Raw genomic sequence first — 110,334 nt, 5'->3', positions numbered from 1 at the left:
CAGCTGAAACTCGATCTCGACGACCCGATCGCCGTGCGCGAGCTGATCGGCGCGGCGCACGCGGACGCCAAGCTCGCGGTGTCCGAGCTGCGCGACCTCGCCCGCGGGATCTACCCGCCGGTGCTGCAGGACCGCGGCCTGGACGCGGCCCTGTCGTCGCTCACCGCGCGGATGCCGATCCCGGTGGACGTCGAGGTGAAGGTCGACCCGCGCCCGCCGGCGCCGGTGGAGACCACGACGTACTTCATCGTCAGCGAGACGCTGACCAACATCACCAAGCACGCCGGCGCCGACCGCGCGTCGGTGTGCGTGACCCGTGACGACGAGACCGTGGTCGTCGAGATCGTCGACAACGGGCACGGCGGTGCCTCCGTCCGGCCCGGCGGCGGCCTGGCCGGGCTCGCCGACCGGGCCGCGACCATCGACGGCGTGCTCACCGTGGTCAGCCCGGTGGGCGGGCCCACGGTGGTGCGCGCCGACCTGCCCGTCCGCTGGTGAACTCCCGGGAGAGCGAAATGCGTGTCGTCATCGCCGAAGATTCGGTCCTGCTGCGGGCCGGGGTGCAGAGCCTCCTCGCCGACGTCGGCATCGAGACCGCGGCCGCCGTGTCCAACGGCGACGACCTGCTCGTCGCCGTCCGCGAGCACCAGCCGGACCTCGTCATCGCCGACGTCCGGATGCCCCCGACGTTCACCGACGAGGGCATCCGCGCCGCGATCGCGGCGCGCAAGGAGGTCCCGGGGCTGCCGGTCCTGGTGGTTTCGCAGTACGTGGAAGGCAGCTACGCGGTCGAGCTGATCGGGGAAGGCACCTCCGGCGTCGGTTACCTGCTGAAGGAACGCGTCGCCGACGTGGCCGACTTCCTCGAGGCGGTCCGGCGGGTGGCCGGCGGCGGATCGGCGATCGACCCCGACGTCGTCGCCCAGATGCTGTCCCGCAACCGCGACCCCCTGGAAGGCCTGACGGCGCGCGAGACCGAGGTCCTCGGGCTGATGGCGCAGGGCCTGTCGAACGCGGCCATCGCGAAGGACCTGGTGGTGACGCAGGGAGCGGTGGAGAACCACATCAGCAACATCTTCGCGAAACTCGGCCTCGAAGCCAGCCGCGACCAGAACCGCCGCATCCGCGCGGTGCTGACCTATTTGGACAGTACGACGGTCCGGACCTGACAGCTCAGCTGCGCCAGCTCGTCGCCGGCCGGAACCGGGGCCGGCGACGGGGACGCGCGGGCTTCGGCGGTTCCGGCGCGGCCGGTGGAGCGCCGATCGCGGCCAGGACCGCCACCAGCGCCGCCAGTTCCGTCTCGTCCGGCGCGCCGCGCAGGACCCGCACCACCGGCTCGCCCATCAGACCGGCGGGTTCCCGTGCTTGCGCGCCGGGAGGTCGGCGTGCTTGCTGCGGAGCATCGCGAGCGAGCGGATCAGCAGCTCGCGTGTCTCGCCCGGCTCGATCACGTCGTCCACGAGGCCGCGCTCGGCCGCGTAGTACGGGTGCATCAGCTCGGTGCGGTACTCCTTGATCTTCAGCGCCCGCACGGTGTCCGGGTCGTCGGCCGCCTTGATCTCGCGGCGGAAGATCACGTTCGCGGCGCCCTCGGCCCCCATCACGGCGATCTCGTTCGTCGGCCACGCCAGCGAGACGTCGGTGCCGATCGACCGCGAGTCCATCACGATGTACGCGCCGCCGTAAGCCTTGCGCAGGATCACCTGCACGCGCGGCACGGTGGCGTTGCAGTAGGCGTAGAGCAGTTTCGCGCCGTGCCGGATGATCCCGCCGTGCTCCTGGTCGACGCCGGGCAGGAAGCCGGGGACGTCCACCAGCGTCACGAGCGGGATGTTGAACGCGTCGCAGGTCTGCACGAACCGGGCGGCCTTCTCGCTGGCCTCGATGTCGAGCACCCCGGCGAGGACGGCGGGCTGGTTCGCGACGATCCCGACGACGTGGCCGTCCAGCCGGGCGAGCGCGCACACGACGTTGGTGGCCCAGCCGGCATGCACCTGCAGGAACTCGCCGTCGTCGACGACCTCCGCGATGACGTCGCAGATGTCGTAGGCGCGGGCGGGATCGGTGGGCACGACGTCGAGCAGCCGGTCGGTGCGGCGGCCGGGCGGGTCGGCGGCCGGCACGTGCGGCGGCGCCTCGTTGTTGTTGGACGGCAGCAGGGAAAGCAGGTACCGGACGTCGGCCAGGCAGGTCGCCTCGTCGTCGTAGGCGAACGCGGCGACGCCGGAGGTTTCGGCGTGCACGTCGGCGCCGCCGAGGCCGTTCTGCGTGATCTGCTCGCCGGTCACCGCCTGCACGACGTCGGGTCCGGTGATGAACATCTGCGAGGTCTCGCGGACCATGAACACGAAGTCGGTCAGCGCGGGCGAGTACGCCGCGCCGCCCGCGCACGGGCCGAGCATCACCGAGATCTGCGGGATGACGCCGGAGCAGCGGGTGTTGCGGCGGAAGATGCCGCCGTAGCCGGCGAGCGCCGTGACACCTTCCTGGATCCGGGCCCCGGCGCCGTCGTTGAGCGACACCAGCGGCGCGCCCGCGGCCTCGGCGAGGTCCATCACCTTGTGGATCTTCTGCGCGTGCGCCTCGCCGAGCGCGCCGCCGAAGATCCGGAAGTCGTGGGCGTAGACGAAGACCGTCCGGCCGTCCACGGTGCCCCAGCCGCAGACGACGCCGTCGGAGTGCGGACGGCGTTGTTCCAGCCCGAAGCCGGTGGCCCGGTGCCGGCGCAGGGCCTCGAGCTCGGTGAAGGAACCCGGGTCGAGGAGCAGTTCGATCCGCTCGTGCGCGGTCAGCTTGCCGCGCTCGTGCTGGCGCTGCGTCGCGGCGTCGTCGGGCCCGCGGCGCGCCGCGTCCTTGATCTCGCGCAGTTCGTCGAGCCGGTTGGCGAACGCGGCCGGTGCCTCAGACACGGGCGCCTCCCAGCTCGCCGGCCAGCCGCCGCAGGATGACGTCCTGGTGGCGGGTGAGGAAGAAGTGCCCGCCGGAGAGTTCGACCAGGTCGAAGCCGCCGTCGGTGTGGTCGGCCCAGGAGGCGACCTCGTCGACGGTGGCCATCGGGTCGTCGGAGCCGGTGAAGGCGATGATCGGCGCGGTCAGGGGCTCGCCCGGGGTGTACCGGTAGGTCTCGACGGCCCGGTAGTCGTTGCGCACGACCGGCAGGATCATCCGGACGACGTCGTCGTCGCCGAGCAGGTCGGCCTCGGTGCCGCTGAGGCGCCGCAGTTCGGCGATGACACCGTCGTCGGTCCGGGTGTGCACGCTCTCATCGCGGGTACGCGAGGGAGCACGCCGCCCGGAGACGAACAGCGCGGCGACTTCCGCCCCGGCCCGCTCCAGCCGTCGGGCGGTCTCGTAGGCGACCATCGCGCCCATGCTGTGCCCGAACAGCGCGAGCGGCCGGTCGGTGTGCTTCACGAGCAGTTCGGCGACCCGGTCGGCCATGGCGTCGATGCTGGTCAGGAAGGGTTCGTGCCGCCGGTCCTGCCGCCCGGGGTACTGGACGGCGAGCACCTCGACGTCCGGGGCGAGCGCCTTGGCGACGGGGAAGTAGAAGGGTGCCGACCCACCGGCGTGCGGCAGGCAGACGAGCCGCGCTTTCGCCTCGGGTGACGCGGCGAACCGGCGGAACCAGCTGTCCTCGGCGTGGCCGGCGTAGTCAACGGGGGCGACCATGTCGTCCACCGCCCTTCGGTGTCGGAGGCTCCTCCGGCCAAGCTAGCCAGCACCGACGGTGACCAACGACCCCTAACGGCCCCTAACGGCCCCTAACGCGGGACGGGTAGCGGCGGCCGATCCGGGTAACCGGAACGGCATGGGCGTGACCTGGAGCGGAGCCGACCGGGCAGGCTGGCAGGTGCTGGACGTGGCCGGCCTGGACCGCACCGGCCTGACGGCAGCCCGCCGCTGGGCCGAGACCAAGCTGGGCAGGCTCCGCGAGAAGGACCTGATCGACACGCTGATCATCGTGGGCGAGCTGCTGGAGAACGCGTACCTCCACGGCGGCGGGCCCCGGCAGCTGCGGATCCGGTGCGCGCACGAACCCTGCGAGGTGACGGTGGCGGTGGCCGACGTCGGGGGTGGCGAGCCGAAGCTGCGGGTGCCCGACCGTGGCGGCGGGCGGGGGTTGCTGCTGGTCGATCAGCTCTGCCTGGCGTGGGGTGTCAGCCGGCACGACGACGGGAAGCTGGTCTGGGCTCGGCTGGAGTGCTCGGCGGAGTAGCCACCGCACCCCGTCAAGACAGCTGCGAGACCAGCTTCAACCAGGCCAGCGCCTCCTCGACGCTCCAGTGCACCGGCAGCAGGCGCTCCAGGCCGAGCACGGAGATCGGCCGCAGCAAGGGGCGGCAACGGCCGGCGATCGCGAACGGCACGCCGGCCGCCGCGGTGTCCAGCAGGATCGTCAGCACGCGGGCACTGCAGAACGTCACCGCCGACGCGTCGAACACCAGCGCGGGCGGCGCCAGCCGTAGTTCGTGGTTCAGCAGCTCGCTCAACCGGCCGGTGACGGCGAGGTCGAGATCGCCGGTCGCGGTCACCACGCTCGCTTCCGCGGTCGTGGTCACTTCGAAGATCGAACAGGTGCGCGGAGCGGGGATCAGCATCGCGAAGGCCTCCTTGGCGAAAGCACGTGAGGCCGGACGCGGGTCCGGGCACACGGCAGCCCGGACGGGCTGCGGGGTCGAGGCACGACGGCTGCAGGCTGAACCGCTGCATCACCACAGTACAACCGATGCGCAACCGATGCGCGGTCAGTCCTTCACCGAGGCCTCACGGGGGCGGAACGCACACCCCCGGCCACCGGCGATGGGGACTTTCCCCATGGCCAGGCCGGCGCCGCGGCCCTAGCGTGGGAACCCGGTGACGAGGAGGTTCCCGCGGATGCTGATCGACGACCTGGCCGCCCGGCTGCCGGCGGACCGGCTGGTCCGTGACCCGGACGTCGTGGCGGGCTTCGCCCACGACGAGGCCGAGTGGGCGCCCTACGCCCAGCCCGCGGTGGTCGTCCGGCCGCACACCGCCGAAGAGGTCCAGGCCGTGGTCAGGGCGTGTTTGGCGCACCGGACCCCGCTCGTCGCGCGCGGGGCCGGCACCGGCCTCTCCGGCGGGGCGAACGCCGTCGGCGGGTGCGTCGTGCTCGTCACCGACCGGCTCACCGCGATCAAGGAGATCGACGAGCGGGAGCGGTACGCCGTCGTCGAGCCCGGGGTCGTCAACGACGACCTGCGCGCCGCCTGCGCCGGACGCGGCCTCTGGTACCCGCCGGACCCGGCCAGCTCGCCGTGGTCGACCATCGGCGGCAACGTCGCCACCAACGCCGGCGGCGTCTGCTGCGTCAAGTACGGCGTCACCCGCGACTACGTCCTGGGCCTGCAGGTCGTCACCGGCACCGGCGAGCTGGTCCGGCTCGGCCGGCGCACCGCGAAGGGCGTCGCCGGCTACGACCTGACCGGGCTGATGGTCGGATCGGAGGGCACGCTCGGCGTGATCACCGAGGTCACCGTGCGCCTGCGGCCGGCCCGCGCCGCGGAACGCACGGTCGCCGGCTACTTCGACACCACCGTCGCTGCCGGGGAGGCCGCCGCCGCGGTCGCGGCCCGGGGCGTGCTGCCCTCGGCGCTGGAGCTCGTCGACCGGCACTGCCTCGCCGCGGTCGACGAGTGGAAGAACATGGGCCTGAGCGCCGACGCGAACGTCGTCTTGCTCGCCCGGACCGACGCACCCGGTGCCCTCGGCGAGCACGAAGCCGCGGAGATCCTGGACTGCTTCGAACAGGCCGGGGCGACGTGGGCCGCGCAGTCGACCGACCAGGCCGAGGCCGACGCGCTGTTCGCCGCCCGCCGCCTCGCCTACCCCGCCCTGGAACGGCTCGGCCCGCTGCTCACCGAGGACGTCTGCGTCCCGACGCAGGCCGTGCCCGAGATGCTCGCCCGCATCGACGCGGCCGGGCAGCGCCACGGCGTCCACATCGCCAACGTCGCGCACATCGGCGACGGCAACCTGCACCCGCTGCTGGTCACCCCGGCCGGCGACGAAACCGCCCAGAAGAACGCCCAGGCGGCCTTCGACGACATCATCGCCGACGCCCTCGACCTCGGCGGCACCGTCACCGGCGAACACGGCGTCGGCCTGCTCAAGCAGCCCGGCCTCGCCCGCGAACTCGGACCCGAGGTGCTCGAAATGCACCGCGCGGTCAAGAACGCCCTCGACCCGCACCACATCCTCAACCCCGGCAAGGTCTTCCCCGAAGGGACACCCGCATGATCGTCCGCACCACCGCCGGCGAGGTCCGCGGCGAGCCGATCGCCACCGGCGTCCGGTTCCGCGGCATCCCGTACGCCGCCGCGCCCGAAGGCGAGCTGCGGTTCGCCGCGCCGGTCCCGCCGCCCGCCTGGGACGGCGTCCGCGATGCCCGCGAGCCCGGGCCCACCGCGCCGCAACGGCATCGGACGATCCCGGGTCTCGACCTCTCCGCCCTGGTCGGCACCGGCTGGCAGCCGGGCCCGGAGTACCTGACCGTCGACGTCTGGACGCCGGACCCGGGCGCGGAGAACCTGCCCGTGCTGGTGTTCGTGCACGGCGGCGCGTTCATCGGCGGCACCGGATCCGCCCCGGTCTACGACGGCACGGCGTTCACCCGCGCCGGCGCGGTGCTGGTGACGCTGCAGTACCGGCTCGGCATCGACGGTTTCCTGCCCCTCGACGGCGGCGCGACCAACCTCGGCCTGCGCGACCAGCTCGCCGCGCTGCGCTGGGTCCGGGAGAACATCGCCGCGTTCGGCGGCGACCCTGCCGCCGTGACGCTCTTCGGCGAGTCCGCGGGCGCGATCAGCGTCGCCTGCCTGCTCGGTTCACCGCTGTCGGCCGGGCTCTTCCGGCGCGCGATCGTCCAAAGCGGACACGCGAACATGGTGCGCGGCCGGGCCGAGCTGGAGCGGGTGACGCAGCTGGTCGCCGACCGCCTGGGCGTCGAACCCACTGCCGAAGCGTTCCGGAAGCTCTCGACCGAACAGCTGCTCGACGCCCAGGACGCCCTCCTCAAGCCCGGCGGCGGACCCGATCTGCGCGGTGCGGACGGCCGGGACCGCGGTTTCGGCCTCAGCCCGTTCCTCCCCCTGGTCGGCGACGACGTCCTGCCGCGGCACCCGGGCGAGGCGATCCGCGCCGGCGCGGGCGCGGGCGTCGACCTCATCGCCGGGACGTGCCGAGAGGAGATGCTGCTCTACTTCGGCCCGACCGGGCTGGCGGACGTGCTGACCGACGAGCAGGCCGTGGCCATGCTGTCGGCGTCGCACCCGGACGCGGCGGGCGTGCTCCGCGGGTACGGCCTGGGTGACGGCCGCAAGGCGGGCGAGGTGTTCGTCGAAGCCATGACGGACCTCGTCTTCCGCGACGGCGTCAAGGAGCTGCTCGAAAGCCACCAGGGCCGGTCGTTCCGCTACGAGTTCGAATGGCGGGCGCCGAACCTGGGCGCGTGCCACGGCATGGAGCTGCCGTTCGTGTTCGACTCCCTGACCGCGTCCGCCGGTCTCGTCGGCGAGGATCCGCCGGCCGAACTGGCCCGCGAGGTCAACGCCGCGTGGGTGCGGTTCGCCGCGGCCGGCGACCCCGGCTGGGCCGAGGGCACCACGACCCACCTGGGCTGATGGACGCCCAGCGCGAGCTCTACGACCTCGTCCTGCGCCTGTCGGCGGTCCACGACCTCGACGCGCTGGTGCAGGAGGTCGTCGACCACGCGCGGCGCCTGCTCGGCGTCGACGTCGCCTACCTCGCGCTGGCCGAACCGGACGGCTCGCTCGTCATCCGGGTCACCGACGGCTCGCTGGGCCCGCGGCTGCGCGGCGTCGTGCTGCCACCGCACAGCGGCTTGGCCGGGCAGGTGGCCGACACCGGCGAACCGGTGCAGAGCGCCGACTACCTCGGCGACGCCCGGTTGACGCACCTCGGCGAGGTCGACCGCGTCGCCGAGGACGAGGGCCTGCGCACGATCCTCGGCGTGCCGTTGCGCTTGCGGGGCAAGGTGGCCGGGGTGCTGATGGTGTCGCAGCGCGCGGTGCGCCGGTTCACGGCGGCGGAGTCGTCGCTGCTGACGTCGCTCGGCTCGTTCGCCGCGATCGCCATCGAGAACGCCAAGCTGGTCACCGCGCTGGCGGCGGCGAACGGCCGGCTGGAACGCGCCGTGCGGCTGCACGACCGGCTGTCGGAGGTCGCCCTGCACGGCGGCGCGCCCGAAGACGTCGTGGTCCCGCTGTCGGAGCTGGTGCCGGGCCTGGTCCTGGTCGCGGGCGAGCACGACGAGGTCCGCGCCGCGGCCCGGGACGGGGTCCTCGTCGAGGCGGCGCTCGACGGCGAGCCGTCGGCGTTGTTCGCCGGCGCCCGCCGGACTCAGGTGACCGAGCGGGCCGTCACCGTGCCGGTCGCCTCGGCGAACACGTATTTCGGGGCGCTGCAAGTGGTTCCCGGCGCACCGCTCGACGAGGCGGATGTCCGGTTGCTGGAGCGCTCGGCGATGACCGTCGCTCTGGTGGCGTCGGTCGAGCGGGCCGAACGCCGGACGACCGAGGAGCTGGTCGAGCAGCTGGTGACCCGCCGGGTCCGCGAGGTCCCCGCGTACGCCCGCGACCTGCGGCGCCCGCACCTGGTCGTGGTGAGCGAAGACCAGCGGCTGCGGAACCTCGCCCCCCTTTCGTCCAGGGTGGACGGTCGCGTGGTCGCGTTGGTCCGCGCGGACGAGGCGGCGGTCCGTTCCTGGTCGCTGGGCACGACCGGCCTCGCCGGCCCGGCGACCGGCGCGACCGCGCTGGCCGACGCGTACGACGACGCGGTCGCGTGCGTCCGGGTCCTGGAAGCACTGGGCCGCGGCGGGGTCACGGCGTCGCCCGCCGATCTCGGCCCGTACCGCTACCTGCTCAGCCAGGCCGGCCGTGCGGAGGCCGGCGCGTACGTCGCCCGGACCCTCGCCCCGCTGCTGGCCCACGACGAAGAGCGCGGCACGGACCTGGTCCACACGGCGGAGGTGTTCCTGCGCGGCGGGCGCCGCAAAGCCACCGCGGCCGAGGAGCTGACCATCCACCCGAACACGCTCTACCAGCGCCTGGACCGGATCACCGCGTTGCTGGGCGAAGACTGGCAGGAGGGCGACCGCGCGCTGGACGTCCACCTGGCGCTGCGCATCCACCGGCTGAGCCGTGAGTTGGGGTGGTCAACCCCTATTCCGTCCCATTTCGCACGGAACCGGAAATCTTGACACAGCGAAGGTTCGTCGGTCATCGTCGAGAGACGAAGGCCACATTTTCGGCCTTTCCTCCGCGTAGACGAACCCACGGAGATGAATCATGACGAACATCAAAGTTGCGCTTTCCGGTGGTCCGGCCGAGCTGACCGAGCAGCATCGCGACTGGACGGTCGGCAGCATCGGAGACGTCGCGAAGGTCAGCTTCGGCGCCGGCTACGAGCACTTCTCCCACGAGGGCGAGTTCACCACGACCAGCGGCGGTGACCAGGTGCCGGTGTTCGCCTGGTGCGGCCGCACCAGAGTCGCCGAGTGACCCGCGGCCCCGCCTCCACCCGGATCTCCACCCCGCGGAGGTCCCGCTCCACCCGGTGCCGGCGTTAGTTTCCCTCCGGTCGGGCGTCGCGAAAAAGCGGCGCCGCCGTCCGGAGGGGAATTCGCCATGGGTGAAGTACTCGGTTTCATGCTGCTCCGATTCGCCATCATCGGCGGCGGGATCTTCCTGCTGATCCTGCTGCTCGGCGTGGTCGTTTTCGCGCTCAAGAAAGCGGGCCGGTACGACCAGGCGAAGCAGGCCGGGAGCAAAGCGCTCGAGTACCTCGAAGAGCGCCGCAAACCGTGACCGGTCAGTCGTGGTCGAGGCCGTGCCGCACGGCGTAGCGCATGGCCTCGATCCGGTTGCGGGCCCCGATCTTGGCGAACGCGTTGTTGATGTGCGTCTTCACCGTCGTTTCGCCGATGAACAACTCGGCCGCGATCTCGCCGTTGCTCTTCCCGGCGGCGATCCACCCGAGCACCTCGGCCTCGCGCGCGGTGAGCCCGTCCGGGAGGCTTTCCTTGCGCGGCGCGGGTTTCGCGGCACCGGACAGCGCCCCGGCGACCTGGCGCGACACGTCCGCCCCGAAGGTCAGCTGCCCGGCGACGACGGCCCGCAGCGCGGCGCCGATCTCGTGCCGGCCCGCGTCCTTCGTCAGGTAGCCCTTCGCCCCCGCGGCGAGCGCCCCGGCGATCGACGCGTCATCCGAATAGGTCGTGAGGACGAGGACGGCGACGTCCGGGTGTTCGCGCGTGAGCCGCCGGGTCGCCTCGGCCCCGGTCAAGACGGGCATGTTGAGGTCCATCAGCACGACGTCGAGGCCGTCGAGCGTCCCGGCCAGTTCGAGCGCCTGCGCGCCATCGGCCGCCGAGCCGACGACGTCGACGTCGTCGAGCAGGCCGAGCAGCGCGACCAGGCCCTCGCGCACGACCTGCTGGTCGTCCACGACCATCACCTTGACCACCATGATCGGCAGTCTGCCGCATCCCCGACAATGGCGGGGTGCTGAGCTCCGAGCAGGTGCGGACCCACTGGTGGCGTGCCGCGCTCGTGGTGGCGGCAGTCGTCGTGGCCTGCTTCGCGGCGAGCCCGTTCGCGGGGATGTTCGGCCTGGTCCCGATCCTGGCCTGGCTCTGGCTGGCACCGTCGCCGCGAACCGGGGTGATCGTCGGCGCGGTGCTGCTGGCGCTGCTGGCGTGGTTCGTCCTGCCGGGCGCGCTGAGCCTGGCCGGGCCCTGGGTCCCGGCGCCCATCGAGCTCTACTGGCTGCACCCGACGCTCGCGGCGGTGGCCTGCGCGATCGGCGCGCGGCGCGGGTTCGTCCGGTTGTCCCTGCTGGTCGTCGCGGGGTTCGCCGTCGCGGGCGGCGCGTGGTTCGCCGATCTCGAGGCCGCGCCCGGCGACGAAGGGGTCGTGCCCGTTCCGGCCGGGCTGCGGGCCGCCCAGGACGTCGAGTGCGGTTCCGGTGGCTGCTGGCGGGTCCTGGAAGCGACCGGTGACCGCGCCCCCGAGGTGCTGCGGGACCACCTCACGGCCCGGCACTTCACGCCTGCGCCGCAGAGTGGGATCACCCGGGTGCCCCGGTTCTGCCGTCGCACCGGGCTCTTGGTGACCCACGAAGTGTGCGCGGAGCTGCGAACTCTCTCGCCGGACGCCGTCCGCGTCGAGTGGTACGTGAACTGAGCGGGGTGGCGCGGCGGGTTCGGGCCGCCGCGCCACCCGGAGGCCTCAGCCCGGGGCGACCGCCCGGCCCGTCTGAGGCGAAATCATCCCCGCGCACAGCCCGCGGCTCGCCAGGGTCTGCGCGATCCGCGGGATCGCGGCCAGGGTGTTGCCCGGCCATTCGTGCATCAGGATGATCTGGCCGTTGCCGAGCCGGGCGTTGGCCGCGACGATCGCGTCGACGCTCGCGTTGTTCCAGTCCTGCGAATCGACGTCCCAGATGATCTGCCGGAGACCGTATTTGGCTTCGACGGCCTGCAGGGTCCCGTTCGTTTCGCCGTACGGCGGGCGGAAGAGCTTCGGCGTACCACCGCCGGCCGCCGCGATCGCCTGCTGTGTCCGGGAAATCTCGGAGTCCATTTGGGACTGGCTCTGCTGGGTGAGGTGGGGGTGGGTGTAGCTGTGGTTGCCGACCCACATGCCCGCGCTCACCTGCGCCCGCACCTGGGCCGGGTACGCGGCGGCGTACTGGCCCTCGTTGAACATGGTCGCCCGCAACCCGTTCTGCCGCAAAGCGTTCAGCAGCGCGGGGGTGTGCGCGTTCGACGGCCCGTCATCGAAGGTGAGGCCCACGTACCCGCCACAGGCGGCGGCGTCCGCGGGGGCGACGGAGATCAAGGTCGTCACGGCCAAGGCGGCCGCCAGGAGCCAAGGGCGCATCGGTCAGCCCACCGTCAGGTTCGAGTTGCCGCTGCTCTGGTAGCCCTCGGTGGCGAGGATCATGTAGTAGTTGAAGCTGCCGAGCCGCATGCCGTACCGCGCCCAGGCGTCGAAGTGGTTCCCGGTGGTGATGGTGCCCCCGGTCTTCTTCTGCTGCCGCACGGACCAGTACTGGTTGAAGGTCCTGGTCCCCTCGACCGACGGCGCGTTGTACCGCGTGGTCTGGTAGATGTCGTAGGTGCCGCCGTCACTGGTGACGGTGCCCTTGTAGGTCCCGGTCGGCCGGTAGGTGCCCCAGTTGTCGACGATGTAGTACTCGACGAGCGGGTTCGAGGTCCAGCCGTAGAGGGCGAGGTAGCCGTTGCCGGAGGGGTTGAAGCTGCCGGAGTAGTTCACGGTCCGCCGGCTCCCGTTGCTCCACCCCTTGCCCCCGACGAAGTTCCCGACGTTGCTCCAGTTCATCCGGTAGTTCCCCCCGGAGCCGAGCGTCATCTGGACCGAGCCGCCCCCATCGGTCCAGAAGGAGTAGTAGTAGCCACCGTTGTTCCCGGTCTGGCTGGTGGTGATGACGGTATCGGCCCGGGCAACCCCGGGAGCGAGCGTGGCAATGAGCGCAAGGGCGGCCCCACCGGCGAAGACCCGGAATTTCTTGGTGAGCATGCTTCCTCCTCGTCGAGGCTGGGATGGCGAAAGCATGCGTTCGGGGTGTTCGGTGGGGCAATAACTTTCGGAAAGTTTCGGGAGTACGGCAGGCTTTCCCGCCCTACCCGAGCCGTAACCACCGCGCCAAGGACAGCGACCCGTGATCTGCCCACCACCTAGGGATTTCCCAGGTGATTCCCCGTTAGCGTGCCCCCGTACTGTTTCCAAAAGCAGGGGGTCGATTCATGAAACGCATCACCGCGGCCATAGCGCTCGGGTTCGCCGTGGCGGCACTGCCGGTCGTCGCGAGCTCGGCTTCCGCCGTCACCTGTGGCACCCAGTGGACCCAAGGCTCCTCCGGTCCCAACGCCCGCGACTACCAGTGGGGCAACTGCGGCGCCGCCGCCACCAAGATCAAGGCCTACTCCCTCACCTACGGCGGCGTCTTCAAAACCCTCATCGGCGAAAAGTGCGTTGCCGCCGGGGCGGTGGTCCCGCTGGGCGGGACCACCGACTGGCGCGTTCTCTCCTACACCGGCGAAGACACCGGCGCGGGCTGCTGAACGCCGGGGGTGAGCCGGCGCCCGGCTCACCCCTACTCCCGCAGGCCGATCGCGTCGATCGGGCGGGCCCGGAGCGCCACCCACGTCGACAGCCCCATCGCCGCCAGCCCCAGCAATGCCGCGCCGCCGATGATTCCGAAGTAGACGGACAGCGGGCCCGACGGCAGCGGGCTCCCCCGCAGTCCCATGTTCAGCAACCCCAGCGGTACCACCGCGACCACCGTCCCGACGACCACCGCGATCCCGACCGTCACCAGGGCCTCGAGCCGCATCATGTGGGTCACCTGGCGGCGTGTTGTGCCCACCAGCCGCAGCAACGCGAACTCGCGCGATCGCTGTGCCGTCGTCAGCACCAGTGTGTTGGCCACCGAAATCGCCAGGTACCCGACGATCACGCCGACCGCGACCAGGTTCAGGTAGAACTGCGCCTGCCGTTCGCCGCCCTCGGGGGCCGGCGCCGAAGAAGCCACCGAAAGCCCCGGGTACGGCAGTGCGCTCAGCGCCGTGGAAACCGCCGTGGGATCCGCGTCCGGAGAACGCCGGACCAGCACCGAGTCGTCCAGCCGGCCGCCGTTGTGCTCGCGGGCCAGTGCCACCGGCAGCACGAAATCACCGAACGCCAGGTCGTGCGTGTACGTCGCCACCAGCCGCAGCTTCGCCGGGGCGCCGTCGCCGAAGTAGAACGTGACCTCGTCGCCGATCTTCTTGTCCAGCCAGTCGGCCTCCGAGCGGCTCAGCGCGACCGTGTCCCCGGCCAGGTCCGCGAGCCGCCCGGTGTCCACGCCCAGCTCCAGGGCACCACGCACCTGCTCGCCCGCCAAGCCCTGCGCGGGCTTCCGCTGGACGTCCAAGGTGTCGCCGGACCCCGACGTGACGATCACCGACGTCCGCACCACCGGCGTCGCCGCCGCGACCCCGGGCACCCGGGCGACCGCCGCGGCGACCTCGGGCGAGACCCCCGCCGGGCCGCTCAGCACGTAGTCGGCCGTCGTCGAGCGGGCCGTCTCCTCCGCCGTGGCCGCCGTCGACGACGTCTGGCTGTAGAACGTCGCCAAGGCGAACGCGATCGACAGCATCAGCGGGGTCGCCGCCGCGGCCAGCCGCCGGGTGTTGGCCTGGGCGTTCGCGCCGGCCAGGTACCCGCTGATCCGCCAGACCCGCCCCAGCACCGGCGCGAGGATCCGCACGGCCAGCGCGCTCACCTGCGGCCCGACCACGGCCAGCCCGATGACGACGACCAGCGTCGCCATCGTCGAGATCGCCGTTCCGATGTCGCCGCGCAGGAACAGCGGCACCAACGCACCCCCGAAGCCTGCGAACACCAGGCTCCAGCCGGCGATCAGGCGGCCGCGGCCCAGCTCACGGCGTTCGACCGCCGCCTCGCCGAGCGCTTCGACCGGCCGGATCGTCGACGGCCGCCGCGACGCCGCCCACGCCGCCACCCGGGCCGCGCCCAGGCCCAGCAGCAGGGCCGCGACCGGCGGCAGCGGGCTGATCGCCAGCCCGAAGTCGGCCGGGATCACGCCGATCGCGGCGAACGCGTCGCGCAGCCCGGACGCCACCGCCAGCCCCAGCGCGCCGCCGAGCACGCCGGCGACGAGCGCGACCAGCGTCGTTTCGGTGCCGATGAGCTTGCGGACCTGCTTCGGCGTCGCGGCGATCGCGCGCAGCAGCGCGAACTCGCGGCGCCGCTGGTTGATCGTCAGTGCGAGCGTGCTCGCCACCACGAACACGGCCACGAGCAGGGCGAACCCGCCGAACGAGCCGGCGATGGCCAGCAGCAGCATCCGCGTCTGGCTGACGTCGAGGAACTCGACCGTGCTGCGCTCGACGCCGGTGGTGACCTCGGCGCCGTCCGCGATCGCGCCGATCCGCCCGGCGAGCGTCTCCGGTGTCACGCCGGGCTCGGCCAGCACGCCGATCGCGTGCGCCCGGCCGGGACTTCCGGCCAGTTCCGCCGCCTGGCCCGGGGTGAAGAACAGCGCCGACTGCCGCGAGAGGGCGTCGACGACGCCGGTCACCCGGAACGTCCGCGGCACCGACCGGGTCGCGATCCGCACCTGGCCGCCGACACCGACCCCGGCCCGCTGCGCCAGGTCGGCGTCCAGGACGACGTCGCCGGCCGACGAAGGCGCGGCGCCCGCCCGCAGCGTGAACGGCGCCAGCACGGCCGCGTCCCAGTTGTGACCCAGGGACTGCGCGCCCCCGAGCACCTCGCCGGAAGCCGTCACGACCTGCGCCGGGAAGCTCTGCTCGGCCACCGCTGCGCGGACGCCGGGCACCGAGGCGATCCGGCCGGCCAGGACCTCCGGGACCGTCGGCTGCTCGCCGACCTGCTCGAACGTCAGCGCGTCGGCGCCCGGCGGGTGCACGGTCTGGGCACCGCCGACGACGACGGCCGCGGCGGCGTAGCGCTGGGTGGGGACGCCGGCGCGCAAGCCGGACTCCATGAGGACCCCGCAGCCCGCCACCAGGGCGGTGCCGCACAGGATCGCGATGAACGCGCCGGCGAACCCGCCGAGCCGCGTCCGGATCGTCTGCCAGGCCAAGGACAGCACGGTCACCACTCCCCGAGGTGCGTCATCCGCTCCGCCACCCGCTCGGGGGTGGGGTGCGGGAGGTGCCCGGCCAGCCGGCCGTCGGCGAGGAACAGGACGCCGTGCGCGGCCGAGGCGGCAACGGGGTCGTGGGTCACCATCAGCACCGTCTGGCCCATGCCGTCGACGACGGCGCGGAGCAGGTCGAGGACCTGCCGCGCGGTGCGGGTGTCGAGGGCGCCGGTCGGCTCGTCGGCCAGCACGACGTCGGGGCGGGCGATGAGCGCCCGGGCGATCGCGACGCGCTGCTGCTGCCCGCCGGACAGCTCCGCCGGCCGGTGCTCCAGCCGCTTCGCCATCCCGACGCCTTCGACGATTTCGCGCAGCCACTGCGGGTCCGGTTTGGTGCCGGCGAGCCGCAGCGGCAGCGTGATGTTCTGCAGCACGTTCAGCGACGGCATCAGGTTGTAGGCCTGGAACACGAACCCGACGCGGGTGCGCCGCAGCCGCGTCAGCTCGTTCTCCTTCAGCCGCCCGATCTCGGTGCCGCCGAGCAGCACCTTCCCCGAGGTCGGCCGGTCCAGGCCGGCCGCGCAGTGCAGGAAGGTGCTCTTGCCCGAGCCCGACGGGCCCATCACGGCGGTGAACGTCCCCCGCGGCACGTTCGCGGTCACGCCGTCCAGTGCGGTGACGGCGCCGTCGCCGGAGCCGTACACCTTCCGCACCCCGGCCAGTTCCAGCGCATTCGCTGTCGTCATCGGTGATCCCCTTTGTTCTGTCCCCAGGAAAACTAGGTCGGCGGGGCCGCCGGCTCGATCCCGTGGAGAGGTGGATCCGGGGTAGCGCCAGCACCACCGCGGGGGTGGGGTGGGACACTGTCGCCGTGACGACCCGCCTGCGCGAGTGCTGGTCGGCGGCTCGTTACCTCCTGGTCGGCGCCGGCACGTCGCTGTTGTCGATCTTCGCCCTCGTGGGCCTGCTCGCCGTGCTGCTGCTGTGCCCGTTCGGCGTCGGCATCCCGTCGCTGGCGCCCGCGATCAAGCTCGCGCGGCGGCCGGTCGGGATCGACCGGCGCCGGGCCGCGCGCCGGCTCGGCGAGGCCATCCCCGAGCCGTACCGGGACGGCTCCCCGCTGAAGGACCCGGCGACGCGCCGTGACCTCGCGTGGCTCGCGATCCACGCCGCGACCGGGATGCTCCTCGGCGCCGTCGCGATCGGGCTCCCGCTGGGCGCGGTCCAGCAGTTCGTCACGGCCTTCGTGTGGCCCGCGGTGCCCGGCGGGCTCGAAGGGTCGCTCGGGATCGTCGTGACGTCGTGGCCGACGGCCGCGCTGTGCTTCGTCTCCGGCATCGCGATGGCCGCGGCGGCGCTGGTGTACCCCCGGGTCGCGCGCTGGCAGGCCCGCACCGCGAAACGGCTGCTCGAGCCCGGCCCGGACGCCGTCCTCGCCGACCGGGTCGCCGAACTGACCGCGACGCGGGCAGCCGCGCTGGAGGCGCACGGCGCCGAGCTGCGCCGCATCGAGCGTGACCTGCACGACGGCACCCAGGCGCGGATCGCCGCGGTCGTGCTGCAGCTGGGCATCGCCGGCCAGCTCTACGACCGCGACCCGGCCACGGTGCGCGACCTGCTGGTGAAGGCCCAGGACACCGCGACCGACGCGCTCGCCGAGCTGCGGACGGTCGTGCGCAGCATCTACCCGCCGCTGCTGAGCGAACGCGGCCTCGCGGGCGCGGTGCGTGCGCTCGCCGAGCGCACGCCGGTGCCTGCCGCGGTCACCGTCGAGTACGAAACCGGCCGCCCGGCCGCGGTCGAGGCCGCCGCGTACTTCGTCGTCGCCGAAGCGCTGGCCAACATCACCAAGCACGCCGATGCGTCCACTGTGGACATCAAGCTCGGCGGCACGGCTTCCCTGCTGACCCTGGAGATCCGCGACGACGGCCGCGGCGGCGCCGACGAGCAGCGCGGCAGCGGGCTCGCCGGGATCCGGCGCCGCGCCGAAGCCTTCGACGGAACCCTCACCCTGACCAGCCCACCCGGTGGGCCGACCGTGCTGCGAGTGGAGCTGCCATGCGGGTCGTGATCGCCGAGGACGACGCGCTGCTGCGCGAAGGCCTCGCGCTGCTGCTGAAGACGGCGGGCATCGAAGTCGCCGCCACGTTCGACAACGCCGAGGCGTTCCTCGCGTTCGTCGAAGGCGACCGGCCGGACGCCGTCGTGATGGACGTCCGGATGCCGCCGACCCACCGCGACGAGGGCCTGCGGGCCGCCGTGCGCGCCCGCGAGATCCACCCGGGCCTGCCGGTGCTGGTGCTGTCGGCCCACGTGGAGACGAGCTACGCGGTCGAGCTGCTCGCCGACGGCGTCGGCGCGGTCGGCTACCTGCTCAAGGAACGCGTCGGCAAGGTCGAGCGGTTCCTCGACGCGCTCGAGCGGGTCGCGAAGGGCGGGACGGCGATGGACCCGGAGGTCATCGGCCAGCTCATGGCACGCCGGCGCGCGGCGGACCCCCTGGACGCGTTGACCGCGCGGGAGCGCGAAGTGCTGTCGCTGATGGCCGAGGGCTACAACAACAGCACGATCGCCGAACTGCTCGTCGTCAGCGACGGCGCGGTGCTCAAGCACATCCGCAACATCTTCGCGAAGCTCGGCTTGCCGTCGGACGAAGGCGGCGGCCACCGCCGGGTGCTGGCGGTGCTCGCCTACCTCGGCCGGGACGCGGGGTAGCGCAGGCACCACCCCGGATCCGGGTGCGGACGGCATCGATCCGGCGGCGGCGCGTTCGTAGTGTTCCGGTCATGACAAACACCACCGCACCCACCCGCACCGCCGCCCCTCTCGTCCTCTGGCCGGTTCTGCTGGTCGCCGCCGCCGTCAACGCGGTCGGCTCGTTCACCGGCATGGCCGACCCGTTCCGGATCACGGCCGGCGCGATCGCGACGGTCGCCCTGGTCCTGCTGGTCGTCCACTACGTCCGGCGACGGCGATAGCCAGTGCCGCGGCAACCAGGGCCGCGGCCACCCAGAACGGGTTCGCCGCGCCCGCGAGCACCGGGCCCGCCGTCGCGCCGACGTTGAGCGCGGCGGTCGCGTAGGAGCCGGCCATCGTCGGGGCGCCGGTGGCCAGGCGCAGGATCCGGGTGATCACCGTGCCGCCGACCGCGAAGGACAACGCGCCCTGGGCGAAGGCCAGGGCGACGAGCGCCGCGGGAACCAGAGCCAGCACGGTCCAGCCCACGAGCAGCAGCGAGCCCCCGATCGTGATGACCCGCCCGGGCCACCGGTCGGCGAGGCGCCCCGCCGCCGTGATGCCGGCGAAGCACCCGGCCCCGAAGGCGGCGAGCACGACCGGCGCGGCGCGGCCCGCGATCGGCGCCAGGTAGGTGAAGACGCCGAAGGTGGCCGCGTTGACGAGCGCACCGAGCAGGAGCACGCCGGCCAGGGGGCGGAGTGCCCTCAGCTCGCTCCGGAGGTCGGCGGTCCCGCCGGCCGGGGTGTCGGGGACGCGCGCCACGGCGGCGAGGGCGGGCAAGCAGAGCGCGGCGACGGTCCAGAAGGCCGCCTGCCGGCCGAGCAGCGCCCCACCCGGAATGCCGGCAACGCAGGCCAGGGTCGTCGCCCCGAGGAGGACGGCGACCCCACGCCCCTGACGCGCGACGGTCAGGGCGACGGCGAGGAACCCGGCGTTGGCGACGGCGGCGACAACCCGCGTCGCGAGCAGGACGGCGAAGGACGTCGTGAGCGCGCCGACGACGTGCGCGACGACGAAGAGGGCCAGGAAGGTCGTGAGAGCGGTGCGCCGTCGCCAGGTCCGCGAGAGAGCGGCCATGAGCGGCGCGCCGGCGACCATCCCGGCGGCGAAGGCGGAGGTCAGGTAGCCGGCTTGCGCGAGCGAGACGTCGAACGCGACGGCGATGCCCGGGACGAGCCCGGCGAGCATGAATTCGGACGTGCCCATGGCGAACACGCCCAGGGCGAGGAAGTACAGGAACACAGCGAAGACTCCAGGGAGCACGAAGACGGTGGACGCTTCGTGGTCACCCGGGACCCGGGCGTGCGGGAGTTACCGGGCCACCGGCATGACCGGCGGCCCCACCCTGGACGCTTCGGGGCTCGACATGGTCCCGACCTTACCGGTTACGGTGAGCCGTGGAACTCGAGGAGAGGGTCGCCCGGCTGGACACCGCAGGCGGCAAGCCTCGCGAGGAAGCGCAGCAGGTGCTGAGGGCACTGCTGAAGCACTACGAGCGCGGCGACGACGAAGCCCGGGCCGCCATCCGCGCGTTGTTCGACCGGTACCCGACGTTCACCTGGGCCACCCACCTCCCGCGAGCGAGCTTCCGCACCCGGCTCCTGCACCTGTCGGCTTGCGACCACGGCCGCGACACGCGAGACGAAATCTTGAGGCTGAACGACATCTGCACCGAGGCGCGCGCGGCGGGCGTGGACATCGGGCCGCTGCTGCGCGAAGTCGCGGAGCTGTCGAGCACGGTGGACAAGTACGGCATGGGCTCGATGCGGGACATCCTGCTGCGCAGCGCGGAATAGCTCAGGCCCGGATCGCCGCGTAGAGCGCCATGTCCCGCCGTGTGCCGCCGATCTCCTGGTGACTGCGCAGCACTCCCTCGCGCGCGTACCCCGCGGCGTGCGCGGCCCGGGACGACCCGGTGTTCCACGGCTCGATGTACAGCTCGATCCGGTGCAGCGCCGGGATCGTCCACGCGAACGCCGTGACGGCCTTGATCGCGCTGGTGGCCACCCCGCGACCGCGGTGGGCGGGCGAGACCGAGTAGCCGGCGCTCGCGCGGCCGTGCGCGAGAGCTTGCAGCCACAGCCCGGCCGACCCCACCGCTCGCCCGGATCCCGCGTCCGCGACGGCGAACGAGAACCCGGTGCCGTCGGTGTACCGCGTCGGCTGCCGCCGGACCCACTCGAGGGCCTGCGCCGGCGTCGGGTCGGCGGCGAGGCTGCCGATCAGCGGGACGTACGGGTCCTCGCCCAGCTCGAGGCCGAGGTGGGCGTCCGCGTCGGTGAACGGGCGCAGGAAGATCCCGTCGCACGCGGGCGGGGAAGCGGGCCAAGGTGGCAAGTCCGTCACGGGCCCGAGTATCGCCGCGACCGGCAGCGGCGTCGCGTGGTTTTCACACCGCCCGGAAGCTCGCCCGATAAGCCTGCGGACTCGTCCCGACCACCCGCTTGAACCGCTCCCGGAACGCCCCCGGCGACCCGAACCCCACCTGCGCCGCAATCCGGTCCACCGGCTCGCCCGTCGCCTCCAGCAGGTGCTGGGCCCGCCGGACCCGGGCGCGCAGCAGCCACTGCAACGGCGTCGTTCCCGTCTGCTCGCGGAACCGGCGGTTCAACGTCCGGGTGCTCATCCCCACCCGCGCCGCGACGCCGGACAGGGTCAGCTCCGCCGCGCAGTTCTCCTCCATCCACGCCAGCACCGGCTCCAGCTCGGACCCGCGGGGCGTCGGCGGTGCGTCGTGCGCGATGAACTGGGCCTGGCCGCCCTCGCGCTCCAACGGCATCACCGACAACCGGGCCGCCGTAGCCGCCACCGCCGAGCCGTGGTCGCGGCGGATCAGGTGCAGGCACAGGTCCAGGCCCGCCGCCGCGCCCGCCGAGCTCAGGAGCTGCCCGTTGTCCACGTACAGCACGTCCGGGTCGACCTCGACCGCCGGGTACAGCCGGGCCAGCTCGGGCGCCGCCGCCCAGTGGGTCGTCGCGCGCAGGCCGTCCAGCAGGCCCGTCTCGGCCAGCACGAACGCCCCCGAGCAGATCGACGCGATCCGCGCTCCCCGCGCCGCCGCCGACCGCAACACCGAGATCACCGAAGCCGGCAGCGGCGGGTTCGACGCACGACCCGGCACGATGATCGTGTCGGCGTCAGCCAGCCCCGAGAGGTCCCACGGCGGCCGCAAGGTGAACATCCCCGCGTCCAGTTCCCGCGAAGGACCGCAGATCCGGACCTCGTAGGCCGGTGCGCCGTGCAGGAGCGTCCGCGAGAAGACCTCGATGGGCGTCGCCAGGTCGAACGGGACGACCTGGTCGAGCGCGAGGACCGCCACGATGTGCATGCCCCCACGATAGATCGTCCACTAAGGACGGAGGCTGCGCAGCATCAGGTTCGCGAAGTGCTCGCCGACCTGCTCCCCCGTCAGCGGGCCGTCCGCGTGGTACCACATGTGGAGCCGGTGGATCGCGCCGTAGTGGTAGTTGATCACCAGGTCGGCGGGGACGTCGTCGCGGAAGACGCCCGCGCGCTGCCCCTCGGCGACGAGGTCGCGCACGCGCTCGTGGTAGCGGCGGCGTTCGGCTCGCACCTGGATCTGCTTGCTCTTCTCCAACAGCGGGAACGACTGGAAGAACACCGTCGCCGCGTCGAGGTCCGCGATGCTGGTCGTCACGACGTCGGCGACGATGGCGTGCAGCCGTTCCGGCAGCGGCAGGTCCGACTCCGCGATCGTCACCATCCGGCGGGTCTGCATCCGCAGCATCGCGGTGTAGATCTCCAGGAGCAGGTCGTCCTTGGATTCGAAGTAGTGGTAGAGCCCACCCTTGGTGACGCCGGCCCCTTCGACGATCTCGCGGACCGTCGTGGCCTCGAACCCCTTGTCGGCGAACAGGCGCACTGCCGCCCGCACGACCTTCTCCCGCACGTTCATGTTCTCACCCTATGTGAGCGGGCGGGCCGGCCCGCGCGGCGCCACGAGCCGGCCCGTTCCTCACTTACCCAGCAGATTCACCTGGTCCGGAGTGGCGCGTTCACCGGTGTACGGCGTGATGGCCCCGGTGCCCCGGTCGGTGACCGACGGTGGCTGGATCACCGTCGTCGTGGTGTCCGGGTTGATCTTGAACACGAACCCGCCGGTGTACCCGGAGTGCGAGTCCTTCGAGAACCCGAACGGCGTGAGGCCCGGCCCCTTCAGCTGCCCGGAGCTCATCGCTTCGACGATCTTCTGGCGCGTCGGGTCCGGCCCGGCGGCCTTCAGCGCCTGGCCGAACGTGTACCCCAGCACCATCCCGTAGAACAGCGTGTTGGTGAGCGGCTCCTTCGGGATGTACTTGTCGTGGATGCCCTTGAAGTAGGCGACCCACGGGTCGGACGTCTGCGAGACGTCGGGCAGGTAGCCGGTGCCGATCAGCCCGGACAGCAGCTGCGCGCTCGAGACGGTCGCGCCGCCGCGCTTGGCGAAGTCCTGCAGCAGCCCGGACAGCGTCGCCGGGTCGGCGCCGATGCTGCTGACGACGAACTGCGGCTTGTAGCCGATCTTCGCCGCGGCCAGGATCGACAGCGCGGTGAACGCCGGGATGCACTCGCAGACGACGACCTCGGCGCCCGCGGCCTTGAGCGCGGACAGCTGCGGCGTGACGTCGGTGTTGGCACTGTCGTAGCCCTGCCGCGCGACCGTCTGGTCCTTCACGAACTGGTCGAGCCCCGCCTGGGTGTCCCGGCCGATGTCGTCGTTCTGCGTGAAGTACCCGATCTTCTTGCCCGCGAAGTTGTCCTTGATGTACTTGCCCTGGATCTTGCCCTCACGCGCGTAGTCCAGCTGGTAGCCGAAGGTCATCGGCGCCTTCTGCGGGTTGTCCCACGCCAGCGCGCCCGAGGACACCAGCAGGTCCGGCACGCCCTCGGTGTTCAGGTAGTCGACGACCTTCGAGTGCGTCGGCGTGCCGAGCCCGCCGACGATCGCGAACACCTTGTCCTGCAGGACGAGCTTCTTGACGACCTCGACGGTCTTCGTCGGGTTGTACCCGTCGTCCTCGACCTTGTAGTCGATCTTGCGGCCGTTGATCCCGCCACCGTCGTTGATCGCCTGGAACACCGCGCGGGCGCCGACGGAGATCTTGCTGTACCCGGGCGCGGCCGGGCCGGTCAGCGGCTGGTGCGTGCCGATGGTGACGGTGTCCTTCGTGACGCCGACGGCCGAGTCGGCGGCCTGCTGGCCGCCGCCGTCGCTCTCCCCCGCACCGCCGCACGCGGTCAGTGTCAGGGCGAGGGCGAGGAAACCCGCGCCGTACCTACTGGTTCTCATGACTCTCCTTCTTTTCGGCGGGGCGACTTCAGATGCGTGCGCAGGCGCCGGAAACCACCCTGGATGCCGCGCGGGAAAGCGAGTACGACGACGATGAGGATCACGCCGTAGACCGCGAGCGGGAGGTTGTTGGCCACGTCGGTGTTCAGGTGCAGGGCGTCGGCGAGGTCCTCGGACCAGGCCTGGAAGTAGACGAGCGCGACCGCGCCCCACAGCGCACCCCAGAGAGAGCCCAGCCCACCCAGCACCACGGCGGCCAGCAGGCTCAGCGACAGCGCGGGGGTGAACGAGCCGGGTGCGGCGGTGCCGAGCAGGAACGCCTGCAGGCCACCGGCCAGGCCGCCGCACACCGCGCTGATCAGGAACGCGAGGATCTTCGTGCGCCCGACGGCGATCCCGCTCAGGGACGCGGCGACCTCGTCGTCGCGGACCGCGCGGAAGTTCCGGCCGAGCTTGCCGCGCACGACGTTGACCACCAGCACCAGCGCGATGAGCACGCTGAGCCAGACGATCCAGGTCTGCCAGCGCAGCTCGGGCACGCCGATCCCGGCCGGTCTGCTGTGGACGGTGAAGCTGAGTCCGTTGCTGCCGCCCAGGAAGTCCTGGAACCGGCGGGTCAGCGCGGGCAGCCCGACGGCCAGCGCGAGCGTCGCCCCGGCGAGGTACGGGCCGCGCAGCCGGGCCGCGGCGGCGCCGGCCAGCAGCCCGGCGAGCCCACCGGCGGCCGAGGCGAGCAGCAGGTCGGCCCACAGCGGGAACGTCGGCACCCGGCGCACCAGCAGCGCCACCGTGTACGCGCCGATGAACATGAACGCGCCGTGGCCCAGCGAAACCTGCCCGGTGAGGCCGGTGAGCAGGGTCAGCCCGGCGACCGCGATGAGGTAGTAGCCGATCGTCGCGATCCGCAGGTTGGTGAACTCGTCGGTGACCAGGGTCAGGACCACGACGAGGGCGAACGCGGCCAGCGCGAACAGGACGTGGCGCAGCAGGGGCGGCAGCACCCGCTTTTGCTTCACCGTCGCCACCGAGGTTTCCGGAAGGCTCGTGCGCACGGTCATACCCGCCTCACCTTCGCGCGGCCGAACAACCCGCTGGGACGCACGATGAGCACGACGATGAGGATGGCCAGCGCGGCGATCGTCACCATCTCGGGACCGAGGTAGCCGGACACGTAGGACAGCCCGACGCCGAGGACGAACCCGCCGGCGATCGTGCCCAGCGGGTTGTCCAGGCCGCCGAGCACCGCCGCGGTGAGCGCGTAGACGAAGACGCCGTCCAGCACGTTCGGGAAGAGGAACGGCGGGGTGGCGAGCAGCCCGGCCAGCGAGCCGACCGCGGCCGCCAGGCCCCAGCCGACGGTGAGCATCAGCCCGACCCGCACGCCGAGCGTGCGCGCCACCTCCGGGGCGAACGCGGCCGCGCGCATCCGCAGGCCCAGCGGCGTGTACTTGAACACCACCAGCACGAGTGCGGCGATCACGAGCACCACCAGCACCACGAACAGGTCGTTGGCGGAGAACCGGCCGACGAAGTCGAAGGCGTACGGGAACGCCAGCGGCTCGTTGGACCAGATCATGCCCGCGATCGCCTGCAGCACCAGCAAAAGCCCGAGCGTGACGATGATCGAGCTCAGTTCGGAGCGGTGCCGCAGCGGCCGGATCAGCAGCCGTTCGGTGGCGACGCCCAGCAGCGTCCCGGCCACGATCGCGACGGCGAAGCCGAGCCAGTAGCTGCCCGTCGCCTTCGTCACCGAGTACGCGAGGTACGTCGAGATCAGGGCGAGGGCGGGCTGCGCGAAGTTCACCACCCGGGTGGCCCGGTAGATGATGACCAGCGCGAGCCCGAGGGCCGCGTAGACCGCGCCGGCGGAGATCCCGCCGAGGGTCAGGTCGAGGAATTCCTGCATACCGGACCGTTCACCTCCTGGTGGGTGGGTCAGAAACCGAGGTAGGCGTGGCGGAGGCCGTCGTCCGCCAGGAGTTCGGCCGCCGTGTCGACGGCCACGACCTTGCCGAGCGCGAGGACGTACCCGTTGTCGGCGATGGACAGCGCGCTGTGCGCGTTCTGCTCGACGAGCACCACGGTGAGCCCGGTCGAGGTCCGCAGGTCCCGCAGGATGCCCATGATCCGCGCGGTGATCAGCGGCGCGAGGCCCAGCGACGGCTCGTCGAGCAGCAGCAGTTCGGGCCGGCTCATCAGGGCACGGCCGATGGCCAGCATCTGCCGCTCGCCACCGGACAGCGTCGCGGCGGGTTTCGCCGAACGTTCTTCCAGCGGCGGGAAGAGCTCGTACATCTCCTTGCGCGCGGCCTCGCGGTCGGCGCGGTCGCGCCGCCACAACGCGCCGAGCCGGAGGTTCTCGTCGACGGTCAGCTCGGTGATCACCCCGCCGCCTTCGGGCACGTGCGCGACCCCGCCGCGGGCGATGCGGTCGGGTGCCAGGCCGGTGAGGTCCTTGCCGTCCCAGTGGATCCGGCCGCCGCGGGCCGGCTGCAGGCCGCTGATCGTGCGCAGCAGCGTCGTCTTGCCGGCGCCGTTCGCGCCGAGCACGGCGGTGATCCCGCCGCGTTCGACCTCCAGGCCGACGCCGTCGAGCGCGCGGACGGCGCCGTAGGCCACGGAAAGCTCGTCGATCTCAAGCACCGGGCGCCTCCTCGGCGGGGTCGCCGAGGTAGGCCTCGGTCACGCGGGGGTCGGCCTGGATCTCGGCCGGGGTGCCCGCCGCGATCACCTCGCCGAAGTTGAGCACCACGACGCGGTCGCAGACCTGCATGACGAGGTCCATGTGGTGTTCGACGAGCACGACCGCCATGTGCCGCCGCAGCGAGAGGATCAACGTCGAGAGCTCGGCGAGCTCGGCGGCCGAGAGCCCGCTCGCGGGTTCGTCGAGCAGCAGCAGGTCCGGTTCGGCCACCAGCGCCCGCGCGAGGGCGACGCGTTTTCGCACTCCGTAAGGCAGGACGCCGGGCAGCCGGTCGGCGAGGTCGGCGATCCCCAGCTCACCCAGCGTCGCCCGGGCACGCGCGGCCAGGCCGGCCTCGTCGCGCGCCGACCGCCCGGCACCGACGAGGGCGGGGAGCACCCCGGTCTTCGCGTGCCGGCCCGCGCCGGCCATCACGTTCTCGAGCACGGTCAGCCCGGCGAAGAGGCCGAGGCCCTGCAGGGTGCGGACGATCCCGAGCCCGGCGAGGTGTTCGGGACGCTGCCGCACGAGCGGTTCGCCGCGCCACAGCACGCGGCCGGCCTGCGGCCGGACGAAGCCGCAGATGACGTTGAAGAGCGTGGTCTTCCCGGCGCCGTTCGGCCCGATGACCCCGACGACGGTGCCGGCGTCGACGCTCAGCCGGACGTCGTGCAGCGCGGTGAGCCCGCCGAACCGCACGGTGAGGCCGTCCACCACGAGCAGGTCCTCGCCGGGCCGAGCCTCCCCAAGAAGTGTCATCGTCGACTCTCCCGTCTCCCCTGTCCCACTATGTGGACCAGGCCGTACCGCGCGGTCGGTATGAAGAGGGTGGGGCGCGGCGCCGGTCGTGTCAAGGTGCGAACCACCGGAAACCGGATCTTCGTGACCGGTCCGTGAATTTCGCGATGGCCGGCCACCGGGAGAAGCCCTTACGACGCAAGAAGGGCGGGCGCGCTCTTCAGCGCACCCGCCCTTCCCGGCCCGGCTCCGGTCAGCCGGTGCTCGCCTGCGGCGTGATCATCGACGAGGCGTCGAGCTTCGTCTGGACGACACCCAGCTGCTGCAACAGATCCGGCACCCGCTGGATGCGGCGGGCGTCCAAGGTGGACCCGAACGCGGGCATCACCATCAGGCTCGCGATGTCCTGGTCCACTTTGGCGTTGCGGACGACGAGCGGCTCGATCCGCGCGCGGTCGACCGCGGCGCGCGTGGCGTTGAGCATCGCGCGCTGGAACGCGAGCATCGTCTTCGGGTGGGCCTGGACCCACTTGCCCGTCGCGCCGAAGCCGGTGAGCGGGAAGCCCTGCGTGCTGCCGCTGGCGGCGTCGATGACCGGGTACGCGCCGGCGATCTTGGCCGACTGCGTGAGGAACGGTTCCGGCTGGTAGGCGGCGTCGACGCGGCCCTGCGCCAGCGCGGTCCCCATCTCCGGCAACGGCATCGGCACCCACTGCACCTTTTCGGTGCCGATCCCGTGGTCGCGCATCACCGACCGGGTCAGCACGTCCGAGGCGGCGTTCTTCGAGCTGATGGCGATCCGCTTGCCGTCGAGGTCGTCCACCGTCTTGACCGGCGAGTTCGGCACGGTGACCAGCTCGTTGCTGCGCGGGCTCGCCGAGGTGGCGTCCGCGATGAGCTTCACGTCCGTGCCGTTGTTCTTCGCCAGGAAGAACAGGGTGTAGGTGGACAGCGCGAGGTCGTCCTGGCCGTTCGTCATCCGGGTCAGCGCCTCCTGGCCGCTGGCGCCGGTGTCGGCCTGGACGTCGAGCCCTTCGGCCTTGAAGTAGCCGCCCTCCTGGGCCAGCCAGAAGGTGGCGAGGTCGACGGCGGAGAAGATCGCGACCCGGATCGCCGGCTTTTCGACGGTGCCGCCGGAGGCGGACCCCCCACGCTGGTTGCACGCGCTCACCAGCGCGAGGACGAGTGCGAACACGGCGAGCCGGCGCATCGAGGCGTGTTTGAGCATGCCACTCCTCGCAAGAGAATGTTCAGACCAAGGGAATCCGGCTCGTATCGGCCGCGATCTGCCGGACTGTAGATGACGTTTTCCGGGTCCGCAAATATCGATCCGAGAAATCCCGAACGGCGTTCAAACGGGTAATCCACAAACCGGACGGTGATCACCAGGGGAAACAAACCCACGAGAAGCCGCCACGCAGTGTGATCAACATCCGCCATTCAGCCGAGCGCACTACAGCGGATGACCCATCGGAAAAGGCATCGCGCGCGAGCGGCGGACAGCGAAAAACCAATTCCGGCCGGAGCAGTAACAAACAGATCGTCTTCGGAGACTCTGGCGGGCGGAATGGGAGGGGTTGCCGATGAACGTGTCCTGGAGGTACCGGCCGCCGATGCTGTCGCCGCGGTTCGCCCACGAGGTGGCGACCGTCGGGGACGACGTCTTCGTGCTCGGCGGGACGGACGGGAACGTGGGCTTCGGCTCGGTGGAGACGCGCAAGGTCAAGGGCAGCGGCGCCTGGCGCTACGTCAGCCCGATGCCGACGCCGCGCGGCAACCACGCGGCCGGCGTCGTCGGCGGGCTGATCTACACCGCCGCCGGGATCACGCCGGACGAGCGCACCACCGACGTCGTCGAGGTCTACGACCCGGCGGCCGACGAGTGGCGGCCGAGCCCGCCCATGCCGGTGCCGCTCGGTGCTGCGTCGGCGGCCGGGCTGGGCGGAAAGCTCTACGTGGCCGGTGGTTTCGTCGGGGACAACGATCCGAAGGAGCACGCCACGGACGCGGTGCTCGTCTTCGACCCGGCCACGGGGCACTGGGCGCCGGTGGCCCCGATGCTCACCCCGCGGGCCCGGTTCCGGCTCATCGCGACGGACGAGCACCTCTACGCGCTCGGCGGTTTGCCGAGCTGGCAACAGAATTCGCTCGACTCGGTGGAGCGGTACTGCCCGGACACCGACCGCTGGGAGGCGGTCGCGCCGATGCGCAAGCGGCGCGCCGCGCTCGGTGCGGTGCGGGTGGGCGACCGGATCGTGGCGGTCGGCGGCGGTCCCGCGCCGATCGACGACCCGGCCGCCCGGGACCGCACGAGCGAGGTCCTCGACGTCCGGACGGGGGAATGGGTGCTGCTGGGCACGCTGCTCCCCCACGGGCGGTCGTCGCTGGTCTGCGCGGCCACCTCGGCGCACCGGGTCCTCGCCATCGGCGGGAACGCCAACCTCTACGGCAGCCTGATCACGGTGCCGGACGTGCTTTCGCTGAAACTCCCTTGAAGGTCAGCAGAACCAGCCGGCCTGGATCCAGCCGCGCCGGTTGACGTGGCCCATGGCGTAGCCCTCGGCCCAGTCGCCGCTGGGCGAGTACCGCGAAAGCTCGAAGTGGTCGCCCCGGTAGAGGGTGCCGACGATGACGCCGGCCGGCTGCGTCCGGACGTAGAGGTCCTGGGCGCAGATCTCGTGCACGGTGCCGGCCGAAGCGGCGGGCGCCGCGGCGAGCACCGCGGCGGCGGCGAGGGTGGTGGTCAGGATGGCGCGTTTCATCGGTTCCCCTTCAGTTCAGGGTGAAGCAGTCGCGGAGCACGAAGCCCCATTTGCTCGTGCCGTGCCAGAAGACGTCGGCCGAGTTGTGGTCGGAGGTGAGGTAGCGGACGCCGATGTAGTTGCCCTGCACGAGGGTCGCGATCGGGTCTGAGTGGCCCTGGCCGGGGGTGTAGTTGCCGAAGAGGGTGGCGGTGGCGCAGGTGATGTGCGCGGCGCGGGTCGGCACCCACGGGTCGCCGATGGTGCCGCTTCCACTTTGGACGGTGGCGTCGGCGGGCGCGACGGCCAGCCCCGCCGCCGCGACGGCCAGCAGGGCTGCCGCGCAGGTTCGCTTGATCATTTCGGTCCTTTCCGGACGGACGAAGTCGTCGGGAAAGAACTACCTCCCGGCGCGATGCGGCGGAAGCCCACGCGATGCCCGGCCGTGCACACTTCGAGTCCCCCTGTGCAGCGGCGCCGGTCAGCGCGGTGACCACGAACGCCGGCCGCCCCGGGTTGCGGACGTCCGAGGCGGCGCTCCCACCACCAGCCGACGCCCGCACCAGCCGGTGCCCGCACCAGCCGACGCCTGCACCAGCCGGTGCCCGCACCAGCCGGTGCCCGTACCGACCGGTGCCCCAGTGCTGCCCGCCCGCGGCCGCACCCGGTCCGGCACCGCAGGCCGCCGTTAACCCGCGGCGGCCTTCGCGGGCGTCGCGAAGCGGCGCAAGCCGGGCGTCCCGGCTCCCACCAACGCGACCGCCACCACGCACAACACGCCGCCGCTCACCAACGCCGCCGCACCCGAGGTCACCCCCGCGACCAGCCCACCGCGCAGATTGCCCAGGTCCGGCCCCGCCTGCCCGACGATCTGCTCCGCCGCCGCGACCCGGCCGAGCAGTGCGTCCGGTGTGTTCAGCTGCACCAGGGCCCCACGTGACACCACCGAAACCGTGTCCGCGGCACCCGCCAAGACCAGGCACCCGAGCCCCACCCACGGGTCCGGTGCCAGCCCGAACACCACCAGCGCCCCGCCCCACGCCGCCGATCCCGCGAGCATCACCACCCCCGGCCGGGGCAGCCGCGTGAACGTCCCGGAAAACACCGACGCCACCACCCCGCCCACCGCGATCGCCGACAGGAACAGTCCCAGCGTCCGCGGGTCGCCGGCGAACCGCTCCGCGTTCACCAGCGGGAACAGGCTGATCGGCATCGACAGCACCGTCGCCGCCAGGTCGGTCAGCAGCGCGCCGCGGACCACCGGGGTGCGCACCAGGAACGCCAGCCCGTCCAGCACCCCGCGCAGCCCCGGCCGCGACGGCTCACCCGCGGGCCGCATCGGCGGCAGGCCGACGACGCCGTAGAACGCCATCGCGAACGTCAGCGCGTCGACCAGGTAGCAGCCGCCCACCCCGAACCGGCCCAGCAGCAGCCCGCCCAGCGCCGGGCCGAGCAGCATCGCGCCCTGGAACGCGATCCGGTTCAGCGCCAGCCCGGCCGGGAGCTGCTCCGGTGCCAGCAGCCGCGGGACGAACGTGCGCGCCGCGGGCCCGCCACCCGCGACGAAGCAGGACTGCACCGCCACCAGCCCCAGCACGAGCAGCACCGGCACGTCACCGAGAAACCCCTGCACCGCGAGCAGCACCGAGCAGGCCGCCTGTCCCGCGGTGGTGACCAGCGCGAACTTCCGCCGGTCGACGCGGTCCACGAGCGACCCGGCGAACAGCCCGAACACGACCACCGGCAGCGCCTGGGCGAGCCCCACGGCACCGGTCCAGACCGTGCTCCGGGTCTGCTCCCAGACCTGGAACATCACGGCGACGAGCGTCATCTGCGCCCCGAAACCCGAGAACACCCGGCCCAGCCAGAGCCGCCTGAAGGCCGGCGACACGCGAAGCGGGGTCAGGTCGACGAAGGCACCGGTCAGGGACACGGGCAAATTGTAACAGCGCTTATGTAATTCGGAACTCCAGCAGGGACCGCCCCTCGCTCACGTCGGTCACGCCCTCGAGAGCCAGCCCGTGGACGGCGGCGAGCGAGCGGAATTCCGCGACCCGGCGCTCCCGGCCACCGAAGATGACGAGCAGCGCCAGGTCCATGTCCGTCCGGCCGCGCCGTCCGCCGACCGCCTCGACGACCAGCACCCGGCCGTCCGGACGGGCCGCCTCGACGCAGCGGGCCAGGACACGACCGGCGTGCTCGTCGTCCCAGTTGTGCAGGATGTCGCACAGCAGGTAGGCGTCCGCGCCGGCCGGGAGCGGGTCGAAGAAGCTGCCCTCGACCGCCGAAGCCCGGTCTTCGAGCCCGTGCTCGGCGAACGTCCGGGCGGCCGTGGAGACGTCGAGGTCGACCAGCCGCCCCCGTGTCCCCGGGTGCGCCGCCAGGATCGCGGCGAGCGCCGTGCCCGGACCCCCGCCGACGTCGACGACCGTGGCGAACCGGCCCCAGTCGTAGCCGGCCGCGAGCTGCGGGGCCTCGGCGCGCAGCCGGTGCGTCATCTGCCGGTCGAACGACTCCCGCAGGGCCGGGTCCTCGGTGAGGTCGGCCCAGAAGCCCCGCCCGTACCGGCGGTCGTACCCGGCCTCCCCGGTGGTGACGCTGTGCAGGAGCTCGACGAACGCCAGCTCGGCCCGCCCGCCCGCGGTGTCCAGGTTCAGCAGGACGCTCGTCAACGTGTCGCCGCAGAGGTTCTCGCCGTACGCCGTGGTCCGGTAGCCGGTGGCCGTCCGCTCGAAGAACCCCAGCGTCGTCAGGTGCCCCAGCAGCAGGCCGAGAGGCACCGGCGCGACGCCGAGATCCCCGGCCAGTTCGTCCGGTTCGGCACCGGCTTCGCGGAGCCGGTCGGGCAGCCCCAGGGTCACCGCCACCCGCAATGCCATCGGCGTCACCAGGCTCGCCATGCGCAGAATCGTGTTCGCGTCGTCACTCCCCATGACGACGCATGGTGGCAGCACCGGGATTCGCTCCACAAGGGACGGCCAGTGACCGGTCGGGCACTGGCCGCAAAGGGAAGCGATATGGAAGCCGGTTCGGGCAAGATCGGCCGCAATACGACACCTGAGGAGTCGAACCATGAAAGCCCGTGTGTTCCAGGCCGTCATCGGCACGGCCTTTGTGGCCGCTCTCGTCTTCGCGCCCGCCGCCCAGGCGGCCGAGAACCCGCCCCAGCCCGGCCCGTCCATCGGCGTCGGTCCCTACATCGGTGACTCGCCCAAGCCCGGCACGGCCAGCGCCGACACCAAGTAGCCCGCGCGCAGGACGGCGTCGCGCAGCAGCGCGCCGCTGTCCCGCTCCCGGGCCGGGGCGAGCACGAACCCCGCGTTCGTGTGCTCGCCCCACCCCGTCATCACGTGCGGTTCGCCGATCCCGCGGATCGGGCACGGCAGCGGCGGCGCCACGGGCACGTGCGCGTCGCTGGCCAGCAGGCTGACGTCCGCGCGGGCCGCCTGCTCCGGCACGGCCCGCGCGGCCCGGTCCGGCGGCGCCTGGTGCGCCACGACGAGTGCCCGCGGGACCCCCAGTCCCGCGGCCACCCGCCGCTGCGCCAGCCGGTAGGCGACCAGCGCGCCCAGCCCCGCGCCGAAGAGCACGTGCGGGCGGGTCAGCACCCCGGCCAGTTCCGCCGCGAGGGACTCCACGAGCAGCCACATGTCCCGGTACGGGTGCTCGTCGCGGCGCTCGCCCCGCCCGGGCAGCTCGACGACCCGCACCGAGATCCGCGGATCGCGCCAAGCGCGGTACCGGCCGGCTGCCTCCCCCGCGTCCGGGAAGCAGACGAACAGCAAGCGCTCGGCTTCGTCGGTGTCCACCCGCGGCCCCCTTTCCTCCTCGGCCGGGGATAGGCTCGTTCATGGCACTTCCGTTCCGCTTCGGTCGGCCTTCTGGGGGCTCCACGTGCGCTACCGCCTGCTCGGACCGGTCACGGTCCTCGGCGACGCGGGCACCGTCCGGCCCGGTGGCCAGAAACAGACGTCCGTGCTGGCCGCCCTGCTGCTGAACCCCGGCCGCGTGGTCAGCGAAGACCGGCTCATCGACCTGACCTGGGGCGAGAACGCGCCGCCGAGCGTGCGCGGGCGGCTGCAGGTGCACATCTCGGAACTGCGGAAGCTCCTCGGCCGCGACGTCATCGTGCGCCGCGCGCCCGGCTACGTGATCGAGGTCGCTCCCGGTGACCGGGACCTCGACGTGTTCGACGAGGAGGTCGCCCGGGCGCGGGCCGCGTCCGGGGCCGACGCCGTCCGGCACCTGCGGGCGGCGCTGGCGCTGTGGGACGGCGCCCCGCTCGGCGGGGTCAGCGAGACGCTCGCCGAGCACGAGGGCCCGGCGCTGACCGAACGCCGGCTCGTCGTGCTGGAAGAGCTGTACGAGCAGGAGCTGGCAACGGGACGCCACACCGAGGTGGTCGGGGAGCTGCGCCGGCTCGTCGACGAGCACCCGTTCCGGGAACGGCCGCGGGCCGCGCTGATGCTCGCGCTGCACCGCTGCGGCCGCACGCCGGAGGCCCTCGAGGCGTACACGCGGGCGCACGAGCTGCTGGTGGACGAGCTCGGCATCGAACCCGGCCAGGCCCTGCAGGAGCTGCGGATGCGGATCCTGCGTGGCGAAGGCGAGCCCGCGCCGGCCGCGGCTCCGGTCGCGCCGCGCCCCGCCGAGCTGCCGCTGGACGTCCGCGGGTTCACCGGCCGGGCCCCGGAGCTGACCGCGCTCGACGAACCCGGCGACGTCTGGGTGATCACCGGCACCGCCGGCGTCGGCAAGACCGCGCTGGCCGTGCACTGGGCCCACACCGCGCGAGCGCGCTTCCCCGACGGCCAGCTGTACGTGAACCTCCGCGGCTTCGACGCCGACGACGAGCCGCTCACCCCCGCCGCCGCGCTCGCCCAGCTGCTGCGCACCCTCGGCGTCGACCTGCGGGACGTGCCGCCGGGCACCGACGACCAGAGCAAGCTCTACCGGTCGCTGCTGGCCGACCGGCAGGCGCTGGTGGTGCTGGACAACGCCCGCGACGCCGCCCAGGTGCTGCCGCTGCTGCCGTCGTCGGGCCGGGTGCTGGTGACCAGCCGCCACCGGCTCGACGAGCTCGTCGCCCGCACCGGCGCGCGGTCGCTCGGCCTGGCGCAGCTGCGGGAGGCCGACTCCCGTGCGCTGCTGACCGCCCTGCTCGGCGAGCGGGCCACCGCCGAGCCCGAGGCGGCGGACGAGCTGGCCCGGCTCTGCGGCCACCACCCCCTCGCCCTGCGGATCGCGGCGGCGAACACCGGGGTCGCGAGCCTCGGCGAGCTCGTCGAAGAGCTGCGCGGCGACCCCCTGGCCCAGCTCGGCTTCGACGGGGCCGAGGAAAGTGCCGTTGCCAAAGCGTTTTCGGTGTCCTACCAGGCGTTGCCGCCCGGGCTGCGGCACGCGTTCCGGCTGCTGGCGCTGGTCCCCGGGGCCGACTTCACGGCGGTCGCCGCGGCGGCCCTGCTGGACGTGCCGCTCGACGAAGCGACCCGGCGGCTGCGCGGGCTGGCCGCGGCGAACCTCGTCGAGGCACCCGCGCCGCGCCGCTACCGGTTCCACGACCTCGCCCGGCGCTACGCCGAGCGGTGCGTCCGCGCCGACGAAGACGAAACCGCGCGCGAAAAGGCGTGGGAGCGGCTGTTCACCGGGTACTGCGCGGCCGCGGACGCCGCCGTCGCGCTGTTCGGCGCGCGGATCGTGACGCTCCCCCGCGAAGACGCCCCGGCGGCGCCGAGCCCGGTCGCGTTCGCCGACGCCGCCGAAGCCGTGGCCTGGCTGGACGTCGAGGTGCCGAACCTCGCGGCGGCGCTGCGGCTGGCGGCGACGCGGGGGCCCTACCCCGCCGCGTGGTACCTCGCCGACGCGCTGCGGCGGTTCTTCCACGACCACGGCCGCCGCGCGGAATGGCTGGAGCTCGCGCCGATCGTGCTGAACGCGGCGCACGAGCACGGCGCCCAGCCGGCCGAGGCGCTGGTGCACCTGTCGATCGGCGGCGCGTACTTCCGCGAAGGCCAGCACGAGGCGGGCATCCGCCACTCGGAGAAGGCGGTGCTGGCCAGCCGGGCGTGCGGCTGGCGCGAGTGCGAGGCGACGGCGGTCGCGAACCTGGGGTCGATGCTGGAGTGGACCGGCCGGCTGTCGGAAGCCGTCGAACACAGCCGGCGCGCGATCCAGCTGTTCCGCGAGCTGGCCAACCGCTCGGGCGAGGCACTCGCGCTGAACTCGCTGAGCTGCCACTACCGGCAGCTGGGCCGGCTGGAGCAGGCGGAGGACTGCCTGTGCGAGGCGGTCGCGCTGTGCCGCCGCGAGGAACTGCGGTTCTGGGAGGCCGCGAACCTCGCCGACCTCGGCTGGGTCCTGCTGGAGACGGGCCGCTTCGAGGAAGCGGCGGAAGCGGTGGACGGTTCGTTGAGTGCGTTCCGCGAGCTCGGTTCGAGCTTCGGCGAGGCGACGGCGCTCACCGCGTCGAGCGCGTTGCAGGGCGCCCGCGGCGACCACGACGCGGCGGCGCGGACGGCGGAAGAGGCCCTGGACCGCGTCCGCCGTGACGGCGACCGCCAGGTGGAGGCGGCGGCGTTGATCGCGCTGGGCCGGGCGTCGGAAGCCGCCGGCGACCTGACCTCGGCCGAGCGCGTGCTGAGCGAAGCCCGGGAGCTGGCGGCGGAGTCGGGCCTGCGGGGCCAGCTGGCCGAAGCGTCGGCGACGCTGGCGTGGGTCTTGGCGGCGGCCGGCCGGGTTTCGGAAGCGGGCGAGCACGCGCGAACGGCCTTGGACGCGGCGCGCGCGGGCGGGTACCGGCTTTTGGAGGCCCAGGCACTGCTCGGTTTGGCGGCGGTGGAAGGCGCGGCCGGCCGGTCGATGCTGGCCGTCGGGACGGCGCGCGAAGCCCGGGGGCTCTACCGGTCGGTGGGGCACGTGACGGGGGAAGCGCTGGCCGAGCGCTTCCTCGCCGACTTCGCCCGCCGCGCAACGGGCTGAGTTCTCCCATCCCGGCCTGCCCCTGCCGCGCGTGGTGTTACCTCCGGCCCGCCCGCGCGACATACTGAAGCCATGCCCCGTCCGAAACACGTCCCCGCGAGCGATCTCCGGCTCCCGGACGCGCTGCAGCCGGGGCGGCCGAAGGGCGACCAGCTCCGCGAAATCCTCGAAGGCGTCGCGACCGAGGCCGGTCCCGGGCGGCTGATGCCGTCCGAGCGGTTCCTCGCCGAGCACTTCAGCGTCGCCCGCGGCACCGTGCGCCAGGAGATCAACCGCCTGGTCTCCGACGGCGTCCTCTACCGCCAGCACGGCACCGCGACGTTCACCGCCGAACGCCAGGCCGCGCACATCGACATGCTCACCTCGTTCACCGAGGACATGAAGGCCCGCGGCGTGGTGCCCAAGACGAAGGTGCTCCACGCCGAGGTCGAGCGCGCGATGCCCCGCCTGGCCGGCCGGCTCAACGTCCCCCCGGGCGCGCGCGTGTTCCGGCTGGAGCGCCTGCGCTACGTCGCCGACGAGCCGTTCGCGGTCGAGCGCACGAACCTGTCGGTCGACCGGTTCCCCGACATCGAGCTGTTCGACTGGGAGACGCAGTCCCTGCACCGCACGCTCGAGGAGCGCTGGGGCGTGCACGCGGAGTGGAACGACACGGCGATCTCCGCGGTCCTCCCGGACACCGGCGACGCGGCCCTGCTCGGCATCGAGCCCACCCAGCCGTGCCTGATCATCGAGGGCACGCTCCACGACCAGAGCGGCGGCGTGATCGAAGCGGGCCGTTCGCTGTACCGCGCGGACCGCTACACCGTCTTCACCCAGGCGCGGCGCAGCCCGTCCTGACCGAGGCAGCTCCCCCCGAGTGGCCTAACCGGTCTCGGCGCGGTGCGCCCGGAGCAGCCTGAGGCAGTGCTCGACCAGCACGTCACCGGCGTCCGGCTGGAACAGCGTCACGTAGGACTCGTAAACCCCGCCGCGGTGCCCGTCCGCGTCCGGGAGGTACCCCAGGTACCCGTCCGTGTAGCCGATCACGCGCGTGTGCCGGAACGGGCTGCCCCGCCGGATCCTCAACCCCAGTGAAGCGAACAGCTCGAACGGCGTGTGCAGCCACGTGATCTCCCCCAGCGTCACCACGCTGACCGGGACCTCCGCGCAGCCCGTCGGCCGGTCGGTGGCCGCCATCGCCGCGAGCATCGCGCACCCCTCGTAGCGCGTCTGCGCGATCCGGACCGCCGGGTGGTCCTCGCCGTGGTGGGCCAGCTCGCGCTGCCACTCGCGCTCGGCCGACTGCCGCAGCTCCAGGCTGTCCTCGAGCGACGGGACCTCGCGGTAGGGCAGGTGCAGCGTCGATCTCGACAGCCGGACCGGGCCGGTTTCCGCCGTCGCCGAGGCCGCCGCCAGCGTCCGCGCGATCGACGTCGCGAGGTGGCCGCCGAGGGTGCGGACCTCGGCGTGGTCGCGGCCGCGCCGGACGAACCGGGAGCTCGCGTCGCCCGCCGCGCCCTGCAGGAACGCCGCCACCGGCTGGCCGATCAGGCTCGCCAGCTCCCGCCGCGTCGCCCCCGGCCAGTCCGCCGACCACGTGAGGTTGTCGGGCCCCAGCACGGTCGGGTGGCTGGCGTAGTCGAACAGCAGCGCGGCCGGCGAACCGTCGTCGCGGCGCAGCTCCAGCACGCCGAACGACGTGTCGTGCGGCCCGTCCGGCCGGTAGCGGTTGCCGCCGACGGCCTCGGTCGACCCCGCGTGCCAGCGGGCCCGGACGCGGCCGCGGCACGCGCGCAGCCGCAGCGCCGCACCGGTGACCGTCTCGGCCATGCGGCCGACCAGCCGGGCGTCGCGCCGCCCCGGCAGCCCGGGGTGCAGCGGGCCGGTCCAGCCCTCGGGCCCGGAATGCGTGTGCGACGCGCAGACGAGCACCCGCTCCGGGTCGATGCCCACCGCGGCCCCGACGGCGTCGGCCAGGGTGCGGGTGAGGCCGGCGTCGACCGCGAGCGCGTCGAGCGCCACCCACAGCACGCCGGGGTCGTCCTCGGTGGAGAGCCAGATCAGCGACGCCTCGAGGTCGTCGTGCGTGCCGGTCGCGACGCCGTCCCGGGCCAGGTAGCCGCCGAGCGGGTGCCCGGGCCCCGGCGTGATCCGGACGTCTTGCGCGGCGAGCAGGAGCGCGGCGGTCACCAGGTGGATTCCAGGACGTCGACGACGCCGTCGCGGCCGGCGGCGCGGGCCACCCCGGCGAGCTCGGTGACGTCGTCGGTCGTGTGCAGCAGGACTTCCAGCAGCATCGGCAGGTTCAGGCCGGACACCAGCTGCAGGCGCGGGTGCGCGAGCGCGCGGACGGCGTTGAACGGCGAGCCGCCGTGCAGGTCGGCGAGCACGAGCGCCTCGGTGGCGTCGCCGAGCAGCGCGAGCACGCGGACGCCGAACTCCTCCGGGCTGTCGTGCGGGCTCAGCTCGCAGACCTTCAGCCGCGACTGCGGGCCGAGGATCATTTCGGCGGCTTCCCCCACGCCGGAGGGCAGCCGCCCGTGCCCGGCTAGAACGATCGGGACGGACATGGCGGTGTCTCCTACTGTGCCGTTCGTTACTGATTCGGCCACAGCCACGGCCATGGCTTCGCAGTAACGGTTGCGTGCCGCCCGGGGGACGGCCTGCTTTTGGTCAAATCAGTAACCCTTCGCCGGGGCCGACGGCGCGAACCAGCCGAGCCACCCCAGGACGACCCCGGCGACGACGACGATGGCGATGATCCAGACGGGCCGCAGGCGGGCCTTGGCCGTCAGCAGGTACACCCCGGCGGTGACGAGCACCGGCAGCAGGAACGGGACCAGCTCGTCGAGCCGGTCCTGGATCGCGACGGCCTGCGTCACCGGCTGCCCCTGGACCGTGGTGGTCTGGCGGTAGGTCAGCGTGGTGACGACCTTGACGATCGACGGGATGAACCCGCCGAGCACGACGAACCCGAGCACGGTCGCCCCCTGCGCGACGCGGGCGAGCGCGCCGGCGGCGAGGCGCCCGGCCAGCCGTTTCCCTTCGCGGTAGGCGAACCCGAACTGCCAGCGCCGCACCAGCGCGTACGGCACGAGCACCATCACCGCGGCGAAGGCGGGGCCGAGCCAGCTGCCCTGCAGCGCCCACGACGCGCCCATGGTGAAGATGATGCTGTTGTACAGCGCGAAGACGACGGTGTCGCCGATGCCGGCCATCGGCCCCATCAGCGCGACCTTCGTGCTCGCGGCCGACTTCGGCGTGCCCGCTTCTTCCAGCGCGACGCTCGAGCCGAGGATCAGCGGGCCGCCGACCAGCACCGACGTGTTGAAGAACTGCAGGTGCCGCTGCAGGCCGGCGACGTAGTCGGCCTTCTCCGGGTAGAGCCGGCGCAGCACCGGTTCCATCGAGTACGCGAACCCGAGCGCCTGCATCCGCTCGTAGTTCCAGGAGATCTGGCTGGACCAGAAGTACCGGCGGAACACGCGGCGCAGGTCCTGCTTCGTCAGCCGCACGTCCACAGTGTGCTTTTCGGACTCTTCAGCCGGGCTCTCCGGAACCACGACCGCCGGCTCGTCGCGCTTGAGCGTCACGAACAGCATCGCGACCGCGACGCCGACCAGCGCGATGCCCAGCAGCGGAATGTGGAGGTAGGCGAACGCGACGAACCCGATCAGCAGCAGGTACCAGTACCGGGTCAGCTCCATCATGCCGAGCAGCAGCGCGAACCCGACCGCGGGCAGCAACGACCCCGCGAGCGTCATGCCCTGCACGAACCCGGCGGGGATGCTCGCGGTGATGTCCTTGACCAGGCCGCCGGACGCGGCGAGCGCGGCGAGGAACGTCGGGATCGCGCGCACCGCCACCCACGGCACCAGGCTGATCCAGTGGATCAGGGCGAGGCCGCGCGCGTTGCCGTCGGCGGCGTAGCCGTCGGCCCGGTGGACCAGCCCGGTGGTGATGATCTTGCCGACCGGGTCGAGCGCGGCGAGCAGGATCGCGGCCGGCAGCCCGACGCCGAGCCCGATCGCGACCTGCGCGGACGTGTCGCCGGCGGCACCCGCGGCCAGCGCGGTGCCGACGATGGCACCGGTCTGGTAGTCCGGGATGGTCGCGCCGCCGTAGGTGTAGACCCCGAGGGCGGCCAGCTCCAGCGTCGCGCCGATCAGCAGGCCGAGCAGCGGGTGTCCGACGATCAGTCCGGCGACCGAGCCGGCGATGAGCGGGCGCTGGGCGTAGATGAGGAACGGGCCGAGCCCGTCGTAGGTGCAGTAGATCGCCCAGATGGTCAGGGCCAGCGCGACGAGCATGCGGGGCTAGAGCCCTTTCCGGTCGAGCAGCGGGACGAATTCGGCGGGCTTGTCGTGCGGCATCAGCTGGGTCACCAGCGGGACGCCCGACGCGGCGAGCTTGCGGTAGGCGTCGGCCTCGTCCGCGGTGACCGCGATCGAGCGCGTGACCATGGTGTAGGCGGTGCCCGGCCGGGGCGCGACGTTGCCGACGTTGACCGTCTCGGGTCGCAACCCGCCTTCGACCAGGCGAAAGGCGTCTTCGGGATGCTTCGCGAGGATCATGACGTCCGCACCGGCGGTCGTTTCGAGCGCTTCGGCGACGGTGAAGACGTCGGTGGGCAGCCCGCGCGCGGCCTGCGGAAGCAGCATGCGCTGCAGCTCGTCCACGGCGACGTCGTCGTTGCAGACGACCAGCCGGCGCACGCCGAGCCGCCGCGTCCAGGCGACGGTGACCTGCCCGTGGATCAGCCGGTTGTCGATCCGGACGTGTGCCCCCGCCATGTGTCTCCTCCCGGCCGGCAGCACCCATCCTGGTTCGTACCAGTAGTTGTGTCAACGCTGTCCGTGACCGGCGGTTTTCAACGACGGCTTCGCGCGGCCGACGGAAGGACCCCTCAGACCTTCCGTCGGCCCGCGAGCGCGAAGCCCCCCTTTGGATTTCCCGGACCCTCCCATAAAGGTATATACCAGTATGGACGTACGAGATCGACTGTCAAGACCCGTACCGCTCAGCGGTCCGGGAAGATCGTTTTCAATCGGATGACCGAAATGTCCGTGGGCGATTCACCCCAAGCTGTCCGTTCTTGTCAGTGACAGCCCGCTCACCCGCTGCCTATCATCCCAAGTGGTCTAGACCGCACTTCTCGTCCCCTGTCGCACCGGGAAAGGCGGAACTCCCCCATGACCACGAGATCCTGGCGCCTCGCCGCGCTCAGCACCGCCCTCGTCTTCGCCACCGCCCTGCTGCCCTCGGCCGCCGCCGCGGGTGACGGCACCGAACAGCTGCCCGATCACCTGCGGAACCGGACCGCGACCGTGGCCCCGATGTCCACCGTCTGCGACGGCGACGGCACCAGCGGCAAGCGCGTCCAGGCCCTCTACGTCCGCGGCAACACCCAGGCCGACCGCTACTCGCAGTTCGTCGGCCAGTTCCAGACCTTCGCGAGCCAGATCGACGACGGCTTCGTCGAGGCCGCGAACCGGCTCGGCGGCGGCGTGCGCCACGTCCGGTACGTCACCGACTCGAGCTGCCGGGCCACCGTGAACAACGTGACCATCGCCCAGTCCGACATGGCGACGGTCGACACGATCACCAACGCCATCAAGGCCCAGGGCTACAACCGCGCCGACCGCAAGTACATCGTCTGGTACGACAAAGACGGCTGCGGCCTCGCGTTCGGCAACGGCGGCAACGACAGCCCCGGCTCGGGCAACCCCTACAACGCCGGCCCGCACTACGCCACGGTCGGCACCGGCTGCTGGTCCTGGCAGGCGACCGGGCACGAACTCCTCCACACCCTCGGCGCCGTCCAGGGCAGCGCACCGCACTCCAGCGCCTTCGGTCACTGCTGGGACGACGAGGACATCATGTGCTACGACGACGGCGGCCTCCCGAACCCGCCGGGCACCCTCGTGAAGGTCTGCCCGGGCGCGCCGGAGAACCAGTTCGACTGCCTCGGCGACGACTACTTCAACACCAGCCCGGCGCCCGGCAGCTACCTGGCGACGCACTGGAACGTCGCGACCAGCGCGTACCTGATCTCCAGCGGCTCGCCCTACCCCGCCGGCACCATCACCGGGGTGGCCGGCAAGTGCGTCGACGTCAGCTCGTCGAACACCGCCAACGGCACGGCCGTGCAGCTCTGGACGTGCAACTCGACCGCCGCCCAGCGCTGGACCAGGCAGAACGGCACGATCCGCGCACTGGGGAAGTGCCTCGACGTCTCGAACAGCGGCACGACGGACGGTACGCTCGTCCAGCTGTGGGACTGCAACACCACCGGCGCGCAGACGTGGCAGGCGCGCTCGGACGGCACGCTGCTGAACCCGCAGTCGGGCAAGTGCCTCGATGCGCCCGGCGGGTCGACCGCCGACGGCACCCGCCTTCGGATCTGGACCTGTTCGGCGGCCGTCAACCAGCGCTGGGCGCTCGCCGGGTGACCCTCGGCGGCTGAAGGCGCAACCTGCTCGCGCCCGCGTCGTTAACCGCTTCGTCAGTCCAGGGGAGGAACCATGCCGGCCGTCACATCGAACATCGTCCCGCTCCGGCACGCGCGCCCGGGCGTGGTCGCGTACGTGAAGAGCCCGGCGGAGTGGTTCGTCTCGAACAGCGGCTGGATCCAGGGCAGCGAAGGCGTCGTGCTGGTCGACACGTGCGGCACCGAGCAGGCGACGCTGGAGCTGATGCGCGACGTCCGCAAGTACGCGGGTGAGCAGGAGCTGACCGTCGTCGTCACGCACGCGCACGGCGAGCACCACAACGGCGTCGGGGTCGCGCTGCGCGAAGGCGGGACGGCGCTGGCCGCGCCCGGCGCCGTCGACCTGGTCAAGGCCGGGCCGCAGACCTACGGCAACGTTTTCACCTACACGCAGTGGGGCGTGCTCGAGCCCCCGGAGCCGGACGCGGTCCGGCCGGTCACCGGCTGGCGCCGCCTCGACCTCGGCGGCGCGGTCGCCGACGTCGTGGCGGTGCCCGGCGTCGCCCACACCGCGGGCGACCTGGTGGTGCACGAGCCCCGCTCGGGCACGCTGTTCACCGGCGACCTCGTGTCCGTCGGCGACACGCCGCTGACGGTGCACGGCTCGATCCCGGGCTGGCTCGACGCGCTCGCCTGGCTGCAGGACACGTTCCGCCCGCGGACCGTCGTCCCCGGCCACGGCCCGGTGGCGACCCCCGGCCACAGCGCGCTGCACGCGATGCGCGTCTACCTGGAGTGGCTGCTCGAGGTGACGGAGCGGCAGACGGACTTCACGAGGCTGGCGAACCAGGCGTCACTGCGCTGGCCGTCGTGGCGCAACCCCGAGCGCCACATCGGCAACCTGATGCGCGCCTACGCCGACCAGCACGGCCGGAAGCTGGACGTCGACCTGGCGATCGACGCCGTCCTCGCGGCGGCGGGCGGCCGGATCGACCTCGACTGCCTGCTGGGCGGGGAGCCGGTCCGCCGCATTTCCTGAGCGCTGCTCCGGACGGTGGCTAATACTTATCAGCCTTTGACAGCGGTTCCCCGCACCGCCTGCAATGGTCTGGACAACTTGCGATCACCGGCCTCGACGAGGAGACGCCCGTGCGCACCAGACCCTTCTTCCGGCGACTGACCACCCTGGCCGCGGCGGCCGCCGTCGCCGCCGGGCTCGCCACCGCCGTCGCCCCGGCCGCCGGCGCCGTGCCGGCCACGATCCCGTTGAAGATCACCAACAACTCGGGCCGCGCCGACCCGATCTATATCTACGACCTCGGCACGTACCTGGCGACCGGGCAGCAGGGCTGGGCCGACGCCGGCGGCGCGTTCCACGCCTGGCCGGCCGGCGGGAACCCGCCGACCCCGGCGCCGGACGCGTCGATCCCCGGGCCCGCGAACGGCCAGTCGATCACCATCCGGATCCCCAAGTTCTCCGGCCGCATCTACTTCTCCTACGGGCAGAAGCTGGTCTTCAAGCTCACGACCGGCGGCCTGGTGCAGCCGGCGATCCAGAACCCGTCCGACCCGAACGTCAACATCCTCTTCAACTGGTCGGAGTACACGCTCAACGACGGCGGGCTCTGGCTCAACAGCACCCAGGTCGACATGTTCTCCGCGCCGTACGCGGTCGGCGTGCAGCCGGCCGGCGGGACGACGAAGAGCACCGGCCACCTGAAAGCGGGTGGCTACAACGGTTTCCTGAACTCCCTGCGCGGCCAGGCCGGCGGCTGGGCCAACCTGATCCGCACGCGCTCCGACGGCACGGTCCTGCGTGCTCTCGCGCCGGGCCACGGCATCGAGATGGGCGTGCTGCCCGCGACCGTGCTGCAGGACTACATCAACCGCGTCTGGACGAAGTACAGCTCGTCGGCGCTGACCGTGACACCGGTCGCCGACCAGCCGAGCGTGAAGTACTTCGGCCGTGTCTCGGGCAACGTCATGAACTTCACCAACACCTCCGGCGGGTTCGTGACGGCGTTCCAGAAACCCGATTCCGACAGCGTTTTCGGCTGCTACAAGAACCTCGACGCGCCGAACGACGTCCGCGGCCAGATCTCCCGCACGCTCTGCGCGGGCTTCAACCGCTCGACGTTGCTGACGAACGCGAACCAGCCGGACACGAGTTCGGCCGGGTTCTACCTCGACTCCGTCACCAACCAGTACGCGAAGAAGATCCACGCTCAAATGGCGGACGGAAAGGCCTACGCGTTCGCGTTCGACGACGTGGGCCACTTCGAGTCCCTGGTCAACGACGGCAACCCGGCGACGGCCTACCTGACCCTGGACCCGTTCGACTAAAGACGCAGGACGGCCGGCACCACCGGCGTATCCCCGAGCCACGTGCAGGCGGGTACGCCGGTGCTCTCCGGCACCGGCACCGCCTTGCCCACCTTGACGAGGACCGTCGGCTGCCCGCAGGCGACGAGGTCCAGGACCAGAAACGGTACGACGAACAGCATTTTCCGGATCCGCATATCAGCTCACCCCGGTTTTGTCTCCACACTCCCACCCGGGACACGGCGGCCACGACGGGCCGGTTCAGCGCCGAACGGGTGACGTCCGCGCCGAACGCCCCCTTCAGGCCGGCCGGGGCATGATGGAGCCGTGCGGATCACGGCCTGGTGGCGCGGCATCAGCCCGCGGCGGCGGCTGCTCATGGGCGGCGTCGCCGTCGTCGTGGTGGCCGTGCTCGTGGCGGCCGTCCTCGCCACCACCGGCACCAGCGCCGCGCCGCGGGCCGGGACGCCCGACCAGGCCAAGCCCGGGCCCGTCCTGCTCGTCCCCGGCTACGGCGGCGGCCAAGGCGCCCTGAACGAGCTCGCCGCCCGCATCCGGCAGGCCACCGGCCGCGGCACCGAAGTCCTCACCCTGGCCGGCGACGGCACCGGTGACCTGCTCGAACAGGCCGGCGTCCTGGCCGAAGCCGTCGAGAACGCCTACGCGCGCGGAGCGCCTTCGGTGGACGTCATCGGCTATTCCGCCGGCGGCGTCGTGGCCCGGCTGTGGGTCAGCCGCGACGGCGGTGACCACCAGGCCCGCCGGGTGATCACCCTCGGCGCGCCCATGCACGGCACCGGTCTCGCCGCGGCCGGCGGCGCGCTCGTCCCGGGCGCGTGCCCGACCGCGTGCGTGCAGCTGGCCCCCGGCAGCACGCTGATGCAGGAGCTGGCGAAGGAACCCATCCCGGCTTCCCTGCCGTGGCTTTCGGTGTGGACCGAACGCGACGAGACGGTCACCCCGCCCGAGTCCGCCCGGCTCGACGGCGCCGTCAACGTCGCCCTCCAGCAAGTCTGCCCCGGCAACCAGGCCGGCCACGGCGACCTCCCCACCGACCCCGCCGTCACCGAGCTCGTCCTCCAGGCCCTCGGCACCAGCCCGCTCGAAGCGCCGACGGAGTGCCTCAGCTCGTGACGTCCTTGGTCGCGAAGTTCGCCCACGCGGCCCCGAAGAACACCACGATGTAGCCCGCTTGCAGCAGCAGCCCGTGGTCGATGTTGCGCCACAGCACGGGATCGCGGAAGAAGTCGATCCAGGACAGCCAGTAGTGCGTCGGCAGGTACGGCTTCACGGACGCGGCCGCGTCCAGCGTCTCCAGCACCGAGCTGGTGATCAGCACGGCCAGCCCGCCCAGCGCGGCCCCCAGCGCCGAGTCGCTCACCGTCGACAGGAACACCGTGATCGCGGCGAACCCCAGCATCGACACCACGATGTAGGACACCGCGCCCAGCAGCCGCAGGCCCAGCCCGGACGAGCTGAGCGACTGCCCCGACAACGACGTCACGCCGGTCGGCTGCCCGCCCGGCCCGGCGACCCCGGGCGTCCCGCCGGTGCCGAACAGGATCACCCCGAGCACGAGTGACGTCAGCACGACGATCACGATCGCCGCGGTCACGTACACGGCGAGGGCGACCATCTTGGCGCCGAGCAGCCGCGTCCGGCCGACCGGGCGCACCAGCAGGTACCGCAGCGTGCCGGTGGACGCCTCGCCCGCGATCGAGTCGCCGGCGGTGACGGCGACCGCGATCGGCAGGAACAGCGGCAGGACGAGCGCGAGCGCGGCTGCCGGGAACAGCGCGCCGTCGCTCACCACCGCCGACAGGAATGCCCCGCCCTGCCCCGGTGGCGGCGCGAAGTCGGCCGTCGCCAGGAAGACGCCGACGATCGCGGGCAGCAGGCAGAGCAGCAGCACGCTGACCCACACCCGCGGGCGCAGCGCGAGCTTCCGCAGCTCGACGAGGATCATCCGGCGGCCCCGAACCGGTCCGACCCCGGGCCCGTCACGTCGAGGACGACCTGTTCGAGCGTCCGCTGCTCGGCGTGGATCGACGTCACGCGCACCCCCGCTTCGACGAGCATCGCGTTCAACGCCGCCGGGTCGCCGTGCCGGATGACCAGGCGGTCGCCGTCGCGGGACTCGAGCTGGCCGTCGAGGACGGCGACCGCCTCGGCCGGGTCTGGCGTGCCGACCAGGATCCGGCCAGTCGCCGCCCGCAGCGTCTCCAGGTCGTCCTCCAGCACGAGCCGCCCGCGGTCGACGACGCCGACGCGCGTGCAGAGCTGTTCGACCTCGGCCAGCAGGTGGCTGGACAGGAACACCGTGGTGCCGCCCGCGTTCAGCTCGACGAGCAGCTCGCGGATCTCCTTGATGCCCTGCGGGTCGAGGCCGTTGGTCGGCTCGTCGAGGATCAGCAGCCGGGGCTTGCGCAGCAGCGCGCCGGCGAGCCCGAGACGTTGCCGCATGCCGAGCGAGTACGCCTTGACCGGCCGCTGGTCCACCGCGCCGAGCCCGACCTGCTCGAGCACGTCGTCGATCCGCTGCCGCCGCGTGCGCCGCCCGCCACCGCGTCCGGCCGCGTCGAGCAGGGCGAGGTTGCGCCGCCCGGACAGGTGCGGGTACGCGGCCGGACCTTCGACGAGTGCGCCGACCTGCGGCAGCACCTCCGCGACGCGCTTCGGGACGGGCTTGCCGAGCACCTCGATCTCCCCGCTGGTCGCGTAGACCAGGCCGAGCAGCATCCGGACCAGGGTGGTCTTGCCCGAGCCGTTCGGGCCGAGGAAGCCGTAGCGGTCGCCTTCGCGGACGGTCAGGTCGACGGCGTCGACCGCCAGGGTGCGGCCGTACCGTTTGGTCAGCGCGCGCGTGACGATCATCGGCCGCCGCCTCGGCGCAGCGTGGACAGCTCTTCCGCGACGGTCTTCAGCACGTCCGGCGTCACCGTGCCGGCCAGCAGGTAGGAGCGGCGGAAGGCCGAGGCGCGGACTATCGCCAGCGACAACGGCGTGATCGACAGCTGCACGACGGTGCCCTGGGCCAGCTTGACCTGCACCCCGCCGGCCTTCCCGGCGGCGTCGCTCGCGGCGTTCCCGACGGCGCGCGGCACGGCGATGACCGCGAAGGCCGCCAGCCCGGTGCCGTAGAGCGCGGCGCCCTCGACCCCGCCGAACTTCGACGACACGACCGGGCGCCCGGCGAGCGTCGCCGGCAGCGGCACCTGGCCCAGCGCGCCGAGCGCGTTCGAGACGTCCGGGGCGCTGGCCACGGTGAACCCCGAGCCGGGCACCGGCTGCGGCGCTTCGACGACCGGCGTCGTCTGCTCGAGCTGCTGGAACTCGCTGACCAGGATCGGCGCCTGCTGCCCGCGGGCGGTGACCTCGACACGCACGGCCACGCCGGTCGCCGGGTCCGCCCAGACGTCGACGCGCCCGATCGTCGTGGCCGGATCGGCGGGGACGAGCCGCAGCCCGGACGCGGCGACGCCGGCGACGTTGCGACCCGGCAGCGCGCTGACCGGGTCGCCCTTCGCCGCCTGGAGGATCCGCCGAGCGAGCTCGGGCGGCAGCAGGTCCCCGGCCCGCGGGAGCCGCACGCTCGGCTCGCCGACCAGCTCGGTCAGCGTGTTGTCGCCGTAGTCCCAGGTGTATTCGCCGTCGGGCAGCCGGTAGACGTCGTGCTCGCCGGCGGTGCCGAGGATGTCGACGCGGTACCGGTCGGGCCCGGCGTACCACGCGCGCATCGGCGTGCGCATGGAGAAGAGCGCGGTGACCGGGGCGAGGTTCGGCAGCTCCGGCAGGGCGAGCGACCCGGCGCTTTCGGCGTACCCCTGGTACGGCCGCCCGGCGGACCCGAGCACGAGCTCGCGCAGCCGGCCGGGGTCGACCTGCCCGCCGGCCGGGGCGAGCGCGGCGACGACCGACGGCACGGACACGAGCACCGCGGCCACGGCGGCGACGACCGCCCACCGGCGCCGCTTCGCGTGCCGCACCACCGAGGGCGTCATCCGGCATCACCTCTTCGTCCTTTGTACGCCATGGCCATGGTCGGCGGGGTGCTGTCGTGAGCCGTCCCGGCCAGGTCACGGCTCGGTCCGGAACGCCGCGTCCGCACCCCTCGTCCGGTTATCCTCGGCGCAGACCGAGCAGGGGGAGAGCATGAGCACGACCAGCGAGGGCCCGGCCCGCAGCGACGCCGAGATGATGATCGCCGAGGCCAAGAAGGCCTTGTGGGTGATGGTGGGCCTGCTGGCCGTGCTGTGGGTGATCCAGCTCGTCAACGCGCCCACCGGCTACGACCTGAGCCGCGAGTTCGGCATCGAGGCGCGTGACCCGGCGTCGCTGCCGGAGATCTTCAGCGCGCCGTTCATGCACTCCAGCTGGGCCCACATCGAAGGCAACTCCGGGCCGCTGTTCGTGTTCGGCTTCCTCGCCGCCTACCGCGGGGTGAAGAAGTGGCTCGGCGTGAGCGTGCTGATCATCGTCGCCAGCGGTCTCGGCGTCTGGTTCATCTCGCCGTCGCACTCGGTCACGGTCGGCGCCAGCGGCCTGGTCTTCGGCTACTTCGGCTACATCATCGTGCGCGGGCTGTTCGACCGGCACCTGATCGACATCGTGATCGGGCTGGTGATGGCCCTGTGCTTCGCCTACCAGTTCGCGTCCCTGCTGCCGACCCAGGAGGGCGTCAGCTGGCAGGGCCACATGTTCGGCTTCGCCGGCGGCATCATCGGCGGCTGGCTGTTCCGCGACCGCCGCCCCAAGGCGGTCACGGCCCCCGACCCGGCGACCACGCTGCTGCCCAAGAACCTCACCTGACCCGGACCGAAGCCGGACACCCGCCCGGACGAACTGCTCCAGGTCGAGTCCATTGCCTGGTGGGCTTGGCCGCGCGTCGGCGGCCGGCCGCAGGAACTCCGGGCTTTCCGTGCCGGCGAACAGCCGGACCGGGCTCGCGATCTCGCCCAGGCGCTCGTCGAACACGACCCGCTCGACGACCTCCAGCTCCCACGGGATCGTCGGCGCGGCCGCGACCCGGGCCGGCCAGACCGGCGTCCGCCGCATCGCCTCGACGTCCGCCGGGCTCAGCCGCAGGGCCTCCCGCAGGAAGATCTCGAGGATCTCCTCGGGCCCGACGACGTTGTCGCCCGGCTTTGGCCGGGGCGGCTCGTGGGCCACGAGCCGGTGTGACCGCGTCCGTCGTCCGGACGGCTTCCAGGGCGCACAAGGCGCCGTACGAGTGCGCGACGAGGTAGACCTCGCCTCCCAGCGGCCTCCGCCACCGCGGCGATGTCCTCGCCTTCATGCCGGATGTCGTACTCGAGTGCCTCTTCCCAGCTCAGGCCCCGGCCACGGCGGTCGACGAGACGGTGGCGCCGGGCGAGCTGCTCACGGACCGCCGTCCAGCGCGTGAGGTCCGCAGCGACCGAACCGAACTCACCTGCCTCCAGCATCACCACCGTCCGAGCCGCTGTGAAGTCGCTGTGCATCCGCTTCGTTGCGCTGCCATCCCGGCGCCGGTGTGGTGATCTGGGACGGTGGCGATCACCTTCCTGAGGCCCGCGCTCGCGGCCGCGGCGGCCGTGCTGGTGCTCGGCGCCGGTCTCGTCGCCGGCACGGGCACGACCGCCGACGACGCCTACGCCGAGGGTGCGCCGGTCACCAGCACGCCGTCGGCCACTGTGGTTCCGGAGTCTGCGACACCGGCAAAAACGGTTTCCCCGGTCGGCGCATTGTTCGCGAACGGACACCATTTCTGCACGGCGAGCGTCGTGCATTCCGGCGCCGGCGACCTGGTGCTGACGGCCGCGCACTGCGTCCAAACCGGAATGTCCTTCGCCCCGGGTTATCACGACGGTGTCGCCCCGCTGGGAATGTGGACGGTCACCGGAGTCGCCGTCGCGGACGGCTGGACGTCTTCGGCCGACCCCGATCTGGATTTCGCGTTCCTGACCGTTCAGCAGGCGGGGAACCCGGCCTCGCTGGAAAGCCTCACCGGAGCGAATGTCCTCGGCACCGACCGCGGATTCGACCACACGATCACCCTGACGGGCTACCCCGACTCCACCGATTCCCCGGTGGTGTGCACCGGCACCACGACGCGGTCCGACACCTACCAGCAGAGCGTCGCGTGCGCCGGTTTCCCGGACGGCACCAGCGGCGGCCCGTGGGTCACCGGCGGCGAGGTCATCGGGGTCATCGGCGGCTACGAGCTCGGCGGCGACACCCCGGACGTCTCCTACAGCGCGTACTTCGACGACGACATCGCGAAGCTGTACGCCTCGGTCACGGGCTGACCGGCCGGAAACGCGAACCGGGCCCGCGTCCCTGGCGGAGGACACGAGCCCGGTTCACCTATCGCGAACCCTCAGCAGGTCACGATGAGCCCGGTGAGTGCCGAGCACGTCTTCGACGCGCTGTCGTTGGCACCGTTGGGATCCGCGGGCGAACTGGCCGTGCGCACCGCCGTCGTGGTGTACGAACCGAGCGCCAGCAGGCCGCCGTTGACCGAGAACTTCGCCGTCGCCGAAGCACCGGACGCCAGCGAAGCGACGTCACAGTTCAGCGACCGGGTGCTCCCCACGCGGGTGCAGCCGGTGGCGCTGCCGAACGAGAGGCCCGGCGCATACGTTGCCACGACCCGGATCCCGGTCGCGGTGGACGGGCCGGAGTTCGTCACGGTCAGCGTGTAGTCGATGCGCGCGTTCAGGCCACCGTGGCCGGACGCGGCGAGCGCGACCTTGACGTCGGCGTTGGTCGCCGGGTTGCCGATCGTGATGACCGGGCCGTCGAACGTCTCGAACGAGTAGTTGTCGCCCACGAACTGGTGCTGCAGCGTGAACTGGCCCGGCGCCGCGGTGTCCTTGACGCGCAAGGTCCACACCGTGGTCTTCGTGCCGCCCGCCTCGAGGTCGCCGAACGCGGCGCGGTAGCTGCTCCCGGCCTGGAAGCAGCCGACCTCCGTCGTGTTGGTGCAGGACACCACGTCGACGATGTCGGTGATCGCGGTCGGCGTGCCGTAAATGGCCGCCTTGGCGAAGCTGATCGTGAAATCGCGGTCGTTGTGCACGGTTTCCGAGATGGTGAACGTCTGTCCCGGGAGCACCGTGGTGGTGCTGACTTCGACAGAACTGGAGGGCACGTCCGCCTGCGCGGCGGGTGCCAGCGCGATGAATGCCGTGGCCAGTGCGGCCACCGAGGACAGGATCGTGGTTCTTCGCCAGCTACGTTGCATAGTCGTGATCTCGCCGTTTCGGTCCGGGGAATGCCGCTCTGACAGATGCTGCGTGGTCTTGGTGGACAGCCGACGCTGTTCAGTCGTCGCAAAACCGGCATTCGTTACCGCCATCCGGACGCGCCGCGGCACGGCCGTCAGGACGGACGCCAGCGGCCGTTCATCTCACCCGGACGCGGCGGCGGGCCCGGCAGTTCGCGGTCTTTTCCCGCTTCCAGCCCCTCGACGAGCATCGCCAGGTACCGGCGGCGCAGCTGGGCGGTGCGCTCCGCGTCCTCCACGCGGATCGCCGCGCAGCACTCGAGGATCATGCCGATGTCCTCGGTGACGGCGTCTTCGCGGAGCCGCCCGGTCCCGCGTGCCCGCGCGAAGAGCCCCGCGGACAGCTCGTTCGCCCGCCGCGCGTCGGCGCCCATCTCCTCGGTCGGGGTGAACGTGCCCGCGAGGTGGACGGTCAGCGAGTGAACATCGGCGTCGACCACCCGGCGCAGGAAGCCGGTGAGGGCCGTCCAGCCGTCCGGCTCCTCGTCGGCGGCCTCGGCTTCGGCGATGTAGGTGCGGAGGCCGTCGTGGCAGAGCCGGCAGAGGAGGAACTCCTTGCTCGGGTAGCGCCGGTAGAGGGCGCTGATCCCGACGCCCGCGCGCTCGGCGACGTGCGAGATCGGCGCCTTCGGGTCCACCAGGAAGACCTGGCGGGCGGCGTCGAGGATGACGAAGTCGTTGCGGGCGGCCTGGGCGCGGCGGCCCGGCAAGGCGGTCTCGGGCATGGACCGAGATTACCACTGGAACGGATCATTCCGCTCTGGTACAGTTCGGAACGAAGCATTCCGTTCCAGTCTCCGAGGAGTCAGCCATGACGGTCCCCGCCCTTCGCCCGTTCCGCGCCGAGATCCCCCAGTCCGCCCTGGACGACCTGCAGGCGCGCCTGCGCCGGGCGCTCTGGCCGGACGACCTGCCCGCCGAGTACGGCGTCACGAACGAGCGGGTCCGCGCGCTGGCCGAGCACTGGCTGGAGAAGTTCGACTGGCGGGCGTTCGAGGCGCGGCTCAACGCGTATCCGCAGTTCGTGACGGAGATCGACGGCGAGACGATCCACTTCCTGCACGTCCGGTCGTCCCGCGCGGACGCGACACCGCTGGTGCTGACGCACGGCTGGCCGGGGTCGATCGCCGAGTACCTGGACGTCATCGGCCCGCTGACCGAGCCGGAGTCGGCCGGCGCGCCGGCGTTCCACCTGGTGATCCCGTCGCTGCCGGGCTTCGGGTTCTCGGGCCCGACGCGGTCGGCGGGCTGGGGCACGCACCGCACGGCGGCGGCGTGGGCGGAACTGATGAGCCGGCTGGGCTACGAGTCGTACGGCGCGGCGGGCAACGACGCGGGGTCGATGATCTCGCCGGAGATCGGGCGGCTGGCGCCGGAGAAGGTCGTCGGCGTGCACGTCACGCAGCTGTTCTCGTTCCCGTCCGGCGACCCGGCGGAGATGGCGGACCTGAGCGAGGCCGACCAGGCCGCGCTCGCGCACCTGCAGTGGTTCTACGAGAACATGTTCTCCTTCAACACGCTGCACAGCCAGCAGCCGCACACCCTCGCGTTCGCGCTGGCCGACTCCCCGCTGGCGCTGCTGGCGTGGAACGCGCAGCTGTTCGGCGAGCACCTGGACGCGGACTTCGTCCTCGCGAACGTGGCGCTGTACTGGCTGACGGGCACGGGCGGCTCGTCGATCCGCTTCTACTACGAGGACGCGCACACGCCGCCGCAGCCGTCGGCCCCGACGACGGTCCCGACGGCCCTGGCGATGTTCGCGGGCGACTTCCAGTCGATCCGCCGTTTCGCCGACCGAGACCACACGAACATCATCAGCTGGAACGCGTACGACGCGAGGTCGGCGACGGGCGGCCCCCGCGACGCGGCCGGCCACTACGCGGCGCACGAGGCCCCGGAGATCCTGGTGGCGGACATCCGCACGTTCTTCGCCGGCCTCACGTCACCGTGGCCAATCCTGACAGCGGCCCACCAGGCGCTGCGCACGGCAGCAGCGGGCATCACGGACGGTTCGCTCCCGACACCGTGCGCGCAGTGGACGGTGACCCAGGTCCTCCAGCACGCGGGAGGCGACCAGCAGGGCTACGCGGCATTCATCACGGGCGAGCCGGGCCCGGACTTCAACCCGTTCGCGCCATCGGGCGAGCTCGCGGACGTACCGGCGTTCCTGGAGCCCAAGCTGGCAGCAGCGGCAGCGGCCTTCGCAACGGTGTCCCGGAATGCGGAAGCGGTACCAACGCCCCTGCCCCAGGGAGCCCTCCCGGCCGCGGTGGCCGTGGGAGCGGCAGCATTGGACGCAGCGGTCCACGCATGGGACATCGCCATCGCAACGGGCCAGAAGTCCCCCCTGACAGAGGAGATGGCAGCGGCGCTGCTCCCGGTGGCCAAGGAGCTGGCAGAGCCCCTGCGAGGATTCGCGTACGCACCGGCCCTGGAAGGCCCAGCAAACGAGGACGCGGTATCAGAGCTGCTGCACTACTTGGGCCGCAACCCAAACTGGACGGCTTGAGAGGCCGGTTCCCATAGCTGGGCCGAGGAGCCGCGAGAGCGGTCCCCCGGCCCAGCCGTTTCCCCACGACCATCGCTCCCCTGCCGCCCGCACCAACCGACTGCCACCCCGACAACCCCGCACCCACCCCAGCCTCCGCCCACCCCCATCGGCGGCCAACCCATCACCAACTCCGGCCGACCCACCAACCACGGCCACCATCGCCGGCCACATCCACCACGACCACATCCATCAACCGCCGCCCCTCCCATCAGCCACTGCCCTCACCACAACTATCAGCCGCCGCCCCGCCTGCCGCCACACCCATCAACCACCGCTCCGACTGCGGCCATGCCCATCAGCCGCCACCACCAACTCCGGCCGCACCACCTACCGCCGCACCAACTCCGGTCACACCCACCACAACCACATCCATCAACCGCCGCACCGAACGCGGCCGCACCCATCAGCCGCCGCTCAAGCTGCAGCCGCACCCCGTCAGCCACGACCCCACCAGCCGCTGCCCCCCCAACCACCATCGCACCCATCAGTTGTCGCACCGGCTATCGGCTGCCACTGCACCCATCGGCCCTCGCTCCGGCTACCACCCCCCACCTATCGACCTCACCAAACCTGTCGACCGCAACTCCGGCAGACAGCGGCGGCTTTCGCCTGTGGCCCGGCGCCCCACCACCTCGCCGCTCTGCCCGCCACCGCGCCGGCCCTTCGGCTCGCCACTCTCGTCGCTCACTACCTCGCCGCCCGTCATTTCGCCAGTCGATCCGCCCATTCCCTTGCCACCAAGCCACCTCGTCGACCGGTCCGCCCGTCGCGGCCCGCCGCGTCGGCGGTCAGTCCGCCCCGTCGCGTCGCCACTCGTCGACAGGTCCGCCACCCGTCGCCCGTCGGCTCGATCTCACTTGCGCCCCGTGGCCGCGTCCCGCCATGGCGATCTCCGCAGCGGCGCCCAGTCCGGCGTCACCACAGCCATCCCTCCCCCACCGTCAACTCCCAATTCCCTACCCGCTCTGCTCCACGCACCACCCCGCGCCCGCACCGTCGCGCCGGATTCGCTTCACCCGCAGCGAAATCCCCGCAACCACCGTTCTCCGACCTCCGACCGCAGAGCCGCCCGAGCCCACCACCCCGCCCACGAAGGCCGGGAAATTCCGTTGCCCCCCAACGGATCCCGAACCTACCCTGGCCACATGACGAACCGACCGTTCCGGTGGGACCTGGTGCGTCCCGACCAGGTCGGGACGCTCCTCGACGACGCCGAAAAGCCGCGCCTCTGGTTTCTCCCCGACCTCACCACCTGCACCGCCAAGGTCCTCGCCCGGTGCGGTGACGGCGAACTCCACTTCGTCGGCCGGTCGCTCGACAGCATGCACGACCTCCTCTCCGGCGCCCTCGACCACACATCGTGGCGGGATCGGGTGCGCCGGGTTCCGCTCTCGCTCAAGCCACGGCGGGGTTTCGGCCGGCGGGATGTGCGGCTGCTGCGGGAAAACCTTGCCGCCGCCGGGATCACTCCCCACTCTCTTGCTCGCGGGACCCGGCCGACCGTCTTCGTCGACCTCGTCTACGAAGGCGACACCTTCACCGAGCTGTACGTCCAGCTGCGCGACTGGATCGACGAAGACCGCGAAGCCTGGCACGTCATCCGGCGCAAGCTGCGGTTCCTCGGCGTCACCCTGCGGCAGCCGATCCGTCCGGACGCCTGGCGCTGGCAGGAAGACGTCGCCTGGACGCGGGAACTGCCCGCCGCGGCGGTTCGCAACGTCTCGCTCGCGCGGGACGTCTGGTGCTACTTCGGCAACGACCAGCCGAAGCTGACCCCGTCGTTCCCGCGGCAGCGCTGGACCGACGAGACCGTCCGGACCCCCGACCACGGCAAAGCGACGCGCCGCGCGCTGGCCGAAGCCTTCGCGCTCGTCGACGCCGGCCGGTCGGCCGCGGTGCGCGACAGGCTCGTCCGGACGATCTCCGCCGAGCCCGCGATCGCCGGCCCCTGGCTGCGGGCGCTCGTCACCGAACTGCGCGGCTGACCGCCCACGTCCTGGGTACGGTGACCGCATGACGCGCAAGGCGGTGGCAGTCCGGCGGGAGGAGATCGTGCTCGCCGCGCTCGAACGGGTCCGGGCCCGCGGCATCGCCGGCGTGCGGGCGGCCGATGTCGCGAAGGCCCTCGACGTCAGCACCGCCTTGATCTTCTACCACTTCGGCACCCTCGAAGCCCTCATCATCGAGGCGTTCCGCCAGGCCGCCGAACGCAACCTCGCCGTCCTGCGCGACGAGCTGGCCCGTCCCGGCCCGGCCGGCGAACGCCTTCGCGCCGTCCTCGTCCTTTACGGACCGACCGAGCCCGCCGCCGGCTGGCACCTGTGGATCGAGGCCGGCGCCGCGGCGATGCGCGACGCCGAACTGCGGGAGGTCGTCCAGCGGCTCGACCTGCGGTGGCGCGACGCCGTCGTCTCGCTCATCACCGAGGGCGTCGCCGCCGGCGAGTTCCGGTGCCCCGACCCGCAGGGCGCGGCGTGGCGGCTGACCGCCCTGCTCGACGGGCTCGCCGTGCAGTTCGTCGCGCGCGAGGGCACCGTCACCGCCGACGACTGCGCCCGGTGGGTCGGCCAAGCACTGACCCACGAACTCGGCGTGCCCGAACCGGCGCTGACCGCGGAGGACCGGTGACCGGGCCGGCGTTGCTCGAAGTGGCGTGGACCGACCCGGTCACCGGGTGCCGCGGCTACCTGGTGATCGACCGGCTGGTCCGCGGCGTGGCCAGCGGCGGCCTGCGGATGCGCCGCGGCTGCACGCTGTTCGAGGTCCGCGGCCTGGCGAGGGGCATGACGCTCAAGGAGGGCCTCAACTACGACCCCGACGGCCGGTACGTCCCCCTCGGCGGCGCCAAGGGCGGCATCGACTTCGACCCGCACGACGAGCGCGCCCGCGACGTCGTCGCCCGCTACCTGCACGCCATGCGCCCGCTGATCGAGCGCTACTGGACCATGGGCGAGGACCTCGGCCTGCGCCAGGACGTCATCGACGGCGTCATCGCGGAGATCGGCCTGCTCAGCTCGGTCCAGGCGGTCTACCCGCTCCTCGAAGACCGCGACGCGGCGACCGAGCGGCTGGCCGACGCCTTCCGCATCGAGGTCGGCGGCCTGGGGCTCGACGAGCTGGTCGGCGGCCTCGGCGTCGCCCAGGCCACGCTCACCGGGCTCGAGATGCTCCGGCTCGACGGGCCGAACCGCGTCGTCGTCCAGGGGTTCGGCTCGATGGGCGGCGCGACCGCGCGGTTCCTCGCCGAAGCCGGCCTCCAGGTGGTCGGCGTCTCGGACGTGCGCGGGGTCGTCGCCAACCCGGACGGTCTCGACGTCGAGAACCTGCTGCGCCACCGCGACCGCTTCGGCGGCATCGACCGCGACCACCTCAAGCCGGGCGACGAGCTCCTCCCGCCCGAGGCCTGGCTCGACGTCGCGGCCGAGGTGCTCGTGCCGGCCGCGATCTCGTACTGCGTCGACGGCGACAACCAGGCCAAGATCGGCGCGAAGCTCATCGTCGAGGCCGCGAACATGCCGGTGACGGCCGACGCCGAGGAGCTGCTCGCGGCCAGGGGGATCCACGTGCTGCCGGACTTCGTGGCCAACTCGGCGACCAACTCCTGGTGGTGGTGGACGCTCTTCGGCGACGTCGGCGCGGACGCCGAGGAGGCCTTCGACAAGGTGCGCACGCGGATGCGCGACCTCGTGACGGGCATGGTCGAGCGGGCCACCCTCGACGGGCTCAGTCTCCGCGCGGCCGCTCTGCAGCTGTCGGAGAAGAACCTCGAGGCCATCCAGACCCGCTTCGGCTGACGCGGGAACGAATCCGCCCCTCAGATAGTTGAACGCTCTATGAAACTCGGCATCTACAGCTTCGGCGACCGCGCCCCGGACCCGCGCACCGGCGACCAGCCGTCCGTCGCGCAGACGCTGGCCAACACCCTCGAACGCATCAAGCTCGCCGACGAACTCGGCCTCGGCTTCTACGGCCTCGGCGAGCACCACCTGGACCAGTACGCGATCTCGAACCCCGGCACCGTCCTGGCCGCGGCAGCGAGCGTCACCACCCAGATCACCCTCAGCTCCGCGGTGACCGTCCTCAGCACCGAGGACCCGGTCCGCGTCTACCAGCAGTTCACCACCCTCGACCAGCTCAGCCACGGCCGCGCCGAACTGCTCGCCGGCCGCGGTTCGTTCACCGAATCCTTCCCGCTCTTCGGCAACGACCTCGGCGACTACGACGAGCTCTTCGAGGAGAAGCTCGCCCTCCTCCTCCGCATCGATCGCGAAGACCCGCTCACCTGGTCCGGCAAGTTCCGCCCGCCCCTCGAAAACGCCCGGATCCTGCCCCGCCCGTACGGCGACCGCCTGCGCATCTCCATCGGCACCGGCGGCAACCCCGAGTCGTCGATTCGCGCCGGGCTGCTGGGGCTGCCCGTCGTCTACGCCGTGATCGGCGGCCGGCCCGAACGCTTCGCGCCGCTCGTCGACCTCTACCGCCAGGCGGGCGAGGCCGGTGAGCACCGGAAAGAAGACCTCCACGTCACCATGGGCGCCATCGGCTTCGTCGCCGAGAACTCGCAGGACGCCAAGGAGACCTTCTACCCGTACTGGCTCGAAACGATGAAGTACGGCGCGAAAGCCCGCGGCTGGGCGGTCCCGACCCGCGCCGAGTACGACCGGTACACCCACGACGCGCAGGCCCTGTTCGTCGGCAGCCCGCAGGAGATCGCCGAACGGCTGATCACTGTCGGGAAGCTCACCGGCGCGGACCGGTACGCGCTGCAGATGGACTGGTCCGGCGTGCCGCACAAGAACGTCATGCGCGCCATCGAGCTGCTCGGCACCGAGGTGCTTCCGTTGGTGCAGAAGGAGTTCTAGACGTCGTTCCCGGCGATGTACCCGAACGTCATCGCCGGGCCGATCGTGGAGCCGGCGCCCGCGTAACTGTGCCCCATCACCGCCGCGCTCGCGTTGCCGGCGGCGTACAGGCCCGGGATCACCGTGCCGTCCGCGCGGAGCACGCGCGCCCGGGCGTCCGTGCGCATGCCGCCCTTCGTGCCGAGGTCGCCGGGCACGATCTTGAACGCGTAGAACGGCGGTGCCCACAGCGGCGCGAGGCAGGAGTTGGGCAGCACCAGCGGATCGGTGTAGTAGTGGTCGTACGCGCTGGCGCCGCGCCGGAAGTCACCGTCCACTCCGGACCACGCGAAGCCGTTGAACCGGTCCACAGTGGACTTCAAGGCCGCGGGCGGCACGCCGATCGCCGAGCCGAGCGCCTGGATGCTCGACGCCTTGAAGACCGCGCCCGCGGTGTACCAGGAGTCCGGCAGCGGCAGCAGCGGCAGGGTGTCGCGGAACAGGTACTTGTTCCGGTAGTTCTGGTCGACGACGAGCCACGCGGGGATGTCCGGCGCCGTCGGGTTCTTGTCGTACATCGTGTGCACGACGTCGCTGTAGGGCGCGGCTTCGTTGACGAACCGCTTGCCGGCCTGGTTGACGATCAGCCCGCCCGGCAGCGTCCGCTCCGCCAGGCAGAAGTACGGGTCGCCGGGGATCGGGATGGCCGGGCCCCACCACGCGTCGTCCATCAGGTCGAGCGCCGCGCCGGCGCGCTGCCCGGCGCGGTGGCCGTCGCCGGTGTTCTCCTTCGCCCCGACCGTCCACGCGGTGCCGATCGGCTGCCGCTGGTACTGCGCGCGCATCGCGGCGTTGTGCTCGAACCCGCCGGAGCCGACGATCACGCCACGCCGGGCCCGCACCAGCCCGCCGGGCACGAGAACCCCGGTCACCGCACCGTTTTCGACGTTCAGGTCGAGCAACGGCGTGTTCAGCAGCACCGGGACGTTCGCCTGCTGCAACCCCACCCGCAGACCGGCGGCGAGCGACTGCCCCATCGTCAGCGGTTTCTGCCCGGCCAGCGCGGCGGCCGTGCCGCGGGCGAGGCAGGCGGCGGCGACCGCCGCGCCCTTCGCGTTGACCGCGGCCAGGTTCAGCCACTTGTAGTCGGCGCTGAAGACGACCAGCCCCGGCGGCGTCGCGAGGTACGCCGGGTTCAAGTTCGCCAGCTCGGCGCCGAGCAGGTTCCCGTCGAACTGGTCCGGTTCGATCGAGCGGCCGTTCGGCAGCCCGCCCGGCAGCTCCGGGTAGTAGTCGCTGTAGCCCTCCATCCACCGGAACCGCAGCGGGCTGTTCGCCATGACGAATGCGATCATCTGCGGGCCATTGCCCAGGAAAGCCTGCTGCCGCGCGGCCGGGACGTCCGGCCCGACGACCGCGGCGAGGTACTGCGCGGCCTTCGCCGGTGTGTCCGGCACGCCGGCCGCGAGCAGCACCGGGTTGTTCGGGATCCAGATCCCGGCGCCGGACCGCGCCGCCGACCCGCCGAACGTCGGTGCCTTCTCCAGCACGACGACGCTGAGCCCGCGCTTCGCCGCCGTCAGCGCCGCGGTCATCCCGGCCGCGCCGGAGCCGACCACGACGACGTCGTACTCCCCCACGAGCGCCGCGGTCGCGGCGTTCGCGAGCCCGGGTGTCATCGCGACGGCCACGCCCGCCGCGGTGCCGCGCAGGATCTGGCGGCGGGTCAGCTCGGCATCCATGGCGCACATCGTGTCGGTCCACTGCGGAAACTGGAACAGGTTCTACACGCTTGGAGCAGCCCAGTAGGCCACTGGTCCGAACCCATGACGACATTCGCCACGCAAGTTGACGGGACCCTCACCTTCTGACTAAGTTGAGATCAGTCTCAATTTAAACCGAGGAGGACCTTTGTCCAAAGTGATCGCCGTCCTGGGGGTCGGCCCGGGGCTCGGCCTGTCGATCGCCCGCCGGTTCGGCCGCGAAGGCTTCACGACGGCGCTGGTCTCGCGCACCGACACGCGGCATGCGAGCTACCGGGAGTCCCTGGGCGGGACCACCCACACCTACGCGGCCGACGTGACCGACCCCGCTCAACTGGAAGCTGTTCTAGCGCGCATCACGGACGAAGCCGGCGAGCTCGACACGGTGTACTTCGGCCCGGCGGACCTCTCCGGTCCCCGTCCCGCACCGCTGACCGAGACCGGCGCCGAAGCGCTGCGCGCGCCGTTCGAGTCGATCGTGTTCCCGGCGGCCCGGCTCGTCGAGGCGGTGCTGCCGGGCATGCTGGAGCGCGGCTCGGGGTCACTGCTCGTCGCCGGCGGCCTGAGCGGTAAGTACCCGATGCCGATGCTCGGCACCCTGGCACCGGCGTCGGCGGCGCTGCGCATGTACGTCCTGACGCTGAACGCGGCCCTGCGCGAAACCGGCGTCTACGCGGGCGCGCTGACGATCGGCGGCCTCATCGACCGCGGCGACATCCACCGCGAGTTCACCAAGCAGGACCAGGGCTTCGCGGTGGGCACCCTCGACCCGGACGTCATCGCCGACAAGGCGTGGTCGCTCTACGTCGAGCGCAAAGACGCGGAAGCGGAGTTCACCGCGGTCTAGCCTGGGGATCATGTTCACTTCGGGGGATCGGAACCTGCTCCGCGACGCCCTGGTCGAGGCGGCCCGGTCGGACGAGCGCGTCACCGGCGCCGCGCTCACCGGCTCGGCCGCGCTCGACGCCGAAGACGCGTGGTCGGACATCGACCTCGCGTTCGCCGTCGCCGGCGAGCCCGAGCCGGTGCTCGCGGACTTCACCACGCGGATGTACCGCGAGCACGGCGCGGTGCACCACATGGACGTCGTGTTCGAACGGACCGTGTTCCGCGTTTTCCTGCTGGCGAACACGTTGCAGGTCGACCTGGCGTTCTGGCCGGAAGCGGACTTCGGCGCGACCACGCCGAAGTTCCGGCTGCTGTTCGGCAAGCCGCAGGATCGCCCGCAGTCGCCGCCACCGGACGCGCGGCGGTGGATCGACCTGGCCTGGCTGCACGCGTTGCACGCGCGGTCGAGCATCGAACGCGGCCGCGGCTGGCAGGCCGAGTACATGATCGGCCGGGTCCGGGAGTTCACGCTGAGCCTGGCCTGCCTGCGCCACGGCGTGCCCGCCGTCGAGGGCCGCGGCCTGGACCAGCTGCCCGCTTCGGTGACCTCGCCTTTCGAGGCCACGCTCGTCCGCGGGCTCGACGACCTCGGCGGGCCGTTCCGGGCCGTCACGGAACTCTTCCTCGGCGAAATCGAGTCGGTCGACGACGACCTGGCCCGTCGATTGGCCCCGCTCCTGCGCGAGATTTCCTAAGCCAGGTAAGCGAGTTCCGGGTGCGCGGCGGCGTAGGCGTCGAGCAGCCGCCGCGCCACGGAGACCGAATCGACCAGCGGGTGCAGCGCGAACGCCCGCAACGCGGCCTCGCGCGAACCCGTCGTCGCGGCTTCGATCGTCGCGCGTTCGACGGCCTTGACCGCCGTCACCAGGCCCAGCGCGTGCTCGGCGAGCGGCGCGGCGGCGAGCGGCCGGGCACCGTTCGCGTCGATGACGCACGGCACTTCGACGACCGCGTCGGCCGGCACGCCCGGGAGCGCGGATCCGTTGCGGACGTTGAGGATCAGCGTCGTGCGTTCGCCGTACGCGATGGCCCGCATCAACGCGAGCGCGACCTTCTCGTAGCCGCCGCCTTCGAGATCGTCACGCTCGCCTTCGCGCGTCTCGGCCATGTACGTCGCTTCGCGCTCCAGGCGCGTGCGTTCCCACGACGCCAGCGAAGGTTCCGCGTAGAAACCGCGTTGCTGCTCCAGCAGCTGGGCGCCGCGCGACTGCGGGCTCCTGGCTTCGCGCGCGAAATAGTAATAGTGCAGGTACTCGTTGGGCAGGGCGCCGAGGGCACGCAGCCAGTCCGCGCCGAACAGCTTGCCCTCCTCGAACGACTCCAGCGCATCGGTGTCGGCCAATAGTCGCGGCAGGACGTCCTCGCCGCCGACGCGGACCGCGCGCAGCCAGCCGAGGTGGTTGAGGCCGGCGTAGTCGAACCACGCCGTCGCCGGGTCGATCCCCAGCGCCCGCGCGACGCGGCGGCACAGCCCCACCGGCGAGTCGCAGATGCCGAGCACCCGGCCGCCGAGGTGCGCGGCCATCGCCTCGGTGACCATCCCGGCGGGGTTGGTGAAGTTGATGACCCACGCCTTCGGCGCCAGCTCGGCGATCGTGCGCGCGAGCTCGACGGCGACCGGGACCGTCCGCAGCCCGTAGGCGATCCCGCCGGCGCCGACGGTTTCCTGGCCCAGTACGCCTTCCGCGTGCGCGATCTGCTCGTCGAGACGGCGGCCGCGCAGCCCGCCGACGCGGATGGCGGAGAACACGAAGTCCATATCGGACAGTGCGTCGGCGAGATCGGTGGTGGTCCGCACCCGCGGCGCTGCCTTCGCGCCGGCGGCCTGCTCGGCGAGAACGCGTTCGATCGCGCTGAGCCGGCCGGGTTCGACGTCGTGCAGGACCAGCTCGGTGACCCCGCCGCCGGTCAGCAACGCGCCGTGCACGAGCGGCACGCGGAACCCGCCGCCGCCGAGGATCGCCAGTCTCACCGCAGCACCTCGACCCCGGCCTCGCGCAGCGCCGAGCACGTCGGCTCGTCGGCCCCGGGACTCGTGACGACGACGTCGAGCGCGTCCGGCCCGCAGACCCGGGCCAGGCCGGTGCCCGGGAACTTGCCCGCGTCGGCGAGCAGCACCACGCGGTCGCCCGCGGCGACCATCGCGCGCTTGACCGGCACCTCGACGACCGTCGAGTCCATCACGTGGCCGTCGCAGCGGATGCCGCTCGTGCCGAGGAAGACCGTGTCGGCGTGCACCTGGCGCAGCGCGTCCTCGGTCAGGAATCCCACCATCGAGTGATAGCTGCGCCGGACCACGCCCCCGAGCAGCACGAGCTGGACGTCGTCGGCGTCCTTCAGCTCGTCGTAGACCGCGAGGCTGCTGGTGATCACGGTCAGCGCGCGGTCGCGCAGGTGCCGCGCCAGCCGGTGCGCGGTGGTGCCGATGTCGAGGAGCACGGTGTCGCCGTCGGCGACCAGGCCGGCCGCGCGCCGGGCGACGGCGTCCTTGTCGTCGGCCCGCTCGGCGGCCACGCGCGCGAACGGCTCGTCGTCGGCTGCCATCGCCCCGCCGTAGACGCGGGTCAACCGGCCCTCGCGGTCGAGCTGCACCAGGTCGCGGCGCACGGTCGCCTGGCTGACGCCGAGCCGTTCGGCCAGCACGCCGACCGGCGCCGGGCCCTCCGCGCGGAGGGCCCGGAGGATCAGCTCGTGGCGACGCTGGGGCAGCATGCCGGGACGATAGCAGTCAAACTCGTTCACCTGGCGATCGAGTTTGCGCGTCTCTTGCGCATTCCGCGCACCTGAAGCACGCTCGTGCGCATCCTCGATCCCCGGAGGCGCCCGTGCCGGCCGAGTCCGCACCCGACATCGATGTCTTCCTGTCCGGCCTGCTGTTCTTCGACCTGGTCTTCACCGGGCTCGAAGGACCACCCGAGCCGGGCACGGAGGTGTGGACGGGCGGCATGGGCTCAGGGCCGGGCGGCATCGCGAACTTCGCGGTGGCGCTGAGCCGTCTCGGCCTGCGGACGTCGCTGGCGGCGGCGTTCGGCACCGACGTCTACGGGCGCTACTGCTGGGACGTGCTTTCGCAGGAGCACATCGACCTGTCGCGGTCGCGGCGGTTCCCGGAGTGGCACTCCCCCGTGACCGTCTCCCTCGCCTACGCCGGTGACCGGGCGATGGTCACGCACGGCCATCCGCCGCCCGTCCCGGTCGCCGAGCTGGCCGGCTCGCCGCCGCCGAGCCGCGCGACCGTCGCGCACATCGGCCTCGACACGGCCGACTGGGTCCACACCGCGCACCAGGCCGGCAGTCTCGTGTTCGCCGACGTCGGCTGGGACCCGTCGGAGGCGTGGTCGGCGGCGCTGCTCGAGCAGCTGGCGTGCTGCCACGCGTTCCTGCCCAACGACGTCGAAGCGATGCGCTACACCCGCACGGACACCCCGGAAGCGGCGTTGGCGGCGCTCGCCGACCTCGTGCCGGTCGCGGTGATCACCCGCGGCGCGGCCGGGGTGCTGGCCGTCGACGGCACCACGGGCGAGACGGCGGACATCCCCGCGCTGCCGGTGAACGTGCTCGACGCGACCGGCGCGGGCGACGTCTTCGGCGCGGGGTTCGTCGCGGCGACCCTGACCGGCTGGCCACTGGCGGACCGGCTGCGGTTCGCCGGTCTCACGGCCGGCCTGTCGGTCCAGCACTTCGGCGGCGCGCTGGCCGCCCCGGGCTGGCACGAGATCGCGGAGTGGCACGCGCGGAACCGGCGTCCGGACTACGCGTTCCTCGACGACGTCCTGCCCGCGGAGACCATCGCCGAGACGTCCCGCCGAGGCCCGGTGACGCTCGGCTTCGGCGACGACAGCTGGCGCTAGTGCACCCGCGCGCCGGCCGGTACACGGCGTCGGGACTGCGGACGTCGCTGCTGTCGGTGCCGGGCGCGGTCGGCGCCGAAGCGGTGGGGCTGCGGCCGATCGGTGAGGTGATGGGTTGCGTGGTGTCGCGGCACGAGGACGTGACATCGGGCCTGCGCCGCGGCTACGCGACAGCGCTGGACCGGCTGCGGGAGGAGGCTGTCGCGCTCGGCGCGGACGGTGTCCTGGCCATCGGCTGCACGGTGACCCGGGTGAGCGCGGCGCTCCACGAGTTCACGGTCCTGGGCACGGCGGTGCGCGCGCTCAGAGGGGTTCGCCCGCCGCGGCCGTTCACGACGGGGTTGCCGGGTCCGGACGTGGCAAAGCTGATGCTGGCGGGCTGGGTCCCGGTGACGCTGGCGATCGGCATCGACGGAGCAACGGCGTTCGACATCGCGATGACGTCCCGCCCGGGCACGGAGGCGCCGGTGCCGACCGACCTGGTGACGCAAGTCCGAGCAGCGGCCCGGGCGGAGTTCCTGGCTGCGGTGCGCGAGTCGGGAGCGGACGGCGGGTTGGTGACATCGACGACGTTGCGGGCGTGGCCCCTCGGCCGCACGGGAGCAACGGCGGTGGCGAGCGTATTCGGCACGGCGGTGGCCCGGTTCGGCGCCGGTCCTGCGCCGACGGTGTCGCTTCCGGTGTTGCCGCTGGACGGGGATTCGCCGGGTGCAGGGCGGTGACAACCGGCGGCTCCCCGGCATGGCTGCGCGCTTTGCACCGGACCGTCGCCCGTCGGCCGCCGCTCGCGCGGGTGGCCTCGCGTCGCAACCTGCCCACGCCGTCGGCCTCGCGCCGCCGCAACCCGGCCGCGCCCGCCGGGCGTGCGCTGCTCAACCCGCCCGCGCCTCGGGCCGCACCACCCCAACCTGGCCCAAGCCGCCAGCCTCGCGCCACCGCAATCCGCTCGCGCCGCCAGCCTCGCGCCACCGCAACCCCACCCGCGCCGCCAGCCTCGCGCCACCGCAACCCCACCCGCGCCGCCAGCCTCGCGCCACCGCAACCCCACCCGCGCCGCCAGCCTCGCGCCACCGCAACCCACCCGCGCCGCCAGCCGTGTCCGGCCTCACGTCGTCGCGATCGGACCTTCCGGACATACCCCGTTGATCGCCCCGCGTGCGCCGCCCGGTCGTGTGGATCCGTGCCACGATGGAAGCGAAAGTCCCGGCGAAGGAGGTCAGCCAGTGCCCGAGTGGGACGGTCGTGGCCTGCCGCCCGTCGCGCGGGCTCGTGTCGAGCGCTATGCCTCGTCCGGGCTGAAGACGTCGCTGCTCACCGTGCCCGGCGCCGTCGGGGCCGAAGTGGCCGGGTTCAGCGCCGTCGGCGAGGTCATGGGCTGCGTCGTGCAGCAGGTCGGCTGGACCGGGCCGGCCGCGTGGGCCGGCGACCAGGTCAAGCTGCTCTCGGGCATGCTGCGCCAGGGCTACGCGACCGCGCTCGACCGGCTCGGGCAGGAAGCCACCGCCCTCGGCGCCGACGGCGTCCTCGGCATCAAGGTCACCATCACCGCGCTCGACGACGTGATGCAGGAGTTCACCGCCCTCGGCACGGCCGTCCGCGCCGAAACCGGCCAGCGCCCGCGCCGCCTGTTCACCACCGACCTGCCCGGCCAGGACGTCGGCAAGCTGATGCAGGCCGGCTGGGTCCCCGTGCGGATGGCGGTCGGCGTCGCCGGACGTGCCCAGTTCGACTACAACATGCAGTACCAGGTCAACCCGCTGGCCGGGAACACCGAAGTCGACGCGCCGACGAAGGTCGTCACCGAGGTCCGCGGCGCGGCGCGGGCGGAGTTCGCCCGCGCGATCCGCGACTGCGGCGCCGACGGCGGCATCGTCTCGGGCATGACGCTGCGGACGTGGCCGGTGCAGGAGGTCGCGGTGGCCGGCATCGCCACCGTGACCGGCACCGCGATCGCCCGCTTCCACGAAGGCCGCGCCGCCCCGACCAGCGCGCTCAAGATCCTGCCGTTGAACCGTTCCTGAGGAGGCCTCGTGACCACCGCGGATCCCGCCGCGCAGCACATCCCCGAGGATGCGATGCGCCGGCTCGCCGAGATGCGGCCGGGCCAGAAGACCAGCCTGTTCACGTCCGACCTGAGCGTCAACGAGTTCCTCCTCGTGCGCGAAGCCGGGTTCCGGCCGCTCGGGCTCGTGCTCGGCTCGAGCATCTACCACGTCGGGTTCCAGATGGGACGGTGGAGCAAGAACCAGGAGATGGACCGGCTTTCGCAGGCGATGTACCACGCCCGCGAGCTCGCGATGTCCCGGATGGAGGCGGAGGCGGACGTCCTCGGCGCCGACGGGATCGTCGCGGTCCGCCTGGAGATCGAGTTCAAGGAGTTCGGCAGCGACCTGGCCGAGTTCATCGCCGTCGGCACCGCGGTGAAGGCCGACGAACCCGGCGAATGGCGCAACAACACCGGGAAGCCGTTCACCTCGGACCTGTCCGGGCAGGACTTCTGGACACTGGTGCAGGCCGGCTACGCGCCGCTCGGCATGGTGATGGGCACGTGCGTCTACCACATCGCGCACCAGCGGTTCCGGCAGATGATGGGCAACATCGGCCAGAACGTCGAGATCCCGCAGTACACCGAGGCGCTGTACGACGCGCGCGAGCTCGCGATGTCCCGGATGCAGGCGGAAGCCGAGCAGCTGGAGGCGGAGGGCATCGTCGGCGTGCAGCTGCTGTCGCTGCCGCACCGCTGGGGCGGGCACACGACGGAGTTCTTCGCGATCGGGACGGCCGTGAAGCCGTTGCGGGAGGACCACCACATCGCCAAGCCGCAGCTCGTGCTGCCCCTGACCGACTGATGGGCGGCGAGCTGGACTTCCACCTGGTGGCGGCGGCCCTGCGCACGGACCGCGCGGACGTCGAGTCCTACCACCGGGTCCTGTCCGACACGCTGGGCAACGCGCTGCCGCCGGGCATGGTCGAGGTCGACCGGCGGCGCACGTTCGCCGACCGCGTCGCGGGCCGCGACGGCCAGGCGGTCGCGGTGCGGGTCCGGACGCCGGACCGTGTCCTGGTGCTGAGCACGGGGAAACACGGCGGAGTCGCGGCGGAGATCCACCAGGTGGTCCGGGGCGTGGTGATCAGCCGCAAGGAAGCCGCGGTCGACGAGTGGCTCGCGGCGCTGGCGCAGGAGCTGACCGAGTTGGCGTCGAAGGACGCGAAAGCACGGGATGCGCTGTCGCGGCTGCTGGGCGGTTGAGAAGTCCTTGATGCGTAAGGGAAGTGCATCGGGGGCCGGAGGAAGCGCCCCCGATGCACAGCCTAGTCGGCGGGTACGACGTTCTCGGGCGTGCTAGCCGACCGTCACCCGCAGGATCTTGTTGTGGCTGTTGTGCGGTGTGCTGTCCTTGTCGCCGTCCACGCTGGTCGCCAGCCACATCTGGCCGTCCGGGGCCGGCTCCACCGTGCGGAGCCTGCCGTACGTCCCGTTGAAGAACGTCTGGAAGTTGGTCAGCGAGCTGCCGCTGATCACCGCGCGGTACAGTCGCGTGCCGCGCTGGCAGGCCACGTACAGCGCGTCGTGGATGATCGTGATGCCGCTACACGACCCCTGCGCCACCGGGTACGTCTTCTTCGGCGCGATGAACCCCGCGGTGCCGCACGAACCCGACGTCCCCTCGCACGACGGCCAGCCGTAGTTGCCGCCCTTCACGATCAGGTTCGTCTCGTCCATGACGCTGTTGCCGAACTCCTGCTCCCACAGCCGGCCCTGCGAGTCGAACGCCAGCCCCTGGACGTTGCGGTGCCCGTAGCTCCACACCGCGTTGTGGAACGGGTTGTCCGCCGGGATCGAGCCGTCCGGGTTGATGCGCAGCACCTTTCCGTTGGGGCTGCTGGTGTTCGACGCGTTGTCGCCGTTCTGCGCATCACCCGTGCCGGCGAACAGGTACCGGCCGTCCGGGCTGAACCGGAGCCGGCCGCCGTTGTGGAACTTGTTGCGCGCGATACCGGTCAGCAGGATCTGCTCGGTGCTCGTGGTCAGCGAGTCGGCGGCCGGGTCGTACTTGATCCGCACGATCCGGTTGTCGTTCGGCGACGTGTGCATGATGTAGAGCCAGTGGTCGGCGGCGAACGAAGCCGGGTTGATCTCCAGCCCGGTCAGGCCGCCTTCGCCGTCGGTGCTCTGGACGTTCGGCACGGTGCCGATCGTCTTCTTGGCCCCGGTCTTGGGGTTCAGGTGGACGATCGAGTGCGCGTCGCGCTGGTTGTAGAGGATCGTGCCGTCCGGCAGGGTGACCAGGCCCCACACGACGTCGTCGTCGGTTCCGACCTGCGTGGCACCGCAAACGCCCTGCGACGGCGTGCAGCTCGACCCGCCGGTGGTCGTGACGTCCAGGACCGGCGTGCTCGGCTCGCTGAGGTTGCCGTTGCCGTCGACCGCGCGCACCTGCAGGTGGTAGGCGGTGTTCGGGGTCAGGCCGCCGAGGGTCGTGCTCGCCGTGTCGGACGTGCCGATCTGCGTGCCGGAGTCGAAGATCCGGTAGCCGGTGACGCCGTTTTCGTCGGTCGAAGCGGTCCACGCCAGGCCGATCGACGTGCTGTTGACCGCGGTGGTGTGCACGTTCGCCGGCGCCGACGGCGGCGTGTGGTCGTCGGACGGCGGCGTCTTCACGGACAGGGTGCCGCTGGCCTGCGAGACGTTCCCGGCCGCGTCGCGTGCGTTGACGTAGAAGCCGTAGGTGCCGTTCGGGCCGAGGTTGCCGCAGGTCGCGGTGAGGGCGCCGGTCGTGCTGGCGCAGAGCTGACCGTCGCGGTATACGTCATAGCCCGCGATGCCTTCGTTGTCGGTCGCCGCGGTCCACGAGATGGTCGCGCTGGTGGGCGTGACGCTGTCCAGCGTCGGCGTACCGGGCGGCGACGGTGGGACGACGTCCCCGGTCGAGCCGTAGACGCCGAACTCCTGCAGCGAATAGCCCTTCGACGCGTCGGTGCGGCAGCGTTTCGCGCCGTACATCCGCACGTAGCGGCCCGTGCCGTCGAGGGAGGTCAGGTCTTCGACGCCGCCCTTTCCCGTGGTGGTCGAGTAGATCCGCGTCCACGTGACGTGGTCGGCGGAGGTGTCGATCTCGTAGGCCGTGGCGCACGAGGCGTCCCACTGCAGCCGCACACGACTGACGTGCGCCGCCGTGCCGAGGTCGACGTAGATCCACTGTGGATCGACGCCGGCCGCGCTGGCCCAGCGGGTCGCCGAGTCGCCGTCGACGGCGGCCGGCGCCGGACAGCATCCGCCCGCCGACGACGCCGTCACCGGTTTGCCCTGGGAGAGCAGGGTATCCGCGGCTTGCACCGGCCCAGCCTGCACCGGCCCCGCCGCGGTCAGTGTCGCGGCGACGACCGCGGCCGCGATCATCCCCACCCGGATCCGTCTGGTCATCCCGTCCTCCTGCGCAGTCGGCGCGGAGGCGCGAACCCGCCTCCACGGTGGCCCCCGGGTTGCTCGCGCGCGTCCGTGCCCGTCGTCGAACGACCCGTCGGCACAGGCAGAGGCGGATGCCTGACGACGACGGCGGGGTTCTCGGGGACCGGACCGACCTGGGGCCAGGGCGATCTCGGGGAGACCCTACGAGGGGATCGTCCGGCCGGTCAACGCCCTTGTCCCGCTCAGCGGAGACCGTTGCGGGGCAATGGTTTCAGCCGACCACCCGACCCAGGAAACCGCGGACATAACCGGCGATGGCGTCCAAGTGCGTTTCGAGCGCGAAGTGCCCCGAGTCGAGCAGGTGGATCTCGGCATCGGGCAGGTCACGGGCGTAGGCGCGGGCGCCGTCGGCGATGAAGATCGCGTCGTTGCCTCCCCAGACGGCCAGCAGCGGGACCTGGCTGGTCCGGAAGTACTCGTGGAACTTCGGGTACAGGCCGATGTTGTGGTGGTAGTCCGCGAGCAACGCCATCTGGATCTCGGCGCCGCCGGGCCGGTCGAGCAGGGCCTGGTCGTGGATCCAGACGTCCGGGCTGACCAGCGCCGGGTCGGGCACGCCGTCGAGGTACTGCGCCTTGGTGGCTTCGAGGCTGACCATGCCACGCAGGTCGTCCTCGGTCAGCGTGCCGGCGGCGAGCTTTTGCGGGAGCCCGGCGCCGAGACCGTCGACGTAGGCGTTGCCGTTCTGCGTGACGATCGCGGTGACCCGCTCCGGGTTCCCGGCCGCGATGCGCAGGCCGACCGGGGCGCCGAAGTCCTGGATGTAGAGCGCGAGGCGGTCCAGGCCGATCTCGTCGAGCAGGCCGAGGGTGAGTTCGGCGAGGGCGTCGAAGGTGTAGCCGAACTCGTCGGCCGACGGTGCGTCGGAGGCGCCCGCCCCCAGGTAGTCGGGCGCGACGACGTGGTAGCGGTCGGCCAGCGCCGGGATGAGGTGGCGGTACATGTGCGAGCTCGTCGGAAACCCGTGGAGCAGCACGATCGTGGGTGCGTCGGCGGGCCCGGCCTCCCGGTAGAACAGCCGGCGCCCGGCAACGGTGGCAAAGCGGTGATAAACGGCGACCATGGGTTTCTCCTCACGTCTCATGGATACTTTCTTCTTTATCCATGAGATGACGTAGACTGTCAACGGCCCGGGACAATGAAGGGCGAACTTCGGGAGGCGAACGTGGTCACTGCGGCACCCGGCGAGGAGCGCTCCCTCGCACTGGCGCTGGTCAACACCCGCCGACTCACGGCCGGAGGCGTGGACGACGACCTGGCCGAGCCAAGCGCAGCCGCCGAGTGGCTGCGCCTCACTGCCGCTTCCCTCGACGCGGACGACCTGAGCCGCATCACGGACCTCCGCGCGGCGGTCCGCGAGCTGCTGGCCGCCCTGGCGGAGGACCGCTCACCGGCCGCGTCCGCGGTGGAGACGGTGAACGCCGCCGCCCGCGCCGACGCCGCCGCGCCGCAGCTCACGTGGCCGGCCGGACCACACCGGGAGTGGCACAGCACCAGCCCGGGCAGCGTTGAGGAGGCCCTGGCAGCCGTGGCCCGCGACGCGATCGACGTGGTCACCGGCGACCTCGGCCCGCTGGTGCGCCCGTGCGAGGCCCACGGTTGCGTGCGGTTCTTCTTCCGCGAGCACGCCCGCCGCCGCTGGTGCTCGACCACCTGCGGCGACCGGGTTCGCGCAGCCCGGCACCAGCGGTTGGTGGTCGAGCAACGGGAGTCGCCTCAGCGGGAAGCTTGAGGTCGGCTCACCCCGTTTCGCCGAGCTCGGCCGCGTTCGCGAGGCGGCTTTGTCGGCGCTGGAGCCTTGGGCTGGGCTCGCTGTGTGGGGTCATACAGCGCCTGCGCTCTGCCGCCGCCGGTAACCGCGCCAACTCCACGGCCTCACTCCGTGGCGAACACTGCCGATCGGCTCACCTCCGCCCACTCCTCCACTTCCGCCCCGCGTGCGCGATCCGAGCGCTGGACCGCTTCGACCGCGTCCGTGCCGAGCAGGAGGCGCAGCGGGGGTGCGTCCAGGCGGACCACGTCGGCGAGGATGCGGGCTCCTCGGGCCGGGTCGCCTGCCTGTTTGCCGTCCGTTGCGTCGCGGAGGCGGTGCATCTCGCCCACCGAGGCGTCGTATTCCGGGCGGACCTGGGCGCGCTCCATCGAGGCACCCTGCCAGTCCGTGCGGAACGCCCCCGGCTCGACGATCGTGACCTTCACGCCGAACGGCTTCACCTCCGCGTTGAGCACCTCGGAGAACCCCTCCACCGCGAACTTCGCCGCCTGGTACGCGCCCAGCCCCGGCGATCCGCCGACCCGGCCGCCGACCGACGAGAACTGCAGGAAGTGCCCCGAACCCTGCTCGCGGAACACCGGCAGAGCCGCGCGCGTGACGTTGACGACGCCGAAGAAGTTGGCTTCGACCTGCGCCCGGAAGTCGTCCTCCGCCATGTCCTCGATCGGGGCGCTGTTCGCGTAGCCGGCGTTGTTGGCCACGACGTCGAGGCCGCTGAACTCGCGCACCGCGAAGGCCACGGCCTCTCGCGCGGCCGCGGGATCCGTCACGTCCAGCGCGAAAACCCGGACGTTGTCACCGTGCTCGGCCACCAGATCCTTCAGCTGCTCCGGCCGGCGCGCGGTGGCGACCACCCGGTCGCCGTCCTCGAGCGCGACCCGGGCCAGCTCCCGCCCGAACCCGCGGGAACTGCCGGTGATCAGCCAAGTCCTGCTCATGATGCTTCCTCTTCGGTCGTCCGATCCGGTTACCAACCGGTTGGTTACTTCCAGGAAACACCTGCTGAGCGGATTTGTCAACCAACCAGTTAGTTGCTAAGGTCGTCGGTATGAGAGATGCGGCGGAGACGAAGCGGCGACTGCTCGCCGCCGCCACGGAGGAGTTTGCGGAACGGGGCATCGCGGGCGCCCGCGTGGACCGGATCGCGGACGCCGCCGGCTGCAACAAGGCGATGCTCTACAAGTACTTCACCAACAAGGACAGCCTGTTCGACACGGTTTTCGGCGAGTCGGTCGGCAAGTTCGTCCTCGAGGTCCCGGTCGACGCCGACGACCTGCCGGGCTACGCCGGGAAGCTCTTCGACCGGTACGAAGAGCAGCCGGAGACGCTGCGGCTGGCGGTCTGGCACCGGCTGGAGCGGCCCGACGGCAAGTGGGTCACCGAGATCGTGCTGGCCAACGAAGTCCGGCTGCACGACCTGCAGCGAGCGCAGAACGAAGGGAGGCTGTCGAAGCACTACACACCCATGGAGCTGCTGGTGCTGATCCAGTCGATCTCGACGGCCTGGGCGACGACCAATTCGGAGCTCGGCGTGCGCACGACTCTCTCCCGCGAGCAACGGCGAGGGCTCGTGGTGGACGCGGTACGTCGGCTGATCGCGGACGACTGACGAGCGGTACGCGGACCCGGGCGGCAAGAGCCGGGGCGCGAGCCGACGGCTGCTCCTAGCGGGGTGGGCCGGGGCGCGGCAAGCTGACCGCCGGCCCGAATGCAGCGGATCAGGGGCGCAGCGGCAAACACTGGGTACGGACCGACGGCTGCGGCCCCGTGCGGCGAGCGAGGCATGGCAAGCTGACCGCCGACCCCGAGCGGCGCGAACCCGGCACGCAAGCGATCCGGGGCACCGTGGCCTGGGCGGAGCCAGCCCGGATACCAGCACCGTGGCTTGGGCGGAGCCAGCCCGGGTACAGCAGCGAGCCGCGGCGGAGCCAGCCCGGATACAGCGGCGAACCGCGGCGGAGCCAGCCCGGACGCAGCGAGGTGGCTTGGGCTGGGCCAGCCCAGACACAGCAGCACCGTGGCCTGGGCCGAGCCAGCCGAGACACAGCAGCGAGGTGGCCTGGGCGGAGCTAGCCCGGACACAGCAGCACCGTGGCTTGGGCCGAGCCGGCCCGGACACAGCAGCACCGCGGCCCGGGCGGAGCCGGCCCGGACACCAGCACCGTGGCCTGGGCGGAGCCGGCCCAGACACAGCGGCGAGCCGCGGCGCCACCAGCGCTCCCGGCCCACCTCCGCAGCCCGTCGCTAATCCACCAGGGCGCCGCAGCTGATGTTGACCGTTGAGGCCGTCATTGTGCGGGCTCGGTCCGATGCCACGAATGCTGCCACCGCTCCCACGTCCGCCAGGGTTGCCGTTCGGCCGAGCATTGTCTTGCTTGCGATGTTCTCCTCGATCTCCTCGCGGGCCTCGAACTCCGGCGGGAGGGTCTCCGGGATTCCGCCCGTCCGCAACGTCACCGTCCGGACGCCGCGCGGGCCCAGCTCTGCGGCCAGCTGGCGGCGCATCGCCTCGAGTGCGTGGAACGCCACCTGCAGCCCGCCCACCGCGAACTCGCGCACCGGCTCGCCCGCGCCGCCGAAGAACAGAATTGCGCCCGAGCCCTGCTTCACCATGTGGCGGGCCGCTGCTCGGGCCGTCAGGAACTGGGTTCGGACCGCCGTCAGGACCGGGCGCTCGTAATCAGCCAACGTCATGTCGATCAGCGGGGTGCCCTGGACGTCGCCGTGGGCGATCAGGTTGAACGAGATGTCGAGGCCGCCCTGGGCTGCCACCGCGTCGGCGTGGTCGTCGACTGCACGCTCGTCCAGCGCGTCCACCTCCGCCACCTCGGCCGATCCGCCCTCCGCGCGGATGCGCGAGGCGACCTCCTCCAGCCGGGACCTCGTGCGGCCCGCGAGGAACACCCGGGCACCTTCCTCCGCGAAAGCGCAGGCCACAGCCGTGCCGATGCGGCCTCCGCCGCCGTAGACGATCGCGTTCTTGCCGGCGAGCAACGTCATGGATCCCTCCGATGTCCGGGTACCTTCCACCGGTGCGTCGAACGGCACCGCCCGGAATCGACATCAGGGCCGGGGCACGCCCATCGGGTTCGGGACCGGGATCACGCCCGCGTCGATCACCGCCCGGCTCAGCGGCACCGCCAGCTCGAGCAGCCGCGCCAGGCCGGCCGGGCCGAGCGCCTCCACCGGGGCCGCCGCCAGGCGGTCCGTGTCCTCCTCGATCCGGCGCCGGATCTCCGCACCAGCGGGAGTCAGCCGGCCGGACGAATCCAGCAAGCCGCGGGCCACCAAACCGGAGACCGCACCAGTCCAGTCCGAGTCGGACCAGCCCCGGTGCGGCTGGACGTCGCCGCGGGCGATCACGCCGTCGCCGACGTGGGTCAGCGTCGTCTCCAAGCCCGTCAACCCCGCGTGGACCGCCGCCAGGACGTGGCCGTCGCCGCGGTGCTCGCGCAGCACCGTCGCCGCGAGCCACACGCGGCCGAGTACACCCGATGGGCGCGGCACCGCGGACCACGCCGCCGCCAGCGGACGGCCGTCGAACGCACACGCCGCCGCAGCCCGCTCCAGCAGCGACGCCAGTTCGTCGTGCCCCGAAGGCCCCAGAACCCGGGAAAGGGCGGCTTCGACGGCGGAAATCCGAGACGCAAGCACGTCCGCAGGCGCGGCGAACGACCACGCGTCCGGCAGCGCCCGAGCGACCATCGCCGGGGCGAAGCCGAACAACATCGACGTCGCCGCCGACGGGCCGATCGGGCCCAGCGGTGCGAGGCGGCCCGCGAAGTACCCCATCCAGTACCCGCGCAGGCCCACCTCCTTCGCCGCCGCGGCCGTCTCCGGCGCGAAGTAGACGACCGCGTGCAGGGGCTCCACGGCCGCCCACAACCGCCGGGCCGGTGCTGCGTTCATGCCGCCATTCTCACCCCCAGGCGACCGGCAGCTCCCGCACCCCGTACACCAGCGTGTTGTGCTTGTACGCCAACGACTCCCGCGGCACCGCCAGCCGCAGGTCCGGCACCCGGCGGAACAGCCGCGTCAGCGCCTCCTGCAGCTCGACGCGGGCCAGCTGCTGGCCGATGCACTGGTGCGCCCCGAACCCGAACGCGACGTGCGTGCGCGGCGACTCCCGGTGGAAGTCGAGCTTGTCGCCGCCGGGGAACAGCTCTTCGTCGCGGTTGGCCGAGTTCAGCGCCGCCACCAGCCACTCCCCCGCCTTCACCGACCGGGACCCGACCTGCGTGTCCGCGGTCGCGTAGCGCAGCACGCCGAACTGGACGACCGACAGGTACCGCAGCAGCTCCTCGACCGCCCGCTCCGGCGCGGAAAGCACGACGTCGCGCTCGGCCGGGTGCTCCAGCAACACCAGCGTGCTGAGCGCGATCATGTTCGCGGTCGTCTCGTGGCCGGCCACCAGGAGGCTCAGCCCGAGCACGACCAGCTCCTCCATCGTCAGCGGGTCACCGGAGGCGGCACCGCGGGAAATCAGCCTGCTGAACAGGTCGTCCCGCGGATTCCGCTGCTTGTCGGTGAACAGTTCCGCCAGGAAGCCGGACAGCTCGTCGTACGCCTGCTTCCCTTCCTCGGGTGTGGCGTCGGTGCTGACCAGGAACCCGCTCTGCCGCTGGAACCGCGAACGGTCCGCGTACGGGACGCCCAGCAGCTCGCAGATCACCAGCGACGGGATCGGCAACGCGAAGTCCCGCACCAGATCGGCCTCGCCCGGACGCGCGAGCATCGCGTCCAGGTGGCTCTCCACCAGCTCCTGGACGTAGCCGCGCATCGCCTCCACGCGCCGCACGGTGAACTCCGCGATCACCATCTTCCGGATGCGCGAGTGGTCGGCGCCGTCGAGCTGGATGATCGAGCCCGGGCTGACGTCGATGTCGAGGTCGGCGTTCGGGTGGACGTGCACCGAGGACGCGCCGCGCGAGCTCATCGTGCGGTCGGCGAGCACCGCGCGGACGTCGCTGTACCGCGTCACCAGCCAGGCGTCCATGCCCGCCGGGCAGCGCACCTGCGACGTCGGCGCGGTTTCCCGCAGCGCGGCGTAGTTTTCGGGCGGGTCGTACGGGCATCCGGCCGGTCGTGCCGTGGGGAGGGCCGGGGTTTCGGATGTCGCCGTCACGGCGGATCACACCTCTCTGCCGGTGGTCGGGTCTCTTTCCACCATGGAGAGAACCGGTGCCGTCGTGGGACGTTCGACCCACTTCCGACCCGGATGGCCTAGTGCTCCACCGGGGAGGGTTCGGAGGGATCTGCCGGCTGTTCCCCGTGCTGGAGCCGGTGTTCGGGATCGCGGATCAGCTCGCCGGTCTTCCGGTGGATGTAGCAGACGCGCAGATAGGTGATTTTCGAGCCGGGCAGGACAACGCGGTGCCAGGTGTCGCCGATGACCTTCTTCTCGAATTCCGCGCCGCCGCCCAGCGGCTTTCCCTGGTAGGTCAAGGATTCGCCCTCGAGCACGAGCTCCCGTTCGACCATCGGTCCCGACGGGGTGTAGGACCGCAGATATCCGAAGAACGACGACCCGTCGTCGAGAATCACGTGCAACCAAGGCCGGGTCCCGCTCGGGCGATCGAGCCGCAGCGCTTCCATCCAGGCCGACCACTGCCGCACGGAGGCGCGCTCGTGGCCGTACCGGCCGAGAACGAAGTCGAAGGCGACCGCGAGCCCGCAGGCCAGAGCCAGTTCGACGGCGACCGTGATGACGATGAGGGTGAGGTGCTGCCGCGCGTACGCGTCCCCCGCCGAAAGCCAGGCTTCGGCGTCGAGGAAAAGCTTCCCGCCGCTGACTGCCTGTGCCGCGGTCAGGACGAGCACCGACGTCATCGTGAAGATCAGGCTGCCCAAGGCCACTCGCGCGGCTTCCCGGAAAGCCGTCTCGGCACGCCGTGCCCGACGGCGTTCACGGCGCAGTTCGAAGACGATGCCGGGCGCGACCAAGGTCCGGAAGGCGGCCAGCGCGCCCAACGTCTGGGGAATCATCGCAGGTCAGCTGGTCGGCCCGCTCCGCCGCGGTGGTGGGCCGTCCTCCGAGTCGATCTCGGGACGCATCTCCTGGTAGGTGGGACTCGAATAGTCTGTGTGAACGGGGTGGTCGATGTGCACCTTGCCGTCTTCGTCGGTCCACCGGACCACCGGACTCGCGGAATCGACGTCCTCCTGGATCGCTTCCATGGGATCGAGTTCGTCGACTCCGGAACCGGAAGTGGTCATCATTCATCCCCTCGCGACGGCCGTTTCACGATACCGCGCAAGGGGGAACGTGGCCACGGTCAACAACTCTAGCGGGCCCCGTAAGCGCCGCCGTTCACGTGCACCACCTGTCCCGTGATGTGCCCGGCTCCCGGCGATGCCAGGAACTGCACGGTTTCCGCGACTTCTTCCGGCGCGCCGGCGCGCTTGTTGAGCGCCACCGAGATCCGGGAGCTGAGCCATTCTTCGGTGAGCGTGCCGTGGAAGAACTCCGTGTCGAGGATGACGCCCGGGGCGACGACGTTGGCCGAGCCGGTCGCGCCGAGCTGCCGTGCGAGGTCGGTGTTCCACGCTTCGATCGCCGCTTTCGCCGCGCCGTAGGAGCCGGAGCCCTGCTTCGCCGCGACAGAGCCGAGAGTCACAACCCGCACGTTGTCCGCGAAGCGCGGCTTCAAGGCAGTCGTCACGAGAACAGCCGAGACGACGTTCGCGTCGAAGTTCGCCCGCCACGCGTCCGCCACTCCGGCGAGGTCCGTCGGCGCTTCCCGGACGCGATCGGTGTTGCCGCCCGCGTTGTTGACCAGGACGTCGACCCGCGAGGGCAGCTCGGCCAGCGCCGCCTGCACCGCCGCCGGGTCGCTCGCGTCGAACGACACCGCCCGCGCGCCGATCCGTTCCGCGGCCGCCTCCAGCACGTCCTTGCGGCGCCCGGTGACGGTGACCCGCTCGCCCGCCGCCGCGAACCGGGCGGCGATCGCCAGCCCGATGCCCGTGCCGCCGCCGGTGACCACGACTTCCCTCTGTGCGCTCATGGCGCCATCTTCGCCGACGGAAGCACCGCCGCGAGCGGCTTTCCCGCCGATCGGGACACGAAACCCGATTTGTTAGGAAACTTTACGAACAAGTCTTGACGGCGGGGCGCCGTCCGGCGAACCTGGACGCACGCCGCACGTCATCGTCCGCCCCACCCCCTTCCGGAGGCAGCATGACCCGGCGCGCGCTCGTGCTCGTCGTGACCCTGTTCCTCGCTCTGACCTCGGCGCTCATCGGCGCGAGCACGGCGAGAGCGGCCACCACGCAGCCGACCTTCCTCACCTTCTACGGCTGGTGGGACAACACCCCGCCCGGCGGCGACATCTCCTACCCGCAGATCCACGACACGGCGGGCGGCAAAGGCAGCTACGCCGACCCGATCACCTTCGCCACCAGCAGCGACGAACTCAAGCCCGGCACCAAGGTCTGGGTGCCGCGGGTGAAGAAGTACTTCATCATGGAGGACGGCTGCGACGAGTGTTCCGACGACTGGAACAGCCAGGGCCCGAACGGCGGCCCCGGCCTGCGCCACATCGACCTCTGGCTCGGCGGCAAGGGCGGCAGCGCCTTCGACGCGATCGACTGCGAAGACGCCCTCACGCACTACAACGCCGACAACACGCCGGTCATGGAACCGGTCGTCGTCGACCCGCCGTCGGACGAGCCCTACGACGCGACGCCGATCTTCAACACCAGCACGGGTGAATGCTGGGGCGGCGCGCAGCCGAACACGACGGTCGGCCAGTACAAGAACAACTCCACCGGCACCTGCCTCGAAGCGCCGAGCAGCGGGACCACGCTGAAAGTCGCCGCCTGCACCGGAAGTGACGCCCAGCGCTTCACCTTCCACGGCGCGTTCCTGGTGATCAACGACAAGTGCGCAGGCATCTCCGGCAGCTCGATCGTGCTGCAGACCTGCACGGGCGGCCCGGCCCAGCAGTGGTCGATCAACCCCGACGGCACCATTTCCGACATCCAGACGAGCAAGAAGTGCTTCCGCGCTTCAGGCACGACCCTCACCGCGGGCAGCTGCTCCGGCACCCAGGCCCGCTGGACGTTCACCCCGGCCGGCACCCCGAGCAGCCTCAGCGTGACGCCGTCGGCGGTGTCGGTCGCGCCGGGCGCTTCGGCGACGGCCACCGTCACCAGCACGGACGCTGTCACGCTGTCCGCGAGCGGCGCGCCCGCGGGCGTCACCGTGTCCTTCTCCCCGGCGTCGGTGCCGGCCGGAGGCACCTCGGCCGTCACGGTCGCCGCCGCCGCGACCGCCACTCCCGGCTCGGCGACGGTCACCATCACCGGCGGGACGAAGACCGCTTCGCTGGGCATCACGGTCACCGGCAGCGGCGGCCAGGAAACCCTGCTCTCCCAAGGGAAAACCGCGACGGCGTCCTCGACGGAGTCGTCGTCCTACCCGGCGGGCTCGGCCTTCGACGGCAACCTGACCAGCACGCGCTGGGCGTCCAAGGAGGGCAGCAACGCCGAGTGGCTGCGCGTCGACCTCGGCGCCACCAAGGCCGTCTCGCACGTCAAGCTGAGCTGGGAAGCCGCGTACGGGAAGGCGTACAGCATCCAGACCTCGGCCGACGGCACGACCTGGACGACGATCTACAGCACCACGACCGGCAACGGCGCCACCGACGACCTCACCGGCCTGGCCGGCAGCGGCCGCTACGTGCGGATGAACGGCGTCACGCGCGGGACGTCGTACGGCTACTCGCTCTACGAGATGCAGGTGTACGGCACGGCCTGAGTTGCCAATCCGGCAACACGATTTGCCTCTTCGGTGACGTCCTCCGCATGCTGGGGACGTCACCGAGGAGGAACCATGCCGCACGACCAGCCCATGATCGTCGAGAACATGCTCAAGCAGGAGTTCTGGGAGGAGATGTACCAGCGCGACGAGCACCGGATCTGGAGCGGGAACGTCAACACCAACCTCAGCTCCGAGGTCGGCGAGCTCACCCCCGGACGCGCACTCGACCTCGGCTGCGGCGAGGGCGGCGACGCGATCTGGCTCGCGAAGCAGGGCTGGACGGTCGACGGCGCCGACATCTCGACCGTCGCGCTCGCCCGCGCCGAGGAAGCCGGGAAGGAAGCGGGCGTGACCGTCACCTGGCTGCACCGCAACATCCTCGAGTGGCAGCCCGAAGAGCAGTACGACCTGATCTCCGCGCAGTACATGCACCTGCCGCCGGACCTGCGCCGGAACGTCTTCACGGCGGCCGCGGCGGCGATCCGCCCGGGTGGTTCGCTGCTGGTCGTCGGGCATTCGCCGAAGGCGATGCGTGAGTTCGACGGCCAGAAGCCGCCGGAGGAGCTGTACTTCGAGCCGGAAGAGATCACGAACTACCTCGGCGACGCCTGGGAATGGATCGTCGAGACCTGCGAGACACGCGGCGAGGGCCACCACACCGACGCCGTCTACCGCGCGAAGAGGCTGTGAATGGAGACGGGGTCCCGTCACGCGCCCTCGACGCGTGTGACGGGACCCCGCGGGTCGTGAACTATCAGGCGAGCTCGAGGCCGTAGGCCTGCAGCTCCAGGGTGAGCGGGTAGAAGTAGCTGGTCACGGTGTCGCCGCCGGACAGCGTGCCCAGGCCCTTCGAACCGTCGTAGGCCGGGCCACCGGAGTCACCGTGGTCGGTGTGCGCGGTGGTGCCGAACTCGTGGTTCAGGACGCCGACGTCGAAGTTGACCGACTCGTCGACCGAGGTGACCTCGCCGCTGCCGCCACCGGTGGTCGAGCCCTGCTTCTGCATCTGCTCACCGACGGTCGGCTCGGCCGCGCTGGTGATCGCCTGGCCGGTGTTGATCTCGCCGGGGCCGGAGCCGTTCGGGCGGGTCAGCAGGCCGGAGTCCGCACCCGGGCAGTCGCTCTCGACGACCTGCGCGCCGGAGACGTCGCCGCCGGCCCAGGTGCCGCCGAGGTTGGTGCAGTGGCCCGCGGTGAGCAGGAACGGCGAGCCGCCGCGCGTCACGTTGAAGCCCAGCGAGCAGCGGCCCTGGTCGTTCTGGATCGCGTCGCCGTCCTGGATGTGCAGCTCGAGCTTGCCGGTGCGGTGCTCGACGCGGACGCTGTCGCCGTACTTGGCCGCGGCCGCGCTGACCTTGTCGGCGGTCTCCTTGCTGGCCGCGTCGTAGACCTTCACCACGACCTGGTTGGTCTTGGTGTCGATGCCCCACGCGGTCTGCGGGACGTTCTTCACCGCGTCGAGCTGGTTCTTGACGCCGGTGAGGGCGGCGAAGGTGTGCTTGACCTTCTTCGCGGTGAGGCCGGCGGCCTGCACCTTCTGCACGGACGCGTCGTCGGTGACGTTGACGACGGCCTTGCCGTTCTCCAGGTAGATGCCGCCGGACGTCGCACCCAGGGTGCTCGCCACCTGCGTGGCGTTGCTGACGGCGTTGGCCTGCATCTCGGAGAAGGCCAGCGGGGACGCAGTGGCGGCCGAAGCGCACACGCCGCTCGTGAGGGCGGCGGCCGACAAGACGGCGAAGGTCTTGAGGGCGGTTTTCCGGGGAGTCATCAACTTCCTCCAGGTTGCCGGTTCGAAGCCTGCGTCGGTCACTTTCGTTGCCGAGCAACCAACGCAACACCGACGAAGGTTGGTTAATAACCAGCAGATCCGGACATACCTCTCAAGTCAGGCCCGTGACGCCGCCTCGTCCGGCGTAACACTCACCCTTTCGGCCAGCGAACGTGGTCCTCGTAGCCCGGGTTCTTCCGCAGATATCCGGCGATGAAGGGGCAGACCGGCACGATCGTCCGGCCCCGCGCGACGACGTCGTCGAGCGCGCCGGCCGCCAGGACCTTGCCCAGCCCCCGCCCCGCGAACGCGTCGTCGATCTCGGTGTGGGTGAAAACGGTGAGTTCACCGCGCTGGTCGTAGTACGCGGACCCCGCCAGCTCGTCCCCCGCCCAGATCTCGTAGCGGCTCTCGTCGGGGTTGTCGACCACTCGGGTTCCGTCGGTCATGAGCGCTCCCTCGGTTGGGCCGGCCGGGGGACGCGCCCGGCCCGTTCGTGTGCTTCCGGCTTGCTTCTCTTGGCGGTCCCGGCTTCGTTTGGTTGCCTCACGGGGTGCCTCAGCAGCCGTTCGTCCTCCCCGAGTTCTACATGCCCTACCCGGCGCGGGTGAACCCGCACCTGGAGCGGGCGCGCACGCACAGCAAGGCGTGGGCGTACGGCATGGACATGGTCGACGTCCCCCAGCACGGCACCGTGATCTGGGACGAGCACGACCTCGATTCCCACGACTACGCGCTGCTCTGCGCCTACACCCACCCGGACGCCGGCGCGGACGAGCTCGACTTGATCACCGACTGGTACGTCTGGGTCTTCTACTTCGACGACCACTTCCTCGAGCTGTACAAGCGCACCGGCGACATCGAGAGCGCGCGCACCTACCTCGACCGGCTCGACCTGTTCATGCCCGCCGAAGGCGAGATCTCCGCGACGCCGGAGAACCCCGTCGAGCGCGGCCTGGCCGACCTGTGGAACCGGACGATCCCGCACCGCTCGGCAGGCTGGCGGCGGCGGTTCATCGAGAGCACGAAGGCACTGCTCGAAGAGTCGCTGTGGGAACTGGCCAACATCAACGAAGGCCGCCTGTCCAACCCCATCGAGTACGTCGAGATGCGGCGGAAGGTCGGCGGCGCGCCGTGGTCGGCGAACCTCGTCGAGCACTCGGTGCACGCCGAGGTGCCGGACGAGATCGCCGCGTCGCGGCCGATGGAGGTCCTGCGCGACTGCTTCGCCGACAGCGTCCACCTCCGCAACGACCTCTTCTCCTACCAGCGGGAGGTGCAGGACGAGGGCGAGCTGTCCAACGGCGTGCTCGTGTTCGAAAAGTTCCTCGAGCTCACCACGCAGGAGGCGGCCGACGCCGTCAACGACCTCATCACGTCCCGGCTGCACCAGTTCGAGCACACCGCGCTGACCGAGGTGCCGGCGCTGTTCGACGAGCACGCCGTCGACCCGGCCGCCCGCGCGGCGACGTTCGCCTACGTCAAGGGCCTGCAGGACTGGCAGTCCGGCGGGCACGAGTGGCACCTGCGGTCCAGCCGGTACATGAACGAAGGAGCGCTGGACAGCCGCGGCGGCCCGGAACTGGGCGGCGCGACCGGCCTGGGGACGTCCGCGGCACGCATCTTCGGCTCGGTGCTCGCGACGGCGCCGCAGCGGCTGCGGTCCTATTCGACCACGCCGTTCCAGGCGGTTTCGGTGCCGCGGCCGTCGATCGAGCTGCCGTTCCCGCTGCGGTTGAGCCCGCACCTGGACGCGTGCCGCCGCCGCAACGTCGACTGGGCGAAGCGGACGGGCCTGCTCGACGGCGTCGTGTGGGACGAGCGGCGGCTGCGCGCGGCCGACCTCCCGCTGTGCGCGGCGGGCATCGACCCGGACGCGACGGCGGACGGCCTCGACGTCACCAGCGACTGGCTGACCTGGGGCACCTACGCCGACGACTACTACCCGATGGTGTTCGGCGCGACGCGCGACCTCGCGGGAGCGAAGGCGTGCAACCTGCGCCTGTCGGCGATCATGGCGGGTTCGGCCACGCCGTCGACGCAGCTGGAAGTGGCGCTCGCCGACGTCTGGGCGCGCACGACGGCGGACATGCCGCCGGAGAACCGGCTCGCGGTGCGGCGCGCGGTCGACAAGATGACGTCGAGCTGGCACTGGGAGCTGGTCAACCAGGCCCAGAACCGCATCCCGGACCCGATCGACTACGTCGAGATGCGCCGCCGGACGTTCGGCTCGGACCTGACGATGAGCCTGTCGCGGTTCGGGCACGGCCGCGCGGTGCCGCCGTCGCTGTACCGGACGCGGCCGATCCAGGCGATCGAGCACGCGGCGACCGACTACGCGTGCTTCGTGAACGACCTTTACTCGTACCGCAAGGAGATCCAGTACGAAGGCGAGCTGCACAACGCGGTGCTCGTGGTGCGCAACTTCCTCGACTGCCCCGAAGAGCGCGCGTTCGAGGTGGTGACCGACCTGATGGCGGCCCGCCTGGCGGAATTCACCCACGCGGCGACCGTCGAGCTGCCCGCGCTGTTCCGCGACTACGCCGTGCCCCCGGACGTGCAGGAGATGCTGCTCGGGTACGTCGAGGAGTTCCGGAACTGGCTGGCGGGGATCGTGCACTGGCACGAGAACGTCGGCCGGTACACGGAGGCGGAGCTGAGCTACCACCCGATGCCGGCGACCGCGTTCGGCGGGCCGACGGGGATCGGGACGTCGTCGCTGCGGATCTCGTCCCTGCTGCCCGCCGGTCGCTGAAGGGCGTTGTTCGCGCCACTCCGAGGAGCGATCGTTTCGCGCGAGGGCGATACTCGACAGCGTGAGCGGCTTCAACCTGCGTTTCCTCGGCCATTCGACCGTCCGGCTCGAACTCGGTGGCCGGGTCGTGCTGACCGATCCCGTGCTCACCGCGCGTGTCGGGGGCCTGACCCGCGTCGTGCCGGTACCCGCGCGGGAGGCCTACGAAGACGTCGACGTCGTGCTCCTCTCGCACCTGCACGGCGACCACCTGCACCTGCCCTCGCTCAAGCTGCTGGGCAAGCGCACCCGGATCGTCGTCCCGCGCGGGGCCGGGGCCTGGCTCGCCAAGAAGGGCTTCGAGCGGGTCGAAGAGATCGCGCCCGGCGAAACCCTCACCGAGGGTGCGCTGGAAGTCACCGCCACGAAAGCCGTCCACTCCGGACACCGCTGGGGCCCGCGGCTCACCCACGGCCCGCAGAGCCCTGCGCTCGGGCACCTGATCCGCACCGGCGACACGAAGATCTACAACGCCGGCGACACCGACCTCTTCGACGGCATGGCGGACTTCGGCCCGGTCGACGTCGCCCTGCTGCCCGTCTGGGGCTGGGGGCCGAACCTCGGGCCGGGTCACCTCGACCCGGCCCGCGCCGCGAAAGCCGCCGAAATCACCCAGGCCCGCGCCGCCGTGCCGGTCCACTGGGGCACCCTCGCCGTGCCCGGGCTGAAACGCACCGCCCGGATGCGGCGGCTGCTCGCCGATCCGCCGCGGGTGTTCGCCGCCGAGGTGAAAGCCGCCGGTGGAGCCACCGAAGTCCTGTTCACCGAGCCCGGCGCCGACGTCGTCCTCCCGACCGCGACGGACCGCGCGTGAACTGGACCGACCCGGCCGCCATCGGGTACCCGGCCCTGTTCTTCGGCGTGCTGCTCGGCTCGATCATCCCGATCGTGCCCACCGGCGCGGTGGTCGGCGCCGCGGCCGCCGTCGCGACCACCACCGACCACCTGTCCCTGCCGCTGGTCATCGTCATCGCCACGCTCGGTGCCTACCTCGGCGACGTCGTGACGTTCGGGATCCCGCGCCTGGGCAGCGAAGCCGCGTTCCGCTGGATCAGCCGCCGCCAGCCCGCCGAACGCCTCGAGAAGGCCCGTGACCAGTTCGCCCGCCGCGGCTGGCAGCTCGTCGTGATCGGCAGGCTCGTCCCGGCCGGCCGGATCCCGGTGCTCCTGGCCGCCGCCGCGCTGAGCTATCCGTGGCGGCGCCTGCTGCCGGCCGCGCTCGTCGCCTGCGTGCTCTGGGCGAGTGCGTACAGCTTGCTCGGCATCGTCAGCGGCGGCATCTTCGACTCTCCGATCATCGCGACGGTCCTGGCGACGGTGCTGGTCCTGCTGGTCACCGTGCTGGCGAACCTGGTCGCCCGGTGGCGACGGAAAACCAAGGAGCGAGTGTGACGACCTCCGCGCCGAAGGGCCGGCTCCTGCGCGGCGGCCGGGCCGTCGCCCGCATCCTGCTGGTGTGGGCCGCGGTGACCGGCGCGCTGCGCCTGCTCGACGTCCTCCTGCCCGGCTTCCGGATGACGCACTGGTGGCAGCCGACCGTCTGCGCGCTGCTGCTCGGCCTGCTCGCCGGGGTCGTCTGGCCGCTGGTCATGCGGATCGCCTACCCGCTGGCGTTCTTCACCTTCGGCCTCTTCGGCTTCCTGCTGCTCGGCGCGGGGACGCTCGCGGTGTTCCACACCGTGCCCGGGGTCGAGATCAGCGGCTTCCGGACCGCGGTGATCGTCACGGTGGCGATGGCCGGGGTCGGCGCGCTGATCTCCAGCCTGCTGGCCATCGACGAGGACGAGATCTTCTTCCGCCGCGCGAACCGCCGCCGCCGTCGCCACGCCGCCGCACCCGACGCCGACCAGCCGCCCGGCGTGGTCTTCCTGCAGATCGACGGCCTCGGGTTCGACACCGTCCGCCGCGCGATCCGCGACGGCGACATGCCGACGTTCGCCGCGTGGCTCTCCGAAGGCAGCCACACGCTGACGCCGTGGCACACCGACTGGAGCTCGCAGACCGGCGCGAGCGTCTGCGGCATCCTGCACGGCTCCAACCACGACATCCTCGGCTTCCGCTGGTACGAAAAGGACCGCGACCACGTGATGGCGTGCGCCCACCCGACCGACGCGGCCGAGATCGAGCGGCGGCACTCCGACGGGCGCGGCCTGCTGTCGGGCGACGGCGCGAGCCGCGGGAACCTCTTCTCCGGCGACGCCGACCACGTCAGCCTCACCATGAGCTCGATCCCGGTGCTGGTGCCGAAGACCCTGCGCCACCACCGCCGCGACCGGCTCGGCGCGGGCTACTACGCCTACTTCGCGAACCCGATCAACGCGCTGCGGACGTTCGTCGTCGCGCTCGCCGACGTCTTCCGCGAGATCAACGCTTCGGTGCGCCAGCGCCGCGCCGGCGTCGTACCGCGGATCCCGCGCGGCGGCTGGTACCCGCTGGCCCGGCCGGGCACGACGGTGATCGCGCGCGACGTCGTCGTGTCGGCGATCCTCGGCGACATGCTGGCCGGGCGGCCGGTGGTGTACGCGGACTTCCTCGGCTACGACGAGGTCGCGCACCACTCCGGCATCGAGCGGTTCGACACGCTGTCGGTGCTGCGCTCGATCGACCAGCAGATCGCGCGGCTGCACCGGGCTTCGCGGCTCGCCCCGCGCCGCTACCACGTCGTCGCGCTGTCGGACCACGGCCAGACGCAGGGCCAGGCGTTTTCGGAGCGGTTCGGCGAGACGATCGAGGCGTACGTCGGCCGGATGTGCGGCGGTGCGCCGTCGGCGGCTTCGGGGAAGCGGCGGCAGGCCGAGAGCTGGCAGATCAACGCGGCGCTGGCGGAGGCGACGAAGAGCGGCGGCCTGATCGCGCGCCGGCTGCGCGCCCGGGTGGAGGACGCGGAGTGCGCCGACGACCGGCCGCGCACGACGTCCGGCTCGCCGGGCGCGGTGACCCGCGTGGCGCCGGGGGTGGTGGCGGTGGTGTCCGGGCACGTGGCGATGGTGTCGTTCACCGAGCACGAGGGCCGCGTCGAGCTGGAGACGATCGAGCGCGAGTTCCCGGACTTGCTGCCGTCCCTGGTGGACCACCCCGGCGTCGGGTTCCTGCTGGTCCGCAGCCGCGAGTTCGGCCCGGTGGTCCTGGGCCGCGACGGCCTGCACCGGCTGGCGACGGGCGTGGTGATCGGCGAGGACCCGCTGCTGCCGTACGGCCCGCACGCGGCGGACCTGATCCGGCGGGTGGACACGTTCCCGCACTGCGCGGACGTGATGATCAACAGCCGCTACGACCCGGATTCGGACCAGGCGTCGCCGTTCGAGACGCACGTGGGTTCGCACGGCGGGCTCGGCGGGCCGCAGCAGCGCGGGTTCGTGGTGCACCCGCGGGAGCTGCCGCCGCTCGGCGAGGTCGTCGGGGCGGAGGCGCTGCACCGGGTGTTCCGGGGGTGGTTGACGGAGCTGGGGCACCCTTCGCCCGCTCCGGTGGAGACGGCGGTTTCGGAGGTTGTTTCGTGAGTTTGACGGTGTACGGCGCTTCCTGGTGCCCGGATGTCAAGCGCAGCCGGGCATTGCTCGACCGGGAGGGGGTCGAATACTCCTATGTGGACGTGGAGGCCGACGCGGCCGCCGAGCGCCGGGTCCGCGAGCTGCAGGACGGCGCGCGCCGGATTCCCACGATCGTGTGGGAGGACGGCACGTTCCTGGTCGAGCCGTCCGACGACGAGCTGAGCGCGCGGCTGTGAAGCTGCTGCGGGAGCTCCCGCTCGGGACGCGGGTCGTCGTGCGGTACCGGATCGACGGTGGGTTCACCGATGCGCTCGGGAACCTCGTCGCCCGGGACGACACCACGTGCACGGTGGACACCCGGCGCGGTCCGGTGGTCGTCGATCTTTCTGCGGTCGCCTTGGCCAAGCCGGTGCCACCGCCGCCGGTGCGGAAATCGGGTGGCGGGCCGCCGGCCGCTTTGTGACCATCGGGGGCATGTTCGACGAACTGGTCGCCGAAGCCGATGCCGTGTCCGTCGACGGCTGGGACTTCTCCTGGCTCGACGGCCGCGCCACCGAGGCCCGTCCCTCGTGGGGTTACCAGCGGCTGCTGGGCGAACGCCTCTCCGGGGTCGAGGCGGGACTCGACCTGGAGACCGGCGGCGGCGAGGTCGTCGACGGCTGCCCGTCCTTGCCACCGTTGATGGCGGCGACCGAGTCGTGGCCACCGAACGTCGCCCGCGCTTCGGCGCGGTTGCGCCCGCGCGGGGTCGTCGTCGTGGCGACCGAGGGAATCCCCTTCGGCGACGACGTGTTCGACCTCGTCTCCAGCCGCCACCCGGTGACGACGGACTGGGCCGGCATCGCGCGAGTCCTGCGTCCCGGCGGTTCGTACTTCTCCCAGCAGGTCGGCCCGGCGAGCGTGTTCGAGCTGGTCGAGTTCTTCCTGGGGCCGCAGCCTGAGTCAGCACGGAACAGCCGCCACCCGGACCACGCCGTCGCTGCGGCCACAGCCGCCGGGCTCGAGATCGTCGACCTGCGCTCGGAGTCGTTGCGCACCGAGTTCTCCGACATCGGCGCGGTGGTCTACTTCCTGCGCAAGGTGATCTGGATGGTCCCGGGGTTCACGGTCGAGCAGTACCGCCCACGGCTGGCGGAGCTGCACGAGAAGATCGAGCGCGAGGGCCCGTTCGTCGCCCACACGACCCGGTTCCTCATCGAGGCCCGGAAGCCTTGACGATCGCCGCTTCGACGCCGTCCAGCAGCAGCTCCAGTCCCGCTTCGAACGACAGCCGCGCCTCGCGCTCCAAGTAAGGCTCGTCCGACGACGACTCATACTCGCCCTCTGAGCCGAGCCGGGACACCGTCGGAAAACGAGCCGTGAGATCCGGGACCAGCTCCCCCAGCAACGCCGACCGCGCGTACCACCAGTCCTCTTCGGACAGTCCCGTCTCGCGGGCCGCTTGGCGGGACTCCGCTGCCGCCTGGACCGAGCCGCGGACGATGTTGAACAGTGCCGACACCACCCACCGGACCCGGGCTAGTGGCAACCCCGTCGCGGCCAGGACTGAAAGCAACGTCTCCTGCACGTGGAACTCCCCCGGCCCGAGCACCGGGCGCGCCGGGGAGACCTGGAGCAGCCACGGGTGCCTCAGGTGCAGGTCCCACAGCTCGTCCGCCAATGCCAAGGCGGCCGAGCGCCAGTCCGGCGAGGGGTACGACGACGGCAGCTCCCCCAGCGTCCGGTCGTACATCAGGTCGACCAGCTCGGTCTTGCCCGGCACGTACGTGTACAGCGCCATCGCCGTGCGGCCGAGCCGCTCGCCCACCGAGCGCATCGACAGCGCTGCCATGCCGTCGGCGTCCGCGATGTCGATCGCCGCCGCGACGATCGCCTCGACGGACAGGCCCGGTTTGGGTCCCGGGCCCGTGCGCGGTGCGACCACGCGCGGCCCCCACAGCAGCTCCATGGACCGCCGGGCGTCGCCCTGACCCGCGAAGACGACCACCTTGCCGACTCCTTACACCCTAAAGTATTGTACGATCGAGAATCACCTTACGCCCTAAAGTATCAAAGAAGGACGGTATGACCTCACCCAGGCGGGCCGCCGACACCCACGACGTGATCGAGGTCCGGGGGGCCCGGGAGAACAACCTGACCGGCGTCGACCTGGACATCCCGAAGCGCCGGCTCACGGTGTTCACCGGCGTGTCCGGCTCCGGCAAGTCATCCCTGGTCTTCGGCACCATCGCGGCCGAGTCCCAGCGGCTGATCAACGAGACCTACAGCGCCTTCCTCCAGTCGTTCATGCCGAGCCTGTCGCGCCCGGACGTCGACCTGCTGGAGAACCTCAGCGCCGCCATCGTCGTCGACCAGGAGCGGATGGGCGCCAACTCGCGCTCCACGGTCGGCACCGCGACCGACGCCTACGCGATGCTGCGGATCGCCTTCTCGCGGCTCGGCGAGCCGTACGTCGGCACGTCGGGCGCCTTCAGCTTCAACCTGCCCGAAGGCATGTGCCCCGCCTGCGAGGGCCTCGGCCGGGTGTCGGACCTCGACGTCACGGCGCTGCTCGACTTCGACAAGTCCCTCAACGACGGCGCGATCCTCGTGCCCGGCTTCACGCCGGACAACTGGTACGTGCAGACCTACCTCGTGTCCGGCTTCTACGACCCGGACGCCAAGATCCGCGACTACACCCCGCAGCAGCTCGAAGACCTGCTGCACAAGGACTCCTGCAAGGTGAAGCTCGGCAAGACCAACGTCACCTACGAGGGTCTCGCGGTGAAGGTCCGGCGGCTCTACCTGCAGAAGGACACCGAGTCGCTGCAACCACGCCTGCGCGCGTTCGTCGAGAAGGCCGCGACCTTCAAGACCTGCGACGCGTGCGGCGGCGCCCGGCTGAACCAGGCCGCGCTCTCGGCGAAGATCGACGGCAAGAACATCGCCGACTGCGCCGCCCTGCAGATCAGCGACCTCGCCGACTTCGTCCGGAACCTCGACGCGCCGTCGATCCGGCCGCTGCTGGGCAACCTGCGTGACACCCTCGACTCGCTGGTCGAGATCGGCCTCGGCTACCTCTCCCTCGACCGCGAATCCGCGACGCTCTCCGGCGGCGAGGCGCAGCGCGTGAAGATGGTGCGGCACCTGGGATCCAGCCTCACCGACGTCACGTACGTCTTCGACGAGCCGACCGTCGGGCTGCACCCGCACGACATCGAGCGGATGAACAACCTCCTGTTGTGCTTGCGGGACAAGGGGAACACGATCCTGGTCGTCGAGCACAAGCCGGAGACCATCCGGATCGCCGACCACGTCGTCGACCTCGGTCCCGGTGCGGGTGCCGACGGCGGCCGGCTCTGCTACACCGGCAGCGTCGACGGCCTGCGCGCGTCCGGCACGCTCACCGGCCGCCACCTCGACCACCGCGTCACGCTGCGGGACGAGATCCGCACGCCGACCGGGCACGTCCCCATCACCGGCGCCAAGCTGCACAACCTGCGTGACGTCAGCGTGGACGTCCCGCTCGGCGTCCTGACCGTGGTCACCGGCGTCGCGGGGTCCGGCAAGAGCTCGCTGATCCACGGCTCCCTGGCCCACCGCGACGACGTCGTCGTGGTCGACCAGTCGGCGATCCGCGGGTCGCGGCGGTCCAACCCGGCGACCTACACCGGCCTGCTCGACCCGATCCGCACGGCGTTCGCCAAGGCCAACGGCGTCAAGGCGAGCCTGTTCAGCGCCAACTCCGAAGGCGCCTGCCCGCGCTGCAAGGGGCTCGGCGTCATCTACACCGACCTGGCGATGATGGCCGGCGTCGCGTCGGTCTGCGAAGAGTGCGAGGGCAAGCGGTTCACGCCCAAGGTGCTGCTGTTCCGGTTGCGGGGCAAGAACATCAGCGAGGTGCTGGCGATGTCCGTCGCCGAGGCACGCGAGTTCTTCCCCGCCGGCACCGCGCGGCGGGTGCTCGACCGCCTCGGCGACGTCGGCCTCGGCTACCTCACGCTCGGGCAGCCGCTCACCACGCTCTCCGGTGGCGAGCGCCAGCGGCTCAAGCTGGCGATCCGGATGGCCGAGAAGGGCTCGACCTACATCCTCGACGAGCCGACGACCGGGCTGCACCTCGCCGACGTCGACCAGCTGCTGGCGCTGCTCGACCGGATCGTCGACGCGGGCAACACGGTGATCGTCATCGAGCACCACCAGGCCGTGATGGCGCACGCCGACTGGCTGATCGACCTCGGTCCCGGCGCCGGGCACGACGGCGGCCGCGTGGTGTTCGAAGGAACCCCGGCCTCACTGGTGGCGGACGCGTCCACGCTCACCGCCCGCCACCTGCGCGAATACCTGGGGAAGCCGTGAACCCGACCGGACTGCTCGAAGTGACGGCGGTGCGGCGGCCGACCCCGCGCACCGTGCGCGTCACGTTCACCGGTGCCGAGGGGTGGGAGGCGTGGCCCGACCAGCAGCTCAAGCTCCTGTTCCCGCCGCCGGGCCGCCCGGTGCGGCTGCCGGCGGGCGACGACGACGTCATGCGCTGGTACCAGGCGTTCCTGGCGATCCCCGAGGACGAGCGGCCGGTGATGCGCAGCTACACCGTGCGCGGCCGCGACCGCGGGACGATCGACGTCGACTTCGTGCTGCACGCCGGCGGCACCGACGGCCCGGCGACGGCGTGGGCCCGGACGGCGGCGCCGGGTGACGTCCTCGGCCGCTACGGCCCGGACGCCGCCTACCGCCGTCCGGTGCCGAAGGCGGACGCGGTGCTGCTGGCCGGGGACGAGACCGCGCTGCCCGCCATCGCCACCCTGCTGTCCGAAGTGGACAACGCAGTGGTGTTCGTGGAGGTCCCCGACGCGGCGGAGGAGCAGCCGCTGCCGGTGCACTGGTTGCACCGGGACGGCGCCGCGCACGGCAGCCGGCTCTTGGAAGCCGTGCGCGGGGCTTCACTTGGACCGGGCTCGGCCGCGTGGCTCGCGGGCGAAGCGGGGATGGTGCGGGCGTTGCGCCGGCACCTCGTGGCCGAGCGGGGGCTCGACAAGGGCGCGATCGAGTTCACCGGCTACTGGCGCCGCGCGCTGACCCAGGACGACGCGCCGACCCCCGAGGACCTGGCCGACGCGCGCGAAAAGCTGGGCGGCTAGTGGCAGACTCGCTTCCGTGCGCACGGAAGAAGCTCTGGCGGCCGCGGGCATCGACCCGGCTTCGGTGGTGGCGAGCGAGGACATCGGCGGCGGTACCTACAACACGGCGATCCGGCTGAAGCTCGCCGAAGGGCAGCGGCTGGTGCTCAAGATCGCGCCGTCCGAGCCGGGCTTGTCCTACGAGCACGACCTGCTGGCCACGGAGGCGGAGTACTACCGGCGCGTTTCCGGCCCGCTGCCGTCCGTCGTCGGGGCCGGGCCGGGGTTCCTGCTGATGACGGAGCTCCCCGGCGTGCCCTGGTCCCAGGTGCCCGACGCCGGCCCGCGGCTGCGGACCGAACTGGGCGGGATCGTCGCCGGGCTGCACAAGGCGACCGGCGACGGGTTCGGCTACCCGCAGGACCCGCCGCACCCGACGTGGCCGGCGGCGTTCACGGCGATGGCCGACGCGATCCTCGCGGACGCCGTCGCGCACGGGGTGCCGCTGCCGCGGCCGGCCGCCGAGATCGCCCACCTGGTGCGCCGCCACGAGCCGCTGCTCGAGCTGGTCACGACACCGATACTGGTGCACTTCGACCTGTGGAACGGCAACATCCTCCTCGACGGCGACCGGGTGTCCGGCATCATCGACGCCGAGCGGGCGTTCTGGGGCGACCCGGTGGCGGAGTTCGTGTCGCTGACGCTGTTCCGCGACCCGGACCGCGAACTGCTGGACGGCTACCGCGCGGCCGGCGGCCCGGCGGAGTTCGGCATGCCGGCGTGGGCGCGGCTCGCGCTGTACCGGGTCTACCTCGACCTGATCATGCTGGTCGAGATGACCCCGCGGAAGGACGACGACGCGGACCGGGCCCGCTTCCTCCGGGCCCGGCTGACCGAGGACCTCGACGCGCTGCGCCGGGCGGTGTGATCACGTCTCGAACCTGCCAGCCCGCAACCCCCTGTCCCGCCTGGGGTCGCGGCATGAGCCGTGACATCGTCCAGCGCGCCTGGCAGGAGTTGGCGAGCGCGTCACCACGTGACCGGCAGGCAGTGCACCCCGTACACCAGCATGTCGTCCTTGAAGGCCAGTTCCTCCACCGGCACCGCGAGCCGCAGTCCCGGGATGCGGCGGTACAGCGTCCCGTAGACCACCTGCAGCTCGACCCGCGCCAGCGTCTGCCCGAGGCACTGGTGCACGCCGTAGCCGAACGCGACGTGGTGGCGGGCCTCGCGCGTCACGTCCAGGCGGTCCGGCTCCGCGAACACCGCGCCGTCGCGGTTGGCCACGTCGCCGGCCGCGATGACGCCCTCGCCCGCGTGGATCACCTCGCCGCCGAGCTCGATGTCCTCGGTCGCCACCCGGCGGCGTCCGGTGTGCGTGATGTTCAAGTAGCGCAACAACTCTTCGACGGCACGGCGAAGCAGGTCCGCGTCGCCGGACCGCACGAGCTCGAGCTGCGCGGGGTTCTCCAGCAGCGCGACCGTGCCGAGGGCGATCATGTTCGCCGTCGTCTCGTGGCCCGCCACCAGGAGCAGCTGGCCCATCGACGCGACGTCCTCGGCGCTCATGCGGCCGGTGGCGTACTGGGAAACCGCCAGCTTGCTCAGGACGTCGTCGCCCGGGTCGGCCGCCTTCTTTTCCACCAGCCCGCCGAGGTAGGCCAGTAGTTCTTCGGTGGCGGTCACGGCTTCTTCGGGAGTGGCCGTCCTCGACACCATCACCTTCGTGATGTCCTGGAACAGCTCCCGGTCCTCGTACGGCACGCCGAGCAGCTCGCAGATCACCAGCGACGGAACCGGCAGCGCGAACGCCGTCACCAGGTCGACCGGCTTCGGGCCGGCCAGCAGCCCGTCGACGAGGTCGTCGACGATGCGCTGGATCGCCGGGCGCAGCGCCTCCATCTTCTTGACGAGGAAGTCGCCGGTCAGCAGGCGCCGCTGCGCCGCGTGCTCGGCACCGTCCATGGTGATGAACGACTTCGCGCGCTTGCGCCGCGCCGCCGAAGCCGCGCTCTGGTGCGGGTAGCCGGGCCGGTCGGAGTCGGCGCTGATCCGCGAGTCGCGCAGGACCGCGCGGACGTCGTCGTAGCGGGTGACCAGCCAGGGCGTGCTGCCGTTCCACAGCCGCACGCGCGAGACCGGCGGCAGTTCGCCGAGTTCGGCGGCAGTTCGCCGAGTTCGGCGGCAGTTCGCCGAGTTCGGCGGGCGGGTCGAAGGGACACCGCCGGGTCATCGGAAACGCGGGCACGCCGTCCACCGGATACCTCCCGGAGCTGCCGGAAATTTACATAGCTATGCTAAGCATCTTCCCGGAACTTCGCCACAGGGCCGATCAGGCGAACACCAGCGACACGAGTTCGTCGACGAACGGCTCCACCAGATCCGCACCGGTCCGGTTGAGCACGCTGTGGAACAGCGCGACCCGCCCGTGCGCCCCGACGAACACCACCGCCGCCGCCCGGCCCGGCGTGACGCGCAGCGCGTGACCGGCCTCGACGCAGCGCTCGAAGCCGGCCGCCAGGCGGTCGATCACGTCCAGCAGCGGGCCTTCCGCCCGGCCGCCGGGCCCGGAACGGGACGCGCCGTTCGCGAGCATCAGCCGGTAATGGCCGGGGTTCTCCATGGCGAACGTGCAGTACGCGTGAATCTGCGCCCTGACCCGGCCGACGACGTCGGTTTCCCCGAGCGTCTCTTCGGCCGCGCGCATCGATTCCGCCAACCGGACGTATTCGTGCTCGAGCAGTCCGCGCACCAATTCCGCACGATCGGAAAAATGCTGGTAGATGCTGGCCGGGGCGATGCCGACCGCCCGCGCCACCCCGCGGATCGTCAGCCCGTCCTCGCCGCCGAGCTCGGCCAGCAACCGGGCGGCCGCCGCCAGGATCTCCCCGCGCAGCCGTTCGCCTTCACCCCAGCGGTTCCTCGTTCGACTGTTTCCGGCTTCGGCTTTCTCCGCCACCCGGACATTCATACGCCCGCTGCCGGGGTGCCCGTATTCCGGGGTCCCGGAGAACCCCGGAATTGTCCGGAAATGATAAATCCGTCGGTCAGGCGAGCGCGGGGTACAGCCCCGAGAGGTCACCCGACAGCCCGGCCCGCACGTTCTTGCTGACGTCGTCGGCCAGAACCTCGAAGCGACCCTGCTCGACGCCGTCCAGGGCGAGCCCGGCCACGACCGCCGGGTCGATCTTCGGGCCGTCGACGTGCTTGGCCATGTCGGTGTCCATGTAGCCGACGTGCAGCGCGGTCACCTGGGTCTTCTGCGCCGCGAGCTCCAGGCGCAGCGCGTTGGTCAGCGACCAGGCCGCCGACTTGGCCGCGGAGTAGGCCGCGACCTGGGGCGCGGTGAACCAGGACAGCACCGACAGCACGTTCAGCACCGCGCCGCCGCCGTTGCGCTCGAGGATCGGCGCGAACTCGCGCGTCACGCCGAGGGTGCCGAAGTAGTGCGTGTCCATCTCCAGCTTGATGTCCTCGAGCGAGCCGCCGAGCAACGACGACCCGGTGGACGAACCGGCGTTGTTGACCAGCAGCGTGACGTCGCCCGCGAGCTTCGCGGCTTCGCGGATCGACTCGGGGTCGGTCACGTCGAGCTTCAGCGGCACCACGCCCGGAAGGTCGATCGACTCCGGGTTGCGCGCGGCGGCGTAGACCTTGGCCGCGCCGCGCTCGAGCAGCGCGGCGGCGAACCGCCGGCCGAGCCCCCGGTTGGCTCCGGTGACCAGTGCCACCGCACCCGTGATCTCCATGACGAGCTCCTCTCGCACCTGGCTTGCTCATTGCAAGCTAGCTGCGGCCGACTGTACGGCGTAGACTTGCTCGGAGCAAGTCAGGTAGGAGGGATCACACTCATGAGCCGCCGCATCACCTGGGAGGGCACCGCGTGCCCGATCGCGCGCGCCGCCGACGTCCTGGCCGAACCGTGGACGCTGCTGATCCTGCGCAACGCCACCGCGGGCACCACCCGGTTCGAGGACTTCCGCGCGCAGCTCGGCATCGCCGACAACGTGCTGACGACCCGGCTGGCGAAGCTCGTCGACCGGGGCCTGCTGACGAAGCTCCCCTACCGCGACGGCGGCCGGACCCGCCACGAGTACCGCTTGACGAAGGCCGGCTCGGACGCGCTGCCGGTCCTGCACGCGCTCGGAGCGTGGGGTGACGCGTACACGTCGTCCGATGACGCGGCCGGTCCGATGCAGCTCGTGCACGTCGGCTGCGGCGCCCTCACCCGCCCGGGCACGACCTGTGACAGCTGCGGGAAACCGCTGGTCAGGGACGATCTGGCGTGGCGCGGATCGCGTCTGCGCGAAGGCACCATCCCGCTGGCGGACCCGGTCGGCTGAGCCGGACGGCGCATCCTTGTATGCGTGGCTGCGCATGTCAACCGGACGAAATGGTTGGTAAATCACCGTTCGCAGCGCAGTACGAAAGTCGGGTCACAAGAGCCGGGCGATTCCGTAAGTTCGACACCCAGCGCGCGCAAACCCGGCAAATTCCCCACGGCAAGGAGTCGTCCCGATGTCCAGGAAGTACCTGCTGCCCGGCGCCGCCGTCGCGCTGGCGATGATCGCGACCCCGCTCACCGCGGCCCCGGCCTTCGCGGCCCCGGCGCAGGCCGAAGCGGCCACGATCGTCTACTACGACACCTCGGACGCCCCCACCTTCCGCGACCAGATCAACGCGGGTGCGGCCAACTGGAACGCGGCCGTGTCGAACGTCAAGCTCCAGGAAAGCTCCTCGGGCGCGACGCTGCACTACACGGAGGGCAACGACCCGCAGGGCTCGTACGCGCAGACGGACGGCCACGGCAGCGGCACGATCTTCATCGACTACACGCAGGCCGAGCAGTACAACCAGACCCGCATCACGGCCCACGAGACGGGCCACGCGCTGGGCCTGCCGGACCACTACGAGGGCCCGTGCTCGGAGCTGATGTCGGGCGGTGGCCCCGGCCCGTCGTGCACCAACGCGAACCCGAACTCGGAAGAGGCTTCGCAGGTGGAATCCCTGTGGGCCAACGGCTTCCGCGCGGCGGCCGCCCAGCAGCACCGGATCTACGAAGTGACCATGCCGGTCAAGTGACCCGCATGTGACGTCGTCGGGGGAGGCCGCACCGGGTACGCCCGGTGCGGCCTTCGCACGTGCGGGAAGGGTCGACACGCGTGATTGGGGAGTCGACTCGCGTGATTGAGGGGTCGACACGACTCCGCGGCCGTGTCGACCCTCCGATCACGCGAGTCGACCCTCCGATCACGCGTGTCGACCCTCCGATCACGCGAGTCGACCCTTGAATCACGCGTGTCGACCTCTGGATCACGTCAGAGGCGGGAGAGCAAGCGGTCCCGCGCCACTTCGAGGTGGTCCGTCATCGCCTTGCGGGCCTTGGCCGCGTTCCCCGCCACCAGTGCGTCCACGATCACCCGGTGCTCGGCGATCGTCTGCTCGCCGAACGGCTGGTTGTAGTTCAGCCGGAAGAAGTGCAGGTGGCAGTGGGTCCGCGCGAACGCCTGCTCGACCGCCACGTTCCCGGCCAGGTGCAGGATCAGCTCGTGCAGCCGCGCGTCGTGGGCCGTCAACGCCTTGTAGTCGCTGTACGCGTCGTCCACCGGGGCCGCCGGGCACGTCGCCAGCTCCGCTTCCAGCGCCGCCACGTTCGCGTCCGACATCGCGGCAGCCGCGCGGGCCGCCGACGGCGGCTCCAGCAGCAGCCGCAGCGAGTACATGTCGTCGACTTCCTTGCGGTTCAGCAGTTCCGTCACGCGGTAGCCGCGCAGCGGGAGCCTGCTGACCAGTTCCTCGGACTCCAACCGGGCCAGCGCTTCACGCACCGGCGTTCCCGACACGCCCAGCTCGCGGGCGATCTCGTCGATGTTGACCCGGGCGCCCGGCTCGATGCCGTCGTTCATGATCAGCGCCCGGATCTGCTCGTAGACGCCGTCGGCCAGCACCTGCCTGCCCGGCAGGGCTTCGAGGCGGCGACCCTCCACCCTGACTCCCCTCACGTGTCGTGACTACAGGCTACTGCTTGCCCAGCACGGCCCGGCTCTTCGACGCCATCTCCGCGAACACGTCGCCGTCGCGCTGGTGGGCGAAGTACGCCTCGAACAGCGGCCGCTCGGCGTCCTGCAGGGCCGCGCCGTTGCCGTAGACGACCGCCGGCACCAGCGTGCCGTCCTTCAGCATCGACGTGAACACCGACAGGTCGACGCCCTGGCTCTTCATCGCGGCAGCCGAGGTGTCCATCGACGCCGGGATCGACGGGAAGAACGTCCCGCTCGCCCCGGCCGCCGACTGGCACTCCGGCGAACCCATGTACGAGACCCACTTCCAGGTCAGGTCCGGGTTCTTGGTGCCGGCCCAGACGTTGTTCCCGTTCGAGTTGGACAGCACCGCGCGCTTGCCGGACGGCCCCAGCACCGTCGGCGCGATCCCGACCTTCAAGGGCAGCTTGGCGAACGTCCCCGCCGTCCACGAACCCGCCGTCTCCATCGCGACCTTGCCCGAGCCGAGCAGGTCGGTGTCGCTGATGCTCGCCTGGCCGCCGGTGGTGAACGTGCCGATCTTCGGCACGAACCCGCGGTCGGCCAGCGACCGCACCCAGCTCAGGGTCTTGGCGAACACCGGGTCGTCATAGGTGAACGTCGTCGGCCACGACTGCTTGTCGGCCATCCGCCAGCCGGTCGTCATGGCGAACGAGCTCCACGTCGACTCGCCGATGAAGTCGCGCGACGCCAGCTGCCCGGTGCCGTAGGTGGCGACGTGGTCCTTGTCGAACCCGGGCTGGTCGCCGCGGACGCCGTTCTTGTCCACGGACAGGTGGGCCGCGACCTTCTCGAACGTCCCGCCGTCGTCGGGGTTCCAGGTCAGCTGCGAGATGTCCGCGGGCGTGTAGCCGGCCTTCGTGATCGCGTCGGTGTTGTAGAACAGGCCGGTCGCGGACCAGTCGAGCGGCAGGCCGTACTGCTTGCCGTCGGTGAACTTCCACGCGTCGACGCCGACGGAGAACCGCTTGAGGTCGAACTTGTCGCGGGCGATCAGGTCGTCCAGCGGCAGCAGCTGGTGCTGGGACGCGTACGCCTGGAAGTACTGGACGCTGTTCTGGAACGCGTCCGGCGCGGTGCCGCCGACGAACCCGGCGGTCAGCTTGGTGAAGTAGTCGTCCACGTTGTACTGCGTGATCTTCACCGTGGTGCCGGGGTTCGCCTTCTCGAACGCCGACGCGCACGTCTGGTAGGCCGCAGCCTGCTTGTCGTCCCAGGTCCACCAGTTCACGGTGGTCCCGCCGCCACTCGCCGAGCCGCCGCCGCAGGCGGCCACCAGCGCTCCGAGGGTCGCCGCCAGTCCGGCGGCGGTGAGCGTGCGCAACTTCATGTCAACTCCAGAATGGGCCGGAATCCTTCAAGCACTGCCTGAACGTCGTCGGGGCCGCCGGCTTCGTGGCCGTTGTACTCCCAGACGGCGAGCTGTTTCTGTCCCTTGTAGACGTGGTAGGCGCCGAACACCGTGGACGGCGGCACGATGCCGTCCATCAGTCCGGCGCTGAACCAGGCCGGTGCCGTCGCGCGCGCGGCGAACCCGACACCGTCGAAATAGGACAGCACGTCGAACACCCGCGAGACGGCGTCGCGGTGGTCGGCCAGATACCGGGACAGTTCGACGTACGGCCGCTCGCCCCCGACCAGGCTGGCGCGCCGGAAGTCGCAGAGGAACGGCGCTTGCGCGTGCAGGGCCGCCACATCCGGGACGAGCCCCGCCGTGGCGAGCGCGATGCCGCCGCCCTGGCTGTTGCCGAGCACCGCGACCCGCGCCGGATCGACCTCCGGCAGCGCGCGCACGGCGTCGACCGCGCGGGCCGCGTCGGTGAAGATCCGCCGGTAGACGTAGGTTTCACGGCTCTCGATGCCGCGCGTCAGGTGGCCCGGGTACGCCGGTCCGCTGCCCACCGGGTCAGGCGTCACCCCGCCTTGGCCGCGCACGTCGACCTGCAGGTGCGCGTACCCGGCGGACGCCCAGGTCAGCTCCTGCAGCGCGCTCCCCCGGCTGCCGCCGTAGCCGTGGAACTGGACGATCGCCGGCAACGGCGCCTCGACGCCGCGCGGGACTCGCAGCCAGGCGCGGATCGGGTGCCCGCCAAAGCCGGCGAACGTCACGTCGAACACGTCGAGCGTCCGCAAGGGCGTGTCCACCGGCGTGCACCGGACGCCGAGGTCGTGCGCCCGGGCTTCGGCGAGGGTCGATGTCCAGAATTCGTCGAAGTCCGGCGGTGCTTCGTAGGTGCTGCGGTACTCCCACAGCGCGTCGAGAGCGAGGTCGGTGAGCATCACAGTCCTTTCAGGACGGTCGATTCGCCGGTCCGCAGCCGCAGCTCGGTCTCCCGGCCGCGATAGCGCACCCGCACCGGCTCGGCCGGGTCGCCCGACAGCCGTCGCACGACGGCGTACCGCAGTTCGCCGTCGCGCCACTCGATGTCGGCCGCGAGCCCGCCACGGCACCGCAGCCCCCGCGCTTCGCCATCCGGCCAGCCCGCGGGCAGCGCGGGGAGCAGGGAAAGCACGCCGTTCTGGCTCTGCAGCACCAGTTCCGCGAGGCCGGCGGGGAAGCCGTAGTTGCCGTCGATCTGGAACGGCGGGTGCGTGCTGAACAGGTTGGGCAGCAGCCCACCCCACTCGGAGCCGTCGACCGGCGCGTCGCGGTGGCGGTCACCGGTGAACGGCTGGACCGCCTCGCCGAGGAGCTTCCGCGCGGTCTCGCCGTCGCCGAGGCGGGCGCGCAGCGCGATCTTCCACGCCCACGACCAGCCCATCGCCCCCGGCCCGCGCCGCTCCAGCACCCGCCGGGCCGCGTCCGCCAGCTTCGGAGTGTCGAGCAGCCCCAGTGGGTACAGCGCGACCAGGTGCGACATGTGCCGGTGCGTCGAGTCCTCCTCAGGCAGATCCGACGCCCACTCCCCCAGCCGGCCATCCGGAAGGACCGGCAGCGGGCGCAGCCGCGGCAGCGCGGCTTCGATCTCCGCGTACAGCGGGTCGTGGACTTCCAGGGCGTTCATCGCGGCGAGACTGCGCTCGAACACCGCCCGGATCAGTGCGACGTCCATCGTCACCGAGTGGGTCAGCGACTCCTTCGTCCCGGTTTCGGAGAGGAACAGGTTCTCCGGGGACGTCGACGGGCACGTCTCGAGGAAGCCGTCTCGTTCCACCAGCCAGTCGAGGCAGAACTCGGCGCAGCCGCGCAGCAACGGCCACGCCGTCTTCTCGAGGAAAGCGCGATCGCGCGTGAAGTCGTAGTGCTCCCAGGCGTGCTGGACCAGCCACGCGCCGCCCAGCTGCCAGAGCGCCCACGACGGGTTGCCGTGGCCCATGCCGACCGGCAGCGCCCAGCCCCACGGGTCGGTGTTGTGGTGGGTCACCCACCCGCGCGCGCCGTACAGCTCGCGCGCGACGTCGGCGCCGGTGACCGCGAGCTTGCCGAGCAGGTCGAACAGCGGGAGGTGGCACTCACCGAGCCCGGTGGTCTCGGCAGCCCAGTAGTTCATCTGGGTGTTGATGTTGACCGTGTAGTTGGACGACCAGGCCGGGCGGAGGTCGTCGTTCCAGATGCCCTGCAGGTTCGCCGGCGGCGCACCCGGCCGGGAGGCGGACGCCAGGAGGTAGCGGCCGTACTGGAACAACACGGTCGCCATCAGCTGTTCGTCCTGACCGGACAGCAGCTCGGCGACGTCGTGGGTGCCGCCCCTTTGCTCGCCGATCCTCAGCGAAGACGCGCCGAGGAGGGGGCGCAGGTCGGCCTCGTGCGCGCGGCGCAGCTCCGCCGTTCCGGTCTCGACGGCCTGTTCGGCCAGAACCGCCGCGCGTCGCCGGTGTTCGTCACGCGTGTGCTGGCGGTCGCCGATCCAGGCGTCGTACGCACTCGTGGAACTGGCCAGGACGATCAGGACGCCGGTTGCCGTCCGGGCGACCCGGACGGCGACCGCGGCGAACGGGTCGTACCCCTCGACGGTCCCGTACCGCAGTGGCTCTTCGACCTGCGGTTCGTGCCGGGGTGCGCCGTCGACCGGGATCTCGATGCCGAGGTCGAGGCCGTCTCGCGACACCTCCCGCAGCGGTGTCGACACGTCGACATCGACGTCGATCTCGCCGGACAGCGCAACACACAGCACCTGTGCGGGCCGGCTCACCCAGGTCGTCCGCTCGACGTCGTGCCCGTCGATGGTCAGGTGCTCGGTCGTGACGCCGTTGTCCAGGTTGAGCGTCCGACCGTGGGAGATGCCTTCGGGCAGCGTCAGCCAGAGGTCGACGTACGGCAGGAACTCCTGGCTGTACGGCCCTTCGAACGTCATCAGGAGTTGTTCGGCGCGCCGGAAGTCCTGCGCGAACACGGCTTCACGCACCTCGGCGAGCCGCTCCGGTCCGGCGTCGATCCTGGCCAGCGCAGCCGCCGGGCCACCCGGGGTGCCGGACCAGACCGTGGCGTCGTTGACCTGGACCCGCGTGCGGCCGGCGCCGCCGAAGACCATCGCACCGAGCCGGCCGTTGCCGACCGGCATGGCCTCGGTCCAATCCGTCGCCGGGTGCGGCCAGGAGAGCAGGAGATCCGTCATTTCAACCCCGTGAAGCCGATGGAATTGACCAGCCGGCGGCCGAACACCACGAACAGCAGCAGCATCGGCAGCGCGGCGACGAGCGTGGCGGCCATCAGGCCGGCCCAGTCCAGCGCCGCCTGCGGCGAGGACTGCTTGAACACCGCGAGCGCCAGCGTCAGCGGGCGGACGGTGTCGTCGTTGGTGACCAGGAGCGGCCACAGGTAGTCGTTCCAGGTGGTGATGAACGTCAGCAGCGCGAGCGTCGCGATCGGGGCGGCGCTCATCGGGAGCACGATCCGGAAGCAGACGCGCAGCGGGCCCGCGCCGTCGATGATCGCGGCCTCCTCGATCTCCGTGCTGAGCCCCTGCATGAACTGGCGCAGGAAGAAGATGTTGAACGCCGAGAAGAACGCCGTCGGCAGGATCATCCCGCCGAAGCTGTTGAGCAGGCCGAGGTCCTTGATCAGCACGAAGTTCGGCAGCAGCGTCAGCACCTGCGGCACCATCAGCGCGGTCAGCAGCACGGCGAACACGGCGTTGCGCCCCTTCCACCGCAGCCGCGAGAACGCGAACGCGGCCAGCGCGGAGAAGAACACCGTGCAGACGGTGAGCAGCACCGCGTAGACGATCGAGTTCCGCAGGGCGGACAGCAGGTCGATCGACGCGGCCGACCCGCCTTGAGCCGCGGCTTCGGCGGGCGAGGCCAGGCCGAGCGCGCGCTTGAACGCACCGAGCGTGAAGCCCACCGGGCCCGGCGACGACGGGTCCGTCGCGAGCGCGTAGTTGTCCGACAGCGCGGTCCGCACGATCCAGTAGAACGGGAAGATCGTGACGACCAGGACGAGCACGAGGTACGCCCAGGCGACGACCCGGCCCGCGGAAATCCGGCGCACGGTCCCTCCTAGGTGGTGTCGGACTCGCCGGCGCGAGCCATCCGGAGCTGGGCGAAGGTGACGGCGGCCAGCAGCACGAACAGGGCCAGCGACATGGTCGCGGCGTAGCCGAAGTCGAACTGGCCGAACGCCTTGTCGTAGATGTACATCTGGAGCACCTTCGACGCGTTCGCCGGACCGCCCTTGGTGGTCACCTGCACGATGTCGAAGATCTGGAACGAGCTGATCACGGTGAGCACCACGACCATCACCAGGATCGGCCGCAGCAGCGGCACGGTGAGGCGGCGGAACATCTGCAGCTCGCTCGCGCCGTCGATCCGGCCGGCTTCGTACACCGTGGACGGAATGGTCTGCAGCCCGGCGAAGATCAGCACCGCGTTGTAGCCCATGGACTTCCAGATGTTGAGCCCCGCGAGCGTCGGCACCGCCCAGCTCCCCGACCCGAAGAACAGCACCGGCTCGCCGGTGAGCTTCGTGATGAGGAGGTTGACGATGCCGAGCTGCGGGTCGAGCATCCACGACCACACGAGCGCGGTGACCACGCCGGAGATGAGGAACGGCAGGATCATCAGCCCGCGGACGGTGGCCGACACCGCGAGCCGGTGCAGGATCACCGCCGTCACCAAGGAGACCAGTACGCCCAGGACCACCGACAGCGCGACGAAGTAGACCGTCACCAGCAGGGAGTGCCAGAACTCGCCGTCTTGGAGGAGCTCCTGGAAGTTCCCCAGGCCGATCCAGCGCGGCTCGGTGAGGACGTGGAACTCGGTGAAGCTGAGGTAGAGCCCGCGCAGGGTCGGGTAGGCGAAGAACACCGCGAACCCGCCGAGCGCGGGGCTGATGAGCAGCCACGCGATCGGCGCGTCCCGGCCCCTAGACGGTGATCTTGTCGACGTCATAGACGTAGCCGGCCTGGTTGCCGATCTGGACGGTGTTGGCCCCGGCCTGCAGGTACACCGGGACGGTCACGGTCTGGGGCGTGTTCCAGTCGTCGTCGTTGCTGCCGGCGACCGGCAGCGGGAACGACGTCCCGTTGACCGTGACGATGCCGGTGCGGCTGGAGTCGCCGTCCACATAGGACAACTGCAGGAGGTAGGTGCCGGCCTTGGCGGTCGTCACCGTCGGCAGGACGACGTAGCCGCTGCCGCCCAGGTAGCCGACCTTCTTGCCGTTGCTGCACGCGCAGTCGTAGACGGTCGCGCCGCCCTGCGGGGTGCCGTTCTCGGCTTCGTACGCTCTGGGTCCGTCGGCGCTCGGCGTGGTCGCGCTGATCTTTTTGCTGGGCGCGGACGGCTTCCCGTGGCGCTGGTTCGCGACGACCGTGAAGTCGTAGCTCGTCGACGGCTTGAGGCCGGTGACCGTCGTGCTCGGTCCGGTGGCCGTCGTGGCTTTGCGGCCGTTGACGAAGACGTCGTAGCTCTGCGCGCCCTTCGAGGCGTCCCAGGCGAGCGAGACGCTGGTGCCGGTGACCGCGGTGCCGTGCACGACCGCCGGGGCTTGAAGCGCGGTGCGGTCGCGGGGCGTCACCTTGAACAGGCGTGAACCGTGCACCGGCAGGTCGCCGGACGCGGTGTCGACGTTCTTGTGCGCCCAGAGGTCCCGGATCTCGGCCGGGCCGGAGATGCCGAGCTGCGCGAGGTCCGCGGTGACGCGCGCCGGCGTCGCGGCGAGGTTGAACAGCGCCACCGTGTAGCTGCCGTCGGCGTTGCGGTTGTACCAGACCTGCTGGTCGGTCGTCTGGCTCACCGGCTTGGCGGGGACACCAGCCTGGTTGAGCGCGATGACCTCGTCGTTGGTCAGGAGCTTGACGCCGTAGTCGTCGAGCTGGGTCAGGTCGTCACCGATGTAGAGCGGCGCGGCTTCGATCGCCCAGAGCGTCATGTAACTCTGGCGCTCGGCCGGGGTGAGGCCGTCCATCTTGCCGCTGCCGACGTCGAGGGAGTCGAGGTTGTTCCAGTGGCCGGGGCCGGCGTCGGGGATCCACTGCACGACGTCGTTCCAGCGCTGCTTGACCGAGTTGTTCCAGGTCACGAGCGTGTCGCAGTAGCACTCGACGTCGGTGTCGACGCGCCAGCCGTTGGTGTTGGCCGTCCAGACGTCGGCCTGGCGGTGGCTGAGCGCCCAGGAGACGACGAACTCCATCGGGCGGCCGGTCTTGGCGATGGCCTTGTGCCAGGCCTCGACGTCGGAGGTGTTGGTGTAGTTCTCGCCGCCCTTGAAGGAGCCGGGGCCGACGCCGTCGAGCTTGAGGAAGTCGACGCCCCAGCCGGCCAGCAGCTGCGCCACCGAGTCCACGTAGGACTGGGCGCACGGGTTCGTGAAGTCGATCTTGTAGGCGGAGTCCCAGCCGTTGGTCTTGCGCAGGTCGGGGTAGACGAGGTCCTTGGTGTGGCAGTTCGTGGTGCCCGCGATCGGGGAGTTGCCGTCGTTGTAGGCCTTGAGGTCGACGCCCACGGCCAGGTAGGAGCCGAGCTTCAGGCCCTTCTTGTGGACGTAGTCGGCGACGTACTTCATGCCGTCCGGGAACGTCGTGGGGTTGACGACCGGGCGGGCGTACTGATCGAAGGCGTTGGACCAGCCGGCGTCGATGTTGACGTAGGTGTAGCCGTGCTGCTTGAACTTCGCGGCGAGGACGTCGGCCTGCTGGAGGACGTGCTGCTCGGTGAGCCAGCTCGCGGCGCCGGTCGGGTTGACGCCCGGGTAGTTCGTCGACTCGAGGCTCCAGCTGCTCCAGCCCATGTAGGGCTTCTGAGCGACTGGCTTCGGCGCTTCCGGCTGGGCGTCCGCGGTGGGGGCCGTGAGCAGGCCCGCGATCACCGTCAGTCCGGCGAGGACACCCAGGGCCCGTCTGCCGCGTGCGGCCATGACCACTCCTTTGAGGTCGGTAGACATCGGAGGACCACAGCTCGGCTGGCCTGAACCATGGATCCTATAGGATCGACGACTGGAGA

Annotated in this window: 111 protein-coding genes (1 of these 111 only partly in view); 52 read left to right on the top strand and 59 right to left on the bottom strand. The window is 71.6% G+C overall.

Features of this window, described 5'->3' with window-relative positions; translation table 11 throughout:
* Together QSK39_RS51535 and QSK39_RS51530 are read left to right on the top strand one after the other, a co-directional pair.
* A protein-coding gene (locus QSK39_RS51535) for a sensor histidine kinase (protein WP_285485181.1) crosses the window boundary here: on the top strand, nt 1-498 show its 3' end. Its footprint begins 618 nt before the window's first position; the window shows 498 of its 1,116 coding nt (coding positions 619-1,116); its start codon lies off the left edge, out of view; it ends in the stop codon at nt 496-498.
* Nucleotides 499-515: 17 nt separating this feature from the next.
* A complete protein-coding gene (locus tag QSK39_RS51530; protein WP_285485180.1) occupies nt 516-1,169 on the top strand; it encodes a response regulator transcription factor in 654 nt (217 codons plus the stop codon).
* Nucleotides 1,170-1,173: 4 nt separating this feature from the next.
* Here the strand turns inward: QSK39_RS51530 and QSK39_RS51525 are convergent, their stop codons facing one another.
* The 3 genes from QSK39_RS51525 to QSK39_RS51515 are packed head-to-tail and all read right to left on the bottom strand — an operon-like array spanning nt 1,174 to nt 3,675.
* Nucleotides 1,174-1,347: an acyl-CoA carboxylase epsilon subunit gene (locus QSK39_RS51525; RefSeq protein WP_285485179.1), complete on the bottom strand. Its 174-nt coding sequence runs from the start codon at nt 1,345-1,347 to the stop codon at nt 1,174-1,176.
* The gene (locus QSK39_RS51520) at nt 1,347-2,912 is read right to left on the bottom strand and encodes an acyl-CoA carboxylase subunit beta (protein ID WP_502873393.1); all 1,566 of its coding nucleotides are present in this window, start codon (nt 2,910-2,912) and stop codon (nt 1,347-1,349) included. The genes QSK39_RS51525 and QSK39_RS51520 overlap by 1 nt, the downstream gene beginning before the upstream one ends.
* Nucleotides 2,905-3,675 carry a thioesterase II family protein gene (locus tag QSK39_RS51515; RefSeq protein ID WP_285485178.1) on the bottom strand — a complete coding sequence of 257 codons (771 nt, stop codon included), beginning with the start codon at nt 3,673-3,675 and terminating at the stop codon, nt 2,905-2,907. Before QSK39_RS51515 ends, QSK39_RS51520 begins: the two co-directional genes overlap by 8 nt.
* Nucleotides 3,676-3,814: 139 nt before the next feature.
* On the opposite strand from QSK39_RS51515, the gene QSK39_RS51510 reads away from it, so the two are divergent.
* Entirely contained in the window at nt 3,815-4,222 is a 408-nt protein-coding gene (locus tag QSK39_RS51510) for an ATP-binding protein (RefSeq protein ID WP_285485177.1), read from the top strand.
* 13 nt (nt 4,223-4,235) lie between these two features.
* On the opposite strand, the gene QSK39_RS51505 is transcribed toward QSK39_RS51510, so the two are convergent.
* On the bottom strand, nt 4,236-4,604 hold the full coding sequence (locus QSK39_RS51505) for an STAS domain-containing protein (RefSeq protein WP_285485176.1): 369 nt from the start codon (nt 4,602-4,604) through the stop codon (nt 4,236-4,238).
* Nucleotides 4,605-4,881: 277 nt separating this feature from the next.
* Between QSK39_RS51505 and QSK39_RS51500 the strand changes: the two genes are divergently transcribed.
* The 5 genes from QSK39_RS51500 to QSK39_RS51480 all read left to right on the top strand — a co-directional run bounded on the left by QSK39_RS51500 (nt 4,882) and on the right by QSK39_RS51480 (nt 9,854).
* Nucleotides 4,882-6,264: an FAD-binding oxidoreductase gene (locus QSK39_RS51500; protein WP_285485175.1), complete on the top strand. Its 1,383-nt coding sequence runs from the start codon at nt 4,882-4,884 to the stop codon at nt 6,262-6,264.
* The gene (locus QSK39_RS51495) at nt 6,261-7,646 is read left to right on the top strand and encodes a carboxylesterase/lipase family protein (RefSeq protein ID WP_285485174.1); all 1,386 of its coding nucleotides are present in this window, start codon (nt 6,261-6,263) and stop codon (nt 7,644-7,646) included. Before QSK39_RS51500 ends, QSK39_RS51495 begins: the two co-directional genes overlap by 4 nt.
* A complete protein-coding gene (locus QSK39_RS51490; protein ID WP_285485173.1) occupies nt 7,646-9,247 on the top strand; it encodes a helix-turn-helix domain-containing protein in 1,602 nt (533 codons plus the stop codon). The genes QSK39_RS51495 and QSK39_RS51490 overlap by 1 nt, the downstream gene beginning before the upstream one ends.
* Nucleotides 9,248-9,335: 88 nt before the next feature.
* Nucleotides 9,336-9,548, top strand: coding sequence for a DUF5988 family protein (locus QSK39_RS51485; protein WP_285485172.1), 213 nt, complete (start codon nt 9,336-9,338; stop codon nt 9,546-9,548).
* Between the two features lie 126 nt (nt 9,549-9,674).
* Complete coding sequence (locus QSK39_RS51480) at nt 9,675-9,854, top strand: hypothetical protein (RefSeq protein WP_285485171.1); 180 nt, start codon at nt 9,675-9,677, stop codon at nt 9,852-9,854.
* A 4-nt stretch (nt 9,855-9,858) separates the two neighbouring features.
* Here the strand turns inward: QSK39_RS51480 and QSK39_RS51475 are convergent, their stop codons facing one another.
* Nucleotides 9,859-10,515 carry a response regulator gene (locus QSK39_RS51475; RefSeq protein ID WP_285485170.1) on the bottom strand — a complete coding sequence of 219 codons (657 nt, stop codon included), beginning with the start codon at nt 10,513-10,515 and terminating at the stop codon, nt 9,859-9,861.
* Nucleotides 10,516-10,550: 35 nt separating this feature from the next.
* Between QSK39_RS51475 and QSK39_RS51470 the strand changes: the two genes are divergently transcribed.
* A complete protein-coding gene (locus QSK39_RS51470) occupies nt 10,551-11,231 on the top strand; it encodes a hypothetical protein (RefSeq protein WP_285485169.1) in 681 nt (226 codons plus the stop codon).
* A 45-nt stretch (nt 11,232-11,276) separates the two neighbouring features.
* Here the strand turns inward: QSK39_RS51470 and QSK39_RS51465 are convergent, their stop codons facing one another.
* Nucleotides 11,277-11,930: a polysaccharide deacetylase family protein gene (locus tag QSK39_RS51465; protein WP_285485168.1), complete on the bottom strand. Its 654-nt coding sequence runs from the start codon at nt 11,928-11,930 to the stop codon at nt 11,277-11,279.
* 3 nt (nt 11,931-11,933) lie between these two features.
* Nucleotides 11,934-12,590, bottom strand: a complete 657-nt coding sequence (gene xynA, locus QSK39_RS51460; RefSeq protein WP_285485167.1) for an endo-1,4-beta-xylanase XynA — start codon at nt 12,588-12,590, stop codon at nt 11,934-11,936.
* 227 nt (nt 12,591-12,817) lie between these two features.
* On the opposite strand from xynA, the gene QSK39_RS51455 reads away from it, so the two are divergent.
* Nucleotides 12,818-13,135 carry a hypothetical protein gene (locus QSK39_RS51455; protein ID WP_285485166.1) on the top strand — a complete coding sequence of 106 codons (318 nt, stop codon included), beginning with the start codon at nt 12,818-12,820 and terminating at the stop codon, nt 13,133-13,135.
* 32 nt (nt 13,136-13,167) lie between these two features.
* Here the strand turns inward: QSK39_RS51455 and QSK39_RS51450 are convergent, their stop codons facing one another.
* Entirely contained in the window at nt 13,168-15,702 is a 2,535-nt protein-coding gene (locus QSK39_RS51450; RefSeq protein WP_502873392.1) for an ABC transporter permease, read from the bottom strand.
* On the bottom strand, nt 15,696-16,430 hold the full coding sequence (locus QSK39_RS51445) for an ABC transporter ATP-binding protein (RefSeq protein ID WP_285485165.1): 735 nt from the start codon (nt 16,428-16,430) through the stop codon (nt 15,696-15,698). Before QSK39_RS51445 ends, QSK39_RS51450 begins: the two co-directional genes overlap by 7 nt.
* A 125-nt stretch (nt 16,431-16,555) precedes the next feature.
* Between QSK39_RS51445 and QSK39_RS51440 the strand changes: the two genes are divergently transcribed.
* The 3 genes from QSK39_RS51440 to QSK39_RS51430 all read left to right on the top strand — a co-directional run bounded on the left by QSK39_RS51440 (nt 16,556) and on the right by QSK39_RS51430 (nt 18,662).
* Nucleotides 16,556-17,755, top strand: a complete 1,200-nt coding sequence (locus tag QSK39_RS51440; protein ID WP_285485164.1) for a sensor histidine kinase — start codon at nt 16,556-16,558, stop codon at nt 17,753-17,755.
* A complete protein-coding gene (locus QSK39_RS51435) occupies nt 17,743-18,399 on the top strand; it encodes a response regulator transcription factor (RefSeq protein ID WP_285485163.1) in 657 nt (218 codons plus the stop codon). The genes QSK39_RS51440 and QSK39_RS51435 overlap by 13 nt, the downstream gene beginning before the upstream one ends.
* 71 nt (nt 18,400-18,470) lie before the next feature.
* On the top strand, nt 18,471-18,662 hold the full coding sequence (locus tag QSK39_RS51430) for a hypothetical protein (protein ID WP_285485162.1): 192 nt from the start codon (nt 18,471-18,473) through the stop codon (nt 18,660-18,662).
* Here QSK39_RS51430 and QSK39_RS51425 read toward each other — a convergent pair.
* Entirely contained in the window at nt 18,592-19,629 is a 1,038-nt protein-coding gene (locus QSK39_RS51425; RefSeq protein ID WP_502873396.1) for an MFS transporter, read from the bottom strand. The genes QSK39_RS51430 and QSK39_RS51425 overlap by 71 nt on opposite strands.
* Nucleotides 19,630-19,820: 191 nt before the next feature.
* On the opposite strand from QSK39_RS51425, the gene QSK39_RS51420 reads away from it, so the two are divergent.
* Nucleotides 19,821-20,219, top strand: coding sequence for a hypothetical protein (locus QSK39_RS51420; protein ID WP_285485160.1), 399 nt, complete (start codon nt 19,821-19,823; stop codon nt 20,217-20,219).
* A gap of 1 nt (nt 20,220) precedes the next feature.
* On the opposite strand, the gene QSK39_RS51415 is transcribed toward QSK39_RS51420, so the two are convergent.
* The 9 genes from QSK39_RS51415 to QSK39_RS51375 form a co-directional block, all read right to left on the bottom strand.
* Nucleotides 20,221-20,769 carry a GNAT family N-acetyltransferase gene (locus tag QSK39_RS51415; RefSeq protein WP_285485159.1) on the bottom strand — a complete coding sequence of 183 codons (549 nt, stop codon included), beginning with the start codon at nt 20,767-20,769 and terminating at the stop codon, nt 20,221-20,223.
* A gap of 43 nt (nt 20,770-20,812) precedes the next feature.
* Nucleotides 20,813-21,751, bottom strand: coding sequence for a GlxA family transcriptional regulator (locus QSK39_RS51410; RefSeq protein ID WP_285485158.1), 939 nt, complete (start codon nt 21,749-21,751; stop codon nt 20,813-20,815).
* 21 nt (nt 21,752-21,772) lie between these two features.
* On the bottom strand, nt 21,773-22,339 hold the full coding sequence (locus QSK39_RS51405) for a TetR/AcrR family transcriptional regulator (protein ID WP_285485157.1): 567 nt from the start codon (nt 22,337-22,339) through the stop codon (nt 21,773-21,775).
* Nucleotides 22,340-22,399: 60 nt separating this feature from the next.
* Nucleotides 22,400-23,713, bottom strand: coding sequence for an ABC transporter substrate-binding protein (locus tag QSK39_RS51400; protein ID WP_285485156.1), 1,314 nt, complete (start codon nt 23,711-23,713; stop codon nt 22,400-22,402).
* Nucleotides 23,710-24,771: a branched-chain amino acid ABC transporter permease gene (locus tag QSK39_RS51395; RefSeq protein ID WP_285485155.1), complete on the bottom strand. Its 1,062-nt coding sequence runs from the start codon at nt 24,769-24,771 to the stop codon at nt 23,710-23,712. The genes QSK39_RS51400 and QSK39_RS51395 overlap by 4 nt, the downstream gene beginning before the upstream one ends.
* Nucleotides 24,768-25,619 carry a branched-chain amino acid ABC transporter permease gene (locus QSK39_RS51390; RefSeq protein ID WP_284746935.1) on the bottom strand — a complete coding sequence of 284 codons (852 nt, stop codon included), beginning with the start codon at nt 25,617-25,619 and terminating at the stop codon, nt 24,768-24,770. Before QSK39_RS51390 ends, QSK39_RS51395 begins: the two co-directional genes overlap by 4 nt.
* A 29-nt stretch (nt 25,620-25,648) precedes the next feature.
* Nucleotides 25,649-26,356, bottom strand: a complete 708-nt coding sequence (locus tag QSK39_RS51385) for an ABC transporter ATP-binding protein (protein WP_285485154.1) — start codon at nt 26,354-26,356, stop codon at nt 25,649-25,651.
* Entirely contained in the window at nt 26,349-27,155 is an 807-nt protein-coding gene (locus QSK39_RS51380) for an ABC transporter ATP-binding protein (RefSeq protein WP_285485153.1), read from the bottom strand. The genes QSK39_RS51385 and QSK39_RS51380 overlap by 8 nt, the downstream gene beginning before the upstream one ends.
* A gap of 232 nt (nt 27,156-27,387) precedes the next feature.
* A complete protein-coding gene (locus QSK39_RS51375) occupies nt 27,388-28,362 on the bottom strand; it encodes an ABC transporter substrate-binding protein (protein WP_285485152.1) in 975 nt (324 codons plus the stop codon).
* 355 nt (nt 28,363-28,717) lie between these two features.
* On the opposite strand from QSK39_RS51375, the gene QSK39_RS51370 reads away from it, so the two are divergent.
* A complete protein-coding gene (locus QSK39_RS51370) occupies nt 28,718-29,629 on the top strand; it encodes a Kelch repeat-containing protein (RefSeq protein ID WP_285485151.1) in 912 nt (303 codons plus the stop codon).
* Between the two features lie 3 nt (nt 29,630-29,632).
* On the opposite strand, the gene QSK39_RS51365 is transcribed toward QSK39_RS51370, so the two are convergent.
* The 4 genes from QSK39_RS51365 to QSK39_RS51350 all read right to left on the bottom strand — a co-directional run bounded on the left by QSK39_RS51365 (nt 29,633) and on the right by QSK39_RS51350 (nt 32,808).
* On the bottom strand, nt 29,633-29,896 hold the full coding sequence (locus QSK39_RS51365; RefSeq protein ID WP_285485150.1) for a hypothetical protein: 264 nt from the start codon (nt 29,894-29,896) through the stop codon (nt 29,633-29,635).
* Between the two features lie 10 nt (nt 29,897-29,906).
* The gene (locus QSK39_RS51360; RefSeq protein ID WP_285485149.1) at nt 29,907-30,236 is read right to left on the bottom strand and encodes a hypothetical protein; all 330 of its coding nucleotides are present in this window, start codon (nt 30,234-30,236) and stop codon (nt 29,907-29,909) included.
* Nucleotides 30,237-30,563: 327 nt separating this feature from the next.
* On the bottom strand, nt 30,564-31,808 hold the full coding sequence (locus tag QSK39_RS51355) for an MFS transporter (protein WP_285485148.1): 1,245 nt from the start codon (nt 31,806-31,808) through the stop codon (nt 30,564-30,566).
* A 19-nt stretch (nt 31,809-31,827) separates the two neighbouring features.
* Nucleotides 31,828-32,808, bottom strand: coding sequence for a methyltransferase (locus QSK39_RS51350; protein WP_285485147.1), 981 nt, complete (start codon nt 32,806-32,808; stop codon nt 31,828-31,830).
* 139 nt (nt 32,809-32,947) lie between these two features.
* Between QSK39_RS51350 and QSK39_RS51345 the strand changes: the two genes are divergently transcribed.
* Complete coding sequence (locus QSK39_RS51345) at nt 32,948-33,121, top strand: hypothetical protein (protein ID WP_285485146.1); 174 nt, start codon at nt 32,948-32,950, stop codon at nt 33,119-33,121.
* On the opposite strand, the gene QSK39_RS51340 is transcribed toward QSK39_RS51345, so the two are convergent.
* Nucleotides 33,070-33,684, bottom strand: a complete 615-nt coding sequence (locus QSK39_RS51340; RefSeq protein WP_285485145.1) for a thioesterase II family protein — start codon at nt 33,682-33,684, stop codon at nt 33,070-33,072. The genes QSK39_RS51345 and QSK39_RS51340 overlap by 52 nt on opposite strands.
* Nucleotides 33,685-33,769: 85 nt before the next feature.
* Between QSK39_RS51340 and QSK39_RS51335 the strand changes: the two genes are divergently transcribed.
* Nucleotides 33,770-36,853, top strand: a complete 3,084-nt coding sequence (locus QSK39_RS51335; RefSeq protein WP_285485144.1) for an AfsR/SARP family transcriptional regulator — start codon at nt 33,770-33,772, stop codon at nt 36,851-36,853.
* A 72-nt stretch (nt 36,854-36,925) separates the two neighbouring features.
* Nucleotides 36,926-37,693, top strand: coding sequence for a GntR family transcriptional regulator (locus tag QSK39_RS51330; RefSeq protein WP_285485143.1), 768 nt, complete (start codon nt 36,926-36,928; stop codon nt 37,691-37,693).
* 24 nt (nt 37,694-37,717) lie between these two features.
* Here QSK39_RS51330 and QSK39_RS51325 read toward each other — a convergent pair whose 3' ends face one another.
* From QSK39_RS51325 to QSK39_RS51310, 4 genes are all read right to left on the bottom strand, one after another.
* Nucleotides 37,718-39,025: a hypothetical protein gene (locus tag QSK39_RS51325; RefSeq protein ID WP_285485142.1), complete on the bottom strand. Its 1,308-nt coding sequence runs from the start codon at nt 39,023-39,025 to the stop codon at nt 37,718-37,720.
* A complete protein-coding gene (locus QSK39_RS51320; protein WP_285485141.1) occupies nt 39,022-39,405 on the bottom strand; it encodes a PTS sugar transporter subunit IIA in 384 nt (127 codons plus the stop codon). Before QSK39_RS51320 ends, QSK39_RS51325 begins: the two co-directional genes overlap by 4 nt.
* A 108-nt stretch (nt 39,406-39,513) precedes the next feature.
* Nucleotides 39,514-41,145, bottom strand: a complete 1,632-nt coding sequence (locus QSK39_RS51315; RefSeq protein ID WP_285485140.1) for a PTS system mannose/fructose/sorbose family transporter subunit IID — start codon at nt 41,143-41,145, stop codon at nt 39,514-39,516.
* A gap of 6 nt (nt 41,146-41,151) precedes the next feature.
* The gene (locus QSK39_RS51310; protein ID WP_285485139.1) at nt 41,152-41,628 is read right to left on the bottom strand and encodes a PTS sugar transporter subunit IIB; all 477 of its coding nucleotides are present in this window, start codon (nt 41,626-41,628) and stop codon (nt 41,152-41,154) included.
* Between the two features lie 399 nt (nt 41,629-42,027).
* Here QSK39_RS51310 and QSK39_RS51305 point away from each other — a divergent pair, with 399 nt between their 5' ends.
* The 3 genes from QSK39_RS51305 (at nt 42,028) to QSK39_RS51295 (ending at nt 45,608) form a co-directional block, all read left to right on the top strand.
* Nucleotides 42,028-43,287 carry a ricin-type beta-trefoil lectin domain protein gene (locus QSK39_RS51305; RefSeq protein WP_285485138.1) on the top strand — a complete coding sequence of 420 codons (1,260 nt, stop codon included), beginning with the start codon at nt 42,028-42,030 and terminating at the stop codon, nt 43,285-43,287.
* A gap of 72 nt (nt 43,288-43,359) precedes the next feature.
* The gene (locus QSK39_RS51300) at nt 43,360-44,304 is read left to right on the top strand and encodes an MBL fold metallo-hydrolase (protein WP_285485137.1); all 945 of its coding nucleotides are present in this window, start codon (nt 43,360-43,362) and stop codon (nt 44,302-44,304) included.
* Between the two features lie 110 nt (nt 44,305-44,414).
* Nucleotides 44,415-45,608 carry a glycoside hydrolase family 64 protein gene (locus tag QSK39_RS51295; protein ID WP_285485136.1) on the top strand — a complete coding sequence of 398 codons (1,194 nt, stop codon included), beginning with the start codon at nt 44,415-44,417 and terminating at the stop codon, nt 45,606-45,608.
* Here the strand turns inward: QSK39_RS51295 and QSK39_RS51290 are convergent.
* Complete coding sequence (locus QSK39_RS51290; RefSeq protein WP_285485135.1) at nt 45,605-45,769, bottom strand: hypothetical protein; 165 nt, start codon at nt 45,767-45,769, stop codon at nt 45,605-45,607. The genes QSK39_RS51295 and QSK39_RS51290 overlap by 4 nt on opposite strands.
* Before the next feature lie 145 nt (nt 45,770-45,914).
* On the opposite strand from QSK39_RS51290, the gene QSK39_RS51285 reads away from it, so the two are divergent.
* On the top strand, nt 45,915-46,721 hold the full coding sequence (locus tag QSK39_RS51285; protein WP_285485134.1) for an esterase/lipase family protein: 807 nt from the start codon (nt 45,915-45,917) through the stop codon (nt 46,719-46,721).
* Here the strand turns inward: QSK39_RS51285 and QSK39_RS51280 are convergent.
* Genes QSK39_RS51280 through QSK39_RS51270 form a run of 3 tightly spaced genes read right to left on the bottom strand, consistent with a single transcriptional unit; the run spans nt 46,711 to nt 49,588 of the window.
* Nucleotides 46,711-47,553, bottom strand: a complete 843-nt coding sequence (locus QSK39_RS51280; protein ID WP_284746957.1) for an ABC transporter permease — start codon at nt 47,551-47,553, stop codon at nt 46,711-46,713. The two genes, QSK39_RS51285 and QSK39_RS51280, sit on opposite strands and share 11 nt — an antisense overlap.
* Nucleotides 47,550-48,461 carry an ABC transporter ATP-binding protein gene (locus tag QSK39_RS51275; protein WP_285485133.1) on the bottom strand — a complete coding sequence of 304 codons (912 nt, stop codon included), beginning with the start codon at nt 48,459-48,461 and terminating at the stop codon, nt 47,550-47,552. Before QSK39_RS51275 ends, QSK39_RS51280 begins: the two co-directional genes overlap by 4 nt.
* Nucleotides 48,458-49,588: a hypothetical protein gene (locus tag QSK39_RS51270; protein WP_285485132.1), complete on the bottom strand. Its 1,131-nt coding sequence runs from the start codon at nt 49,586-49,588 to the stop codon at nt 48,458-48,460. Before QSK39_RS51270 ends, QSK39_RS51275 begins: the two co-directional genes overlap by 4 nt.
* Nucleotides 49,589-49,739: 151 nt before the next feature.
* Between QSK39_RS51270 and QSK39_RS51265 the strand changes: the two genes are divergently transcribed.
* Nucleotides 49,740-50,396 carry a rhomboid family intramembrane serine protease gene (locus QSK39_RS51265; RefSeq protein ID WP_285485131.1) on the top strand — a complete coding sequence of 219 codons (657 nt, stop codon included), beginning with the start codon at nt 49,740-49,742 and terminating at the stop codon, nt 50,394-50,396.
* A 719-nt stretch (nt 50,397-51,115) separates the two neighbouring features.
* Nucleotides 51,116-51,874, top strand: coding sequence for a trypsin-like serine peptidase (locus tag QSK39_RS51260; RefSeq protein WP_285485130.1), 759 nt, complete (start codon nt 51,116-51,118; stop codon nt 51,872-51,874).
* 71 nt (nt 51,875-51,945) lie between these two features.
* Here QSK39_RS51260 and QSK39_RS51255 read toward each other — a convergent pair whose 3' ends face one another.
* Together QSK39_RS51255 and QSK39_RS51250 are read right to left on the bottom strand one after the other, a co-directional pair.
* The gene (locus QSK39_RS51255; RefSeq protein ID WP_285485129.1) at nt 51,946-52,773 is read right to left on the bottom strand and encodes a DUF11 domain-containing protein; all 828 of its coding nucleotides are present in this window, start codon (nt 52,771-52,773) and stop codon (nt 51,946-51,948) included.
* 176 nt (nt 52,774-52,949) lie between these two features.
* A complete protein-coding gene (locus QSK39_RS51250; RefSeq protein ID WP_285485128.1) occupies nt 52,950-53,579 on the bottom strand; it encodes a TetR/AcrR family transcriptional regulator in 630 nt (209 codons plus the stop codon).
* An 86-nt stretch (nt 53,580-53,665) separates the two neighbouring features.
* Here QSK39_RS51250 and QSK39_RS51245 point away from each other — a divergent pair, with 86 nt between their 5' ends.
* The 5 genes from QSK39_RS51245 (at nt 53,666) to QSK39_RS51225 (ending at nt 60,267) form a co-directional block, all read left to right on the top strand.
* Nucleotides 53,666-55,363 carry a TIGR03086 family metal-binding protein gene (locus QSK39_RS51245; protein ID WP_285485127.1) on the top strand — a complete coding sequence of 566 codons (1,698 nt, stop codon included), beginning with the start codon at nt 53,666-53,668 and terminating at the stop codon, nt 55,361-55,363.
* Nucleotides 55,364-56,550: 1,187 nt separating this feature from the next.
* Nucleotides 56,551-57,390, top strand: coding sequence for a hypothetical protein (locus QSK39_RS51240; protein WP_285485126.1), 840 nt, complete (start codon nt 56,551-56,553; stop codon nt 57,388-57,390).
* Between the two features lie 28 nt (nt 57,391-57,418).
* Nucleotides 57,419-58,033, top strand: a complete 615-nt coding sequence (locus QSK39_RS51235) for a TetR/AcrR family transcriptional regulator (protein WP_285485125.1) — start codon at nt 57,419-57,421, stop codon at nt 58,031-58,033.
* A complete protein-coding gene (locus QSK39_RS51230) occupies nt 58,030-59,199 on the top strand; it encodes a Glu/Leu/Phe/Val dehydrogenase dimerization domain-containing protein (protein ID WP_285485124.1) in 1,170 nt (389 codons plus the stop codon). Before QSK39_RS51235 ends, QSK39_RS51230 begins: the two co-directional genes overlap by 4 nt.
* Nucleotides 59,200-59,238: 39 nt before the next feature.
* Entirely contained in the window at nt 59,239-60,267 is a 1,029-nt protein-coding gene (locus tag QSK39_RS51225; protein WP_285485123.1) for an LLM class flavin-dependent oxidoreductase, read from the top strand.
* Here QSK39_RS51225 and kstD read toward each other — a convergent pair.
* Nucleotides 60,264-61,988, bottom strand: coding sequence for a 3-oxosteroid 1-dehydrogenase (gene kstD, locus QSK39_RS51220; protein ID WP_285485122.1), 1,725 nt, complete (start codon nt 61,986-61,988; stop codon nt 60,264-60,266). The two genes, QSK39_RS51225 and kstD, sit on opposite strands and share 4 nt — an antisense overlap.
* 178 nt (nt 61,989-62,166) lie before the next feature.
* Between kstD and QSK39_RS51215 the strand changes: the two genes are divergently transcribed.
* Nucleotides 62,167-62,856 carry an SDR family NAD(P)-dependent oxidoreductase gene (locus QSK39_RS51215; protein ID WP_285485291.1) on the top strand — a complete coding sequence of 230 codons (690 nt, stop codon included), beginning with the start codon at nt 62,167-62,169 and terminating at the stop codon, nt 62,854-62,856.
* 10 nt (nt 62,857-62,866) lie between these two features.
* Nucleotides 62,867-63,592: a nucleotidyltransferase domain-containing protein gene (locus tag QSK39_RS51210; RefSeq protein ID WP_285485121.1), complete on the top strand. Its 726-nt coding sequence runs from the start codon at nt 62,867-62,869 to the stop codon at nt 63,590-63,592.
* Here the strand turns inward: QSK39_RS51210 and QSK39_RS51205 are convergent.
* Both QSK39_RS51205 and QSK39_RS51200 read right to left on the bottom strand, forming a co-directional pair.
* Nucleotides 63,589-64,869 (bottom strand): 6-phospho-beta-glucosidase, encoded by a 1,281-nt coding sequence (locus QSK39_RS51205; protein WP_285485120.1) that lies wholly within the window; start codon nt 64,867-64,869, stop codon nt 63,589-63,591. The genes QSK39_RS51210 and QSK39_RS51205 overlap by 4 nt on opposite strands.
* Nucleotides 64,866-65,609, bottom strand: coding sequence for a DeoR/GlpR family DNA-binding transcription regulator (locus QSK39_RS51200; RefSeq protein ID WP_285485119.1), 744 nt, complete (start codon nt 65,607-65,609; stop codon nt 64,866-64,868). Before QSK39_RS51200 ends, QSK39_RS51205 begins: the two co-directional genes overlap by 4 nt.
* Nucleotides 65,610-65,722: 113 nt before the next feature.
* Here QSK39_RS51200 and QSK39_RS51195 point away from each other — a divergent pair, with 113 nt between their 5' ends.
* The 5 genes from QSK39_RS51195 to QSK39_RS51175 all read left to right on the top strand — a co-directional run bounded on the left by QSK39_RS51195 (nt 65,723) and on the right by QSK39_RS51175 (nt 69,998).
* Nucleotides 65,723-66,748 (top strand): carbohydrate kinase family protein, encoded by a 1,026-nt coding sequence (locus tag QSK39_RS51195; RefSeq protein WP_285485118.1) that lies wholly within the window; start codon nt 65,723-65,725, stop codon nt 66,746-66,748.
* A complete protein-coding gene (locus tag QSK39_RS51190; RefSeq protein WP_285485117.1) occupies nt 66,748-67,470 on the top strand; it encodes a heavy metal-binding domain-containing protein in 723 nt (240 codons plus the stop codon). The genes QSK39_RS51195 and QSK39_RS51190 overlap by 1 nt, the downstream gene beginning before the upstream one ends.
* Nucleotides 67,471-67,971: 501 nt before the next feature.
* The gene (locus QSK39_RS51185; RefSeq protein ID WP_285485116.1) at nt 67,972-68,769 is read left to right on the top strand and encodes a heavy metal-binding domain-containing protein; all 798 of its coding nucleotides are present in this window, start codon (nt 67,972-67,974) and stop codon (nt 68,767-68,769) included.
* 9 nt (nt 68,770-68,778) lie between these two features.
* Nucleotides 68,779-69,597, top strand: a complete 819-nt coding sequence (locus tag QSK39_RS51180) for a heavy metal-binding domain-containing protein (protein ID WP_285485115.1) — start codon at nt 68,779-68,781, stop codon at nt 69,595-69,597.
* Nucleotides 69,597-69,998 (top strand): hypothetical protein, encoded by a 402-nt coding sequence (locus QSK39_RS51175; RefSeq protein WP_285485114.1) that lies wholly within the window; start codon nt 69,597-69,599, stop codon nt 69,996-69,998. Before QSK39_RS51180 ends, QSK39_RS51175 begins: the two co-directional genes overlap by 1 nt.
* Nucleotides 69,999-70,091: 93 nt before the next feature.
* Here QSK39_RS51175 and QSK39_RS51170 read toward each other — a convergent pair whose 3' ends face one another.
* Entirely contained in the window at nt 70,092-72,173 is a 2,082-nt protein-coding gene (locus tag QSK39_RS51170; RefSeq protein WP_285485113.1) for a PQQ-dependent sugar dehydrogenase, read from the bottom strand.
* 256 nt (nt 72,174-72,429) lie between these two features.
* Entirely contained in the window at nt 72,430-73,281 is an 852-nt protein-coding gene (locus QSK39_RS51165; RefSeq protein ID WP_285485112.1) for an alpha/beta fold hydrolase, read from the bottom strand.
* A gap of 102 nt (nt 73,282-73,383) precedes the next feature.
* Here QSK39_RS51165 and QSK39_RS51160 point away from each other — a divergent pair, with 102 nt between their 5' ends.
* Nucleotides 73,384-73,950: a CGNR zinc finger domain-containing protein gene (locus tag QSK39_RS51160; RefSeq protein WP_285485111.1), complete on the top strand. Its 567-nt coding sequence runs from the start codon at nt 73,384-73,386 to the stop codon at nt 73,948-73,950.
* A 143-nt stretch (nt 73,951-74,093) separates the two neighbouring features.
* On the opposite strand, the gene QSK39_RS51155 is transcribed toward QSK39_RS51160, so the two are convergent.
* Entirely contained in the window at nt 74,094-74,930 is an 837-nt protein-coding gene (locus QSK39_RS51155) for an oxidoreductase (protein ID WP_285485110.1), read from the bottom strand.
* 110 nt (nt 74,931-75,040) lie between these two features.
* On the opposite strand from QSK39_RS51155, the gene QSK39_RS51150 reads away from it, so the two are divergent.
* On the top strand, nt 75,041-75,601 hold the full coding sequence (locus QSK39_RS51150; protein WP_285485109.1) for a TetR/AcrR family transcriptional regulator: 561 nt from the start codon (nt 75,041-75,043) through the stop codon (nt 75,599-75,601).
* Between the two features lie 635 nt (nt 75,602-76,236).
* Here QSK39_RS51150 and QSK39_RS51145 read toward each other — a convergent pair.
* From QSK39_RS51145 to QSK39_RS51120, 6 genes are all read right to left on the bottom strand, one after another.
* Nucleotides 76,237-76,992, bottom strand: coding sequence for an SDR family NAD(P)-dependent oxidoreductase (locus QSK39_RS51145; protein ID WP_285485108.1), 756 nt, complete (start codon nt 76,990-76,992; stop codon nt 76,237-76,239).
* Between the two features lie 63 nt (nt 76,993-77,055).
* Nucleotides 77,056-77,901, bottom strand: a complete 846-nt coding sequence (locus tag QSK39_RS51140) for an SCO6745 family protein (protein ID WP_285485107.1) — start codon at nt 77,899-77,901, stop codon at nt 77,056-77,058.
* 10 nt (nt 77,902-77,911) lie between these two features.
* On the bottom strand, nt 77,912-79,117 hold the full coding sequence (locus QSK39_RS51135; RefSeq protein ID WP_285485106.1) for a cytochrome P450: 1,206 nt from the start codon (nt 79,115-79,117) through the stop codon (nt 77,912-77,914).
* 98 nt (nt 79,118-79,215) lie between these two features.
* Nucleotides 79,216-79,977, bottom strand: a complete 762-nt coding sequence (locus tag QSK39_RS51130) for a DUF6338 family protein (RefSeq protein WP_285485105.1) — start codon at nt 79,975-79,977, stop codon at nt 79,216-79,218.
* 6 nt (nt 79,978-79,983) lie between these two features.
* Nucleotides 79,984-80,208: a hypothetical protein gene (locus tag QSK39_RS51125; protein WP_285485104.1), complete on the bottom strand. Its 225-nt coding sequence runs from the start codon at nt 80,206-80,208 to the stop codon at nt 79,984-79,986.
* A 68-nt stretch (nt 80,209-80,276) separates the two neighbouring features.
* Nucleotides 80,277-80,999, bottom strand: a complete 723-nt coding sequence (locus QSK39_RS51120) for an SDR family oxidoreductase (protein ID WP_285485103.1) — start codon at nt 80,997-80,999, stop codon at nt 80,277-80,279.
* Between the two features lie 173 nt (nt 81,000-81,172).
* Between QSK39_RS51120 and QSK39_RS51115 the strand changes: the two genes are divergently transcribed.
* Entirely contained in the window at nt 81,173-82,753 is a 1,581-nt protein-coding gene (locus QSK39_RS51115; RefSeq protein WP_285485102.1) for a discoidin domain-containing protein, read from the top strand.
* A 75-nt stretch (nt 82,754-82,828) separates the two neighbouring features.
* Nucleotides 82,829-83,446 carry an SAM-dependent methyltransferase gene (locus tag QSK39_RS51110; protein ID WP_285485101.1) on the top strand — a complete coding sequence of 206 codons (618 nt, stop codon included), beginning with the start codon at nt 82,829-82,831 and terminating at the stop codon, nt 83,444-83,446.
* A 64-nt stretch (nt 83,447-83,510) separates the two neighbouring features.
* Here QSK39_RS51110 and QSK39_RS51105 read toward each other — a convergent pair whose 3' ends face one another.
* Nucleotides 83,511-84,527 (bottom strand): S1 family peptidase, encoded by a 1,017-nt coding sequence (locus QSK39_RS51105; protein ID WP_285485100.1) that lies wholly within the window; start codon nt 84,525-84,527, stop codon nt 83,511-83,513.
* Between the two features lie 152 nt (nt 84,528-84,679).
* Nucleotides 84,680-84,976 (bottom strand): GNAT family N-acetyltransferase, encoded by a 297-nt coding sequence (locus tag QSK39_RS51100; RefSeq protein ID WP_285485099.1) that lies wholly within the window; start codon nt 84,974-84,976, stop codon nt 84,680-84,682.
* 140 nt (nt 84,977-85,116) lie between these two features.
* Here QSK39_RS51100 and QSK39_RS51095 point away from each other — a divergent pair, with 140 nt between their 5' ends.
* From QSK39_RS51095 to QSK39_RS51065, 7 genes are all read left to right on the top strand, one after another.
* Nucleotides 85,117-87,282: a terpene synthase family protein gene (locus QSK39_RS51095; RefSeq protein ID WP_285485290.1), complete on the top strand. Its 2,166-nt coding sequence runs from the start codon at nt 85,117-85,119 to the stop codon at nt 87,280-87,282.
* Nucleotides 87,283-87,343: 61 nt separating this feature from the next.
* Complete coding sequence (locus tag QSK39_RS51090; RefSeq protein WP_285485098.1) at nt 87,344-88,135, top strand: MBL fold metallo-hydrolase; 792 nt, start codon at nt 87,344-87,346, stop codon at nt 88,133-88,135.
* On the top strand, nt 88,132-88,713 hold the full coding sequence (locus tag QSK39_RS51085) for a DedA family protein (RefSeq protein WP_285485097.1): 582 nt from the start codon (nt 88,132-88,134) through the stop codon (nt 88,711-88,713). The genes QSK39_RS51090 and QSK39_RS51085 overlap by 4 nt, the downstream gene beginning before the upstream one ends.
* Complete coding sequence (locus QSK39_RS51080; protein WP_285485096.1) at nt 88,710-90,821, top strand: phage holin family protein; 2,112 nt, start codon at nt 88,710-88,712, stop codon at nt 90,819-90,821. The genes QSK39_RS51085 and QSK39_RS51080 overlap by 4 nt, the downstream gene beginning before the upstream one ends.
* Nucleotides 90,818-91,048 carry a glutaredoxin family protein gene (locus QSK39_RS51075; RefSeq protein ID WP_285485095.1) on the top strand — a complete coding sequence of 77 codons (231 nt, stop codon included), beginning with the start codon at nt 90,818-90,820 and terminating at the stop codon, nt 91,046-91,048. Before QSK39_RS51080 ends, QSK39_RS51075 begins: the two co-directional genes overlap by 4 nt.
* A complete protein-coding gene (locus QSK39_RS51070; protein WP_285485094.1) occupies nt 91,045-91,275 on the top strand; it encodes a putative acetyltransferase in 231 nt (76 codons plus the stop codon). The genes QSK39_RS51075 and QSK39_RS51070 overlap by 4 nt, the downstream gene beginning before the upstream one ends.
* Before the next feature lie 11 nt (nt 91,276-91,286).
* Complete coding sequence (locus tag QSK39_RS51065; protein WP_285485093.1) at nt 91,287-92,027, top strand: methyltransferase domain-containing protein; 741 nt, start codon at nt 91,287-91,289, stop codon at nt 92,025-92,027.
* On the opposite strand, the gene QSK39_RS51060 is transcribed toward QSK39_RS51065, so the two are convergent.
* Nucleotides 92,005-92,799: a TetR/AcrR family transcriptional regulator C-terminal domain-containing protein gene (locus QSK39_RS51060; RefSeq protein WP_285485092.1), complete on the bottom strand. Its 795-nt coding sequence runs from the start codon at nt 92,797-92,799 to the stop codon at nt 92,005-92,007. The two genes, QSK39_RS51065 and QSK39_RS51060, sit on opposite strands and share 23 nt — an antisense overlap.
* Before the next feature lie 77 nt (nt 92,800-92,876).
* On the opposite strand from QSK39_RS51060, the gene QSK39_RS51055 reads away from it, so the two are divergent.
* The 3 genes from QSK39_RS51055 to QSK39_RS51045 are packed head-to-tail and all read left to right on the top strand — an operon-like array spanning nt 92,877 to nt 96,839.
* Complete coding sequence (locus tag QSK39_RS51055; protein WP_285485091.1) at nt 92,877-95,150, top strand: ATP-binding cassette domain-containing protein; 2,274 nt, start codon at nt 92,877-92,879, stop codon at nt 95,148-95,150.
* Nucleotides 95,147-95,932: a siderophore-interacting protein gene (locus tag QSK39_RS51050; RefSeq protein ID WP_285485090.1), complete on the top strand. Its 786-nt coding sequence runs from the start codon at nt 95,147-95,149 to the stop codon at nt 95,930-95,932. Before QSK39_RS51055 ends, QSK39_RS51050 begins: the two co-directional genes overlap by 4 nt.
* 16 nt (nt 95,933-95,948) lie before the next feature.
* Complete coding sequence (locus QSK39_RS51045) at nt 95,949-96,839, top strand: aminoglycoside phosphotransferase family protein (RefSeq protein WP_285485089.1); 891 nt, start codon at nt 95,949-95,951, stop codon at nt 96,837-96,839.
* Between the two features lie 101 nt (nt 96,840-96,940).
* Here the strand turns inward: QSK39_RS51045 and QSK39_RS51040 are convergent, their stop codons facing one another.
* From QSK39_RS51040 to QSK39_RS51030, 3 genes are all read right to left on the bottom strand, one after another.
* Nucleotides 96,941-98,041 carry a cytochrome P450 gene (locus QSK39_RS51040; protein ID WP_502873391.1) on the bottom strand — a complete coding sequence of 367 codons (1,101 nt, stop codon included), beginning with the start codon at nt 98,039-98,041 and terminating at the stop codon, nt 96,941-96,943.
* A 202-nt stretch (nt 98,042-98,243) separates the two neighbouring features.
* The gene (locus tag QSK39_RS51035) at nt 98,244-98,807 is read right to left on the bottom strand and encodes a TetR/AcrR family transcriptional regulator (protein WP_350310738.1); all 564 of its coding nucleotides are present in this window, start codon (nt 98,805-98,807) and stop codon (nt 98,244-98,246) included.
* A gap of 151 nt (nt 98,808-98,958) precedes the next feature.
* The gene (locus QSK39_RS51030) at nt 98,959-99,660 is read right to left on the bottom strand and encodes an SDR family oxidoreductase (RefSeq protein WP_285485087.1); all 702 of its coding nucleotides are present in this window, start codon (nt 99,658-99,660) and stop codon (nt 98,959-98,961) included.
* A gap of 102 nt (nt 99,661-99,762) precedes the next feature.
* Here QSK39_RS51030 and QSK39_RS51025 point away from each other — a divergent pair, with 102 nt between their 5' ends.
* Both QSK39_RS51025 and QSK39_RS51020 read left to right on the top strand, forming a co-directional pair.
* On the top strand, nt 99,763-100,254 hold the full coding sequence (locus tag QSK39_RS51025; RefSeq protein ID WP_285485086.1) for a winged helix-turn-helix transcriptional regulator: 492 nt from the start codon (nt 99,763-99,765) through the stop codon (nt 100,252-100,254).
* A gap of 175 nt (nt 100,255-100,429) precedes the next feature.
* Nucleotides 100,430-100,993, top strand: coding sequence for a snapalysin family zinc-dependent metalloprotease (locus tag QSK39_RS51020; protein ID WP_285485085.1), 564 nt, complete (start codon nt 100,430-100,432; stop codon nt 100,991-100,993).
* 236 nt (nt 100,994-101,229) lie between these two features.
* Here QSK39_RS51020 and QSK39_RS51015 read toward each other — a convergent pair whose 3' ends face one another.
* From QSK39_RS51015 to QSK39_RS50985, 7 genes are read right to left on the bottom strand one after another with little or no spacing between them, the layout of a single operon-like run.
* Complete coding sequence (locus QSK39_RS51015) at nt 101,230-101,898, bottom strand: GntR family transcriptional regulator (protein WP_285485084.1); 669 nt, start codon at nt 101,896-101,898, stop codon at nt 101,230-101,232.
* 31 nt (nt 101,899-101,929) lie between these two features.
* The gene (locus tag QSK39_RS51010) at nt 101,930-103,282 is read right to left on the bottom strand and encodes an ABC transporter substrate-binding protein (protein WP_285485083.1); all 1,353 of its coding nucleotides are present in this window, start codon (nt 103,280-103,282) and stop codon (nt 101,930-101,932) included.
* On the bottom strand, nt 103,279-104,232 hold the full coding sequence (locus QSK39_RS51005; RefSeq protein WP_285485082.1) for an acetylxylan esterase: 954 nt from the start codon (nt 104,230-104,232) through the stop codon (nt 103,279-103,281). The genes QSK39_RS51010 and QSK39_RS51005 overlap by 4 nt, the downstream gene beginning before the upstream one ends.
* The gene (locus QSK39_RS51000) at nt 104,232-106,508 is read right to left on the bottom strand and encodes a glycosyl hydrolase family 95 catalytic domain-containing protein (protein ID WP_285485081.1); all 2,277 of its coding nucleotides are present in this window, start codon (nt 106,506-106,508) and stop codon (nt 104,232-104,234) included. Before QSK39_RS51000 ends, QSK39_RS51005 begins: the two co-directional genes overlap by 1 nt.
* Entirely contained in the window at nt 106,505-107,383 is an 879-nt protein-coding gene (locus tag QSK39_RS50995; protein ID WP_285485080.1) for a carbohydrate ABC transporter permease, read from the bottom strand. Before QSK39_RS50995 ends, QSK39_RS51000 begins: the two co-directional genes overlap by 4 nt.
* An 8-nt stretch (nt 107,384-107,391) precedes the next feature.
* Complete coding sequence (locus tag QSK39_RS50990; RefSeq protein ID WP_285485079.1) at nt 107,392-108,282, bottom strand: carbohydrate ABC transporter permease; 891 nt, start codon at nt 108,280-108,282, stop codon at nt 107,392-107,394.
* On the bottom strand, nt 108,257-110,248 hold the full coding sequence (locus QSK39_RS50985) for a fibronectin type III domain-containing protein (RefSeq protein ID WP_285485078.1): 1,992 nt from the start codon (nt 110,246-110,248) through the stop codon (nt 108,257-108,259). Before QSK39_RS50985 ends, QSK39_RS50990 begins: the two co-directional genes overlap by 26 nt.
* Between the last annotated feature and the right edge of the window lie 86 nt (nt 110,249-110,334).

This window comes from Amycolatopsis sp. NBRC 101858 (genome assembly GCF_030269325.1).
In the GTDB taxonomy this organism is placed as follows: Bacteria; Actinomycetota; Actinomycetes; order Mycobacteriales; family Pseudonocardiaceae; genus Amycolatopsis; species Amycolatopsis ponsaeliensis.
Note: the sequence above shows the minus strand (reverse complement) of the source record. Positions and strands in the feature narration are given on the sequence as shown.

Excerpts from the sequence above, each read along its gene's own strand:
- QSK39_RS51100 (WP_285485099.1), bottom strand. The coding sequence starts at position 84,976 with ATGACCGACGGAACCCGAGTGGTCGACAACCCCGACGAGAGCCGCTAC.
- QSK39_RS51250 (WP_285485128.1), bottom strand. The coding sequence starts at position 53,579 with ATGCCCGAGACCGCCTTGCCGGGCCGCCGCGCCCAGGCCGCCCGCAAC.
- QSK39_RS51500 (WP_285485175.1), top strand. The coding sequence starts at position 4,882 with ATGCTGATCGACGACCTGGCCGCCCGGCTGCCGGCGGACCGGCTGGTC.
- QSK39_RS51455 (WP_285485166.1), top strand. The coding sequence starts at position 12,818 with ATGAAACGCATCACCGCGGCCATAGCGCTCGGGTTCGCCGTGGCGGCA.
- QSK39_RS51465 (WP_285485168.1), bottom strand. The coding sequence starts at position 11,930 with ATGCGCCCTTGGCTCCTGGCGGCCGCCTTGGCCGTGACGACCTTGATC.
- QSK39_RS51055 (WP_285485091.1), top strand. The coding sequence starts at position 92,877 with ATGACCTCACCCAGGCGGGCCGCCGACACCCACGACGTGATCGAGGTC.
- QSK39_RS51235 (WP_285485125.1), top strand. The coding sequence starts at position 57,419 with ATGACGCGCAAGGCGGTGGCAGTCCGGCGGGAGGAGATCGTGCTCGCC.
- QSK39_RS51375 (WP_285485152.1), bottom strand. The coding sequence starts at position 28,362 with ATGCTCAAACACGCCTCGATGCGCCGGCTCGCCGTGTTCGCACTCGTC.
- QSK39_RS51490 (WP_285485173.1), top strand. The coding sequence starts at position 7,646 with ATGGACGCCCAGCGCGAGCTCTACGACCTCGTCCTGCGCCTGTCGGCG.
- QSK39_RS51125 (WP_285485104.1), bottom strand. The coding sequence starts at position 80,208 with ATGACCACTTCCGGTTCCGGAGTCGACGAACTCGATCCCATGGAAGCG.
- QSK39_RS51280 (WP_284746957.1), bottom strand. The coding sequence starts at position 47,553 with ATGATCCTCGTCGAGCTGCGGAAGCTCGCGCTGCGCCCGCGGGTGTGG.
- QSK39_RS51265 (WP_285485131.1), top strand. The coding sequence starts at position 49,740 with ATGAGCACGACCAGCGAGGGCCCGGCCCGCAGCGACGCCGAGATGATG.
- QSK39_RS51200 (WP_285485119.1), bottom strand. The coding sequence starts at position 65,609 with ATGCTGCCCCAGCGTCGCCACGAGCTGATCCTCCGGGCCCTCCGCGCG.
- QSK39_RS51315 (WP_285485140.1), bottom strand. The coding sequence starts at position 41,145 with ATGCTCGTCGCGCTGGCCCTGACCATCTGGGCGATCTACTGCACCTAC.
- QSK39_RS51170 (WP_285485113.1), bottom strand. The coding sequence starts at position 72,173 with ATGACCAGACGGATCCGGGTGGGGATGATCGCGGCCGCGGTCGTCGCC.
- xynA (WP_285485167.1), bottom strand. The coding sequence starts at position 12,590 with ATGCTCACCAAGAAATTCCGGGTCTTCGCCGGTGGGGCCGCCCTTGCG.
- QSK39_RS51115 (WP_285485102.1), top strand. The coding sequence starts at position 81,173 with ATGACCCGGCGCGCGCTCGTGCTCGTCGTGACCCTGTTCCTCGCTCTG.
- QSK39_RS51030 (WP_285485087.1), bottom strand. The coding sequence starts at position 99,660 with ATGGAGATCACGGGTGCGGTGGCACTGGTCACCGGAGCCAACCGGGGG.
- QSK39_RS51210 (WP_285485121.1), top strand. The coding sequence starts at position 62,867 with ATGTTCACTTCGGGGGATCGGAACCTGCTCCGCGACGCCCTGGTCGAG.
- QSK39_RS51530 (WP_285485180.1), top strand. The coding sequence starts at position 516 with ATGCGTGTCGTCATCGCCGAAGATTCGGTCCTGCTGCGGGCCGGGGTG.
- QSK39_RS51505 (WP_285485176.1), bottom strand. The coding sequence starts at position 4,604 with ATGCTGATCCCCGCTCCGCGCACCTGTTCGATCTTCGAAGTGACCACG.
- QSK39_RS51515 (WP_285485178.1), bottom strand. The coding sequence starts at position 3,675 with ATGGTCGCCCCCGTTGACTACGCCGGCCACGCCGAGGACAGCTGGTTC.
- QSK39_RS51245 (WP_285485127.1), top strand. The coding sequence starts at position 53,666 with ATGACGGTCCCCGCCCTTCGCCCGTTCCGCGCCGAGATCCCCCAGTCC.
- QSK39_RS51145 (WP_285485108.1), bottom strand. The coding sequence starts at position 76,992 with ATGACGTTGCTCGCCGGCAAGAACGCGATCGTCTACGGCGGCGGAGGC.
- QSK39_RS51290 (WP_285485135.1), bottom strand. The coding sequence starts at position 45,769 with ATGCTGTTCGTCGTACCGTTTCTGGTCCTGGACCTCGTCGCCTGCGGG.
- QSK39_RS51010 (WP_285485083.1), bottom strand. The coding sequence starts at position 103,282 with ATGAAGTTGCGCACGCTCACCGCCGCCGGACTGGCGGCGACCCTCGGA.
- QSK39_RS51510 (WP_285485177.1), top strand. The coding sequence starts at position 3,815 with ATGGGCGTGACCTGGAGCGGAGCCGACCGGGCAGGCTGGCAGGTGCTG.
- QSK39_RS51400 (WP_285485156.1), bottom strand. The coding sequence starts at position 23,713 with ATGAGAACCAGTAGGTACGGCGCGGGTTTCCTCGCCCTCGCCCTGACA.
- QSK39_RS51410 (WP_285485158.1), bottom strand. The coding sequence starts at position 21,751 with ATGCACATCGTGGCGGTCCTCGCGCTCGACCAGGTCGTCCCGTTCGAC.
- QSK39_RS51020 (WP_285485085.1), top strand. The coding sequence starts at position 100,430 with ATGTCCAGGAAGTACCTGCTGCCCGGCGCCGCCGTCGCGCTGGCGATG.
- QSK39_RS51390 (WP_284746935.1), bottom strand. The coding sequence starts at position 25,619 with ATGCAGGAATTCCTCGACCTGACCCTCGGCGGGATCTCCGCCGGCGCG.
- kstD (WP_285485122.1), bottom strand. The coding sequence starts at position 61,988 with ATGGATGCCGAGCTGACCCGCCGCCAGATCCTGCGCGGCACCGCGGCG.
- QSK39_RS51395 (WP_285485155.1), bottom strand. The coding sequence starts at position 24,771 with ATGACCGTGCGCACGAGCCTTCCGGAAACCTCGGTGGCGACGGTGAAG.
- QSK39_RS51225 (WP_285485123.1), top strand. The coding sequence starts at position 59,239 with ATGAAACTCGGCATCTACAGCTTCGGCGACCGCGCCCCGGACCCGCGC.
- QSK39_RS51025 (WP_285485086.1), top strand. The coding sequence starts at position 99,763 with ATGAGCCGCCGCATCACCTGGGAGGGCACCGCGTGCCCGATCGCGCGC.
- QSK39_RS51435 (WP_285485163.1), top strand. The coding sequence starts at position 17,743 with ATGCGGGTCGTGATCGCCGAGGACGACGCGCTGCTGCGCGAAGGCCTC.
- QSK39_RS51445 (WP_285485165.1), bottom strand. The coding sequence starts at position 16,430 with ATGACGACAGCGAATGCGCTGGAACTGGCCGGGGTGCGGAAGGTGTAC.
- QSK39_RS51150 (WP_285485109.1), top strand. The coding sequence starts at position 75,041 with ATGAGAGATGCGGCGGAGACGAAGCGGCGACTGCTCGCCGCCGCCACG.
- QSK39_RS51095 (WP_285485290.1), top strand. The coding sequence starts at position 85,117 with ATGCCCTACCCGGCGCGGGTGAACCCGCACCTGGAGCGGGCGCGCACG.
- QSK39_RS51360 (WP_285485149.1), bottom strand. The coding sequence starts at position 30,236 with ATGATCAAGCGAACCTGCGCGGCAGCCCTGCTGGCCGTCGCGGCGGCG.
- QSK39_RS51005 (WP_285485082.1), bottom strand. The coding sequence starts at position 104,232 with ATGCTCACCGACCTCGCTCTCGACGCGCTGTGGGAGTACCGCAGCACC.
- QSK39_RS51425 (WP_502873396.1), bottom strand. The coding sequence starts at position 19,629 with ATGGGCACGTCCGAATTCATGCTCGCCGGGCTCGTCCCGGGCATCGCC.
- QSK39_RS51330 (WP_285485143.1), top strand. The coding sequence starts at position 36,926 with ATGCCCCGTCCGAAACACGTCCCCGCGAGCGATCTCCGGCTCCCGGAC.
- QSK39_RS50985 (WP_285485078.1), bottom strand. The coding sequence starts at position 110,248 with ATGGCCGCACGCGGCAGACGGGCCCTGGGTGTCCTCGCCGGACTGACG.
- QSK39_RS51300 (WP_285485137.1), top strand. The coding sequence starts at position 43,360 with ATGCCGGCCGTCACATCGAACATCGTCCCGCTCCGGCACGCGCGCCCG.
- QSK39_RS51130 (WP_285485105.1), bottom strand. The coding sequence starts at position 79,977 with ATGATTCCCCAGACGTTGGGCGCGCTGGCCGCCTTCCGGACCTTGGTC.
- QSK39_RS51155 (WP_285485110.1), bottom strand. The coding sequence starts at position 74,930 with ATGAGCAGGACTTGGCTGATCACCGGCAGTTCCCGCGGGTTCGGGCGG.
- QSK39_RS51065 (WP_285485093.1), top strand. The coding sequence starts at position 91,287 with ATGTTCGACGAACTGGTCGCCGAAGCCGATGCCGTGTCCGTCGACGGC.
- QSK39_RS51275 (WP_285485133.1), bottom strand. The coding sequence starts at position 48,461 with ATGATCGTCACGCGCGCGCTGACCAAACGGTACGGCCGCACCCTGGCG.
- QSK39_RS51495 (WP_285485174.1), top strand. The coding sequence starts at position 6,261 with ATGATCGTCCGCACCACCGCCGGCGAGGTCCGCGGCGAGCCGATCGCC.
- QSK39_RS51345 (WP_285485146.1), top strand. The coding sequence starts at position 32,948 with ATGAAAGCCCGTGTGTTCCAGGCCGTCATCGGCACGGCCTTTGTGGCC.
- QSK39_RS51140 (WP_285485107.1), bottom strand. The coding sequence starts at position 77,901 with ATGAACGCAGCACCGGCCCGGCGGTTGTGGGCGGCCGTGGAGCCCCTG.
- QSK39_RS51480 (WP_285485171.1), top strand. The coding sequence starts at position 9,675 with ATGGGTGAAGTACTCGGTTTCATGCTGCTCCGATTCGCCATCATCGGC.
- QSK39_RS51475 (WP_285485170.1), bottom strand. The coding sequence starts at position 10,515 with ATGGTGGTCAAGGTGATGGTCGTGGACGACCAGCAGGTCGTGCGCGAG.
- QSK39_RS51350 (WP_285485147.1), bottom strand. The coding sequence starts at position 32,808 with ATGGGGAGTGACGACGCGAACACGATTCTGCGCATGGCGAGCCTGGTG.
- QSK39_RS51120 (WP_285485103.1), bottom strand. The coding sequence starts at position 80,999 with ATGAGCGCACAGAGGGAAGTCGTGGTCACCGGCGGCGGCACGGGCATC.
- QSK39_RS51485 (WP_285485172.1), top strand. The coding sequence starts at position 9,336 with ATGACGAACATCAAAGTTGCGCTTTCCGGTGGTCCGGCCGAGCTGACC.
- QSK39_RS51240 (WP_285485126.1), top strand. The coding sequence starts at position 56,551 with ATGACGAACCGACCGTTCCGGTGGGACCTGGTGCGTCCCGACCAGGTC.
- QSK39_RS51370 (WP_285485151.1), top strand. The coding sequence starts at position 28,718 with ATGAACGTGTCCTGGAGGTACCGGCCGCCGATGCTGTCGCCGCGGTTC.
- QSK39_RS51430 (WP_285485162.1), top strand. The coding sequence starts at position 18,471 with ATGACAAACACCACCGCACCCACCCGCACCGCCGCCCCTCTCGTCCTC.
- QSK39_RS51110 (WP_285485101.1), top strand. The coding sequence starts at position 82,829 with ATGCCGCACGACCAGCCCATGATCGTCGAGAACATGCTCAAGCAGGAG.
- QSK39_RS51380 (WP_285485153.1), bottom strand. The coding sequence starts at position 27,155 with ATGACACTTCTTGGGGAGGCTCGGCCCGGCGAGGACCTGCTCGTGGTG.
- QSK39_RS51000 (WP_285485081.1), bottom strand. The coding sequence starts at position 106,508 with ATGACGGATCTCCTGCTCTCCTGGCCGCACCCGGCGACGGATTGGACC.
- QSK39_RS51105 (WP_285485100.1), bottom strand. The coding sequence starts at position 84,527 with ATGACTCCCCGGAAAACCGCCCTCAAGACCTTCGCCGTCTTGTCGGCC.
- QSK39_RS51305 (WP_285485138.1), top strand. The coding sequence starts at position 42,028 with ATGACCACGAGATCCTGGCGCCTCGCCGCGCTCAGCACCGCCCTCGTC.
- QSK39_RS51525 (WP_285485179.1), bottom strand. The coding sequence starts at position 1,347 with ATGGGCGAGCCGGTGGTGCGGGTCCTGCGCGGCGCGCCGGACGAGACG.
- QSK39_RS51175 (WP_285485114.1), top strand. The coding sequence starts at position 69,597 with ATGGGCGGCGAGCTGGACTTCCACCTGGTGGCGGCGGCCCTGCGCACG.
- QSK39_RS51310 (WP_285485139.1), bottom strand. The coding sequence starts at position 41,628 with ATGGCGGGGGCACACGTCCGGATCGACAACCGGCTGATCCACGGGCAG.
- QSK39_RS51365 (WP_285485150.1), bottom strand. The coding sequence starts at position 29,896 with ATGAAACGCGCCATCCTGACCACCACCCTCGCCGCCGCCGCGGTGCTC.
- QSK39_RS51165 (WP_285485112.1), bottom strand. The coding sequence starts at position 73,281 with ATGGTCGCCGTTTATCACCGCTTTGCCACCGTTGCCGGGCGCCGGCTG.
- QSK39_RS51270 (WP_285485132.1), bottom strand. The coding sequence starts at position 49,588 with ATGACGCCCTCGGTGGTGCGGCACGCGAAGCGGCGCCGGTGGGCGGTC.
- QSK39_RS51405 (WP_285485157.1), bottom strand. The coding sequence starts at position 22,339 with ATGAACGTGCGGGAGAAGGTCGTGCGGGCGGCAGTGCGCCTGTTCGCC.
- QSK39_RS51320 (WP_285485141.1), bottom strand. The coding sequence starts at position 39,405 with ATGTCCGTCCCGATCGTTCTAGCCGGGCACGGGCGGCTGCCCTCCGGC.
- QSK39_RS50990 (WP_285485079.1), bottom strand. The coding sequence starts at position 108,282 with ATGACGTCGACAAGATCACCGTCTAGGGGCCGGGACGCGCCGATCGCG.